Genomic DNA, 114,673 nt, shown 5'->3' on the forward strand with positions numbered 1-114,673 from the left:
TGCTGGTCGCGCCCGGAGCCGATGGGCTCGCCTCGCCGGTAACGCGCCAGCGCCGCCCGGTTGCCCGGCGCGAGTCCCAGCAGGTTGGCCTGCGCCTCGGTGCTGATCTGCCAGTGGTCTAGCAGCGTCATCACCATGACCGCCAGGCGGCTGCGGTCGTGCGCTTCGTCCTCGGGGGGGGCGGCAGACGCAAAGTCTGTGGCGTCGGAAACGGGCTGGTTTGGGGTCTGGCTCATGGGGTGTCCTGTCTGCGCAGGAGTTTAGCGCAGATGGACGATAGAAACAATATTTGGTTTAGTTGCTACATAATGCCTGCTTTCTGATCCTGATTACACCCCCGCCACACTCTGCCGCTGCACCAGCGGGCACTCGATTTTCAGCAGCGGGCGGGCGCCCTCGCCCTGGCTGGCGCGGGCCTGGACTTCTTCCAGCAGGGTTTCGACGGCGCAGTGGCCCATCTCGAAGTTGGGCAGCACCACGGTGGTCAGCGGCGGGTGGGTGTGGCGGGAGATTTCCTGATCGTCGTAGCCCATGACGGACACGTCCTGCGGCACGGCCAGGCCCAGCGAGCGCACGGCCTCCAGGGCGCCGATGGCCATCAGGTCGTTGGCGCAGAAAATGGCGCTGGGCGGTCGCGGCAGCGCCATCAGCGAGAGCGTGGCTTCGTAGCCGGTGCCGGACATCCAGTCGCCATCGCGGACCAGTTCAGGGTCGAAGGGCAGATCGGCAGTGGCCAGCGCGCGGCGGTAACCTTTGAGGCGGTCTTTGGCCGCTTCCATCCACGGTTCGCCGTTGATGAAGGCGATGCGCTGGTGGCCCTGGCGGATCAGGTGCTCGGTGGCGGTGTGGCCACCGGCCAGCTCGCCGGGCACCACGGTGGGCAGGCGGTGGCGGTCGTCGTGGCAGTTGAGCAGCACGGTGGGCCAGGCCAGCAGCGCCTCGGGCACCTGCACCGCGCGCGTGAAAATCGCCGAATAGACAAAGCCCAGCAGCTGCGGGTGCGCCAAGTGGGCGGCGATCAGCTCTTTTTCCAGCGCGGCATCGCCGTGCGTGACGCTGACCTGGACGATGAGATCGCGGTCCCGCGCCGCCGCCACCGCCCCGTCGATGTTGACCACAGGGTGCGGGCTGGTGGAAATCTCGTCCACCAGATAGGCAATGACGTTGCGCCGCGCGGCCGTTTCGGGCTCGGCGCGGGCCCCCTGGCGCTGCGGCAGGGCGTAGCCCAGCTTGCGCGCCTCGCGCAGCACGCGCTGGCGCGTCGTCGCCGACAGCCGCGCGCTGGTGTTGTTGTTCAGCACCATGGACACCGTGGACTGCGACACGCCGGCCGCCTTGGCCACGTCGGTCATCGTCGGCCGCACGGCAGGGGCTGGCGGGCTGGCGGGAACAGGGCTGGCAGGAACGGGGGGCGCCATGGGGGATCCAGTCGAACGTCGGTGACGGAAATGAAAATATTTATCGAATATCGAATTAATCTGAAAATTAAATGCAGCAACTGGACAATAATTATCGTCTGTATGGGCTGATATTTTCAGGGCCCGATTGTGGCCAGAATTCTCCTCTGCTTTGAACCCAGGGAATTCACTGATTTTATTAGCACAAATGACGCTAATAATTATCTCATCCCATGCAGACCTGTTTGGCCCCATCGCAAAGACCATGACCGCTAGCCCCGCACCCACCGCCCCGCCTGTTCTCGGGGTGTGCTACTACCCCGAGCAGTGGCCCACCGCCTGGTGGGAATCCGACGCCCAGCGCATGGCGCAGATGGGGCTGAAGCGGGTGCGGCTGGCCGAGTTCGCCTGGGCGCAGATCGAGCCCCGCCCCGGCCAGTTTGACTGGGCCTGGCTGGATCAGGCCATCGCCACCCTGCACGCAGAAGGCCTGGGCATCATCCTGTGCACGCCCACGGCTACGCCGCCGCTGTGGCTGGTTCAGGCCCACCCCGACATCCTGGCGCTGGACGAGCGCGGCGCTCCGCGCCAGTTTGGTTCGCGCCGCCACTACTGCTTTTCCAGCCAGCGCTACCGCCAGGAATCGCAGCGCATCACCCGCGCCATCGCCCAGCGCTATGGCGAGCATCCGGCCGTCGTCGCCTGGCAGACCGACAACGAGTACGGCTGCCACAGCACGGTGCTGAGCGCGTCGCAGGACGCCAAAGCCGCTTTCCGCGAGTGGCTGCGCCAGCGCTACACCCGCATTGAAGCGCTGAACCAGGCCTGGGGCACCGCCTTCTGGAGCATGGCGGTGGCGTCCTTCGACGACATCCAGCCGCCGCTGCAGACCGTGACCGAGGCCAACCCGTCCGCCGTGCTGGACTGGCGGCGCTTCAGTTCCGACCAGGTCGCGGCCTTCAACCGCGAGCAGGTGGACATCCTGCGCGAGTGCTCGCCCGGCCGCCCGGTGACGCACAACTTCATGGGATTCTTCACCGAGTTCGATCACCACCGCGTCGCCCGCGACCTGGACTGGGCCACGCTGGACAGCTATCCGCTGGGCTTCACCCAGATGTTCTTCCTGGACGAGGCTGAGAAGCGCCGCTGGGCGCGCACCGGACACCCCGATATTCCCGGCTTTCACTACGACCTGTACCGCGGCCTGTGCGCCAGCCGCCGCTGGGGCATCATGGAACAGCAGCCCGGCCCGGTGAACTGGGCGCACTGGAACCCCGCGCCCCACCCCGGCATGGTTCGGCTGTGGAGCTGGCAGGCGCTGGCGCACGGCGCCGAGCTGGTCAGCTACTTCCGCTGGCGCCAGGCGCCTTTCGCGCAGGAACAGATGCACGCGGGCCTGCTGCGCCCGGACAGCAGCGACGACCAGGGCGCGATCGAAGCCCGCCAGACCGCGCAGGAACTCGCCCGGGTGCTCGCCGCCGGTGTGCCGCTTGGCGCGCAGGATGACGCCACGCACGCCCAGGCCACGGCGCAGCGCGTGGCGCTGGTGGTCGATTACGACGCGCTGTGGATGGCACAGATCCAGCCTCAGGGGCGCGATTTTGATCTGCTGGAGCTGGTCTTTCGCGTGTACAGCGCGCTGCGCTCGCTGGCGCTGGATGTGGACATCGTCGGGCCGGACGCGGCGCTGGACGGCTATCCGCTCATCATCGCCGGGGCGCTGTGGTCGCTGGACGAAGCCCGCACGGTGCGCCTGACGCAGGCCGCCCAGCGCGGCGCCCGCCTGCTGCTGCTGCCGCGCACGGGCAGCAAGACGGCAGATTTTCAGATTCCGTACGGCCTGCCGCCCGGGCCGCTGGCTGATCTGGCCGGTGTGCGCGTGCAGCGTGTGGCCTCGACGCCCGCCGCCTGGCCGCTGGCGCTGCGCACGGCGCCCGACTCGGTCCGCGCCGGGATTCCGCAAGACTTGAGCGGCCAGCGCTGGCAGGAAAGCCTGCTGCTGGCCGAAAACACCACGGCGCTCGTCCGCTTTGACGACGGCAGTGCGGCGCTCACGGCCCACAGCATCGGCAGCGGCCGCGTTTACTACCTGGCCACCTGGCTGGCGGGCGCCGACTGGCCGCGCCTGCTGGGCGCGCTGGCCTCGCTGGAGGGTCTGACGGGCCTGGCCGTGCAGCCGCTGGGCGACGGCGTGCGCATCAGCCGCTGGGGCGATCTGCACCTGGCGGTCAACCTGGACGACAGCCCGGCCAATATCGACATCGCCCCCGGCAGCGATGTGCTGCTGGGCGGCGTCACCCTGCCCCCGCGCGGTCTGGCGCTGTGGCGCAGCCGCTGACCCCGACATCCTGAGTTTTTTCCGTTCCCCAAACCACAACCCCCGGAGACCGACATGACATCCAACTGCTTCAAGTTCCTGCGCCAGCCCCTGGCGCTGGCCGCGCTGGCCTGTGCCAGCTGGGCAGCCCAGGCCGGCACCCTGGTGATCAACACCGACGCCTCCGACCCGGCGCCCAAAGCGGCCTGGGAAGCCATGGCCAACGGCTTCATGAAGGCCAACCCCGATGTCACTGTCAAGATCAACACGCTGGATCACGAGGGCTTCAAAACCTCGATCCGCAACTTCCTGACGGCCAACCCGCCCGACATCGTCACCTGGTACGCGGGCAACCGCATGGCGCCCTTCGTCAAGGCCAAGCTGTTCGAGGACGTGTCCGACGTCTGGACCCAGAACGATCTCAAGACCCAGCTCAAGCCCGCGCTGAACGCCATGACGATCGACGGCAAGCAGTGGGGCATCCCCTACACCTATTACCAGTGGGGCATCTACTACAACAAGGACGTGTTCAAGAAGTACAGCATCGCCGTGCCCAAGACCTGGGAAGAGCTGCTGGCCGCCTGCGCCAAGCTCAAGGCCGGGGGCGTGACGCCGTTTGCCATCGGCAGCAAGGCGCTGTGGCCCACGGGCGGCTGGTTTGATTACCTCGACCTGCGCACCAACGGCCACCAGTTCCACATGGACCTCACGGCGGGCAAGATCCCTTACACCGACAAGCGCGTCCAGGCGGTTTTCGACCACTGGGACCAGCTGACCAAGCCCGGCTACTTCCTGGCCAACCACAGCAGCTTTGACTGGCAGGACGCCCTGCCCTCGCTGGTCAAGGGCGAAACCGCCATGTTCCTGCTGGGCAACTTCATCGTTGATCCGCTGAAAAAAGCGGGCATGACCGACGCCAGTCTGGGCTTCTTCCAGTTCCCGAAAATCGGCAATGTGCCACTGGCCGAAGACGCGCCGACCGACACGGCCCACATCCCGGCCAAGGCCAAAAACAAGGTCGATGCCAAGCGCTTCCTGGCCTATATGGCCAAGCCCGAGGTGCAGACCGAGGTCAACAACATCCTGCTGCAGCTGCCCATCAACGTGAAGAGCAAGGTCGGCAACGATGTCTTCCTGCAGGACGGCTTCAAGATGCTGGGCGCATCGGCGGGCCTGGCGCAGTTTTACGACCGCGACGCACCGGCTGAGATGGCCAAGGGCGGCATGGAGGGCTTCCAGCGCTACATGATCGACCCATCCAGCCGCGACGAGGTGCTCAAGCGTCTGGAGCAGCTGCGCCAGCGCGTCTACAAGTAAAGCAACCCCTGGCGGCCCGGTCTGCGCCCCTGCGGGAGCGCGGACCGGCCTGGAAAGCCGATCATGACTGTTTCAAGCACCCGCTGGTGGTTGCGCCACCAGCGCCGACTGGCGCCCTGGCTGTTTCTCATCCCGGCGCTGGTCGTTTTCACCCTGTACGTGCTGTGGCCCATCTGCGAATCGCTGTGGCTCAGCCTCTACGACTGGGACGGACTGGGCGACAAGACCTTCATTGGCCTGGCCAACTACCGCGAGCTGTGGCAGGACCCGGATTTCTGGACCTCGCTGCGCAACAACCTGATCTGGCTGGTCGGTTTTGGCCTGGCGGTGCCGCTGGGCCTGGCGCTGGCGCTCTTTCTGAACCAGACGGTGTTCGCGATCCGGCTGGTCAAATCGCTGTTTTTCTTTCCCTTTGTCATCTCGCAGGTGGTCATCGGGATGATTTTCATCTGGTTTTACAACCCCAGTTTTGGCCTGCTGGCCGAGCTGTTCAAGGCGGTCGGCCTGCAGCCGGTGGCGCTGCTGTCCAGCCCCGATCTGGTCACTTACAGCCTGGTCGCGGCGGCGCTGTACCCGCAGATCGCCTACTGCATGATTCTCTACCTGACCGGCCTGAACAACGTGCGCTCCGACCTGATCGAAGCGGCGCGGCTGGAAGGCGCCAAGGGCTGGACCATGCTGTGGCACGTCATCCTGCCGCAGCTGCGCTCGGCGACCTTCATCGCCATCGTGGTGACGGTGGTGGGCTCGCTGCGCAGCTTTGACATGGTCTCGATCATGACGGCGGGTGGCCCTTACGGTCAGTCGCGCGTGCTGGCCTATTACATGTACGAGGTGGCGCTGAGCGAATACGGCTACCGCATGGGTTACGGCTCGGCCGTGGCGACCGTGCTGTTCGCCATCATGCTGGTGTACATCCTGTTTGTGCTGTGGCGCATTTACCGCCAGGAAAAAGATCTGGACTGACCATGTTTCCCACCCCGATCGCGCAGACGCGCCCCGCCACCCGCTGGCTGTACCGCATCGTCCTGCCCCTGAGCCTGCTGGTCTGGCTGCTGCCGCTGCTGGCGGTGGCGCTGACCGCCGGGCGCAGCGAGGCCGATCTGGCCGCTGGCAATTTCTGGGGCTGGCCAACCTGGCACTACGGCGACAACTTCGCCAGCGTGTTCAACAACACGCCCACGCTGCAGTACATCTGGAACAGCTTTCGCATCACCGTGCCGGTGGTCATCGGCGCGCTGGCCCTGAGCAGCCTGTCGGGCTTCGCCCTGGGCGTGTACCGCTTCAAGGCCAACCTGCTGGTGTTCTTCCTGTTTGTGGGCGGCAACTTCGTGCCCTTCCAGATCCTGATGGTGCCGGTGCGCGATTTCAGCCTGCATCTCGGGCTGTACGACACGGTGACGGGGCTGGTGCTGTTCCACATCGCCTTCCAGACGGGGTTTTGCACCTTTTTCATGCGCAACTTCATCCGCGAGCTGCCCTTCGAGCTGATCGAAGCCGCACGCATCGAGGGCGCCACCGAGTTCCAGATCTACCGCAAAGTCGTTCTGCCGCTGGTCATGCCCGCGCTGGCTGCGCTGTCGGTACTGATTTTCACCTTCATCTGGAACGATTACTTCTGGGCGACGGTGCTGGTCAATGGCGATCAGTCCATGCCGATCACGGGCGGTCTGCGCTCGCTCAACGGCCAGTGGGTGGCGCGCTGGAATCTGGTCTCCGCCGGGGCCATCCTGGCCGCGCTGCCCCCGGTGCTGATTTTCTTCCTGATGCAAAAGCAGTTCATCGCGGGCCTGACCATGGGGGCGACGAAGGGGTGAGAGCCCCGGTCAGTCCCTTCGCGCCGTACCGCGCTGCACAAGCGCCTGGCTGTACTGAAGGAATTCATCCAGATGCGCAGTGATGATGCGCACGGTGATGGGCAGCTGCAGGATCTGATAGTCGTGCACCGCGATGTTGCGAAAGCCCACCATGCGCTTGAGACCTTCGGCCAGCGGCGCGGTGATCACGCCCGCCTGCTCCAGCAGCGCAAACACGTCACGGGCGCTTTGCGGCACACCCAGCTTGTCGCGGCGAATCAGGTGCTGGCCCATGTCCAAGGCGGCCACGCAGCGCTCGATGCTGGCCGTCTTGTTGATCAGGACGTCATCCGCCATACACCCGCCCCGTTCGCCGGATATCGTCCAGCAGGCCCGCACGGGCGGTGTCGAGTGCAGTTTTCTCGCTGAGCATCGCCGCCTCGAAAAGGCCTGCGCGCACGTCCAGCGCCCACCAGCGCTCGCCCTGGGTCAGGATCTGGTGCTGCATCACCGTGGATGCGGCGCGGATATCCAGCAGATCGACCGGGCATCCCGCCACATCGGCCAGCGATCCGGCCAGATCAAACAGCAGCAGCGGGTCGGCGTAACCGGCGACCAGTACGGCCAGATCCAGATCGCTGTCCGGGCGGGCCGTGCCCTGGATGCGGCTGCCAAAGGCGTAAACCGCCATCAGGTCAGGCACACCGGCCTGGATGGCCTGCAGGAGGGCCGACTGGTTCACAGCGGCACTTCCCCCTCGCGCAGCCAATGCCCGCTCTTCCCGCCCCGCTTTTCCAGCAGCGCAATGCCGTCCATCACCATGCCTTTGTCGACGGCTTTGCACATGTCGTAGACGGTGAGCAGCGCCACGCTGACGGCGGTGAGGGCTTCCATTTCGACACCGGTCTTGCCTTCGGTCTGCGCGACGGCTTCGCACAGCACGGCGGGCGGATCGTCCTGCAGCGTGAAGCCCACGCGCACGTGGGTCAGCGGCAGCGGGTGGCACAGCGGGATCAGGTCGCCGCACTTTTTGGCGGCCATGATGCCCGCCAGGCGCGCCACGCCCAGCACGTCGCCCTTGGCGCTGCTGCCTTCGCGCACGCGCTCCAGGGTCGCGGCCTGCATCAGGATGCGGCCGCGCGCGCGCGCCAGACGCTCGGTCGGCGTCTTGGCGCCGACATCGACCATGTGCGCTTGGCCGCTGGCATCGAAGTGGGTCAGCGTGTCTGCGGGGTCTGGCGTCGTCATGCGGGGGCTCCGTTCACGGCCTGGCGAATCTGCTCCAGCACATCTTTGGCGCTGGCCGGGATGGGCGTGCCCGGGCCGTAAATGCCCTTGACGCCCGCGTCATACAGAAAACCGTAATCCTGCGCGGGCACCACGCCGCCCACGAAAACGATGATGTCGTCGGCGCCCTGCTCGCGCAAGGCGGCAATGATGGCCGGGACCAGCGTCTTGTGCCCGGCCGCCAGCGTGGAAATGCCCACGGCGTGCACGTCGTTTTCGATGGCCTGCCGGGCGCATTCCTCGGGCGTCTGGAAGAGCGGCCCGATGTCCACGTCAAAGCCCAGGTCGGCGAAGGCGGTGGCGACCACCTTGGCGCCCCGGTCGTGGCCGTCCTGGCCCAGCTTGGCGATCATCACGCGCGGACGGCGGCCCTGCTGCTGCGCGAAGGCGTCGATTTCGCCCTGCAGTTGCGCCCAGCCTTCGGCGCTGTCGTAGGCGGCGGCGTAAACGCCGGTGACTTTCTGGATGTCGGCGCGGTGGCGGCCCCAGACTTTTTCCAGCGCGTCCGACACCTCGCCCACCGTGGCGCGCACGCGCATGGCCTGGATGGCCAGCCCGAGCAGATTCCCCTGCCCGCTGTGTGCGGCGTCCGTCAGCGCCTGCAGCGCGGCGCTCACGGCGCCCGCGTCGCGCGCGGCACGAACCTGCGCCAGACGCGCCAGTTGGGCCTCGCGCACCTGGACATTGTCCACCTCCAGGATGTCGATCGGGTCTTCTTTGGCCAGGCGGTATTTGTTGACGCCAACGATCACGTCCGTGCCCGAATCGATGCGCGCCTGCTTTTCGGCCGCGCTGGCCTCGATGCGCAGCTTGGCCCAGCCCGAATCGACGGCTTTGGTCATGCCGCCCATGGCTTCGACCTCGTCCAGGATGGACTGCGCCTTGTCGATCATGTCCTGCGTCAGCGACTCCATCATGTAGCTGCCCGCCCAGGGGTCGATCACGCGGGTGATGCTGGTTTCTTCCTGGATGATGAGCTGCGTGTTGCGCGCGATGCGGGCGCTGGTTTCTGTGGGCAGCGCAATGGCCTCGTCAAACGAATTGGTGTGCAGCGACTGCGTGCCGCCAAACACCGCCGCCATGGCCTCGATGGTGGTGCGCACGACGTTGTTGTAAGGGTCCTGCTCGGTCAGGCTCCAGCCGCTGGTCTGGCAGTGGGTGCGCAGCATCAGGCTCTTGGGCTTTTGGGCGTTGAAGCCTTTCATGATGCGGCACCACAGCACGCGCGCGGCGCGCATCTTGGCGATTTCCAGATAGAAATTCATGCCGATCGCCCAGAAAAAGGACAGGCGCCCGGCGAAATCGTCCACGTCCAGGCCTTTGGCCAGCGCGGTTTTCACGTACTCCTTGCCGTCGGCCAGGGTGAAAGCCAGCTCCAGCGCCTGGTTGGCGCCCGCCTCCTGCATGTGGTAGCCGCTGATGCTGATCGAGTTGAAGCGGGGCATTTTCTGCGCCGTGTACTCGATGATGTCGCCAATGATGCGCATCGACGGCTCGGGGCCGTAGATGTAGGTGTTGCGCACCATGAACTCTTTCAGGATGTCGTTCTGGATGGTGCCCGACAGCTGGTCCTGCGCCACGCCCTGCTCTTCGGCCGCGACGACATAGCCCGCCAGCACGGGCAGCACGGCGCCATTCATGGTCATGGACACCGAGACCTTGTCCAGCGGAATCTGGTCGAAGAGGATTTTCATGTCCTCGACCGAATCGATGGCCACGCCCGCCTTGCCCACGTCGCCCGTCACGCGCGGGTGGTCGCTGTCGTAGCCCCGGTGCGTGGCCAGATCAAACGCGACGCTGACGCCCTGCCCGCCCGCCGCCAGCGCCTTGCGGTAGAAGGCGTTGGAGGCTTCAGCCGTCGAAAAGCCCGCGTACTGGCGGATGGTCCAGGGGCGCACCGCGTACATGGTGGCTTGCGGACCGCGCAGAAAGGGCTCGAAACCCGGCAGCGTGTCGGCGTGCGGCAGACCGGCCGTGTCGGCAGCGGTGTACAGCGGCTTGACTGTCAGGCCCTCGGGCGTGATCCAGTTCAGGGCCGACACATCGCCGCCCGGCGCGGATTTGGCCGCCGCCTGCTGCCACTGCGCCAGGCTGGCGCTGGCAAAGGTCACGTCGGCTGGGTTGGGGGTGCGCTCGGACATGGGTCTCCCTCGGGGCTGTTGTGGGTCTTGTCGGGACTGCTCTGGACAGGGCTTGATTATCCGTCACCGCAGCCGACAAACGGCTGACAGCCCGGTCGTCAGCCCAGCCACTTGTGGCGCGCAGCGATCAGCTTGTCGAGCCAGAGTCGGCGCTGCTTGGCCAGGCCATAGTGCCACTGACGGCCCTGGCTGGAACGCTGGCCCGATACGCGCGCTCTGCTGGCCGCCTGCGCCGCTGCGCCATCGATCTGGCTCTCTGAACCCGTGGTCGTCAGCAGTGGGGGCCAGAAGCAGTAGCCTGTGTTGCGCCGCGTCTGCCAGTGGCGCAGAAAATTGTCGACCGGGCAGAAAATACGCCCGCTGGTCTCGATAAAGGCCTGCGCACCAGCACGCGACCAGACCAGTCCCGTGGTGGTCATCGGAAAATAATGCGCGCGAGCCAGGCGAACACCGGGATATTCCGGCCCAAACCCGGTCAGTGGAGTGAAGATTTTGAGCTTCTGGTTGCCAATATTGAAAACGTCCCAGCCGCTGTGGCCGTGGCGCTCCAGCCAGTCCACCGCCATGGCAACCAGGGGCGCAAGCGGCTGCAGCATCTGCATATCGTCTTCCAGCACGATGGCGTAAGGCGCATCGGTGGCCAGAAAGCGCTCGGCGCAGCGCACATGGCTGAGGTAACAGCCCAGCTCGCCCCCCCGCAGCTCGCGGCCCATATAAGCGCGCGCCCGCGCCGCATCGTAGAGATCACCAAACTGATCCACACCGGCGCGACCATCCACTGCCGCAACGCGCTCGAACGCAATGCCCTGCGCCACGAGCTGCCCGGTGGCCGAGGCCAGACGCTCGTCACTGCCGTCCAGGTTGATCAGGTAGATATGGGTCGTCATTATGAAAAAATGATTTTTTTGATTTTTCTTCGCATTTTTTTAAAAAACCCGATCTTGTTCAAGCCCGGGTTAGCCACACTGACATCCTCTCCAAGATGGGTGCAGACCCCGGCCCCATCTTGCAGATAAGCCACATGCCGACCTTGCTGACGCATCCAGCGGGATACATGACGCTCTTTCTGGTATGCAGAAAATCCGCCACAGGCTCGCCACAGCTCTGTTTTCATCAGGTGCGGGTTGAACGTGTAGTGATGCCATTCATCAGACCGGCTATCGAGATGGGTGTAAGCCACCCCCTGAAAGCTGTTTTTTGAAATTCGCTGGGGAATTTCCTGGTGCGGCGAATAATCGGACAGACTGCGCCAGCACACCGAACTGACATGCGGACTGCCCAGAAGAATCCGGGCACGTTCAATATCAGGTGCACGGGCAAACAACCAGTCATCCTCACAATGAAAAATATAAGGCGTCTGAACCTGGCGGTACATCCGATCGACCGCCGGATGATGACCGACATGGTGGTCGAGCGCAACCAGGCGGCCCTGCGGGCAGGAGGCCCGAAACTGCGCACTGGTCGCTTCATCACAAAAGTCATTGACGGCCAGCACATGGCGGAATTCCATATGCGCAAAAAGACTGTCCAGGGTCTGGCGCAACAGATCAGGTCGGCGTCCTATGGTCAGGCACAGCGTGATGTCGTCAGTCATGGCCCGGATTTTCCCGCTGGTTTTTTCCGCGTTAAGGTCAATGCGCGCTGTCAGCTTCTGATCCAGCGACAGCATTATCCCACCCCGCCCTCCGCCCCGGCCTGGCTTCGCGCTCCTGGCGCAGCTGCTCGGTGAGCTGCTGGCGGATGGCTTTGCTGGCGGCGATCAGGCTGGCGCGGTCTTTGTGGTGGGGATGCAGTTTGTGCGCCAGTTCGATGTTGCGGCGCCGGAATTCCAGGGCGATCCGGCGCGCTTCGTGCGGGGTCTGGCCCAGCGCTTCCAGGGCGCTGCGGGCGCTTTGCAGGCTGGAGCCCAGCAGCTCGCGCTCGATGTGCGGCACGCCGCATTCGTGCAGGCGGTTCCAGTGCGTCAGATCGCGGGCGCGCGCCACCAGCGCCAGGTGCGGAAAATGCTGCTGCGCCAGCTCGACAATCTCCAGCGACTGATCGGGGTCGTCCACCGCCACCACCAGCACGCGCGCTTTCCCGGCGCCCGCGATGCGAAGCAGGTCCAGGCGCGTGGCGTCGCCGTAATGCACGGTGTAGCCAAACTGGCGCGCGGTTTCGATCAGCTCGGGGTCGTAATCCAGCACCGTGCAGTTCATGCCCTGCGAGTACAGCACCCGCGCCACGATCTGCCCGTAGCGGCCAAAGCCCGCGATGATGACGGCGTTGTCCTGTTCTTCGGCCAGCTCCTGGGGTTTTTCGCTGATGTCGCGGGCCGCGATGCGGGCGTCCAGCCAGGGCAGCAGCAGGCGGTCGATAGCCACCAGCAGCAGCGGACCCAGCAGCATGGACAGCGCCACCGTGCCGATCAGCAGGGAGGACACGCGCGCCTCGAAAATCTGTGCGCCGACCGCGCCCTGGAAGACCACGAAAGCGAACTCGCCGCCCTGCGCCAGCAGCAGGACCAGCACCGGACGCTCGCGCAGTGGCACGCCCATGGCCGCCGATACGCCCCAGATCATCACGGCCTTCACGGCCAGAAAGCCCAGCAGCACCAGCAGCATGGTGCCCGGCGAGGCCAGCAGCACGCCGAAATCGATGCTCATGCCCACGGCCATGAAGAACAGGCCCAGCAGCAGGCCCTTGAAGGGCTCGATGTCGGTTTCCAGCTCGCGGCGGTACTCGCTCTCGGCCAGCAGCACACCGGCCAGAAAGGCGCCCAGCGCCATCGACAGGCCCACGGCCTGCATCAGCGCGGCAATGCCAACCACCAGCAGCAGCGCGGCGGCGGTGAAGATTTCCGGCGTATCGCTGCGCGCGATCCAGCGCAGCACCGGGCGAAGCAGCAGACGGCCGCCCAGAATGATGCCCGCGACCACGCCGATGGCCTTGCCCGCTTCCAGCCAGGCGCTGCCGCCGCTGGCCGAGGCATCGCCCGCCACGCCCAGCACGGGCAGCAGCGCCAGGATGGGGATGGCCGCCACGTCCTGCATCAGCAGAATCGCAAACCCGGACTGGCCGCCCGCCCGCGCCATCTGCCCGCGCTCCTGCAGCACCTGCAGGGCGATGGCGGTGGAGGACAGCGCCAGGCCCAGTCCCGCCACCAGGGCGATGCGCCAGGGCACGCCCGCCAGCAGGCCCAGCCCCAGGATGCCCCCGGCGCACAGCAGAATCTGCGCGCTGCCCCAGCCGAAAATCGGGCGCCGCATCTGCCACAGGCGGCGCGGTTCCAGCTCCAGCCCGACCAGGAAGAGCATCAGCACCACGCCAAATTCGGCAAAGTGCAGGATGTCCTGCACCTCGCTGACCAGCCCCAGTCCCCACGGGCCGATCAGCATCCCGGCGGCCAGGTAGCCGATGATGGCCCCCAGGCCCAGCGCCCGCGAGATCGGCACCGCCAGCACGGCGGCGGCCAGGTAGATGAAGCTGCTGGCCAGCCAGCCGGATTCGTGTCCCATAAGTCGTGTGTCAGTCCTTGGCCGAAGCGGACGGAAGCTGGAGGGCGTCAAGGCAGCGCGCGATCCAGGGCTGCAGGGGCTCGCGGTGCGCGTCCAGCAGCAACAGCGGCGGCTGCCAGAGCATCCCGCACAGCCGCGCCGTGGCCTGCGCCGGAGCCAGAAAATCCTCAAAAGCCCGGCCGTGCGTGCCCTGCGCGCTGTAGGCCTGCGGCGTGCCGCCCGCCGTGACGATGAGCTGCAGGCGCTTGCCCGCCAGCGCCTGGCCGCCCGGGCCATAAGCCCAGCCATAGGTCAGCACCTCGTCCAGCCAGAGCTGCAGCAGCGGCGGCAGACCGTACCAGTGGATGGGGTACTGCCAGACCAGGGTGTGCGCGGCCTCCAGCGCGGCCTGCTCCTGCGCCACATCGATGTCGTAATCGGGGTACTGGGCGTACAGATCGCAGCGGTCGATGCCCGCCGCATCCAGCGCGGCCGTGGCCTGCCACAGTGCGGCGTTGGCCCGCGACTGGCGCAGGCCGGGGTGGGCCATCAGCAGGCGCACCCGGGCCGCTGTGGGGGAGGCGGTGTCGGTCATGTTGGCAAGATCAGCAAAATCAGAGGGGAGGCTGTGCGCCGCCGCGCTGGGTCAGCACCTGGGCGGCGAGCGTGACGTATTCGGCCACATCGACCTCCTGGGCGCGGCGCTGCAGATCAAACGGCGTATCCACCCCCTGCCCGGCCAGCCAGGTGCCCAGGCTGTGACGCAGCAGCTTGCGCCGCTGGGCAAAAGCGGCGGCCAGCACGGCCTGCAGCACGGGCTGAAGCTGCGCCTCGGTCACGCCGGGCGGAAGGCCCAGCTCGTTCACGGAACGCGGCTGCATCAGCACCACGGCCGAATCGACACGCGGCGGCGGATCAAAGGCCTCAGGCGGAACAAACAGGGCCTTGTCCATGCGGTATCGCCACTGCAGCATGGCCGACAGGCGGCCGAATTCGCTGCTGCCGGGCGGCGCGACCATGCGCTCGATGACCTCGTCCTGCAGCATGAAGACCTGGCGGCGCACGGCGCCGACATGCTCCAGAAGGTGAAACAGGATGGGCGTGGAGACGTTGTAGGGCAGATTGCCGATGACGTTCAGCCCGCCCGCCGGTGGCCTCGCACCGGCCCCCAGCTCGGTGGCCAGCGCGCTGAAATCCACCTGCAGCACATCGGATTCGATCACCCGCACGCGCGGCCAGCCGCGCAGGCGCTGGGCCAGATCGCGGTCCAGTTCGACCACGGTCAGCGCGTCCAGATGATCCAGCAGCGGCCCGGTCAGGGCGCCCAGGCCCGGCCCGATTTCGACCACCGGGTCGCTGCGCTGCGGCGCCAGCACACGCACGATGGCGTCGATGGTGTGCGTGTCGGTCAGGAAATGCTGGCCAAAGCGCTTGCGCGCACGGTGGCCGCCACTCATCTGGGCGCCTGGCGCAGGTCGATGTAGGCGCGGCTGCGCAGATCGTCCAGCCAGCGGCGCCAGACGATCTCGCGCTCGCGCTCGCGCAGGGTTTTGGCGGCCTCGGTGCGCAGCGTGGCGTCATCGACCACGGCCTGGCGGCGCTCCTCGACCTGGATCAGGTGCACGCCAAAGCGCGACACCACCGGCTCGGAGATCTCGCCGGGCTTGAGCGCGTTCTCGGCCTTTTCAAACTCGGGCACGAACTGGCCCGGACTGGTCCAGCCCAGCTCGCCGCCCTGGGCTTTCGAGCCGTCCTGCGACCAGCGCTGCGCGGCGGCCGCGAAGGTGATCTTGCCCGCCAGGATGTCCTTGCGGATCTGCTGCAGCTGGGCGATGGCCTTGGCCCGCGCGGCCTCGCTGGGCGCCGGGATCAGGATGTGGCGCGAGCGCGTCTGCGTGACCGTGAACGTCTGGCCATCGCGGCGGTCGATCAGGCGCAGCACGTGAAAGCCTTCGGGCGAGCGCAGCAGCTCGGGGGCGACGTCGCCGGGCTTGAGGCTGGCGACGGCGTCGGCGAAGAGTTTCGGGTACTGGCTGACGGGCAGCAGGCCGATCTCACCGCCCCTGTCGCGGTTGCTGTCCTGCGAGACGCGGCGCGCCACGGCGGCGAAATCCTCGCCGCCCTTGACCTGGGCCAGCGCGCGCGCGGCCTGGTCGCGGGCGTCGCGCACCTCCTGGTCGGACGCGGCGGCGGGCACGGGGAAGAACATCTGCGCGACATTGATCTCCTGCACGCCCCCGCCCGCCTGCGCCTGCTGACGCTTTTGCTGGACGATGAACTCGCTGATCTGCCGATCGGTGACCTGCACCTTGGGCGTGACCTCGCGGTCCATCAGGCGCTGACGCACCATCTGCAGCGTCAGACCCGCGCGGAAATCCTCTTCGCTCTGGCCGTCGCGGGCGAGCTGATCGCGCAGCTGCTTGAGGGTGATCCTGTTCTGCTCGGCGACCGATTTCTCGGCCTGGTCCAGGTCCTGCGCGTCGGGCATCAGGCCGGTTTCGGCGGCGCGCGACAGCATCAGGCGGTCATCGACCAGCTGGTTGAGCGCCAGGTTGATGCGCTGGCCGTCGTTCAGTCCAGCGCCTTCGGGCGTGCTGGCGAGCTGCGCCTGGCGGCGTGTCAGCTCGGCGGCGGTGATGATCTGGCTGTTGACGACAGCGACGATGTAATCGGCCGGGCGCGCGCCCGCTTCAAGTTTCGGCGCCGCGCTGGCGGCCGGCAGGGCCGGTGCAGGCGCGGTCACGGCCGGGGGCACAGGCACGTTGCGGCGTGACTTGACGGCCTGGGCGTCTTCGGCCCAGCCGGGTGCACTGGCCAGACTGATGGCGGACGCCAGCGCCGAAGCGCCTGCGGTACGGCGCCAGCGCCAGCCTGCAACGGCCATGGCGCGGCCCTGATGGGTTTGTGGTGTGTTTTTCATGGTGTTTTCGTTTGCTCTCCCGGATCAGGGGCATCACCCAGTCGGGTGAATCCGGGGATGGCCCCCTGCAGCAGATTCAGGGGACTGGATCCAAGTTTCGCCAGTCCCACGAGTTCGAGCTGCAGCATCAGCCTTGTGCTGGCCTGCTGCGCGCTCAGCGACCGTCGCTGAACCACCAGGCGGCCAACCCAGCACCCCGCATCGTACTCCAACCCGGCAATCAGGTCGGTCAGGCGCGATTCGCTGCGGCTCCACAGCATGCGCCCCACGCCGTACAGCGTGCCCTCGCACTGCGAGGATCTGACCAGCCGCCCGCGATACAGCGGCCACTGTCCGCCCACGTCGAGCACGTTGCCATCGACCGCGTCGGTCGTCCAGGCCGCGCTGAGCGTGCGGGCGTAGCCGGGCGTCCAGGTCAGCCGCGTGGACGAATGGGCGATCTGGCCCAGACGCGGGCTGTACTGGATCTGGGTGGAGAAGTTCCAGTCGCGGATGGCGCTGGTGCTGGCCGCCACGAACAGATCCGAGAAACCGCTGTCGCCCAGGCGGAAGGCCTGCGGCACCACGGTTGGGCTGCGGAAGTTGTAGCGCTGCGCCAGCTGCAGGCGCAGCGCCTCGGCGCCGGTTTCGGTGCTGAAGAGGCGCGTGCCCAGCCCCGCCGTGATCTGGTGGCCGTCCGAGACGCGGTCACCGCCCGCAAAGGCGTTGTCCTCGAAGAGCGTGTCCGCGGTGTAATCACGCGCGCCGGTGTCGAACAGCGGCAGCAGGCGCTGGCCAGGGCGCGGCGGCGTGTTGAGGTACACCAGACGCGGCTCCAGCGACTGCGTCCACGCCTGGCCCGCCCAGCTGACCTGGCGCTCCAGGCGCAGGCCGCCGTCGATGCGCACCGTGGGCACCGAAAAGCCGCCGCTGGTGCTGCCGCCCTGCAGACGGCTGCTGCTGCGGTACTGGCTGCCCTGCCAGCGCAGCGCCGGGATCAGCCAGTACCAGGGCGACCGCCAGGCGTAGCCGACATCGACCAGCGCGTGCGAGCGCCAGCCTTCGGGCAGCCTGTCGTCCTGCGTCAGGCCCGAGCCAGCCGCCTGCGAGCCCAGCAGCGTGCTGAAAAAGGGCGATCCGTACACGTTCTGCAGCGAAAAGCGCGTCACGTCGGCTTCAGCGTGGGCGTACCAGCCCTGCAGCGCGCGGGCGTTCAATGTCACGCCCAGCTGCGGGACGCGGGCGTAGGCGGGCAGGAAATCGGCGCTTCCAGAGCTGGCCGTTGCCGTGTTGCGCAGCGCCTGCCAGCGCTGGGCGCGCAGCAGCACCTCGCTGTCAATCAGCACATCGCGGGCGGTCGAGAGCGTGCGGTCGGCCTGCGCATCGCCCGCCAGCCAGGGCGAGGACTGGCGCAGCAGACGCACCTCGCCCGGCAGCTGGCGCGGGCTGATGCCTGGCAGTTCGGCGGAGAAATCGCGCCAGTAATCGTCGTCCGAGACGCGGGTGCCCGCCACGCTCCAGGACCACAGCGGGCCCAGCCAGCCGCGCCAGTCCACGTCCACGCGGCCGCGCGCCTGGCCATATTTGATGTCGTGCGGCCAGATTTTCAGGCGCGTCTCACCACGCTGGCGGGTGCCCAGCCAGCGCAGTTCGCCCTCCAGCGCGGCGCCGCGCCGGGTGGACAGCGTGGGCGTGAGCGTGGCGTCCAGATCGGGCGCGATGTTCCAGTACCACGGCACCGACACGCCAAAACCGCTGGCGCTGTCCAGCACCAGAGTGGGCGGCAGCCAGCCCGTCTTGCGCGCGTCGGTCACCGGGAAGCGGATGGCCGGCGCCGCCAGCAGCGTCACGCCCAGAAAGCGCAGGCGCGCGTCTTCGGCCAGGCCGTCGTTGCCGGGAATATCCACCGTCAGGCGGCGCGCAGACAGCGTCCAGTCCGAGGCATCGGCCCGGGCGCTGGCGGCGCGGTCGGCCCAGTCCTGCCACTGCGGCAGCTTCTGCCAGGCCTGCTGCGCGGCCTCGCCCTGCGGGACGAGATCGGGCGCCAGCAGGTTCAGCGGTGGCGTCATGCCCAGCGGCCGGGGCTGGCTGATGGCTTCGACGCAGCTGGTGTAGACCGCGTCCAGCGCCACAAAGCGCTGGCCGGGCAGGATGTCGATCTGGCGCGCCTGGCCCCCGGCACCGACCTCGCCCAGCCAGTAGCGCACAGCGGTCAGGCGGCCGGTCTGGGTGCGCGTGTCCAGGATCAGGCTGTCGGCCCACATCAGGGTGCGGCCGCGCAGCAGGCGCAACGCGCCATCCACATACAGGCTGTGGCCGGGCTGGTCGTAGCGCAGGTGGCCCGCGTCCAGGCGCAGATCGCCCTGCAGCGCGACCACGCCGCCGCTGGCCGACAGGCCCTGGTCCAGCTGGGCGTCGATCTGTCCGGCGTCCAGCGTCAGGGGCTGGCTGAACTCAGGCGTGGCGCGGGGCGACAGGGCGCTGCTCAGGGCGTCGGCCGCTCCGGGGCGCGAGCGCGAGGGCGTTTCGGGCACCACCGTGACCACGCCTGGTACAGCCGGCACGGCGGCGCCAGGCACCGTCTGGGCCAGCGCCGCCTGCGGCGCCCAGCCCAGCGCGGCCAGCGGCAGGCACAGCGCGCGGCGCAGCAGCCGGCGGCCGCTATCATCGCGGTCACGCCAGCACGCGCCGCCTGGCCGCGCCAGCGGGCTCACTGCCGCCACGCGCCCTGCTCCCGTCCCGCCTGATCCACCGCACCCGCTCCAGCCATCATGTCCGCATCACTTCCTGTAAACCCTGCCCTGCCGCTGTGGTCTGACCCGGCCCGCCAGCAGCAGTTCCAGCACTGGCTGGCGCCGCTCACCGATCGTTTTGGCCTGCAGCCCGCCACCCTGACCGCCGCCGCCGCCGATTCCGGGCAGCGGCGCTATCTGCGCCTTCAGGGGGCGCAACAGCCCTTCATTATCATGGACGCTCCTGCGGCCACGAACGTCAACGACGCCTTTTTGCGCATGGCGCGCCAGATGCAGGACGCCGCCCTGCCCGGCCCCGAGCCCCTGGCCCACGATCTGGAGCACGGCTTCATCCTGCTGACCGACCTCGGGTCGACCACGCTGCTGACGGCGCTGCAGGGCGACATCACGGTCGAAGACGGTTTTTTTGACGCCCATCCCGGCCCGCGCACCGACGCCTGGCTGCGTGAATCGCTCGATCTGCTGCTGAAATGGCAGCAGCGCATTCCCACCGAAGGGCTGGTGCGCTACGACCGCGCCTTTCTGCAGCGCGAACTGGACATCTTCACCGAGTGGTGCGTGGGCGCCGAGCACGGCGTGGTCTGGACAGCCCCCCAGCAGGCGCAGTGGCGCGGGGTGTGCGAGGCGCTGATTGGTCTTGCGCTGGAACAGCCTTTTGTCGCCATGCACCGCGACTGGATGGCGCGCAACCTGATGGTGCTGCCCGACGGGCAAAAGCTGCAAGGCCACAGCCTGGCGATTCTGGACTTCCAGGACACCATCGCCGGGCCTGTGGGCTACGACCTGATCTCGCTGCTGCGCGACGCTTACATCACCTGGGACGAGGCGCAGGAGCTGGACTGGGCCGTGCGCTACTGGCAGGCCGCGCGGGCTGCCGGGCTGCCGGTGCACGACGATTTCGGTGAGTTCTGGCGCGCCGCCGAGTGGCTGGGCCTGCAGCGGCATCTGAAGGTGATGGGCATTTTCTGCCGTCTGCAGCATCGCGACGGCAAGCCCATCCACATTGGCGAGGTGCCGCGCTTCATGGCCTGGGCCAACCGTGTGGCGCTGCGCTACGGGCCGCTGCGCCCGCTGATTCCGCTGCTGGAAACGCTGGGCGGCGCCAAACTTCAGCAGGGTTATACCTTCTGAAGCGTGCGGACAAAACAGGGGGATTGGGGAAGAGAAGGTGTCTGCTGCCCGCCGGAGGCCGCATTCCTGAACCCTAGGGGTACAGGTGGACCGGGGCAGCCGGGCTTTGGGTTCATCTGACGCGAGACGATCACGCCCACCCGGCTATGTTCCCAGCCCGGCGCTCGTTGAGCATCGGTTCAAGGAAATATATACCGCCGCACAGGCAGCAGACAAGCCGGATCTTAGCCCAAAGACAGAGCCCGTGCTGCGTTATGGAACAGCGCCATCCACGGGCTGTGCCCGCCTTGCGCGGCCCCATCGCCCGCCTGCCAGCTCATCTGGGCGCGGCGGAAGACGCGTTCCGGGTGCGGCATCATGGCCGTGGCGCGGCCGTCCAGCGAGGTCACCGCCGTCAGGCCGCCCGGGCTGCCGTTGGGGTTGAGCGGATAGCCCTGCGCGGGTGCGCCACTGCCATCAACAAAGCGCAGCGCCGCCAGATGCGCCGCCTGGAGCGCATCCTGACTGCCTTGGCGCTCGAAGTTGGCATAGCCCTCGCCGTGCGAGACGACGATGGGCAGGCGGCTGCCCGCCAGGCCCTTGAGCAGCAGGCTGGGGCTGTCCAGCACCTCGACCTGCGACAGGCGCGCCTCGTAGCGCCCGCTCAGGTTGTGCGTGAAGCGCGGCCAGGCCTGCGCGCCGGGGATGAGTTCGGCCAGCGCCGCCAGCATCTGGCAGCCGTTGCACACGCCCAGGGTGAGCGTCTCCGGGCGCTGGAAGAAGGCCGCAAAGGTGTCGCGCAGCACCGGGTTGAACAGGATGGATCTGGCCCAGCCCTCGCCCGCGCCCAGCGTGTCGCCGTACGAGAACCCGCCGCAGGCGACCAGCATCTGCACCTCAGCCAGGCGGACGCGGCCAGCCTGCAGATCGCTCATGTGGACGTCAAACGCGTCAAAGCCCGCCAGGTGGAAGGCGTAAGCCATTTCCACCTGCGAATTGACGCCCTGCTCGCGCAGCACGGCCACGCGCGGGCGGGCGGTGAGGACCGCCGGGGCGCAGGCCGCCTGCGCCGTGGCGCTCAGGTGTTCGTGCAGACCGCCCGCCGCCGGATCAGACAGATCAGCGACAGTGGCGTGCTCCTGGTCGGCCAGTTCGGCGTTGTCGCGCAGGCGGGCGATGCGCCAGCTGACCTCGTCCCAGGCCGACAGCGCCTCGGCCAGCGGCAGCGTCAGCACGCGGGTGGCGTCGCGCCAGATGTCCAGCGTCTGCGCGCTATGGGTCTGGCCCACGACGTGGCTGTGGCGCGACAGGCCATGCTCGCGCAGCAGGGCCATCGCCGTGTCGCGCTGCGCGCGCGGCACCTGCAGCACCAGGCCCAGCTCCTCGTTGAACAGCGCCTGCAGGCTGCGCTCGGTGCGGCGCTGGCCGATCTGCGCCGCCCAGTTCTTGCTGTCGCCGACATCGGCCAGCGAATCGCTGACGCCGTCGCCCTCGGTGACCAGCAGGTCGATGTTCAGGCTGACGCCGACGTGTCCGGCGAAAGCCATTTCGGCCACCGCCGCCCACAGGCCGCCGTCCGAGCGGTCGTGGTAGGCCAGGATGAGGCCGCGCTCGCGCAGCGCGTTGACGGCGGCGACGGCGCGCACGATGTCCTGCGGATCCTGCACATCGGGCACGCGCTGGCCGAACTGGCCCAGGCACTGCGCCGCAATCGAGCCGCCCAGGCGCTGCTGGCCATGGGCCAGATCGACCAGGATCAGGCAGGTGTCGCCCGGCTGCAGCTGCGGCGTGAGCGTGCCGCGCACGTCATCCACCGTCGCAAAAGCGGTGACGACGAGCGAAACCGGCGAGGTCACGCGGCGCTCTGTGCGGCTCTCGGCGTCCTGCCAGCGCGTGGTCATGGACAGGCTGTCCTTGCCAACCGGGATGCCGACGCCAAGGGCCGGGCACAGTTCCAGACCCACGGCGCGCACAGTGTCGAACAGCGCCGCGTCTTCGCCGGGCTGGCCGCAGGCGGCCATCCAGTTGGCGCTCAGTTTGACGCGATCCAGCGTGATGGGCGCGGCCAGCAGGTTGGTCAGGCTCTCGGCCACCGCCATGCGCCCGGACGCGGCGGCGTGGACGCTGGCCAGCGGCGTGCGCTCGCCCAGCGCCATGGCCTCACCGGCCAGGCTGGCGTGGTCGGCCAGCGTCACGGCCACGTCGGCCACCGGCACCTGCCAGGGGCCGACCATCTGGTCGCGGTGGCTCAGGCCGCCGACGGTGCGGTCGCCGATCGTGATCAGAAAGCGCTTGCTGGCCACCGTGGGGTGGCGCAGCACGTCCAGCACCAGCGCTTCCAGCCGCGCTTCGCCCAGGTCCAGGCCCAGCAGGCCATCGGCCACGCCGGGGCCGACCTGCGCCGGGCGACCTTCGGGCTGGATGCGCGTGGCGTCGCGGCTCATGCGCGGGGGCTTGCCCAGCAGCACCGACATCGGCATATCGATCGGCAAAGGCCCCGCAGATTCGGCAGCGGCCGCATCAACCCGGAAAGCGCCCTGGCCATCGGGCTCGATCAGGCCTGCGCCCAGGCGCAACACGGGCTCGTCGGTCACCACGCCGACCACGGCGTAGGGACAACGCTCGCGGCGGCAGAAGGCATCAAACTGCGCCAGGCGCTGCGGCGCAATCGCCAGCACATAGCGCTCCTGGCTTTCGTTGCACCAGATTTCCTTCGGCGCCAGGCCCGCCTCTTCAACCGGGATGCGGTCCAGATCAAAACTGGCGCCGCGCCCGACGACATCGACCAGCTCGGGCAGCGCGTTCGAGATCCCGCCCGCGCCCACGTCGTGAATGGACAGCACGGGGTTGTCCGTGCCCAGCTGCCAGCAGTGGTTGATGACCTCCTGCGCGCGGCGCTGCATTTCGGGGTTGCCGCGCTGGACAGAGTCAAAATCGAGCTCGACCGCGTTGTGCCCGGAATCGAGCGAGCTGGCCGCGCCGCCGCCCATGCCGATGCGCAGGCCGGGCCCGCCCAGCACGATGAGCTGCGTTCCGGCGGGGAAATCGCGCTTGTGCGACTGCTCCAGGTCGATGCTGCCCAGGCCCCCGGCCAGCATGATGGGCTTGTGGTAGCCGCGCCGCACGCCATCCACCGTCTGCTCGAAAACGCGGAAATACCCCGCCAGGCTGGGGCGGCCGAACTCGTTGTTGAAAGCGGCGGCGCCCAGCGGCCCGGCGGTCATGATGTCCAGCGGCGTGGCCATGTGGGCGGGCTGCGTGCCCAAGGACCCGTCGGCGCGGGCGGCGTCTTCCCAGGGCGCGGCCAGGTCAGGCAGGCGCAGGTGGCTGACCGAAAACCCGACCAGCCCGGCCTTGGGCTGCGAACCCCGGCCCGTGGCGCCTTCGTCACGAATCTCGCCGCCCGCGCCGGTGGCAGCGCCGGGGTCGGGCGAAATTGCCGTGGGGTGGTTGTGGGTTTCGACCTTCATCAGCACGCCGCTGCTCGCGCGGCGCGTGCGGTACTGGAAGGCGTCCAGGCCCGGCGCCTCCTGCGTGGCCCAGGCGTCGGCGGGCACGGCCCAGCGCTCGACCGTGTGACCGCGCAGGATGGCGGCGTTGTCGCTGTAGGCCACCACCGTGCCGCCGGGGTGGGTGGCTTCAGTGTGGCGGATCATGCCAAACAGGGTGTGGTCCTGGGCTTCGCCATCCACGGTGAAATGCGCGTTAAAGATCTTGTGGCGACAGTGCTCGGAGTTGGCCTGCGCGAACATCATCAGCTCGACATCGCTGGGATCGCGCTGCAGGCGCACGAAAGCCTCGTGCAGATAGCTGATCTCGTCCGGCGACAGGGCCAGGCCCAGGCGGGTATTGGCCTCACGCAGGGCGGACTCCCCTTCGGCCAGCACGGCGATGCGCTCCAGCGGCGGCGCGCTGCGTTCGTCAAACAGGACGCGGGCCTGATCGGGCTGAAAGACCACTTCCTGCGTCATGCGGTCGTGCAGGGCGCGCGCCAGCGCCTGGCGCAGCGCGGCATCGGGCTGCGCGGGGGCAGATTTTTTCAGGCCAATCTGCTCCAGCCAGCCGCCCGCCGGGGTCAGATCCAGATGGAACTCGGTGACACGCTCGACCCGCGCCACAGGCAGGCCACAGCCGCGCGCGATGTCGGTGGCCTTGCTGGCCCAAGGCGACACGGTGCCCCGGCGCGGCATCACGGTGAGCACCACGCGGCCAGGCGCGGCCGTTTCATCGCCCGTCCAGGCGTCGCCGTACTGCAGCAGGCTGTGCACCTGCGCGGTCTGCTGCGGCGTGGGCGCCTGCTGCCAGTGCACCCAGTGCACATGGCGCGCTGCGACCTGCTGCGGGGGCGTGCCCCCGGCGGCCAGGGCCACGCCCTGCAGGGTCTGCAGCAGGCGCTGGCTCTGGGCGGCAGACAGGGCGGAACCGCCGGCAACCGGCGTCAGGAGATCGGGTGTGGTCATGGCGCAGGCAGACGGCGTGTGGGCCGCCCTGGGGGTAGTCGTGCGAGAATATCAGCCCATCATTCTATCGTCCGGCCCCAGCGGGCCCGGTCAGAGCTTCCCCGATTCCGACATGAGCATCATTCTCAAAACCGCCGACGACATCGCCGCCATGCGCGTCGCCGGCCGCCTGGCCGCCGAAGTGCTGGACATGCTGACCCCGCACGTGCGCGCAGGCGTCACCACCGAGCACCTGGACCAGCTGGCGCACGACCACATGGTCCATGTGCAGGGCACGATTCCCGCGCCGCTGAACTACGCGCCTTCGGGGCACAAGCCCTATCCCAAATCGATCTGCACCTCGATCAACCACCAGGTCTGCCACGGCATTCCCAACGACCGGCCTTTGAAGGATGGCGATATCGTCAACATCGACGTGACCGTGATCAAGGACGGCTGGCACGGCGATACCAGCCGCATGTTCATCGTCGGCAAAGGCTCGATCGCGGCGACCCGCCTGTGCGCGGTCACTTACGAGGCCATGTGGAAGGGCATCGCGATGGTCAAGCCGGGCGTGCGTCTGGGCGACGTCGGCCACACCATCCAGACCTATGTCGAGCGCCACGGCTATTCGGTGGTGCGCGAGTTCTGCGGCCACGGCCTGGGACGCGGTTTCCACGAAGCGCCGCAGGTGATGCACTACGGCCGCCCCGGCACCATGGAAACGCTGGAGCCCGGCATGGTCTTCACCATCGAGCCCATGGTCAACGCTGGCCGCCGCGAGATCCGCGAACTGGGCGACGGCTGGAGCATAGGCACCAAAGACCGCTCGCTGTCCGCGCAGTGGGAGCACAGCCTGGCCGTGACCGAGACCGGCTACGAGGTGCTGACCCTGTCCGCCGGATCGCCACCGCTGCCCGATTTCGTCACAGCCACGGCCTGCTGACGCGCGGCCCGGCACGGACATGGACTTCGTGCTGCTGGCCGCCCTGGCCAAAGCCAACGCCAGCTTCCGGCAGCCCAGCGCGTTCGGCGCGCTGTTTGGCGTCCTGAGCCTGGCCGGAGACTGGTTCTTCATGAACTTGGGCGGCCACCCCCTGACCGCCCTGCTGATTCTGCTCGTCGCCAAATCCCTGCTGGCCATGGCCACGCTGGAACTGCTCGACCGCTTCGACGACAGCATCCTGATCTGGATGGCTGTGCTGATTGCGGGCAGCGCGGTGGTGATGGTGGCGCCGAGGTGGGCGCTGGGGGTTTTGGGGGGATGAGCACGTTGACAGTCTGTGCTGCATGGAATACCTTCAAACATGCACAGCACACGCTTCAACCGCCCGGTCATCCTGACACGTCACGCCGCCCTGCGCATGCAAGAGCGTCAGATTACTGAAGCGCATCTTCTGGCGGTGATTGATACTGGCGAGACCCGCTTCAAGGACGCTGCCCATCTGTGGGCCTTCAAGCATCTGGATGGGCGCAGCGACAACCTGATCTGTGCCGTCCTGGTTCTGGAAAATGCAGTCATCGTCAAAACTGTCATGCACACATTCACCCCGGAGGCCTGAGTTATGCAGACCACTTACTACGGCGATGACGACATCCTGGTCATGCGCCTTTCGGACAAACCCATCGCCCGCGAGGTGTCGCAGGACTGGAACACACACATCAGCTTCGCCGACGACGGCAGCACCGTAGAAATTGTGGTTCTGGATGCCGCAGCCATAGGCGCCTACCCGCTGCGTGTGCTGAACGGCCAGGCCGCCTGACCCCACCGAACTGCACGACAATAGCCCCCACACCGCTCAACCCCGGGGGACTTCGATGCCTGTGCTCTACATCGCCAACAAGAACTATTCGTCGTGGTCGCTGCGCCCCTGGGCGCTGATGCGGGCGCTGGATATCCCGTTTGAAGAGCGCCTGGTGCCCTTTGTGCAGCCCGGCGAGCCCAGCCCCTTCGCGGCCTTTTCGCCCACCGGGAAAGTGCCCTGCCTGGTCGATGACACGCCGGACGGCCCCATCACCGTCTGGGATTCGCTGGCGATTGCCGAATACCTGGCCGAGAGCCACCCCGGCGTCTGGCCCACCCACCCGGCCGCCCGCGCCTTTGCGCGCTGCGCCAGTGCCGAGATGCACTCCGGGTTTGCCACGCTGCGCAACGTCTGCGGGATGAACTGCGGCGTGCGCGTCGAGCTGGCGCCGCCCAGCGTGGCGCTGCAGGCCGATCTGGCCCGGCTGGACGCGCTGTGGCAGCAGGGGCTGGACCACTTTGGCGGCCCCTGGCTGGCGGGATCGGCATTTGGCGCCGTCGATGCGTTTTTCGCGCCCGTCGCCTTCCGGGTGCAGACGTATGGCCTCGTGCTGAAACCAGCGGCACAGGCCTACGCGCAGCGCCTGCTGGATCACCCTGTGCTGCGCGACTGGTACGACCAGGCGCTGGCCGAGCCCTGGCGCGATGCTGCCCACGACGCTGAGCTGCCCCGCGCCGGGCGCGTGGTGGCCGACCTGCGCCGCCAAGCCGGAGCCTGACCATGACGACTGCCGATCCCCGCGCTACCGAAGCCGAAGCCCTGAACGCCACGCTGGCCGAGCTGGGCGAGCGCTACCGCGAGCAGCGCCGCGAGCGTCTGGAGCGCTTTGCCAGCCAGCCGCCGCGCGGGCCCTCGGTCAGCCGTCTGCTGCGCGATCTGTGCACGCTGACCGACCAGGCGCTGCACCGGCTGTGGCAGGCGCTGGACATGCCCCACGACATGGCGCTGCTGGCCGTGGGCGGCTACGGCCAGGGCGAACTCTTCCCGCAGTCGGATGTGGACGTGCTGCTGCTGACCGGCGCGCACGACCACCCGCTGTTCGACAGCCAGGTGCAGCGCCTGGAGCGCTTCATTGCCGCCTGCTGGGACGGCGGCTTTCCGATTGGTTCCTCGGTGCGCAGCGTGGACACCTGCCTGAGCGAGGCCGCCAACGACATCACCGTGCAGACTGCGCTGCTGACCGCCCGTCCGCTGGCGGGCAATGCTGCGCTGTCCGCCCTGCTGGCGCAACGGCTGCGCGGCAGCATTGACCCGCTGGCCTTCTTCCAGGCCAAGCAGGTGGAAATGCGCCAGCGCCACGCCCGCTTTGACGACAGCCCCTACACGCTGGAGCCCAACTGCAAGGAAAGCCCGGGTGGCCTGCGCGATGTCCACGTGCTGCGCTGGGTGGCGCAGGCGGCCGGGCTGGGCGATGCGCCGCAGAACTGGGTGGATGCAGGCATCGTCACCGCCTTCGAGGCCGAGCGTCTGGTGCGCGAGGACAACCAGATCAAGCTGATCCGCGCCCACCTGCACCTGCTGGCCCGCCGCCGCGAGGACCGCCTGCTGTTTGACGTGCAGACGCCGCTGGCCGAACGCCTGGGCCTGCACGACGAAACCAGTGTCGATGGCCGCATCACCCTGCGCGCCAGCGAAAAGCTGATGCACCGTTACTACTGGTCGGCCAAGGCCATCGTGCAGCTCAACCGCATCATCTGGCTGAACCTGGCCGAGCGCCTGGGCGGCAGCCAGCCTGAAGGCGAAACCGAACGCCTGGACGCCGAGTTCTGCCGTCGGGGCGGGCTGCTGGACGTGCAGGACGAGGCCGTTTTCGAGCGCCAGCCGCAGGCCGTGCTGCGCACCTTCCTGTGGCTGCAGCGCAGGCCCGATCTGAAGGGGCTTTCGCCCCGCACGCTGCGCGCGCTCTACAACGCCCGCGAGCACATGGACACGGCCTTCCGCCACGATCCGGTCAACAAGCGCCAGTTTCTGGAGATTCTGCAGGCGCCCCAGGGGCAGACCCGCGTTTTCCGGCTGATGAACAACACCTCGGTGCTGGGCCGTTACCTGTGGGTCTTCCGGCGCATTGTCGGGCGCATGCAGCACGACCTCTTCCACGTCTATACGGTGGACCAGCACATCCTGATGGTGCTGCGCAATGTGCGGCGCTTTTTCATCGCCGAGCACGCGCACGAATACCCCTTCTGCAGCCAGCTGGCAGCCGATTTCGACGCGCCCTGGCTGCTCTACGTGGCCGCGCTGTTCCACGACATCGCCAAGGGGCGCGGCGGCGATCACTCGAAGCTGGGCGCGGTCGAGGTGCGCCGCTTCGCACGCAACCACGGCCTGGCCGACGCCGACCGCGATCTGGTCGAATTCCTGGTGCGCGAGCACCTGACCATGTCGCAGACCGCGCAGAAGCAGGACATTTCCGACCCGGACGTGGTCCACGCCTTCGCCCGCGTGGTCCAGACGCCGCGCCGCCTGGTGGCGCTTTACCTGCTCACCGTCGCCGACATCCGGGGCACGGGGCCGAAAGTCTGGAACGGCTGGAAAGGCACGCTGCTGGAGAACCTCTTCAAATCGACGCAGCAGGTGCTGGGCAGCGGCGAGGCGCCCAGCCGCGGCAGCGCCGTGCAGCAGCGCAAGGCGGCGGCGCGCCAGGAGCTGGCGCTGCATTCGGTGCTGCCCGGATCGGAAAATGATCTTTGGGCGCTGCTGGACGTGAGCTATTTTGTCCGCCACGACGCCAGCGAGATCGCCTGGCACGCCCGCATGTTGTGGCGCTACCTGCACCAGACCCAGCCCACCGTACGCGCCCGGCCCAACCGCGCAGGCGACGGCCTGCAGGTGGTCGTTTATTCCGGCCTGGAAGTGCCGCACCAGTTTGCGCGCATCTGCGCCTTTTTTGATCGCGTCGGGCTGTCGGTGCTGGACGCCAAAATCCACACCACGCGCCACGGCTTTCTGCTGGACACTTTCCAGGTCACGCTGGAAGAATCGGACGACACCGCGTGGCGCGACCGCATCGCCCTGATCGAGCACGAACTCAGCCAGGCCCTGCTGCGCACCGAGCCGCTGCCCGCACCGCGCAAGGGACGCGTGTCGCGCCGGGTGAAATCCTTCCCGCTGCCGCCGGAAGTCGATCTGACCGCCGACGACAAGGGCTCCAGCTGGGTGCTGACCGTCAGCGCCGTGGACCGCCCGGGCCTGCTTTACGCCGTGGCGTACACACTCAGCCACCACGCCGTCAACATCCAGCACGCCCGCATCAGCACCATGGGCGAGCGCATCCAGGACACCTTCCTGGTCGATGGCGCCTGCCTGCAGCAGGTCCGCGCCCAGGGCCAGCTGGAACAGGCGCTGCTGGCGGCGCTGACGCCGGGGTGAGTGGCGGGGTCAATGCCGCAGGCAGACCCGGAGCGTGCAGCCAATCTGAGAAAATCACGTCAAACGCGCCACCGGTCGCCGCCAAACAGGCGCCACGGCCTTCTTTTTCACTTTCTGATGCAGGACTCTCCCATGCCCGCCTACCGCTCCAAAACATCCACCGCTGGCCGAAACATGGCGGGTGCCCGCTCGCTGTGGCGGGCCACCGGCATGAAAGATGGCGATTTCGACAAGCCCATCGTTGCCATCGCCAACAGCTTCACGCAGTTTGTGCCCGGCCACGTCCACCTGAAGGATCTGGGCCAGCTGGTCGCCCGCGAGATCGAGGCCGTGGGCGGCGTCGCCAAGGAATTCAACACCATCGCAGTGGATGACGGCATCGCCATGGGCCACGACGGCATGCTGTACTCGCTGCCCAGCCGCGACATCATTGCCGACTCGGTCGAGTACATGGTCAACGCGCACTGCGCCGACGCGCTGGTGTGCATCAGCAACTGCGACAAGATCACCCCCGGGATGCTGATGGCCGCGATGCGCCTGAACATCCCCGTGGTGTTCGTGTCGGGCGGCCCGATGGAAGCCGGCAAGGCGCGCCTGGCGGTGCCGGGCACGCAGACTTTCGAGATCAAGAAGCTGGATCTGATCGACGCCATGGTCATGGCCGCCGACAGCAAGGTCAGCGACGCCGACCTGGCCGAGGTCGAGCGCAGCGCCTGCCCCACCTGCGGCAGCTGCTCGGGCATGTTCACCGCCAACTCGATGAACTGTCTGGCCGAAGCGCTGGGCCTGGCGCTGCCCGGCAACGGCACCGTGGTGGCCACGCACGCCGACCGCGAACAGCTTTTCAAGCGCGCCGGGCGCATGGCGGTCGATCTGTGCAAGCGCTACTACGAGCAGGACGACGCGCGCGTGCTGCCGCGCTCGGTCGGCTTCAAGGCCTTCGAAAACGCCATCGCGCTGGACATCGCCATGGGCGGCTCGACCAACACCATCCTGCACATCCTGGCGATTGCGCAGGAGGCCGGGATCGACTTCACCCTGGCCGACATCGACCGCCTGTCCAAGGTCGTGCCGCAGCTGTGCAAGGTCGCGCCCAACACCAGCAAGTACCACATTGAAGATGTTCACCGCGCAGGCGGCATCATGGCCATCCTGGGCGAACTGGACCGCGCCGGTCGCCTGCACACCGATGTGCCGACCATCCACGCCCCGACCATGAAGGACGCGCTGGACGAATGGGACATCGCCCGCAATCCCTCCGAAGCCGTCAGGACCTTCTACAGCGCAGGCCCGGCCGGCATCCCGACGCAGCAGGCTTTCAGCCAGGCGACGCGCTGGCCCAGCCTGGACACCGACCGCGCCGAAGGCTGCATCCGCTCGGTGGAGCACGCCTACTCGCTCGAAGGGGGCCTCGCCGTGCTGCGCGGCAATATCGCGCTGGACGGCTGCGTGGTCAAGACCGCCGGGGTGGACGACAGCCTGCTGGTTTTTGAAGGCCCGGCGCACGTCGTCGAAAGCCAGGACGAAGCCGTCGAGCACATCCTGGCCGACCAGGTCAAGGCGGGCGACGTGGTCGTCGTGCGCTACGAGGGCCCCAAGGGCGGCCCGGGCATGCAGGAAATGCTCTACCCCACCAGCTACATCAAATCCAGGGGTCTGGGCAAGGCCTGCGCGCTGCTGACCGACGGGCGCTTCTCGGGCGGCACGTCCGGGCTGTCGATTGGTCACTGCTCGCCCGAAGCGGCGGCGGGCGGCGCGATCGGCCTGATCCGCACGGGAGACCGTATTCGCATCGACATCCCGAACCGCAGCATCAATGTGCTGCTCAGCGACGACGAACTCGCCCGCCGCCGCACCGAACAGGACGCCAAAGGCTGGAAGCCGGTGCAGCCCCGCCCGCGCAAAGTCAGCGCCGCCCTGCGCGCCTACGCCCTGCTGGCCACCAGCGCCGACAAGGGCGCGGTGCGGGATCTGTCGAAGCTGGAGGGGTGATCATCCTGCGCCCTTCCCCGCCAACTGGCGCCAGTTTGGGCGTTTCATCGGGGGTTTGCGCCGGGGGCAGGCAGTCTAGAGTGTCTGGAATTGCCGCTCCGCCCACCCCTGCCCCATGTCCGCACCCAACGATGTCTGGCCCACGCCGCCCTACAGCTCCTTTGTCGTCACCCCGCTGACCGAAGGCGAGCCCTGTGTGCTGGAAGGCATGAATGGCCAGGTCACCAGCGCGCGGCTGATCGATTTCCTGCCTGCTGAGGGGCGCATCCGCGTGCAGGTGCCGCCGTCGCGCAATGCGATGGGGCTGCGCTTTGAGCAGTTCCGCCGCCTGACGCTGAGCAACCCGCTGCGGCCGGTGCGCGAATCCAGCGCCGATCCGCACAGCCGCTTTCTGGACCACCGCCCCGAACTGCCTGTCCATATTGACCTGGGCAACGGCAAATCGTGGGAAGGCCTGAGCGTCGGGCAGAACCGCATCGCGCAGGGCATATTCCTGTACGAACCCGTCAAGGGCAGCCAGAGCGTCACCCGCCATTTCTGGCCCAACAGCGCCTTTGCCGGCATCGAGGTCGGACCGCGCCTGGGCGAGGTGCTGGTGTCGTCGCAGACCGCCACGCCCAACCAGATCGAGCGCGCCCTGAGCGAGCAGCAGGCCATCCGCCAGCGCAAGATCGGCGACATCCTGATGGCCAAGGCCGTGGTCACGCAGGACGATCTGATGTCGGCGCTGGACCAGCAGTCGGCCATGCCCATCGTGCGCATCGGCGAGGCGCTGGTCGCGCTGGGCTCGATCACCGCCAGCCAGCTCGATGAGGCGCTGCGCCAGCAGCAGGAAGAGCGCAACGTGCCGCTGGGCGAGCTGCTGGTGCGCTCCAGCGTCATTTCGCGGCACGACCTGCAAGTGGCGCTGGCGCGCAAGATGGGCTATCCGGTGGTCGATCTGGCGGCCTTCCCCATCGAGATCGAGGCTGTGCGCACCGTGCCCTACGCCGTCGCCAAGCGCGTGCAGGCGCTGCCGCTGGTGGTGCGCACCGGGCGCGTCGTCGTGGCCATGGAGGACCCGTCCAAGCGCGACGCCATCAACGATCTGGAATTCATCGGCCAGATCAAGGTCGCGCCGGTGATCGCCCAGACGGGCACGCTGGACAGCGCCATCGACGCCACCTACGAGCGCTTCAAGCTCAAATCGGCCGTCATCATGGGCGGCATGCCGGGCAACGAGCCGGAAATGCCCGATTCCGGCGCGCTGCTGGCGCGGCTGGAGCAGGAAAAAGACGACGGCCCCGGCAACGACACCGACGACCGCACCATCGAGCAGAGCGACAACTCGCTGGTCAAGCTGATCAACTCCATGATCCTGGAAGCGCACGGCCAGGGCGTGTCCGACATCCACATCGAATGCCGCCCGGGCCGCGAAAAGGTGCAGATCCGCTTTCGCAAGGACGGCCGCCTGAAGAACTACCTGGAGCTGCCGCACACCTACCGCAATGCGCTGATCGCCCGCCTGAAAATCATGTGCGATCTGGACATTTCCGAGCGCCGCAAGCCGCAGGACGGCAAGATCAACTTCGCCAAGTTCATCCCCGGCCAGGCGATCGAGCTGCGTCTGGCCTCGATCCCGACCAGCAACGGCCTGGAAGACATCGTGATGCGGATTCTGGCCTCGGCCAAGCCCGTGCCGCTGGAAAAGCTGGGCCTGTCGCCGCGCAACCTGCGCGAGCTGCAGGCCGCCACCGAGCGCCCCTACGGCATGGTGCTGTGCGTGGGCCCCACCGGCTCGGGCAAGACGACAACGCTGCACTCGGCGCTGTCTTACATCAACACCCCCGACCGCAAGATCTGGACGGCCGAAGACCCGGTGGAAATCACCCAGGCCGGACTGCGCCAGGTGCAGGTCAACCCCAAGATCGACTGGACTTTCGCCCGCGCCCTCAAAGCCTTCCTGCGCGCCGACCCCGACGTGATCATGGTGGGCGAGATCCGCGACAGCGAAACGGCCTCGATCGCCGTCGAAGCCTCGCTGACGGGCCACCTGGTGATGTCCACCCTGCACACCAACAGCGCCCCCGAAACCGTGACACGCCTGCTGGACATGGGCATGGACCCGTTCAACTTCGCCGACTCGCTGCTGGCCGTGCTGGCCCAGCGCCTGATCCGGCGCCTGTGCCCGCGCTGCGTGGTCAAGTCGCCCGCCCCCGAGGAGTACATCAAGGAGCTGCTGGACGACTACCTGCACGTCATCCCGCCCGGACAGGGCCGCCCCAGCAAGGACGTGGTGCGTGCGCAGTGGGAGCAGAACTACGCCGCCGGCGGTCCGCTGGTGCGTTACCACAGCCCCGGCTGCCCGCACTGCGAGAACACCGGCTTCAAGGGCCGCGCCGGGCTGCACGAGCTGATGATCGTCGACCGCGACCTGCGCAAACTCATCCAGGGCGGCTCGCGCGCCGAGGAGCTTCAGGCCTGCGCCATCAACGGCGGCATGCGCACCCTGCGCCAGGACGGCATCGAAAAAGTCCTGCAGGGCGTCACCACGATTGAAGAGGTGCGCGCCATCAGCAACAACGCCTGAGGCACCGTGCCATCCCCAGAAACTGGGGATAAGCCTGGTGAAAAGCGCCCGGATTGGCACGCAAACGCTTGATCCTGCGGGCAGAAAGGCCTGTTTTGCCCCAAAAAATGGCAGATTTGTGACTGTGCAGATTTCACAGCCCCGCCCCCTGGCAAGACCTTCGCAAACCCCGCCTCGCGCTTGCCTTCCCCAGCGGAAGCGCGCCTGAAAAGCCGATAAAGCCGCGCGTACTGAACCCGAAAAAATCGGGCCAGCGCACTTGACAAACCGCGCCAGAGACGTTCCGCCAGAACGGCTCCTGGCCATCCCCAGATTCTGGGGATAACTCTGGTGACAAGCACTGGATTTGAGCCGCAAAGGCTTGATCTTGCGGGGGAAACGGCCTGGTTTGCTGTAAATTAGGGCACTTTCTGCCTCCGCAAGTCGCTCCCCAATTTCTTGTGGCGCCAGAAGGGATATTACAAAGCTTAACTCGATAGCCTCCAACTATCAGGCTACCCTGAGCGTACTGATTGTCGCACCGAGGTGGCATTCACCCTCAAAACCCGGCTTCGGGATCGTTCAACACTTTTTATTGGATACGCATATGAATCGCCGCAATTTTCTGGATCTTGGCCTGGCCGGTCTGGCCGCAGGGGCCGCTGGAGCCCTTTTGCCCAGCGTCGCACTGGCACAATCCGCCCTGCCCGTCAAAGGCGTTGCCCCCGAAATCACCGAAGGCGGCCCGTGGTTCAACAGCGCCGCCCCGCAGACCCTGGAGAAGCTGCGCGGCAAAGTCGTGCTGGTGAACTTCTGGACTTTTGCCTGCATCAACTGCCAGCACACCCTGCCGCACGTCAGGGCGCTTTACCAGAAGTACCACAACCAGGGCTTCGAAATTCTGGGTGTGCACACCCCGGAACTGGTTTTCGAGCGCGATCTGGGCAATGTTCAGGCCGCGATCAAAAAAGAATCCATCACCTGGCCGGTGGTGTTTGACGGCCAGTACAAAGTCTGGAACTCGTACGACAACCAGTTTTGGCCCGCCTTTTACTACATCGACAAAAAAGGCCGCATCCGCTACACGCATTTTGGCGAAGGCGAATACGCCACGCAGGACGACGTGGTCAAGCAGCTGCTCGCCGAGGCCTGATCAATATGCTGTCTCTGGCCATTCTGTCGTTTCTCGCCGGAGTACTGACGATACTCAGCCCCTGCATCCTGCCCGTACTGCCGTTTGTGTTTGCACGGTCGGATCGGGGATTCATGCGCAGCACACTGCCCCTGCTGGTGGGTATGGGGCTGACCTTTGTGGCGTTTGCCTCGGTGGCCACGGTGGGCGGCGGCTGGATTGTGTCGCTGGGCACGTACGGCCGCTGGCTGGCCCTGCTGGCGATTGCGCTGATGGCCATCGCGCTGATCGCGCCGGGCCTGTCGGCCTTTCTGACCCGGCCCCTGGTCCGCTGGGGCAACCACCTGAACAACCAGGGCAGCAGCGCCACGGTCACAGGCTCTGTGCTGATCGGCGTGGCCACCGGGCTGCTCTGGGCGCCCTGCGCTGGACCGATTCTCGGGCTGATTCTGACTGGCGCAGCCATCAAAGGGCCCAATGTCGAAAGCGGCCTGCTGCTGACGCTGTATGCGCTGGGCGCCATCGCCTCGCTGTCCACCGTGATGCTGCTGGCCAAATCCGTGGGCCGCAAGATATTCAGCCGCCTGGGCGCCTCGCTGGGGCTGATCGAAGGCCTGCGCAAAACCCTGGGTATTCTGATGCTGGCCAGCGTGCTGCTGATTGCCACCGGACTGGACAGCCGCCTGTTTAATATCGTGTCATCGGAATCGGTGAATCACGCCGAGCAGAAGCTGGTGGATTATTTCCACCCGGGCCCTCCCGGCGGGAATTAAACGGCGACCGGCACCCCAAACACCATATACACCCAGGTGCCGCCCGCATCGCCGCGATAGGCCCCGGCAGCGCCATCCAGCTGCGCGGCTGCGGCGGTGTAGGCCCAGGCTTCGTCCTCGCTGCAGGCGATGCTGCGCATGGTCAGCGGCTCCATGCCATGCGCCAGCCCGTAGTCGCAGACCTTCTGCGCCGCACGGCGTAGCGGCTGCGGCACCGAGGGGTGATCCCAGCCCCACAAAAAACTGCCGCTGGCCGTGCTGTAAGTTCCCACCACCTGCACGGGCGCCTGCAGCACGCGGCCATCCGCAAAGGTGAAACGCAGCGAGCCCTCGTTCATCTCCAGATTCCACCGCGCTTCGGTGCCCAGGCCCCAATCCCGGCTGTTTTGAGCCGTCTGGGCCTGCAGCGCTTCCAGCGCCTGCTGCAAAAAGGGATCCGGGTTGACGGCGGCAGGCCGTTTCACCAACCCGCCCAGCAGATCGGCCACAGGGCTGTCGCTGCCCCCGTCGCCCGCTTCGTTGCTGTCGTCGTAATCATCCGGCTTGGTGTAGTCGTATTCGATGTCGTATTTGCCGTCAGGGTAGAGCGTGAAAGTCAGGCCCCAGATACGGCGGCCTGTGGTGCGGAGAATTTCGTCGCGGAGGAAAAGGACGGCATCAAGCCCATCCCACATAGCCTCCGGATTTTTTGTGAACCCTCCTTTTTTCTCTTCCAAATCAGCATATAGAAGCCATTGATTAGCGCGCACCATTTTAGAAAAAATACTAAAATGTGCTTTAGCCACATCCCAATCCCTATTCTCAACAAACTCTACCAAATACGTCGCAAGCCTTTGATGGACTTCTTTGTTATCAAATAATTGCATATATAATTACTGCTCAAATCGAAAAGGAATAATTTCACCGCCAATCTCTGCCAACACGCGAAACTCACTCGGCCTTACGCCACCCGAAGCCGGATACCTCACATCAATCTTCACACTGACCGTTTTTCCTTCTTTCAGCTGCTTCCTCAAATAGGTATCCATCGCCTTCCAGTCATCACGGTTGAGTGTGGATGACTGGGGAACGATATTGATGCCGTCCCCCGCACCGCCCAGACTGGCTGCGATCAAATGCCCGCCATCGTCACCTGCACAGCCTTTGGCTGCGGCACAGCCTTGCTGGTAGCGATTGCGCGCCATGGTCGTATCTGAAAGATCAGCGCTGACTTCTTTTCCAGATTTCCTCCGGTCAGAGCACTGTTCATCGTGGCCGAGGCCACGTTGTTGATGATGTTCTTGCCCAGATTGGCCGTAAACCCGGACATCTGCGGCGTGACCGCATCCAGCTTCAGCGCAGTGACCAGACCGTTCAGTGCGCCAGCCGTCACCATCCCGAGGGCCACGTTTTTCAGCGACTGCTCGCTGCCGAGCACCTGCAGGGTCTTGCTTTTGGTCGCTGCTCTGACTGCGCATGCCCAAGATAAAGCCCAGGCCGCTGCTGCGCTTGCTGAACTCATTGCTTGACGTGTTTTTATCCACAGTAGCGGTGACGCTGACGTTACCCTTGTCCACGATAACGGCGCTTTTCCGCAGTGGCTGCGGCTGATTTGTCAAACAACCCGTTATGTTGAAGTGCCCAACAGGTGAGTTAACCCGCAGTCCCTGCTAGGTCGGAGCGGGCTCGATGCCCGGCCTGGCCTGTCTTCTCAGCTTTGCGCGCAGCGCCTAGAACAATGACTAAACCTTGACTATTACCTCGAATTCTGGCCCGAGCTCCTCCCTAAGTTGCTCCGCCAATCGAGTCGCCTGTTGCTTGAACTCAACCTCATCCGCTTCGCTCTTGAAGCCCGAGTCCGGTGGGTAGTCGTGATTAAGTGTTTGATCAAATGCACGCGCCCAATCAGCAAGAAGTTGCCTTACCTCTTGAGACAGCGGCAAATCATTCGGATCGATGTCTCCAACTTCTTCTCCTGATGCATGCCAAAGCGGGAAGCATCCATAGTCAGTCATAAGTTTGATTATTTTCATTTAATACTTCCCCTCGGATTTGCGTCAACAATAAAACCGTTGTCAGAAATTGTGATGGCAAATCGCCTTGGTTGTCCATTAATCACAGTTTCAAAAATCGGACGGCCAACACCAACACCCTGATAGCCCACGATTTTTCCTTGACTCACGGCCTGCATCACAACATTGGGAATTTCTGCCGGGCTAACACCAATGTTAGCAAAATCATTGGCGTGTTCCCCAACGATGTGCTGCAATCCTGCGCGAGAATTTTCGGTCTCAAGAAAGACGACTTGGCCATTCGGACCACGTGCAGTGGCGATCACATTTTCAGGTGTGAACTTCACCCCATTTGCAGTTAGTTCGTTCAGGAGAATTGTACTGACTCCCCCATTTGCCCCTCTAACCGCATTATTACCCACCCCCAACTCGACCTTGGTCGCCGTCGCCGATTCTTGCAAGCCTGCGGCTTTCTGAGCTTCATTCGTTTGATCCACGGCCTTCAACAACTGGCGGGCTTCGGCTAATTTCTCCGCAACCTTGACCGAGTTCCCCGCTTCGTAAAGCGCCTTCGCTTCCCGGATCGCTACCTTGGCTCCATCACCTATCGGGCCAAGTACCCCCAGCCCCGCCAGAACATAATCCAGCTTTGTCTGTGCCTCGGCAAATGCCTTGACATCGCCCACCCCGGGCGTCATGTCCAGCGTCAGGTTACCCATAAACCGGATCAGATCGGCCGCTTTGGCAATGCCTTGCGCATCATAGTGCGGCACGTTCAGCAGCGGCCTGAAACTCGCTTTCTCCGATGCCGCACTGTACTCATCCAGCCCAGGTCGTGATGACTCGGCCCCTTGGCCCGTGTAGCTCTTCAATGCCTCCTGCATGTGCGCATACCGAGCAGAGCATTCGGCACTGGCCCCATCAGCGTAGCAGGCCGCCTTGAGCTTTGCATCAAGCTCACGGTCGAGCTCATTCCACCGGTCACGGGCAGCGCACGCCTGCTTGTCACCCTGCTGGCAGGCCTGCGCAGCCTTCAGCCTGGCCTCGTTCCCGATGTGGCTGAGGTAGTTGTTCTGCGCCGCATTCGCTGCCGTCACCGCCGCCATGTTCACGCTGGCAGCGTCCCCGCTACCCGTCAGCGCCACTCCCGCTCCCGCCATCAGCGAGGCAAACGCCACCGTGTCCTGCGCGCCTGCGCTGCCTGTCGGGTTGTACCACCGTGCCGCCAGCTCGCCGATCACGGCGCCCCTGGCCCCGGCACCGCAACCTTCGCTGTCCCCCTGCCCGGCAGCCCCCGCCGCGCAGCCCAGCAGCGCGTGCGCCAGCGCCTGTCCGGCCGGGTTCAGCTGCGCGGGCTGGCCGGGCCCGCCGGGAACTGTCATGTCCCCAATGAACTGCGCGCCAAAGGCCGCTCCGGTACTGGTCACCGCACCCACCAGCGCGGTTTTCAGACCCGCCTCCAGATCCCCTCCGGTCAGGGCACTGTTCATCGTGGCCGAGGCCACGTTGTTGATGATGTTCTTGCCCAGGTTGGCCGAAAACCCGGACGTCTGCGGCGTGACTTCCTGAGAATATTGCGGCCCAATTATTTTTACGAATTATTCATTCAAACAAATTACAGGCTGTCAAATCGAATCCGGCCTCTTTGGCGACAGATGTGCATAAGGCTCGCAAAATGGCTGCCAAATATCAAAATCGCGCATGAACGGCCAAGGCTCGTCGTAATTCGGCAAAGGGTTGACAGGCAGCCATTCTTTAGGGATCCACGGCGTATCAAGTTCCAGCTCGTAACCAGCACGCCATGCTAATTTAGCAAAAATGGTCGCATACGAATCAATTAAGTCCCAAGTAATTCCTGATTGCTGCAAATAGCGTTTTCTGCGCACTGCTGGGGTCACCATCTCCAGAAGCACTGCCTTCATGGCAGAGCTGTCACCTGCCGCCAACGCCAGATAAAATCGGTGATCAATCAAACCAGACCGATCTTTCGTGATCTGGTTTTCCATGGATAGGATTCGCTCACTGCGCTCCCCCAGCTCATCCCAGCGAGCATTCAGTGCCAGCCACGATTGATATTGATTAAACATCCAACTTTTTTCATCATTTTTATCAAATTTAGTGACTTTTTCAGGTAACTCATAAAGCAAATCAAATTGTCGACACCATTCAATTGCCTCATGATTATCGCTAATCAAAGGCCACAATAGGTCCTCAAACAAGTAGAATTCTCGTGTCTCATGAATCAAAGCTATTCGCGCTTTTGCCGACAAGAAGGCCCATTGCTTCAGTGATCTTTGATTTTTCTCTTTAAAATAAGCCAACATCGATCGAACCTTACAATCACTGGAGAGTGTTCGCAGACACCCTTCGCGCGACCCTTGACCAGTTGCAAGCAGTACATTTCTTTCTTCAAAAACATCCAGCTGCTCTGGCGTCATTCTTTTCAGCAAGCTCGTCAACCCGCGCGCTTTACTTTCAGTGTAATTTTTTAGATTCATAATTAGTTAAATTTTCACACGGGACTTCTGGGGTCGACCCGAACAATCTTTAACTCACCTGTAAATTTGTCAAGAAAAGTCACTGCCTTGATCAAGGTTCCATTATTCATGGCTTTTGATATCGCGATAGCCGAGGGGGAGCCATCTAATCGATCCACAACCGCCTCTAGCGATGGATTTGACAATTGCATTACCGCGCTTTTATAGTAAGCAGTGCCAGCGGCATTTGCATCCAAAGCAACCGAACCAGTCTTCGCCAACTGTTTACTGTCAAGAACCATTGTCATAGTCTTTCCGGTTTGCGAATCCACGAACTGGATCACATGATCAAGTCCATTATTGCCGCTATACTTTGTTCCACTCAGCACCTTGATATTCGGGTCAGAAGCAAGCAGACTCGACACCAGCGATTCTGTCTTTGTTCCCAGCCGGTCACCATTGGCGATGATGTCCTGCATCATCAGTGTCTGATCCCAGGTCCTGGGAGGAACAATTACCGCTTCACCCAGCTTGGCTTTGTTCAGATAGCCCGAGGCTGTTGGAACTTTAACCGCTTTGGCCGCCGACTCTTCGATCCTGCTCAGAATCGAGACTTCCCGGACCAGATCGTCGGCCAGCGCAGCTTTCTTCCCCGGCTCAGGAATAAAAACAGACGCCATGGCGCCCATCGCCGCGCCGATCTGCTTCTCATCCCCGGACTCAAGGGCAGACGCAAGGCTGTTTCGCAGCTTCTGACTGGATAGGTCGACCAGCTGCTCGTATTTTTCGGCATTCTGCGCGATCCAGGCGGCAGCACGCTTGACATCATCCGCTCTGGCCGTCACGCCATCCCATGCAGCATTCGGATCGCTCACAAGCTGACTGATGAACGTGGCAGCATCGGCATAGGGCTGCACAAGCGAGACCAGAGTACCCTTGCCCGTCTCGAAAAGCAGGCTGCCCGAGCTGAGGCCTCCAGCGGCCTGGCTGATCGTATGCAGCCCATCCGCGCTCACGATGATCGACAGGCGGGCATCGCGCACAATCTCCGCCGCTGCGCTGCGCACTTTCTGCTGCTCGGTCTGGCAGGCCGCTGCATTATTCCCGTTGCAGGCCTGGCGCAGGATGCCATCACGCGCCTTGTCCAGCGCATCAACTGCTTTCAGCTGCGCATCCTTGTCCTGACGGCAGGCTTCGTCCCTGCAGCTGGAACGCTCGGATTCGAGCTGCTTCTTGCGCAGGATATCGGCATGCGCCAGCCAGTTGTTCTGCGCCGCATTCGCCGCCGTCACCGCCGCCGTGTTCACGCTGGCAGCGTCCCCGCGACCCGTCAGCGCCACTCCCGCTCCCGCCATCAGCGAGGCAAACGCCACCGTGTCCTGCGCGCTTGCGCTGCCCGTCGGGTTGTACCACCGCGCAGCCAGCTCGCCGATCACGGCGCCCCTGGCCCCGGCACCGCAGCCTTCGCTGTCCCCCTGGCCAGCAGCCCCCGCCGCAATGTTTTCAGGACTGACAGCAGGCTCGGGACCCGGTCAATCGATCATGTCAGCCGCTGTGGTCTTTTCGGTGACAGATGTGCATAAGGCTCGGAGAAAGGCTGCCAAATATTAAAATCGCGCATGAAAGGCCAAGGCTCTTCGTAATGCGGCAAAGGCTTGACGGGCAGCCAATCCCGTGGAATCCAAGGTGTGTCCAAATCCAATTCGTAACCAGCGCGCCAAGCCAATTTTGCAAAAATTACAGCATAGGAATCAATCAAATTCCAAGTGACGCCTGATTGTTGCTCCTGCCGAATTTTTCTTTCCCTCGGAGATACCTTCTCCAACAGGACAGAGGTCATTCCCGCCTTGTCGCCTTTGGCCAGTGCCAGATAGAAACGGTGGTCAATCAGATACGAGCGGTCTTTCTTGATCTGCTCTTGCATTCCCAAGATGCGTTCGCAACGCTCACCCAGCTCATCCCAACGGGCGTTGAGTGCCAACCACGACTGGTAGCGGTAAAACATCCAGTTCTTAGGATCGTCTTTGTCGCCACCAATAACACTTTTCGACAACTCATACGGTAGTTTGAACTGACGGTACCAATCAATCACCTCCTCGTTATCGCCGATCAATGGAGAAAGCAGGTCTTCAGTCAAATAGTCGTTTAGCGTATCATGCTCACACATGATACGAGCTTTGGCCGCCAAGTACGCCCACTGCTTCATATTCGCCGTGTCGTCATCGCGGAAGTAGGCAAGCATAGATCGAACAAGGCAATCACTTGAAAGATTACCCAAACACCCAGAGCGCGACCCTTGTCCTGTTTCGAGCATGTGATTTCGTGTCTCGAACCATTCCAAGCCTTCACTTGTCATAAAGTTCAATAATCCGAAAACTCCACGCGATTTTATTTTCTCATAGTTTTTCAAGTTCATGGCAAGTTCACTCAGCGCTTTGGGGTGTTAGGTACTGCAACTCGAACAATTTTCAACTCGCCAGTGGATTAATCCACAAAAGCAGCTGCTTTCACAAGCGTCTGATTTGCAATCGCTCGTTGCAAGATGAGGCCGATGGGTGAGCCTTGCCCAGTTAACCGCTGCCCAATCACCCCCAAAGAACCGTCTGACAACTGCATCACACCACCAGCAGCCTTCGGCTCCAGGCTGGTCGAACCACTTCGATCCAATTGCTTGCTATCAATCACCATGGTTTTGGTCACGCCATCTGCCGGATCAACAAACTGGATCACAAGATCAAGTCCATTATTGCCGCTATACTTTGTTCCACTCAGCACCTTGATATTCGGGGCAGAAGCAAGCAAACTCGACACCAGCGATTCTTTCTTTGTTCCCAGCCGGTCACCATTGGCGATGATGTCCTGCATCATCAGTGTCTGATCCCAGGTCCTGGGAGGAACAATCACCGCTTCGCCCAACTTGGCTTTGTTCAGATAGCCCGAGGCTGTTGGAACTTTAACCGCTTTGGCCGCCGACTCTTCAATCCTGCTCAGGATAGAGACTTCCCGCACCAGATCGTCGGCCAGCGCAGCTTTCTTCCCCGGCTCAGGTATAAAAACAGACGCCATGGCGCCCATCGCCGCGCCGATCTGCTTCTCATCCCCGGACTCAAGGGCAGACGCAAGGCTATTTCGCAGCTTCTGACTGGATAGGTCGACCAGCTGCTCGTATTTTTCGGCATTCTGCGCGATCCAGGCGGCAGCACGCTTGACATCATCCGCTCTGGCCGTCACGCCATCCCATGCAGCATTCGGATCGCTCACAAGCTGAACGATGAACGTGGCAGCATCCGCATAGGGCTGCACAATAGAGACCCGAGTACCCTTGCCCGTCTCGAAAAGCAGACTGCCCACGCTCATGCCGCCAGCGGCCTGGCTGATCGTGTGCAGCCCGTCCGCGCTCACGATGATCGACAGGCGGGCATCGCGCACAATCTCCGCTGCTGCGCTGCGCACTTTCTGCTGCTCGGCCTGGCAGGCCGTTGGATTATTCCCGGTGCAGGCCTGGCGCAGGATGGCATCACGCGTCTTGTCCAGCGCATCAACTGCTTTCAGCTGCGCGTCCTTGTCCTGACGGCAGGCTTCGTCCCTGCAGCTGGCCCGCTCGGATTCAAGCTGCTTCCTGCGCAGGATATCGGCATGCGCCAGCCAGTTGTTCTGCGCCGCATTCGCCGCCGTCACCGCCGCCGTGTTCACGTTGGCAGCGTCAGCGCCAGATCACCCGGCCTCCAGCAGCGGATAGGGCGGAAAGGCGTGCGCCAGACGAATCAGCACGGCCCGCTACAGGGCAGGCATGGTCTGGGCAGGGTGGTGGGCCAGAGCGGGCACGTTGCAAAGAACATCCCCTGCAGGCCATGCGGTGAACGACCATCCCCAGTTTCTGGGGATAACTCTGGTGAAAAGCACTGGATTTGGCGCGCAACGTCTTGATGCTGCGGGCGAAAAAGCCTGTTTTGCCTAAAATCCGGGCAGTCCGGCGCTAAACCCTTGACCCACCGCCAGGGGGCTGCGGGCGGCTGCTGGAGCGACCACGCTACGAGGGAAACCGGGAGGCGACACAGCGATTTTTCCGTCAGAAATCCCGACAGACCCGCTTGACAAACGCCCGATCATCAAGGTCAGACCAGAAGTAAAACCAGCCACACGCAGCCGTCCCCAGAAGCTGGGGATAAACCCGGTGACAAGTGGTGGGAAGAGTGGTGCAAGCGCTTGATTGGATGGGGAGAAGGGCCTGTTTTGCCCCAAAAAAAGGCAAACCGGCCGCACTGCACAGCAGCCGGCCGGTTCACAAGGGAATGACTGCGCTCAGGACTGCGGCATCAGCGCAAAGCGCCAGGTGCCGGTGGGCGTGCTCACGTCCAGCTTGCTGTTTGCAGCCCCTTTACCCGCCGTCACCGTCAGGCGGTTGCCCGATTTGGCCAGCGTCCAGCCCGCAGGTGTTTCAGCGTGGAAGGCGGTCACGTCGCCCGCGCCCTGGATGAAGCACAAGTCGCGGCTCTGGCCCGGTTTGGCATAAACCGCCTGAACGCCCATGTTCACGCCTGCAGGCAGGGTCAGATAGCAGCTGTCGTCGCTCTGGGCCCAGGCCGTGCTGCTGCCGAAAAAGGCCAAGGTGCTCAGGGGAATCAGTAGATACTTGTTCATGGTCGTGTCCTTGATAAGGCGCGCAGTCATTGCGCAGCAGCTGTCGTGCTCAGCGGGGCGTAGAGAGCGTCCAGATCCTTGCGGACCTGGGTTCGCACCTTGGTGTCCAGATACAGCATGTGACCGCTGCCATAAGCATGGAAGGTAATATTTTTCTGCAAAGCAGGATCAATCGGCAATGATTGCAGATCAAGCTGCGTCTGATAGAAAGGGGTCACCTGATCGTAATATCCCCCCAGACCCACCACTTTCAGGTAAGGGTTGAGCGACATGGAAGCCGCCAGATCAGGACGGCTGTCCATTTCAATCTGGCTGCTGGTGGTCGATCCATCCGGAAGCGTGTGATCATAGCTCCACCCATTAAAGACATTGTTGTTCAGACTCACAAATGATGATGTGGTGCTGTATTTAAGATCGCCTGCAATGTAGTCCTGCCACAAGCCAGTATAAGCCCCGTTCACCGCCACAATTGTTGGATCGTTGGCTCCAGCATCATTGGGAATGGTTCTTATGATACCGGCAGCCGAAACAGCCGTACGCGCATCATACGCCCCGGTGATTTTGTTCTGGCTGGCCAAAACACTCTGACTAAAAATACCCGAACCAAAGGGCAGAAGATAAGTGATCGCATACTTCTTTTTCAACGCCGCCAGATCCGCACCCGCCTTGACATCCGCATCCGTCTGAGCAACAAAGGCCGGGTTGGTCGGCGAATACAGGTAGCTCCAGACGCCGTCAATGCCGAACCCGGGACCGGTCAGGGGCTGCGCTTGCGACACAACGTCCAGATAGCGTGACTCGAAGGTGGGATCATCCTTCAGGTTGCTGCGCAAGGCATCCGAAATGTGATAAGTCTCCCCCAGCAAGGGATACTTGGCATTCAGAGCAAAGGGCGTGTAAACATCTTTTGTGAAGGCGCGCGCCGCATCCGCCATCTGGTCTTCTGTAAGACTCTGGTATTTGGCATCATTGACCTTGTGATACCAGGCCGCCATCGCCATGGTCGGCAGGGCTCCCAGAAGGTTGCCGCGCTCGGTAAACGTCAGAATGGGCGAAATCAGCGTTACACCGTTCAGCGGGATGCCCGCCGTCTGCAGACGCCAGGACGTGATCGCCGTGCGCGGCCCGCCATACGATTCGCCCATCAGGTACTTGGGGGAGTTCCAGCGGCGGTTGATAGACAGGTAGCGCTGGACAAAATCACGGATGCTGTCGGCATCAGAGTCGGTGGTCCAGAAATCCTTGTTGGCCAGCGGAGCAATGGCGGCCGAATAGCCGGTCCCCACCGGGTTGATGTAAACCAGGTCGGTTTTGTCAATCAAGGTATCCGGGTTATCTTCCAGGGTATACGGCGCTGGAGGAAGCGTATCGGGGAAATTATCCGAGTTCACGCGCCTGGGTGAAAATGAACCCAGCATCAGCCAGCTGGCCGCCGAGCCGGGACCCCCGTTGTAGATGAACGTGACAGGTCGCGTGCCCGGCGCTTCGCCGTCCTTGGTGAAAGCCACGTAAAACATGGAGGCGCGGGGCGTCGACAGTTTGTTATCGACCGTGGTCAGATGCCCCGCTGTCGCGGTGTAGCGGATTTTCTGGCCATTGAGCGTCATCTCATGGTGGGTGACTGCCACCCCTTCTTTGGCCAGATCCGATGTGATCTGCCCCGCGGGCTGGCCACTGTAAACAGCCGTATCCACCAAAGGCTGATCACTGGCCAGGGGGGTTTCAGTGGGCTGGGTGCTGGGGTCGGTCGAGACCACACTGGTACCGCTGCCGCCGCCGCACGCAGCCAGGAGTGCAGCGAGTGCGATGGGGAGCAGGGATTTCAGTTTCGGACGACTCGCGGGCAGGTTATTCTGGGTAGTGCGCATCAAATGTCTCCACGACGGGTTTTGTGGCGTTGAATATCCGGCAGCAGACTTGTGGCCCGCTGCCAGATCAGGTACCAGATCAGGACTGCGGCATCAGCGCAAAACGCCAGGTGCCAGTGGGCGTACTCACGTCCAGCTTGCTGTTTGCAGCGCCCTTGCCGGCCGTCACCGTCAGGCGGTTACCGGATTTGGCCAGTGTCCAGCCCGCAGGAGTTTCAGCGTGGAAGGCGGTCACGTTGCCCGCGCCCTGGATGAAGCACAAGTCGCGGCTCTGGCCCGGTTTGGCATAAACCGCCTGCACGCCCATGTTCACGCCTGCAGGCAGGGTCAGATAGCAGCTGTCGTCGCTCTGGGCCCAGGCCGTGCTGCTGCCGAAAAAGGCCAGCGTGCTCAGGGGAATCAGAAGATACTTTTTCATGGTCTTGTCCTTGTGGGGTCAGCAGTTACTGGGCGGCTGCCGGGGTGTACAGGGCATTCAGATCCTTGCGCGCTGCCGTGCGGGCCTTGCTGTCCACATACAGCATGTGGCCGCTTTCGTAGCTGTGCGTCGTGATGTTCTTCAGCAGGGCCGGATCAACAGGCAGTGACGCCAGATCCAGTTCGGTCTGGTGGAAAGGCGTCACCTGGTCGAAATACCCCATCAAAGCCATCACTTTCATGTACGGGTTGAGCGACATCGTGGCAGCCAGATCAGGACGGGCGTCAAACTTGTTGTCGTCACTGGTCACCGTGCCATCGGGCTCCGTGTGCGTGTATTTCCAGGCTTTGAAGACATCCGTATTAATTCCAACAAAGGAAGAATTGGTCGTGTACTTCAGATCACCGCCAATGTAGTCGCGCCACAGAGCGGTATAAGCCCCATTGACGGCGACAATGCTTGAGTCATTCGAGCCCGAATCGCCGGGAATGGTGGCGGCAATCCCTTTGGTCGACAGGCTGGTTCGGGCATCATACAGACCGGCGGATCTTTCCTGGTCCGCCAGCAGGGTCAGATTGAAATAACTCGGACCATAGGCCCAGGCATAGCGGGCGCCATAAAGCTTGGTCGCATCCGCAATGGTCGTCTGTCCCGATTTAACGGCACTGTCGATGGAATCCTTGAAGGCTTTATTAAGCGGGCTGGTGTACAGCGCGCTCCACGTCGCATCAACACCAAACCCGGGTCCGGTGTAGGCCTGGGTCTGCTTCAGAATATCCAGGTACTTCGTCTCGTAAGCCGGGTCTGCGAGATTGAACTGGGTCAATAGCGGCAGAATCGTATTATCACCATCCAGTGGGTAGGCGCCAGTGGCCGCAAAAGGCGTCAGCACGTTGGTCGAGAAATCACGCGCGGCCTGTGCCATATCGGTGGCGCTCAGATCATGGAACCGGGCATCGTTGCGTTTGTAATACCACGCCGCCATGGCCATGGTCGGCATGGCACCGAGCAGATTGCCCCGCTCGGTAAAGTTCAGAATGGGCGAGACCAGAGTCACGCCGTTGAGCGGAATCCCTGCGGTCTGCAGGCGCCAGGACGTGACGGCCGTGCGTGGCCCCCCGTAGGATTCGCCCATCAGGTATTTGGGGGAGTTCCAGCGGCGGTTGATCGACAGGTAGCGCTGGATGAAATCGCGGATGCTGTCGGCATCGGCGTCCGTGTTCCAGAATTCCTTGTTGGTCAGCGGTGCAATGGCGGCCGAATAGCCGGTGCCCACCGGATTGATGTAGACCAGATCGCTCTTGTCAAGCAGGGTATCCGGATTATCTTCCAGCGTGAACGGCGCAGGCGGCAGCGCATTGGGGTATGTGTCGGTATTGATGCGTTTGGGCGAGAAGGCGCCCAGCATCAGCCAGCTGGCGGCCGAGCCCGGGCCGCCGTTATACAGAAAGGTCACAGGACGTGTTCCAGGCGCTTCACCGTCTTTGGTAAAGGCCACATAGAACATGGACGCGCGCGAAGTCGACAGCTTGTTATCGACGGTGGTCAGATGCCCGGCCGTGACGGTATACCGCAGCTTCTGGCCATTGAGCGTCATTTCGTGGTGGGTGACCGCGACCTCTTCTTTGGCCTGATCCGGCGTCACCTGACCCGTCGCCTGGCCGCTGTACACCGCAGTATCGACGAGGGGCTGGTCAGCCGCCAGCGGGGTATTGTCTGTCGCGGGGCTGGTGCTGGCGTCGGTCACCGTGCTGGCGCCAGTTTCAGTGCTGGACACCACACTGGTGCCACTGCCGCCTCCGCAGGCCGTCAGGAATGCAGCCATAGCAACAGGCAAAAGGGTTTTCAGGAGCGGGCGCGGGGCCAGCCGATCAGCAGAAATGGGGCGCATGGGAGTCTCCAGGGTGGAAAGAACCGTCGAAATTTTGTTCAACGATTCATTTTTCCCTGGACCTTCCAGCCTGTCTCTGACTCTTCCTCTAAATCAGGGGAAATCCCTGGTCAAGAAATGTAAACGGGGGATTGCCAGTTATCTGGTCTGACCAGACTATACCGTATTAACCCTGGGTTCATATTATTTTCATATGAACAGAAATCCGTTCAACAATAGATTCCCGTCAGACCACCGCGCGAGTGCGACGTCACACCTGCATGTTCATGATTTCGCTGTAGGACTGCACCAGACGGTTGCGCACGGCCAGCACGGCCTGGAAGCCGATCTGCGATTTCTGCATCGCCACCATGGTGTCCTCCAGGCTGACCGCCGGATTGCCCAGCTGCAGCTCCTGCTGCATGCGGCGCGATTCGCCCTGCGCGGCGCTGACCTCGCCCAGCGCGTCGGTCAGGGCGGCGCGGAACCCGCCTGGCTGAGCGGCGCTGGCTCCCGGCCCGGATGGGGGCGGCAGGGCCTGCGCCATCCCGGCGCGGCTGAGGGCTTCCTGAAGGCTGAACGGTTTGAGCGACATGTCCATGGGCGTGCGGGCCACTGGGGCCGATCCGGTTGATGGCCGAATTGTGCGGTGCCACCGCCCGCGCGAAGCAGCAAACAGGCGCCGCTTCTGCCGACTGTTCGGTTTTTGCCGCCCTGCCCTGCGCAACGACAATGGCGGCATCTTCAAAACTGTGACTGCCCACCGACCGACCCCATGAGCAACGCTGTTGTCCCCGCCTCTTCCACTTCCTCCGGGGCCCTGAGCCCGTCGGCACTGCCGACGGCCCCGGCCCGTCCGGCGATGGAATGGGTGCAGCGTGTGCGCGAGCTGCCCCCCAGGCGCAAGTGGAGCCTGGCCGCCGCAATGGCCGGCATCGTCGCCATCGTCGTGGCGCTGCTGGTCTGGCAGGCGCGCGGCGATTACAGCGTGCTGTTCAGCGGTCTGGACGACAAGAGCGCGGGCGATGTCGTCGCCCAGCTCGGCACCCTGAACGTGCCCTACCGCATCGGTGCGGGCGGCGCGGTGCTGGTTCCGGCCACGCAGGTGCACGAGCTGCGCATGAAGCTGGCCAGCGCCGGGCTGCCCAAAAGCGCCACGGTCGGTTTCGAGCTGATGGACGCCGTCAAGTTCGGCCAGACGCAGACGCAGGAGCGCATCAACATCCAGCGCGCGCTGGAAGGCGAACTGACCCGCACCATCGGCTCGCTCGATGCGGTCGAGTCCGCCCGCGTGCACATCGCCCTGCCCAACCAGAACGGTTTTTTCCGCGAACAGCAAAAGCCCAGCGCCTCGGTGATGCTGAACCTGCGGCCCGGCCGCACGCTGGACCCGACGCAGCTGGCCGGCATCGTCCACCTTGTGGCGTCCAGCGTGCCTGAGCTCAGCACCAAGGCCGTCAGCGTCATCGACCAGACCGGCACACTGCTGACCGCCGACCCGGACGCCGACGGACAGGGCGCGCTCAGCGACCGCCAGCTCAAGTACAGCCACCAGGTCGAGGACGTTTTCCTCAAGCGCATCCAGGCCATCATCGAACCGCTGGTCGGCAAGGACAATTACCGCGCCACCGTCACGGCGGACATCGATTTCAGCCAGTCCGAGCAGACCTCGGAAGAATTCCGCCCCAACCAGACGCCCGATTCGGCGGCAGTGCGCAGCAGCTCCAGCGTGGTTGACAGCACCGGCGCCGGCAGCGGCACGGCCGCGGGGGTGCCCGGCGCCACAAGCAACCAGCCGCCCGTGCCCGCCACGGCGCCTGTCACCGGCGCCGCGCAGCCGCTGCAGGCCGCCCCCGGCAACGGCGCCGCCAGTGGCGCGGCCAGCGGACCTGGCCGCCGCGAAAACACCACCAACTACGAGCTGGACAAGACCGTGCGCGTCACCCGCAACGCCACCGGCCTGGTGCGCAAGGTGAACGCCGCCGTGGTGCTCAACCAGCCCAGCAAGACCGACGCCAAAGGCAATGTCACCAGCGAGCCCGTTCCTCAGGCCGAAATCGACCGCATCACCAGTCTGGTCCAGGAGGCCATCGGCTTTGACAGCAAGCGCGGCGATTCGGTCAAGGTGATGAGCGCGCCTTTCCGCACCGACCCGGGCCTGGCGCCCGACGACACGCCACTGTGGCAGCAGCCCTGGCTGCTGGACACCCTGCGCAGCGCCGTGGTGCCACTGGTGCTGGGCGGGATCGCGCTGGCGCTGTTTCTGGGCGTGGTGCGCCCCATCGTCAAGGCCACGGTGCGCGAGCGCGCCGCCAGCGCGCCGGCGCAGGCCAGCGGCACGCCGGGCGGCCTGCTCAGCGCGGTGGTCGACGATGACGCCCCGCCCGGCCGCCCCGACGAGCCCCTGCGCCTGGGCATCGAAGGCCCGCTGGACGGCCCCACCCAGAACGCCGCCGAACGCCTGCTGGCCATCCGCCAGCTCGCCAAGGACAACCCCGCCGCCGTCGCGAACATCGTGCGCGAGTGGGTCAACCAGCCGGCATGACGACCATGGACAACGGAACCGAAGACGCCGCCATCCTGCTGATGTCGCTGGGCGAGGAATCGGCCGCCGAGGTGTTCAAGCTGCTCAACCCCAAGGAGGTGCAGCGCCTGGGCGAGACCATCACCCAGCTGCGCGCCGTGCCGCACGAGCGCGTCGAGACGGTGCTGAAAAACTTCACCGACCTGGCCCGCGCGCGCCAGACCCTGGTGCCCGACGCCAGCAAATACATCCGCTCGGTGCTGCGCCGTGCGCTGGGCGATGAAAAAGCCAGCGTGCTGCTGGACCGCATCCTGCAGAACAACGACATTTCGGGCATCGAGAGCCTGAAGTGGATGGATTCCGAGGCCATCGCCGAGCTGCTGCGCAACGAGCACCCGCAGATCGTCGCGGCCATCCTGGTCCATCTGGAGAGCGATCACTGCTCGCAGGTGCTCAAACAGTTCACCGACCGCCACCGCAACGAGGTGCTGATCCGCATCGCCACGCTGGACGGCATCCAGCCCAGCGCGCTGCGCGATCTCAACGAGGTCATGGGCAATGTGCTGTCCATGGGCGAGAGCAAGCGCCGCAACGCCAGCGGCGGGCCGGAGTCGGTCGCCGAAATCATCAACATGATGGGCAGCGGGGTCGAGGCCTCGTCGCTGGATTACATCCGCGAAATGGACCCGGACCTGGCGCAGAAAATCCAGGACAGCATGCTGTCCTTCGAGGATCTGCTCAAAGTGGACGACCGCGGCATCCAGACCGTGCTGCGCGAGGTGCAGAGCGAATCGCTGGTCATGGCGCTCAAGGGCGCGACGCAGGAGATGCGCGACAAAATCTTCCGCAACATGTCCAGCCGCGCCGCCGAAACCCTGCGCGAGGATCTGGAAGGCAAGGGCCCGGTGCGCGTCTCCGAGGTCGAGGCCGAGCAGAAGGACATCCTCAAGATCGTGCGCCGTCTCTCGGACGAAGGCCAGATCATGCTGCCGACGTCGGGCGGCGACGACGGCTTTGTGTAATCGGGCGGCCCGGCCATGAGCTTCACGCCCGCCGACCTCCCTTCCGCTGCGGCGGCGCCCACGTCGGCCGCGCCGGACCGTCGGGTGCAGACGCGCTTCATTCCGCGCGAAGAGCTGTCGGGCTTCGCCGCCTGGAGGCCGGGCGAGATCTCCGACCCGTCCGGATCGGCCAGCGGCGGCCTGCACACCGGCTACCCGGCCAGCGGGCCCGAACCCGCGCCGCCGCCGCCCACCGACGCCGAGCTGGAAGCCAGCCAGGCCAAGGCGCGCCAGGTGGCGTCCATGCTGCAGCAGGCGCGCGAATCAGGCTACCAGGACGGCCACCGTGACGGCCTGGTGGCGCTGGACGCCTTCAAGCAGACTTTTGCCCGCCAGACCAGCACCCAGGTGGCGCGCTGGCTGGAAGCGTTCGATGCGCGCATGCAGGACATCGAGCGCGAGATGTCGGCGACGCTGGCCGAACTGGCCGTGCAGCTCGCCCGCCAGGTGGTGCGCTGCGAGCTGCGCACCCAGCCCGAACTGATCGCCGAAGTGGCCAGTGACGCGGTCAACGCGCTGGTGCTGACCTCGCGCCATATCAGCGTGCGCCTGCACCCCGACGACATGGCCTGGGTCGAGGCCGGGGCCAGCGAAATCCTGTCCGCCCGCGACGTGCGCCTGATCGCTGATTCGCGCGTTTCGCCCGGCGGCTGCCTGATCGAATCCGACACCAATGCCATGGACATGAGCATCGAACAGCGCTGGCACCGCGCCGCCGCCAGCCTGGGGATGGACACGCCCTGGCACACCGAGCGCGAACCCGAAGACACGCCGTCGCGCCACGGCCACTGAGCCCCGCCATGAGCGACATCAGCGACACGACCACCCAGACCGCAGCGCCGGACGCCACCGCCTCCCCCGCTTCCCCCGCTTCCGCTTTGGCCGGTCTGGACATCACCGCCAGCATGGAGCGCCGGGAGCGCGGCTGGCAGACCTATTTCCGCAAGCTGCGCCTTTTGGCCCAGGGCAGCCCGGAGCCCGAGGTGCACGGCCTGCTGGTGCGCGTCACGGGCCTCGTGCTGGAGGCCACCGGCCTGCGCGTGCCCATGGGCGCGGTCTGCGAGGTGCGCATGCCCGGCCAGCCGCCGGTGCAGGCCGAGGTCGTCGGCTTCAACGGCGACCGCACTTTCCTGATGCCAACGGGCGAGGTTTACGGCCTGGGCAGCGGCGCGCGCGTGGCGCCGCTGGTCGCGCCCGTCACCGCGCCGCGTCTGGGCCTGCCCAACCACCCGCGCCGCCGCCTGGAAGACCGCGGCCAGCATCTGCCCATGGGCGATGGCCTGCTGGGCCGCGTCATCGACCCGCACGGCCTGCCGCTGGACCGGCGCGGCCCCATCGCGGGCACCTTCAACGCGCCGCTGGTGCGCCGTCCCATCAACGCCATGGACCGCGACCCCATACGCACACCGCTGGACACCGGCGTGCGCGCCATCAACGCCCTGCTGACGGTCGGGCGCGGGCAGCGCATCGGCCTTTTCGCCGGAACGGGCGTGGGCAAATCGGTGCTGCTGGGCATGATGGCGCGTTACACCGCCGCTGACGTGATCGTCGTCGGCCTGATCGGCGAGCGCGGGCGCGAGGTGAAGGAATTCATCGAGGACATCTTGGGTGAAGACGGCCTGGCGCGCAGCGTGGTGGTGGCCGCTCCGGCCGATTCGCCACCGCTGCTGCGCATGCAGGGCGCGACCTACGCCACGACCATCGCCGAACATTTTCGCGACCAGGGCCGCCACGTGCTGCTGCTGATGGATTCGCTCACCCGCTACGCCATGGCGCAGCGCGAGATCGCCCTGGCGATCGGCGAGCCGCCCGCCACCAAAGGCTATCCGCCCAGCTGCTTTGCCAAGCTGCCGCAGCTGGTCGAGCGCAGCGGCAACGGCCTGCAGGGCGCAGGCTCGATCACCGCGTTTTACACCGTGCTGTCCGAGGGCGACGACCAGCAGGACCCCATCGCCGACGCCGCGCGCGGCATCCTGGACGGCCACATCGTGCTCAGCCGCGATCTGGCCGAATCGGGCCACTACCCGGCCATCGATGTCGAGCGATCCATCTCGCGGGTGATGAACGCCGTGGCGCCGCGCGAGCACATCCAGGCCGCGCGCCGGCTGCGCCGCCTGCTGGCGCGCTACAACAAGGCGCGCGACCTGATCCAGCTGGGGGCCTACACGCCGGGCAGCGATGCCGATCTGGACGAAGCCATCCGCGCCAACCCCGGCATCCTGCACCTGCTGCAGCAGGACATGCACGAACCCGCCGGCCTGGCGCAGAGCGTGGTGCAGATGGAAGGCCTGCTGCAGGATCTGGAACAGCCGGGCTGAGCGCCCCGCACCGCCGCCTCAGACCAGGACGATCTCGTACTCTTCCAGGCTGGCCACGCCGTGCGCCTGCACAGCCACCGGCTTGCCGATGAAGCCCGACAGCCCGGCCAGATGCTGGCTCTCCTCGCCCAGCAGCAGCTCGGTCACGTCGGCGTGGGCCAGCACCTCGAAGCGCTCCGGGTCGAACTGGCGCGCCTCGCGCAGCACCTCGCGCAGGATCTCGTAGGCCACCGTGCGCGCCGATTTGAGCTGGCCGCGCCCCTGGCAGACCGCGCAGGGCTCGCACAGCGTGTGCGCCAGCGTGTCTCGGGTGCGCTTGCGCGTCATCTCCACCAGGCCCAGCGGGCTGAAGCCGCTGATGAAGGTCTTGACGCGATCGCGCGCCAGGTGGCGACGCAGCTCGCGCAGCACGGCTTCGCGGTGTTCCTCGCGCTGCATGTCGATGAAATCCAGCACGATGATGCCACCCGAGTTGCGCAGGCGCAGCTGCCGCGCGATGGCTCCGGCCGCTTCCAGGTTGGTCTTGAACAGCGTGTCTTCCAGGCGGCGCGCGCCGACAAAAGCGCCGGTGTTGACATCGACCGTGGTCATGGCTTCGGTCTGGTCAACGACCAGATAACCGCCGGATTTGAGCTCCACCCGCCGCCCCAGCGCCCGGCCCACATCCTCGTCGATCTGGTAGAGATCAAAAATCGGGCGATCGCCGCTGTAGTGCTGCAGGCGCCCGACCGCACCGGGGGTGTAGGTCTGGCCGAAGGCCTGCAGGGCTTCGAACTGCAGGTGCGAATCGACGCGGATGCTGGCCGTGTCCGGCCCGCAGAAATCGCGCAACACGCGCTGCATCAGGTTGAGATCGGTGTACAGGCAGGCCGGTGCAGGCAGGCTGTGCGCGCGCTGGCGCACGTCCGACCAGGTGCGCTGCAGGTAGGCCACGTCGTCGGCCAGGGCCTCGTCGCTGGCGTCTTCGGCATTGGTGCGCAGAATGTAGCCGCCCGGCCGCGACGGCGGCGTCAGACCGTCGCGCGAGCTGCGGCGCAGCGCTTCCTCGAAAGCGGCCTGAGACAGCCCGGCGACGCGCTCGCGCAGCCGCTCGCGCTGGGCCGGGTCAGCGATTTTCTGCGACACGCCAATGTGCTCGTCGTGCGGCAGGAAAACCAGCAGCCGCCCCGCCACCGACACCTTGGCCGTCAGGCGCGCGCCCTTGCTGCCCATGGGATCTTTCAGGACCTGAACGACCAAGGTCTGGCCTTCGAAAATCTGGTGCTCGATGGGTTTCGCGGCGGTGGCGCCCGGGGAGTTGCCCGGCTGCGGCGCTGGCGCATCCAGCAGGTCGGCCACATGCAGAAAGCCCGCACGCTCCAGGCCCACGTCCACAAACGCCGACTGCATGCCCGGCAACACCCGCGTCACGCGGCCCAGGTAGATGTTGCCCACCCAGCTGCGGTTAACAACGCGCTCGACGTGAAGCTCCTGCACCAGGCCCTTCTCGACCACGGCCACGCGGGTTTCGTGCGGGGCCCAGTGGATGAGGATGTCCTGGTCTTCGGTGTGCATGGGGCCTGGGGGTGTGAATCGGGGTGCGCGAAGAATACACCATTCGTGCCGCCCCCCCGCTCTTCAGACCGCCCGACTTTTCACCGCGCAATCTCGGAAATGGGTCGCCATATATTCATCATATTAATGCCTGGCAAAATAAAACCCGCCCGGGCGAACCCGGGCGGGCGAATTCCGGATACCGGAGATTACTTGCCGGTCGAAGCCGGGTTAGCGCGCTGGCTCAGCACCTCCTGAGCGGCTTTGAGCGCATCCGGGTTCATCGCTGCATCCGCGCTGGCGGACATATCCGCGCCCGCTTTCATTTCCATGCCAGCGGCTTTGGCGTCCACCCCGGCTTTGACACCCGCTTTGGCATGGGTTTTCCCATGGGCTTTGGCGTGGGTTTTAGCATGGGTTTTGGTCTTGGTCTGGGCCGACGTGTGGGTTTTGGCCTTGGCGTGGGATTTGGACTTGGGCGCCATCATGGCCTCGTCCTTGTCCTGCGCCATGGCCGGGTCGGCCGCCATTTTGGGATTCATGGCGGGCATGGCCTGCGCGGGCATCGCCGCTGCCGCATCCGCTGCCCCCTGCACCTTGCCCATGGCGCCGCCCGCAGCGTTTTTCACGGCGTTGGCGCCCTGACCAGCCATATCGGTAGCGGCTTTGGCTCCGCCTGCCAGCGCGCCCGTGGCCTGACCCATCAGATCAGGGGTGGTGGCGGTGGCAGCGGCCTGGGCCGCCGCATTGGTTTGTGCCTCCTGAGCGTTAGCGGCCCCGGAAGCCAGCAGTCCACACAGCAGGGCTGCGGTTAATCCAGTGCGTTGGAATTTCAACATGGGTTTTCCCTTTTCCAGTCAAACAAAATACATCAGTAGCTGGGCTACGGCGTTTTGGAGAATGAAATTGCGGAAAAGTTCCTGCGAAATTAAGATTTTGCAAATCGAGCCAATACTCGCTGATTCAGGCGCGCAGGCCCCAGATCAGTTGCTGGCCCAGCGCTTTTTTCAACGGCGCAAAAGCCTGCGTCAAACCCAGCAGACCGTCGCGCACAGCAGGCAGCAAGGTCCCACCGGGCAGAAACCCTGTGGCCAGCGTGTGGGTCAGGCCAACCGTCAGGGCACGGTCACGGCGGCGCTGCTGCACCCATGCGCGGATGGCGTGATCCAGCCCCGCCTGATGTCCACCGGTGGCCTGCGGGCTATCCGGGCCGGGCCACTGGCGCTGCGCCTCGTCCAGCAGGGTGACCAGCGCAGCGGCGTCACGCAGGCCCAGGTTCAGGCCCTGGCCAGCCACCGGGTGCAGGGTCTGCGCGGCGTTGCCCGCCACCAGCTGGCGCGGGGCCAGCAGGTGCGCCTGCAGGTGCAGGGCCAGATCAAAGCGGCGCAGCGGCCCGATGGCGACCACCTGCGGGGCATCCTGCGGCAGCAGGGCCTGAACGGCGGCGCAGCGGGCGGCCTCGTCCATGGCGTCGATGGCGCTGGCGCCCGAACCTGTGCCCGTCAGGCCCCGCTGGCACCAGACCAGCGACACGGCGTGCTGCCCGGCAGCCAGCTTCAGGCCCGGCGCGGGGCGCAAGGGCAGCAGCGCCAGCGGTCCGTTCGGGGTGAAGCGCTCAAAAGCCGCATCGGGCTGGGCCAAGGGGCCGATGGCGTGACCGGCATCGGGCGCCTGCAGCACCGCCTCGCCCACCCAGGCGGATTGCCCGTATGCCCAGCCCAGGCGCTGGCCGGGCGATTCAGGGCGCAGGGCGTCGGCCTGCGGCTGGCCTTCGGCGTGGATCAACAGGTCAAATTCGTCGTCGGCCACGCGGCAGCCCAGGGTGCGCGAACCGTGACGCAGCGGCAGAGCGCTGCCGGGCTGCACCTTCACGCCCTGGCGGTGCTGCAGGCGCTGAGGCTCGGCCGCCACGCGCTGCGCCCACAGGGCCTCAAGCTGCCCCACGAGATCGCCATACCGCACCACGCTGCCCAGGCGCGGCAGGCCGACGCGGTCGGCGTGGATCTGCGTGCTGGCCCAGTCGGACAGGCGGTTTGAAGGCGCCTGCGACACATGCACATGCGCAATCGGCGCGCCGATGGCCTCCAGCACCGACGGCGTCAGGCCCAGCGACACAAGCGTCTGCGCGCTGCCCCAGGACAGCGCCAGCGCCCGGCCATCTGCCGCTGGGGCGACCCCAGCCGGGCGGGCGTCCAGCAGCGTGATGCGCGCGCGCGCCCAGCGCTGCGCCGCCAGCAGCGCCAGCGACAGGCCCACCGGACCCGCCCCGGCCACGCCAAGTCTCAGGCCTGATCCGGCAGCAGTCTCGCTCATTTCAGCCATCCTTTGCGGTGAAACACATAGAACGGAATGATGACCGAAACCACCATCAGCATCAGCGCAAACGGGTATCCGAAGCGCCAGTGCAGCTCGGGCATGGCGTCAAAGTTCATGCCGTAGATGCTGGCGATCAGCGTGGGCGGCAGCAGCGATACCGAGGCCACCGAGAACAGCTTGACCACCTTGTTCTGGTTGATGTTGATGAAACCGACGATGGTGTTCATCAGGAAGTTGATCTTGTCGAACAGGAAGGCGGTGTGGCTGTCCAGCGAATCGATGTCGCGCATGATCTGGCGCGCTTCCTCGAACTGCTCGGGGTTGAGCAGCCGGGTGCGCATGATGAAGCCCAAAGCGCGCCGCGTGTCCATCATGTTGCGGCGGATGCGGCCGTTGAGGTCTTCCTCGCGGGCGATCGAGGCCAGCGCTTCGGCGGCGGCGCTGTCGTCCAGGTTCTCGCGCAGGACGTGGGCACTGACGGCTTCCAGGTTCTGGTAGACGCTTTCCAGCGCGTCGGCGGAATATTCGGCGTCGGCGTCATACAGTTTGAGCAGCACGTCGCGCGGCCCGTTCAGCCAGCCCGGAATGCGTCGCGCGCGCAGGCGCAGCAGACGGAACACCGGCAGCGCCTCGGCGTGGACGGTGAACAGGATCTCGTTGGCGACGATAAAACCCACGCGCACGCTGCGCGGCGATTCGTCGTCGTCGATCAGGAAGTCGGAGCGGATGTGCAGCTCGCCGTTGTCTTCCTCGTAGTAGCGCGCCGATTCTTCCAGATCATCGTCGATGATGTCCTGCGGGATGAGCACGCCAAAGTGGCTGGCGACCCAGTTTTTTTCGTCGTCGGTGGGCTCTTCCAGGTCGATCCAGATGGGCTGCACGTCGGGGACGGCGTCCAGCACCTCGACCTCGTGCTGCACCAGGCGCCCTGCCGCAAGGGAAAAAAGATTCAGCATGGGCGTGTCTCCTGGCCGGGTTTCCTGGGTGCCGCCGCGATTGCTGCAGTGCAGCGGCGCCGGGTATTCTATGCCACGCACCGGGCCCGGCGCCATCCCCGCGCGCATCAGGGCTGAAGGCCTCAGGCTACACTGCGGCGCACCCCTTTTCATGACGACGACCCCGGATTCCGACATGCTCCGCACCTTTCAGGACGACATCCGCTGCATTCTCGAACGCGACCCGGCCGCGCGCTCGGCCTGGGAGGTCGTGCTGTGCTACCCCGGTTTTCACGCGCTGGTGCTGCACCGCGTGGCGCACGGCGCCTGGCAGCGCGGCTGGCGGCTGCTGGGGCGCTGGCTGTCGCACCTCAACCGCTGGCTGACGGGCATCGAGATCCACCCCGGCGCGCGCATCGGGCGGCGGGTGTTCATCGACCACGGCATGGGCGTGGTGATCGGCGAAATGACCGAGATCCACGACAACGTCACCATCTACCAGGGCGTGACACTGGGCGGCACCTCGCTGGTCAAGGGCGCCAAACGCCACCCGACGCTGGAGAGCGGCGTCATCGTCGGCGCCAACGCCTGCGTGCTGGGCGGTTTCACCGTGGGCGCAGACGCGCGCGTGGGCTCGGGCGCAGTCGTCACCAAGCCCGTCCCGCCCGGCGCCACTGTGGTGGGCAACCCGGGCCGCATCATCGAGCGTGACGCCGCGCAGGCTGACACCGCTCGGGCTGACACTGCGCCGTCGGCTCCGGCGCCAGCGCCCTCCGCTGCCCCGGCCGCTCAGGCTGGCGTGCAGGCGCCCAGCGAAGGCTTCAGCGCTTACGGGGTCTCGAATGGCGACGACCCGCTCACCGTCGCCGTCCACCGCCTGGCCGACCAGACCCAGCTGCAGGAGCACCAGATCGCCCTGCTGTGGCAGGCCATGCAGTCGCTGCGCCAGCCTGCCGCCAGCGACTCCGCGCCGTGCAGCCCCCTGCCCGACGAGGCCCTGACGCACGAGTGCTTCAGGAGCCAGGATATCCGCAAGCTGCTGGATTGAGCGCGGATCAAACTGTTCCGCGCCAGAAACCGACTCACACCGCCACCGGCGCCTTGATGCCGGGGTGGGGGTCGTAGCCGACCAGCTCGAAATCGTCCAGCGTGTAGCTGAACAGGTCGGCCGGGCGGCGTTTGATGACAAGCTGAGGCGCCGGCCGCACGTCGCGGGACAGTTGCATCTCCGCCTGCTGCATGTGGTTGGCGTAGAGGTGGCAGTCGCCGCCCGTCCAGATGAAGTCGCCCACAACGAGGTCGCACTGCTGCGCCACCATGTGCGTCAGCAGCGCGTAGCTGGCGATGTTGAAGGGCACGCCCAGAAACACGTCAGCGCTGCGCTGGTAGAGCTGGCACGACAGCCTGCCGTCCGCGACGTAGAACTGGAACAGGCAGTGGCAGGGCATGAGCGCCATCTGGTCCAGCTCGGCGACGTTCCAGGCGCTGACGATCATGCGGCGGCTGTCAGGCGTGCTCCGGATCTGGTCCAGCACCTGACTGATCTGGTCGATGGCGCCGCCCGAAGGCGTGGGCCAGCTCCGCCACTGCTTGCCGTAGACTGGCCCCAGATCGCCGTCCGCATCCGCCCACTCGTCCCAGATGCTGCAGCCGCGCTCCTGCAGCCAGCGCACGTTGGTGTCGCCGTTCAGGAACCACAGCAGCTCCAGGATGATGCTTTTCAGGTGGACTTTTTTGGTTGTGACCAGCGGAAAGCCTCTGGACAGATCAAAGCGCATCTGGTGGCCAAAGACGCTGCGCGTGCCGGTGCCGGTGCGGTCGGTTTTGGGGGTGCCGCTGCGGAAAATGTGGGCCAGCAGGGCTTCGTAGGCATCGAAGCGGCAGGAATCAGAAGGGTTCACGGCGTCAGGGCTCATTTCGGGGGGGTCGAAGGCCACTCAGACGGGCGGCGATGCCGCACAATAAAGTCTGTCATTGCAGCGCCACGGCCTGAGGGTTCACGCAAAAATGGCAAAACACTGAAGTTCGCCATGGAAATGGCGACATTCTGCCTGAGGATGCTTTTTACGGCCCACTGCCGACCCGTCACCGCCACCCGACCTGCCCATGACCACCCAGCCCCTGTCCAGCCACCAGACCTCCACCCGGCCGGTTTCGTCCAGTGGTTTTGTGCGCCGCTCGCGGCTGATCGCCTGGCTGACGGGCAGCAGCCGCCGCGAGCGCCGCCTGCCCCTGCTGGGCCTGGCGGCAGCGGCGCTGCTGGTGCTGGGCGCGCTGCCGCTGGTGCGCCACGAGCTGACACTGAACACCGCAGGAGACCCCACCGCCTGGATCCTGCTGTGGAGCGTGCTGACGCTGGCGGGCGTGGGCCTGGGCATTCTGGGCTGGACCTTGGCATCCGGTCTGGCCGCCGAGCTGCGCCAGGCGCGGCTGGATCTGGACATGGCTTCGGTGCAGGATCTGGCGACGCGGGCTTACAACAAGCACCATTTTCTGACCTTGGCCGAGGCCGAATGGACGCGCTGCCGCCGCTACGGCGTGGACACCGCGCTGCTGCTGCTGCACGGCGACCAGCTCGATCAGGTGCTGCAGCGCAACGGTCAGGCCTGTCGCGACACGCTGATGCGCGAAATGGTCCAGGTCGCGCGCGGCTCGCTGCGCAAAGCCGACATCCTGGGCCGCTTCGCCGCCGACCAGTTCGCGATTTTCGTGCCGCACACCGACCACCTGGGCGCGCTGGACGTGGCCGAGCGCATCCGCTCGCAGGTCGAGCAGCTGGCGCTGGCCTGGGACGGCCAGACGGTGCGCAGCACGCTGAGCATCGGTGTGGCCTCGCTGGGCCCCGGCCACAGCCACCTGGACAGCATGATCACCGACGCCATGAAGGCGCTGGTCATCGCCCAGAACGGCGGCTGCAACTGCGTGCGCGCCGCGCCGCTGCAGGCCCGCCGCCCCCCGGGCCGCATGGTTCCGCCCGACACGGCCGGGCGCCTGAACGTGCAAAGACGCCGCCACTGAAACGTTCACTGCGCCTTTTTCAGCGCTTCACCCCCGTCAGTCCGGCTTATGATTGAGACCTGTTCTCAATTCAAGGAAGACCGTGGCTGCGAACCGGACGGGCCCTTCAGCGCGCGAACGCCGCTTTGTCACTGCCGTGGTCGTCATCGTGGCTGCCGCGGCGATGCTCGGTGCGTGGTGGAGTTCCCGCCCCGCCGCTGCGCCTGAAGCCCGCCGCGAGACCGCCTCATCCGCAGCCCCAACGCCGACAGGCCAGCCCGCCGTGCCCAAAGGCACCGAGCTGGATCTGCTGGCGCTGACCCAGACCCAGCGCGACGCCCAGAACACGGCGCTCAAGGCTGCGGGCCAGGGCCTGGCGCCCCCACCGCTGCCCGACAGCCGCCCCGAGACCCTGCTGCTGCGCCAGTGGGTCGGCCAGGCGCCGCCACGCCCCGAAAAACCGGCCGCGATGTCCGAGGCCGCCCGACTGGGCGCGCTGATTTTTGTGGATCGCAGCCTGTCGGCCTCGGGCCGGCAGTCGTGCGCCAGCTGCCACGAGGCCTCGCTGGGTTTTTCCAGCCCTTTTGACGACGCGACAGCGCCGGGCGGCAGCGACATGATGGCCAGCGGCACGCGCGTGCCGCAGCCGCTGCGTTACGCGGCGCTCAACCCCGAGCCGCAGTTCACGGTCGAAGAGACCCCCGAAGCCGACGGCGGTGGCCTGGAAGCGGCGGGGGGATTCTTCTGGGACGGCCGCGCCAGCAGCCTGCAGGATCAGGCGCAGCAGCCTTTTCTGGCGGCCAACGAAATGGCCAACCGCAACGCCTCTGAAGTGCTGGCGCGGCTGGTCAAAACCCCCTACTACGCCCGCCTGCAGGCGCTGTATGGCGCGAGCAGCATGGCCGATCCCGACCAGGCGCTGGCCAGCGTGGGTCAGGCGCTGATGCAGTTCCAGCTCGAAAGCCCGTCTTTCGCGCCTTTCAGCAGCCGCTTCGACGACTACCTGCGTGGCAGCGCCCAGCTGACGCCTGCGCAGCAGCGCGGCCTGATGCTGTTCAACAATCCGGCCAAAGGCAACTGCATCGCCTGCCACACCAGCGTGCCCAGCGCGAACCGGCCGCTGCCGCTGTTCACCGATTTCACCTACGACGCGCTGGGCGTGCCGCGCAACCCGCAGATCGCGGCCAACCGCAACCCGGCGCACTTCGATCTGGGCCTGTGCGATGCCCACCCGCCCTCGGCAGGCTCGGTCATGAACGGGCTGTGCGGCGCCTTCAAGGTGCCTTCGCTGCGCAATGTGGCGGTGCGGCGCCATTTCTTTCACAACGGCCGCTTCGACAACCTGCGCACCGTGCTGGAGTTTTACGTGCAGCGCGACACCCACCCGGAGCGCTGGTATCCGAGAGACGCCGCCGGGAAAATCCAGCTCTTTGACGATCTGCCCGCGCCTTACAAGGCCAACGTCAACCGCACCGAAGTGCCGTACAACCGCAAGCCCGGTCAGGCCCCGGCGCTGGACGCGCACGAGATCGACGATCTGCTCAGCTTCCTGAGCACACTGACCGACGCCGATCTGACCGCGCAGGCGCAGCAGAACCTGGCGCGCCAGGGCATCAGACCGCAGTGATCAGGCCGCTGTCATGCGGGGGCGGATGGGCGGATGGGCTGACGCGCACCGCGCCTGACGCCGAATCCCAGTGCAGGCGCAGCACGGCATCGGTGGCCGCGCCGCCCTGCACTTCGCCGCCGACCAGCAGCAGGCTGTCCCCGAGCGCGAAGCTGACGCCATAGCCCATGCCCTGCGGCAGCTGGCCGACGCGCTGCCAGCGCGTCCCCTGCAGCGCAAAAATGCCGTCGTGCCAGGTTTTGGTCAGGCCCTGGTGGGCGTAGCGGTGGCCGGCGGCGTACCGCGCCCGCGCCCCGGGGAAGCTGGCCCCGCCCGCCAGCAGCAGCGTGCCCTGGACATCGCCCGCGTAGGCGCCCGCAACGCCTTCTTCACCCAGACCGCCCTCGGGGCCGGAGCTGGGGGCTTCGTGCCAGTCCAGGTTGTCGCCATCGTCGTGGATGTGCCAGATGGCCGTGCCGCGCAGGCCAGGTTTGACCTCGCCGTGGATCAGGGTCAGCCCCTTGCCCTGGGCGACCAGCGCGGACCCGGCACAGCCCGCCACCGGGCCTTCGCCCAGATCCAGCCAGTGGCCGTGCTGCACGTCGTAGCCCAGCACGCTGGCCGGAAAGCGGTAGGCCTCGCAGGGCTGGGACAGGTACTGGCGGGTCAGCGCGGCGGCGGCGTCCTCCTGCCCCGTCACGCGCTGCAGCAGGCTGGTGTAGGCGCGGAACACGTCGGGGTTGACGCCGCCGAAAAAGGCCAGCGGCCCGCTGGGCAGCACGCAGGCGGCCGCACCCAGCAGCCCGCGCGGCGCCGAAGGCAGCTGCTGCCAGACGCCCGTGGCCGGATCAAAGCTGTACATATCGTCCAGCGCCACCGTGGGCTGACCGGGCCGTGGCTGGCCCGCGCCGCCCAGCACCCAGATGCGGCCGTGGGCAGCCAGCGCCAGCGGCTGCTCGCGCACCACGCCGGGGAAATCGGCCAGACGCTGCCACGCGGGCGCGTCGGCGGCCAGGTCCAGGGCATACCAGGCGTGGCCTGCGCTGCCCAGACCCACATACAGGGTGTCGCCCAGACGGGCACCACAGCCCTGGCGCAGCGGCTGGGGCAGGCGGGGAAGGACAGGACGATGAGAATCGGCGGTCATGCGGGTTTACTTTCCGGAAGTCAGGAGCTGATCCAGCTCGAACAGGGGCAGGCCGACAATCCCGGAGTGGCTGCCCTCGATGCGGCTGATCCAGCGGGCGGCGCGGCCCTGGATGGCGTAGGCGCCCGCCTTGCCCGCCGGTTCGCCGCTGGCGACGTAGGCGCGCAGCGCGTCCTGCGGGACGGCCGACCAGGTGACGCGGCTGGTGGACAGGCGCTGCTGGCCATCCAGCCAGACGGCGGTGTAGACCTCATGGCTGCGCCCGGCCAGCGCCGTCAGCATGGCCAGGGCCTCACTGTCGTCCTGCGGCTTGCCCAGGATGCGGCCGTCCAGCGCCACCGTGGTGTCAGCGGCCAGCACGGGCGCAGCGGGCCAGGCCGCCACGCCGTGCTGCGCCTGCAGGCGCGACAGGCGCTGGCGCGCGGCCTCGCCCTTCAGGCGCGCGACGCGCTGCACGTAAACGGCGGGCGTATCGCCGGGCCGCACGGCTTCAAGCGCCTCGGCGTCCTCGTCCGGGCCGGCCAGCAGCAGGCGGTAGCGCACGGCGATGCTGTCCAGCAGGTCGCGACGGCGCGGGCTCTGCGAGGCCAGGTAAAGGTCAAACCCGGGATCAAGCCGGGAACCGTCTGCGGATGATGCGGGCGTGTTCAGGATTTTTCACTCCCGATGATACGGGTGGTGGCTCAGGATGCTCCAGGCGCGGTAGACCTGTTCGATCAGGACGACACGGGCCAGGGCGTGTGGCAGGGTCAGGCTGGACAGGCGCAGCAGCACGTCGGCCTGCGCCTTGAGCGGCGGGTGGATGCCGTCGGCGCCGCCGATGACAAAAACGGTGTCGCGACCGTCCTGCTGCCACTGGCCCAGATGCTCGGCCAGCGCCACGCTGCCCCAGTCGCGGCCGCGTTCGTCGAGCACGACACGGCGCACATCACGGCCATAGTGTTTGGCCAGCGTGGCCTCGATACGGGCGGCTTCCAGCTGCATCACCGTGGCGGGCGGGCGGCTGTCGCGCGATTCGGCCTTGAGCGCGTGCACGGCAAACTGCCAGTGCGGTGGCAGGCGCTTGGCGAAATCGTCGCAGGCGGCCTGCGCCCAGTCGGGCAGGCGCTGGGCCAGGGCGATCAGGCCCAGCTTCACGGTTTGGCGGACGCTCCCCGCAGCGGCAGGCGGGCCGGACGGCTGGGCTTTTCGCCCCACAGCTCTTCCAGGCGGTAGTAGTCGCGGATGGCCGGCTGCATGATGTGGGCGACAGCCGCCCCGCAGTCCACGATGATCCATTCGCCGTTTTCTTCGCCTTCCGTGCGCAGCACCGGAAAACCGGCCTGGCGCACCGCGTCCTTGACGCTGCTGGCCAGCGCCTTGGTCTGGCGGTTGGAGGTGCCCGAGGCGATGATCACGCGCTCGAACATGCTGGTCAGGTGTTCGGTGTCGAAGACGGCGATGTTGTGCGCCTTGACGTCTTCCAGACCGGTGACGATGGCCTCTTGCAGCTGGGTAATGTTCATGAAGAAATGGTTCTTGAGTGCGCTGTGACAGGGCTGGCAGTGTACGCGCTGCAGGCCCTGCGTGGGGAATCGGTGACCCTCAGTGGCGGACGGTGTCGTCGATGCGCAGCGCCGCCTGGGCCTCGCGCTCGCGGCGGCGCGTGGCACGCGCCACCCAGATGCTGTAGGCGATGATGACCAGGGTCACCGTCACGATCAGCAGCGTGGCGGCGGCGTAGATGGTCGGATTGATGCCGCGCCGGGCGTAACCGAAGATCACCTGCGGCAGCGTGGAGACGCCCGGGCCGGAGAGGAACTCGGAGATCACCACATCGTCGAACGACAGCGTGAACGACAGCAGGAACGCCGCCAGGATGGCCTGGAAAATGTTGGGCAGCGTCACCATGAAGAAGACCTGGTGCGGGCGCGCGCCCAGATCCATGGCGGCCTCCTCGATGCGGGCGTCCATCTCCAGCAGGCGGCTTTGCACCACCACCATGGCGTAAGACATGCCCAGCAGCGTGTGGCCCAGAATGATGGTGAGCAGGCCGCGCTGCGGCCAGCCCAGCAGATCCTGCGCGCCCACCATGAGCAGCAGCAGCGACAGACCGATCACCACTTCAGGCATCACCAGCGGCGCGTTGACCATGCCGGAAAACAGCGTGCGCCCCAGAAAACGCCGGTAGCGCACCAGCACGAAGGCCGCCAGCGTGCCCAGAATGGCCGACAGCACGCCCGTCACTGCCGCCACCTTCACCGACAGCCAGAAGCCTTCGACGATTTTGCTGTCGCGCGTCAGGGCCTCGTACCAGCGCAGCGAAAAGCCGGTGAAGCGGGCGTCCTGGCGCGTGCTGTTGAAGCTGAACACCACCATGAAGCCCAGCGGCAGGTACAGAAAGAAGAAAACCAGCGCCATCCAGATCCGGCCGATGTGCCGGGTGAGAAACGAGCCTTTCATGCGCCCTTCTCCTGGCTGGCGCTGCTGCGGTAGTACAGCGAGAGCGGTACGACAATCAGCGCGATCATGACCACCGCCAGCGCCGAGGCGCGCGGCCAGTTGTTGCTGGTGAACATCTCGTCCCAGACCACGCGGCCGATCATCAGGTTCTCTGGCCCGCCCAGCAGCGAGGGAATCACGAACTCGCCCAGGCAGGGGATGAAAACCAGCATGAAACCCGCCACGATGCCCGCTCGCGACAGCGGCACCGTCACCAGCCAGAAGGCCTTGAGCGGCGTCGCGCCCAGATCCCAGGCCGCTTCGAGCAGGCGCACATCCATCTTGACCAGGTTGGCGTAAAGCGGCAGCACCATGAAGGGCAGGTAGACATAGGTCATGCCCACCAGCATCGAGATACTGGTGTACAGCATGATGATGGGCTCGTGAATGACGCCGATGGCCATCAGGAAGCGGTTGATCACGCCCTGGTCGGCCAGCAGGCCTTTCCAGGCGTAAACGCGCAGCAGAAAGGACGTCCAGAACGGCAGCATCACCATCATCAGCAGCGCCGGGCGCAGCGCCGGGGACGAGCGCGCGATGAAATAGGCAAAGGGGTAGCCCAGCAGCAGGCACAGCAGCGCGGTGACGAAGGCGTAGAAAATCGAGCGCAGATAGGCTTCGATGTATATCGTCTGGAACAGCGCCCCGCCGCCGGATTCGCGAAAGATCGTCCAGTAGTTTTCGTACTTGAGGTGCAGGATGCCCGTGACCGGATCCCACAGCGGCTTGAAGGGGCTGATGCTCTCACCCATGTCCACAAAACTGATGTAGAGCAGGATCAGGAAAGGCAGCAGGAAGAACACCCCCAGCCAGACGTAGGGCACGCCGATGACGAAACGCCGTCCCGGCAGGCGCGTGGGCAGTTTCATGGCGGTCTCCCGGTCAGTCGCGCAGCAGGACAGCGTCGGTGGTGTCCCACCAGTAAAAGACCTCGTCCTCCCAGGTCAGATCCAGCAGCTCGTGGCGCGAGCCGTTGGGCTCGGTCACCTTGATGCGCTGGCCCTGGGGCGTGGCCACGATGTAGGTGTTGTAGGAACCGAAGTAGGCGATTTCCTTCACCTTGCCGGCGAAGACGTTGGGCGTATCGCCTGCGGGCCGGGTGCGCGAGATGCTGATTTTCTCGGGCCGCACGGCCACCGCCACGGGCATGCCCAGAGCGCCGCTGACGGCGTGGCCAACGTGGATCTCGCCGATCGGCGTCGAGGCGGCGCAGCGGTCGACCTCGTCCACGCTCAGCTTGCCCTCAAACAGGTTGACGTTGCCGATGAAGTCCGCCACAAAGCGGTTGGCCGGGTACTCGTAGACCTGCTGCGGCGAACCGACCTGCTGCACACGGCCTTTGCTCATCACGGCGATGCGTCCGGCCATGGTCATGGCCTCTTCCTGGTCGTGGGTGACCATGACGCAGGTCACGCCGACCTGTTCGATGATGTTGACCAGCTCGAACTGCGTCTGCTCGCGCAGCTTTTTGTCCAGCGCGCCCAGCGGTTCGTCCAGCAAAAGCAGCTTGGGGCGCTTGGCCAGGCTGCGCGCCAGCGCCACGCGCTGCTGCTGCCCGCCCGACAGCTGGTGCGGCTTGCGTTTGGCGTAAGGCGTGAGCTGGACCAGCGCCAGCATCTCGTCGGTGCGCTTTTTGACCTCGGTGCGCGGCAGGCCTTCGCGGCGCAGGCCAAAAGCCACGTTGTCCCACAGGCTCAGGTGCGGGAAGAGCGCGTAGCTCTGGAACATCATGTTCACCGGACGCTCGTAGGGCGGCATATTGGCCACGTCCTGCCCGCCCAGGCGGATGGTGCCCGAGGTGGGCGTCTCGAAGCCCGCCAGCATGCGCAAAAGCGTCGATTTGCCGCAGCCCGAGCTGCCCAGCAGGGCGAAAATTTCGCCCTTGCGGATGGACAGCGAAACCTCGTCCACCGCCAGCGCGTCGTCAAAGCGCTTGACCAGCTTGTCGGTGACCAGGTAGCCGTCGCTGGCGTCCGGCACCGTGGAGGAGGCAGTTGCCGCAGGAGCGGTGGCGGGAGACATCGGCTTTCCTTCACTGAAACGGCGGCCGCTCCTCAGGGAGCCGGCCGCCTGTCATCGCGGGTCATCGGGCGTCGGGCGTCGGTCAGACGGCCTTCAGCTGCCCTTTTTGAAGTCGGTGTAGACGCTGGACATGGCCGCACGCGCCTCGTTGGTGAAGCTGCTGGGCGGAATCAGCTTGGCCATGTAAGCCGGATCCACAAAAATCGTCTTGTTGTTGGCGATCTCGGGGTTGATCTTGTCCATCGCAGCCTTGTTGCCCGTGGGGTAGCCCATGGTGTTGGCCATGGCGGCGGCGTTTTCCGGGCGCAGGTAGTAGTTGATGAAGGCCATGGCGTTGGCCGGATGCTTGGCGCCCTTGGCAATGGCCATGGTGTCAAAGAAGCTCAGGGCGCCCTTGCTGGGCAGCAGCGCTTCGATGGTGTCCTTGCCGCCGTTGTCCTTGACGCGGGCCGCCGCCTGGTTGATGTCGCCCGACCAGCCGATCACGGCGCAGGCTTTGCCGCTGGCGATGTCGTCGATCATGGTGGCGCTGAAAATGCGGATGTCCTTGCGCACCTTGGACAGCATTTCGCCCGCCGCCTTGTAGTCGGCCGGGTCGTTGGAGTAAGCGTCCTTGCCGATGTAGTTCAGCGCCGCGGGAATGATCTCGGTGGGCGAATCCAGATAGGCGATGCCGCAGGATTTCAGCTTGCTGGTGTACTCGGGCTTGAAGACCAGATCCCAAGCGTTCTCGGGCATGGGCATGCCAGCCAGCGCCTTTTCAACTTTTTCCTTGTTGATGCCTACCGTGGTGAAGCCCCAGGCCCAAGGCACCAGGTATTTGTTGCCTGGATCGGCTTTGGTCAGCAGGGACATGATGCCCGGATCCAGGTTGGCCAGATTGGGAATCTGCGCCTTGTCCAGCGGCTCCAGCAGGCCGCCTTCGATCTGGGGTTTGGCGAACACGCTGCCCGGCACCACGATGTCATAACCGGTATTGCCCGCAACCAGTTTGGCGTGCAGGGCCTCGTTGGTTTCAAAGGTGTCGTAATTGACCTTGATGCCGGTTTCTTTCTCGAAGCCTTCGATCAGGCCATCGGGCACGTAATCGGGCCAGTTGTAAATGTTGAGCACCTTCTCTTCGGTATTGGCCGCCATGGCTGGTGCAGCCGCCGGTGTACTGGAGGCCTGCGCTGCGGCCGGGGCCGGGCTGGCGGTGGCCGGAGTGGCTTCGGCCACGGGCGCGGCGGGGGCTTCGGCTTTGCCGCAGGCGCTCAGGACCAGGGCGGAAACGGCCAGGGCAAGAAGGGTTTTTGTCATGACGGCAAGGCTCCTGAGGGTCGAAGTCTGAAAAAGAAAGGAAAAAACCAGGCACAGGGCATGAAAAAAACACCCCTGTGGCCTATTTTAAGCAGAAGCGCCCTGATATTTCGGGGCACCGCGGCTTCGGCGAACCACCGGGGCCGCTCAGCCCGGCGGCACGGTCACATGGACCACGGTGGCCTGCATCAGCGCCACCACCTTCATGGGCGACTGCGCCGTCGCCTCATCCAGCGCAACGGCGCAGGCCAGCACCTCGCCCGAGCACACGGTCAGGCGCTGGCCCGCGTGCTGCACGCGGCCGATGGCGACAAAGTGCGCGCCGATGGCCGGGCGGACCAGGTTGATCTTGAACTCGGCGGTGACGACCTCGCAGCCGGCCGGCGCCCGCGTCAGCGCGGCGTAGCCGCAGGCGCTGTCCAGCACGCTGCTGATGGCGCCCGCGTGGACAAAACCCTGCTGCTGCGACAGGTGCGCCGCCCAGGGCAGAACGATGCGCACCTCGCCCTCGCGCACCGACTGCAGGCGCGCGCCCAGCGTCGTCATCAGACTCTGGGCGGAAAAGCTGTCGGCGATGCGCTGGTGCAGGACCGGGTCCGGGCTCACAGCCAGCCCCGGGCGCGCACGTCGGCCAGGGTCAGATCGAGCGCGTGGCGGATCAGGCGCAGCAGCTCGTCGATGTCGCTGCGCGTCATGACCAGCGGCGGCGCGATGATCATGCGGTCGCCCACCGCGCGCATGATCACGCCATTGTTGAAGCAGTGGCCCCGGCACAGCATGCCCACGCCCAAAGCTGAATCAAACAGGGTGTTGCTGGCGCGGTCGCGCACCAGCTGCAGCCCGGCGACCATGCCGCAGCTTTCGGCCAGACCCACCAGCGGGTGGTCGGCCAGCGCGGCAAAGCCCTGGGCCAGCCAGGGGCCGGTGTCACTGCGCACGCGCTCGACCAGGCCTTCGGCCTGCATGATGTCCAGCGTGGTCAGCGCCGCCTGGCAGGCCACCGGGTGGCCGCTGTAGGTGTAGCCGTGGTTGAACTCGCCGCCCTGCTCCACCAGCACCTTGGCCACGCGCGAACCCACCATCACGCCGCCCAGCGGCACGTAGCCGCTGGTCACGCCCTTGGCAAAGGTCACCAGATCGGGGCGGTAGCCAAACTTTTCGTAGGCGAACCAGTGGCCCAGTCGCCCAAAAGCGCAGATCACCTCGTCAGAAATCAGCAAAATGCCGTATTTGTCGACAATGCGCTGGATCTCCGGCCAGTAGCTGTCGGGCGGAATGATGACCCCGCCCGCGCCCTGCACCGGCTCGGCGATGAAGGCGGCGACGGTGTCCGGACCCAGCTCCAGAATTTTCTCTTCCAGCGCCCGGGCGGCACGCAGGCCGAAATCGTCGCGACTCTCGCCGGGGTGGGCGTGCTCGAAAGCGAAGGGCTGCATGATGTGCGCCACACCCGGAATCGGCAGATCGCCCTGGCTGTGCATGCCCGACATGCCGGACAGCGAGGCCCCGCCGATGGTCGAGCCGTGGTAGCCGTTCCAGCGCGAGATCAGCGTCTTGCGCTGCGGCTGGCCCATCAGGTCCCAGTAGCGGCGCACCAGGCGGATGTTGGTGTCGTTGCTCTCGCTGCCGCTGCTGCTGAAAAAGACGTGGTCAAAGCGCGTCTCGCCCGCCGCCGGGGCGAGGGTGGCCAGACGGGTGGCCAGTTCGACCGCGCGCGGGTGCGTGGTCTGGAAGAAGCTGTTGTAGTAAGGCAGCTCCAGCATCTGGCGGTGGACGGCGTCGGCGATCTCGCGGCGGCCGTAGCCCAGGTTGACACACCACAGGCCGCTCATGCCGTCCAGAATCTTGCGGCCTTCGCCGTCAAACACATAGATGCCTTCAGCGTGCGTGATCACGCGCGCCCCGATGGCTGCCAGCTCCCGGCTGTCGGTGAAGGGGTGCAGGTAGTGCGCGGCGTCCTGCCCGCGCAGGCGTTCCAGGGTGGCGGTATCCAGACTCATGGCGTCTCCTTAGTGATCGGGTTCAGACGTGCAGCAGCAGGTGTTCACGCTCCCAGGGGGAGATGACTTTCATGAACTCTTCAAACTCCACTTCCTTGATCTCGGCGTAAACGGTGATGAACTCGTGGCCCAGCACCTCGCTGAGGTCTTCGTCGCGGCGCAGCCAGTCCAGCGCTTCGCCCAGCGAACGCGGCAGCGCGTAGGGCGACAGGTAGGCGTCGCCCTTCATTTCCGGCTTGGGCGCGATGCGCTTTTTCATGCCGATGTAGCCGCAGGCCAGCGTCATGGCCAACGCCACATAGGGGTTGGCGTCGGCGCCGATGACGCGGTTTTCAACCCGCCGCGCCTGCGGCTGGGCAATGGGCGAGCGGATGCCCACGGTGCGGTTGTCGTGGCCCCACTCGATGTTGATGGGCGCGGCCGTAGAGCGCGCCAGGCGCCGGTAGCTGTTGACGTATGGCGCCACCAGCGCCATCGCCGCCGGCACGTAGCGCTGCAGGCCGCCGATGTAGTGGTAGAAGGCGTCCGAAGCGCTGCCGTCGGCCTTCGAGAACAGGTTGTCGCCGCTGGCCTCGTCCACGATGCTCTGGTGGATGTGCATGGCGCTGCCGGGTTCGCCCGCAATGGGCTTGGCCATGAAGGTGGCGTACATGTCGTGGCGCAGCGCGGCCTCGCGCACCGTGCGCTTGAACAGGAAGACCTCGTCCGCCAGGCCCAGCGGCGAGGCGTGGAAGAAGTTGATCTCCATCTGCCCGGCGCCGATCTCGTGGATCAGGGTGTCGACGTTCAGCTCCATGCGGTCGCAGTAATCGTAGATGTCTTCGAAGAGCGGATCGAATTCGTTGACCGCGTCGATGCTGTAGGCCTGGCGCGAGGTTTCGGCGCGGCCGCTGCGGCCAATCGGTGGGCGCAGCGGGGTGTTGGGGTCGGTGTTGCGGGCGACGAGGTAGAACTCGAGTTCCGGCGCCACGACCGGCTTCCAGCCCTCGGCGGCGTACAGGTCGCAGACCCGGCGCAGCACCGAGCGCGGGGCAAAAGGCACCAGCAGGCCGTTCTTGTCGTAGCAGTCGTGGATGACCTGCGCCGTCGGGTCCGCCGCCCAGGGCACCAGACGCACCGTGGCCGGATCGGGGCGCAGGTGCATGTCGCGGTCGACCGCGCTGATGATGTCGTAATAGGCACCGTGCTCGGGCAGCTCGCCCGTGACGCTCATGCCGACCACCACTTCGGGCAGGCGCATGCCACGGTCTTCAGTGAACTTGATGCGCGGCAGGATCTTGCCCCGGGCCACGCCGGTCAGGTCAGGCACCAGACATTCGATTTCGGTGATGCGGTGGCGGTCCAGCCACTGTTCCAGCTCGTTGAAATGGGTGGGATGGGGGCTGCTATCCATGGGGTCTCCGCGCTGGCCCCCGCGTCTGAGGGGGCCTCTAGGTTCAAAGGATGATACACGAGGGCCCTGCGGGGCCCGGCCGCCGTGGGGTACCATAGCGCCGCCTCGACCGGAGACACAGCACGATGCGCCCCGACCTGCCCAAACCCCTGACTGCCGCCCTGCCCGCCCGCCTGCTGATTGCGCTGGCCGGGGCCTGCGCCCCGCTGGCCAGTGCGGTTGCGGCCGACGCTGCGGCGGTGCCTGCCCCGGCATCGAGCCCCTCGGATGCGGGGACAACAACGGCACCACCGGCTGCAGCTGCTGCGCCTGCAGCGGCTGTGCCTTACACCGTGCCCAGCGTCGCCACGCCGCCTGCGGGGATTGTTGGCGAGCCTTTGCCTGCCGCCCCTGCGTCAGCCCCTGGCGCGTCGCCCTCGCCAGCCCCGGTCACCCCGGCGCCAGCCGCCCCGGTGTGGACGCCGCCCACCGCCAGCATCGGCCCGGTGCGCGTCACCTACTGGGGCATTCACGCCTACGACATCACGCTGTGGAAACGCGCCAGCTTCGATCTGGCCCATTACGAGCAGCACGACCTGATCCTGCAGCTGGCCTTTGCGCGGGATTTTCTGTCCGCTGATCTGGCGCGGCGCGCTTCGGCCAAAATGGCCGACCTGGCCCGCTGGGGCAGCGCCACGCGCGAACAGTGGCGCCAGACCCTGGCCAGCCTGATCCCGGACATCAAACGCGGCGACATTCTCAGCATCGAGCATCGCGCTGACCAGGGCGTGCAGCTGCGCCTGAACAACCGCCCGCTGGGCAGCATCAATGATCCGGCCTTCGCCCGCGCCTATCTGGGGCTGTGGCTGTCGTCCGACCCCGCCGACGGGGCGCTGCGCCGCGCCGTGATGCGCCCGCCCGCCTCCTGAGACACGGCACCTCGCCGATGGCCGCCCTCCCACTGGCCGACACCGCACTGGCCTGCCCGCACTGCCACCACCGCGTCGCGGCCCCGCCGCAGGGCTCGCAGGCCCGCACGCGCTGGCTGTGCCCGCGCTGCGGCGGCGCGCTGGGCCAGGCGCTGGACGCCAGCCAGCGCCTGGCGCTGGGCGTCTGGGCGGGCTGCACGCTGGTGCTGCTGGCACTGGCGCAAGGCCTGCCTTTTCTGAGCCTGACGGTGCTGGGCGAGACCAACACCGTCAGCGTCGCCGGGATGGCCGTCCACCTGCTGGAGGGCGATTACCCGGTGCTCGGGCTGATTTACGTGCTTTTTGTCGAGGCCCTGCCCCTGCTGCTGTCGGCGCTGGCGCTGGCCTGGCTGGCGCTGCTGCCGCGCACGAACACGACCAGCGCACCGTCCTGGCGCCAGACGGCGCTGGTGCTGGTGACGCACTGGCTGGTGCGCCTGCGGCCGTGGTGCATGAACGACATCTTCATCGTCAGCGTGCTGGTGGCGCTGGTGAAAGTCGTCAGCTACGGCCAGGTGGGCTTTGGCGGCGGCTTTGTGCTGGTGGCGCTGGCCGCCATGGCCACGCTGCCGCTGCAGCTGCGCATTGCGCCCGCCCGGCTGTGGCCGCTGGTGGCGCAGGTGCCCGAGCCCCCCAGCAGCGGACCCGGCAGCCCCGGCCCGGCCTTCGCCTGTCGCGACTGCCACGCCTGGCTGCCCGCAGGCAGCCGCCGCTGCCCGCGCTGTCACAGCCGCCCGCAGCGGCCGCGCGCGCCGCACGCCGCGCTGGCCCTGCTGCTGACCAGCGCCCTGCTTTATGTGCCCGCCAACGCGCTGACCATGATGTCGGCCACGCTGGCGGGCAACAGCAAGGACACCAACATCATGGAAGGCGTGGCCGTGCTGTGGGGCACGGGATCGGCGCCCATCGCCCTCATCGTGTTCGTGGCCAGCATCGTCATTCCCATCGCCAAAATGCTGGCGCTGCTGTGGCTGTGCGTGCAGCTGTGGCCCGAGCGCGTGCCGCGCGATGCGCAGCGCGCCCACCGCGTCCACCAGCTGCACCGCTGGGTGGAGTGGATCGGGCGCTGGTCCATGATGGATGTGTTTGTCGTCATCACCCTGTCCGCGCTGGTGGACCGGGGCGCGCTGATGGCCGTCTCGCCCGGATGGGGCAGCCTGTGGTTCGCCGCCGTGGTCTGGCTGACCATGTGGAGCGCCCTGCTGCTGCAGCCGCACAGCCTGTGGCAGCGCCTGCCCAAAACACCTGATCCTGCGGCCGCCCCGTCCGTCCGCCCCCCTTCTTCTGCTGCGAGTGCCCCGTCATGAGCGATTCCCGCCCGCCCGAGGCCCAGACCTCCGATCTGTCCAGCGCGCCCGACACGCCGGTCGCAGCGCCGCGCCGTCTGTCGTCGATCTGGCTGATTCCGCTGCTGACCCTGCTGGTCGGCGGCTGGTTCCTGTTCCAGCAGTACCGCCAGACCGGCCCGCTGCTGACCCTGACCGCCGAGAGCGCCGAAGGCCTGCAGGCCGGCAAAACCGTCATCCGCAACCGCGACGTGACGGTGGGCACGGTGGAATCGGTGCAGCTGAGTCCCGATCTGGATCAGGTCATCATCCAGGCGCGGCTGCAGCCCGGCATGGACAAGCTGCTGGGCGCCGACAGCGTGTTCTGGGTGGTCAAGCCGCAGATCGGGCGCGAGGGCATTTCGGGCCTGGGCACGCTGCTGTCGGGCGCCTACATTGGCGTGCAGCAGGGCCGATCCAGCAAGACCCAGACGCGCTTTGCGCTGCAGAGCACCCCACCGCGCGCCAGCGTGGACGCCCCCGGCCTGCGCCTGGATCTGACCAGCGCCACCGCCACCGGTCTGAACGCGGGCGATCCCGTGCTGTTCCGGGGCTTTCGCGTGGGCACCGTGGAAGCGCGCGAGTTCGACGCCCGCGCCAAACTGCTGCACTACCAGATCTTCGTGCAATCGCCCTACGAGCCGCTGGTGACGGCCAACACGCGCTTCTGGCTGGACAGCGGCGTGGCTTTTGACATGTCCTCGCAGGGCATGCGCCTGGAAATGGGATCGCTGCAGACGCTGGCCACCGGCGGTGTCAGCTTTGACGTGCCCACGGGCTGGGGCCCGGGCGCACCTGCCGCCTCGGGCGCGGCCTACGCGCTCTACCCCAACCGGGGCGCGACCGACAACGGCATGTACACCGACCAGCACGATTTCGTGCTCTTCTTCAACCAGACCATCCGCGGCCTGCAGGCCGGGGCGCCGGTCGAGTTCCGGGGCATACGCCTGGGCACCGTGGCGCAGGCACCGTTGTTTGTGCCGCCGCTGCAGGTCGGCCGCAGCACGGCCGCCAATTACCGCATCCCGGTACTGGTCCGCATCGAGCCCCAGCGCCTGCGCCAGACGCTGGAAGGCCAGCCCGCGCTCGACGTGCTGGACGCCCTGCGCAACGCCAGCCGCCTGGGCGTGCGCGCCTCGCTCAAGCCGGGCAACCTGCTCACGGGCAACGTTTACGTCGACATCGATTTCATGAACCGGCCCCAGCCCTGGACCGGGCCGACCACCTTCAACGGCCTGCCCGTGCTGCCCACGCAGTCCGGCGGACTGGTCGAGCTTCAGCAGAAGGCGACCGACCTGCTGGACAAGCTCAACGCCCTGCCCGTCGAGCCCGTGCTGCGCGAGCTGCAGTCCACGCTGGCCGACAGCCGCAAGACGCTGGATCAGGCCAGCGGCAGCCTGCGCTCGGCCACCGCGCTGATGGCCTCGGTCAACGAGATCAGCCGCAGCCCCGCCGTGCGCGAACTGCCCCAGGACGTGCGCAACACGCTGGGCGAACTCAACCGCACCCTGGCCACGCTGCAGCCCGGCGGCCAGACGCAAGTCCAGCTCACCGCCAGCCTGCAGCAGCTGGAACGCAGCCTGCGCCAGCTCCAGCCCCTGCTGTCCACGCTGGGCCAAAAGAGCAACGCCCTGATCCTGCCCCCACGCGCCACGCCCGACCCCGTACCGCTGGCTCCACCGGTCAGCTCTACCCCGCCCAGCAAGGACACGCCATGACCCCAGGCACGACTCGATTTCTCCCGACGCGCGGGCTGACTCTGGCCAGCCTGGCGGCCGCCACCGCGCTGCTGACCGCCTGCGCCAGCACGCCCAGCGCCGACAGCGGCCCGGTCAGCTACCGGCTGGATCTGTGCGCGGCACCCACCCCGGCCACCGCCGCAGGGACAGTCGCTGCGCAGGCGATGCAGACGGTGCAGATCCTGCCCGTGGCGCTGGACGGCGCGCTGGACCAGACCGGCGTGGCCGTGCAGACCAGCCCGGTCAGCCTGAGCATCGCCCAGCGCCACCTGTGGGCCAGCCCCTTGCCCGAGCAGCTCAGCCAGCGCCTGGCGCAAGGGCTGCAGCAGCGCCTGGACGCGCAAGGCCGCGCCGTGCGCGTCGTCGCCAGCAGCGCGCTGCTGCCCGCCAGCGGTCCCGCGCCCTGGCGCCTGGCGGTCGAGGTCAGCCACTTCGAAGGGCTCAACGCGGGTGATCAGGCCGGGTCGGCCCGTGTCTCTGGCCGCTGGACCCTGATGGACGCCAGCGGCGTGCGCGCCAGCCGCGCCTTCGACACCACCCAGCCGCTCGCCCAGGCCGGTTACCCGGCGCTGGTCCAGGCCCTGTCCTGCGCCTGGCAGCAGCAGGCCGCCGCTGTGGCGCAAACGGTGGCGCAGGCGGTAACGTCCCGGCCCTGATCCACCCTCAACAACGGGGAGCACCCTGATGCGCCTGCGCGAAAAACTCTGGTTCCGCCCCCTGGTCAGCGCGCTGCTGTCGGTGCTGGCCGCCTTTGCGGCGATGCTGGCCGATGGCTTTGCGGCTGAGCTGAATCTGCCGGAGATCAAGCCCGATTCGCTCGAATCGCTGCTGTCGGTGATCTCGGCCAGCATGCTGGGCATCGCGGTGTTTGCCGTCGGCGCCATGATTTCGGCCTACGCCTCGGCCACCACAGCGGCCACACCGCGATCCTTCCCGCTGGTTCTGCGCGACGATGTCTCGCAAAACGCGCTATCCGCCTTCATCGGGGCGTTTATTTTCAGCATCGTCGCCCAGGTTGCGCTGCAGAACGGCGTTTACGGCCGCCCCGGGCGATTCGTGCTGTTCGTAATCACCCTGGGCGTGTTCGCGCTGGTCATCCTGCGCTTTGTCGGCTGGGTGGACCGCATCGCGCGGCTGGGCCGCATGGGCAACACCGTGGATCGGGTGGAAACCGCTACCGCCCGCGCCTTGCAACGCCACGCCTTTGAACCCCTGCTGGGCGGCGTCCCCCTGGCGGCCCCTTTGAGCGGCCCCGCCGTGCCACCCCAGCGCGTCGGCTATGTGCAGGACGTGGACCTGGCCTGCCTGCAGAAAATCGCCCAGCGCCTGAACACCCGCATCCACGTCGCCGCGCGCCCCGGCCGCTTCGTGGCACCGGGCAGCGCGCTGGCGCAGGTGGATTGCGCCACGCTGACCGAGGACGACGCCCGCGCCATCCAGGCCGCATTTGCCATCGGCGGCGATCGCACCTTTGACGCCGACCCGCGCTTTGGCCTGATCGTGCTGTCCGAAATCTCCAGCCGCGCGCTCTCGCCCGCCGTCAACGACCCGGGCACCGCCATCGACATCCTCGGTACGCTGGTCCGCCTGTTCGCCGGCTGGGCTGAAGCCAGCGCCGCAACCCCGCCCGCCCCGCCGCGCTTTGACCGCATCGCCGTGCCCGACCTCGCGCTGGACGATCTGCTCACCGACGCCTTCGGCGGCACGCTGCGCGACGGCGCCGGCTGCGTGGAAGTCGCCATCCACCTGCAAAAGGCTCTGGCCGCCCTGACCCAGATGGGTCACCCGGCCTTGGCCCGCGCCGCCCGCGATCAGGCCGACTATGCGCTGAGTTATGCCGAAGCCAGCTTGAAAATGCCGCAGGAAATTGAGGCTGTGCGGGCGGCGGCGATGGCGGTGGGGAGGGTTTAGCCTGGTGGGGTGTAGGTGCGGATGGCGGGCGGGTGTGGAATAAGATGGATGGTGAGTGATGTCGAAGCTTGGCCAGAGGGTTGGGCCGATATCGCCGCCTACCTAAGAAAAATGAATGACTTACAAGCAGCTTTATTTTTTATCCACCAAGGTGAAATAGTTATGCCCCTAGGAGGGGGTATAAAGACAAGTTGAACGTTATTGGCACCATGCGCTACCTTCTCTACCTCTTATTCCTTTTATCCATGTCTGCTCATGCTGGTAATTTCTTCCCGCCCGAATACAAGTCCTTCCCGTTCAAGGAAGGCGACCTGCTCGTAAGCAAACGACAGGACGGGACCTTCTCTGTTAACAAGATCCTCAAGGTCGATCGCTTTGATATCAGAAAAGGCTCGGCGATCAACATTCAGGGCCAGAAGTTTGTAGCGACCGAGGATGACTTTCTGCTGGTCGTCAGCGCGGCATATGGGGAAAGCGAGTTCAAGTCCTACGAAGACGCCAGCGCCGCAGCAAAAGCAGGCCAGTGGAAGGTGAAGCTCGGGCACGCTCCGAATCGCACCCCGGGAGCGGCTGCGGGACAAACGCTTGTCGGGCACAGCCCAGTTCAGGAATCCGAGCTTGGCGGCTACCGTCAATGGAGACAAGCCTTTGAGCGTGGCGAAGCCGGCGTTTTCTGAAGTGATGCCGTTCAACCCTTCGCTATAGCGGACGGCTTCGCCGCCCGCTGAGCTTGCATGTTAGCCATCATGTCCGTGATTCTCGCCCGCGACTTCTGCCTTGCTGTATCCATGAGTGATTTTGTCACTTGGCTCAGTGACGATGACCATAATTTTGTCGAAAACGCCAGGTTTAAAGCCGCATTGAATGCTCTTGGCCTTACTGTAGATTTGCGGGCGTTGCAAGTGACCTATTTCGAACGAACGCCCGTTGGTACCGGTGATGTCGACGTGTATCAACCAAGCAAAAACAGTAAGAACGTTTTTGCGCTGAATTTGTACCGCGACCTAACAGACCAAATGGACATCGTTTCATTTGGCATTGGCTGCGATGAACACTGCCTTTCCGTCGTCAGAGAAAATCTGCGCGCTTTTTTCGATACTGCTTCATGCCAGATTCACTATGAACAGGCCAGCTACTCATATGATTTTCGCAGCATGATTGATACACAACGGTATCCTGTTCTCATTGAGGATTCCGGCTATCAACAGCTCGTTCATTACACTTATGGCTAGCCATTGCTTCGAGGGACCGCCTGCAAGCTGCACCTGCAGGTATCCTACGGGCTTCGCCCTCCGGGGGTCCCTCAAGCTTCCCCTTTTGAACAGAGACACGGATGGAAAACACGGAATTCCCATCATGGCGCTTTGACGCCGGTTGCCACACCCCGGTGCGGCCAGTTCGGGACGGGGAAGTCCCTTGTATTCGTTAGATGCCATCAGGAGAATATATGAATAAATTGCACTCCCTTAGATTGATCAAAGTAGATGACATGTTCAAACAATTATTTGCTCCATTTATAATTTTTATGGGTGGAATTTGCATTATTTTTTATTTTGGAAAGATATTCGAACTTCCAAATATATTAATCATGCTTTTTGCACTCATGCTCCACTTTTTAATAAATGCATTTTTTAAACCATATCAACCGTTATACATTCGAATTTACAAAGGAACTAGAGAGGGAGATGTTGAAGCCGTAATATCCTACAAGGAAATTAAAATAAAAGGCGTTGTTGTGGAGTCGTCATTTGAAAATAATTCTTTGCAAATTCGAACAGACGGGCATAAGAAATCGGGAAATATTTTAGTTCCAAGCTCTGAACTTGGCGCTGAATTGTCGAAATATATTTCAGAAGTGCCGAGAAATCTCGAAAATTTCGAACCTAATTCAATTTCTGAATATCTAAATGGAACTGACTTTAAATTGGAAAAAGTAAGTAATAATGAGGGCTATAGCATTATACAAATTTATAATGTTAGGCACTTTATGAGTCTAAAGTTTCTTCTTATCCTCACATCAACTATCTACTTTATTTGGCTTTTGAGTCGAATCTAACAAGTCGTTCCAGCCTCGCCACTTCGTGGCTGGATAGTTTGTAAGCCGCAGTTTTTTGGTTTTGCTTCGCAAAAATATTCCATAAACCACAACTTAAAAACTGCCTCTGAACTCAGCGTTACCTGCAGTCAATGGAGATCGAATGACCACCGTCCCAAGCTGGCTAATCTTCAACCTCGCTCTGGTCGCTATCGCTGTCATAGCTGCTACTTGGCTCGTATCCCGTAAGGAGAATGGGTTAGTTCGTACATCCACAATGCTCGCCACAATTGCGCTTGCCATCTTTTATGTGCCGATTTCTTGGCTGCCCTCTGGGTACGTTTCTGGCCTGTTTTTTGCACTATTACCAAAAGAAATCGCAACGCCCGCTGGCTTTTTCGGATTTGCAATAGCCTCTGCAATTCTGAGCGGAACATCCGCATGGCTTATATCGCATGTAATCAAGCGCGCTATCAAATGGCTATGTTGTCAGCGAACTGAGTGTGCAGCCTGACAATTCGTTCAAGCTGACGCCGCTTCGCTGCTCACCTTAATTCAGAAGTTAAGCCGCACAGTTCCAACCGCAGGAGAGAGTTCGTGAGCATAGTGCGAACAGCCAAAATCACTATCGACGCAGCGTACTTGGAAGAATTCAAGGCAGCGCTGAAAGAAGGGGTTGAAACCTCAGTCAGGCTTGAGCCTGGAGTAAAGACCTTGTACGCCACCTTGTCAAAGGCAGAGCCAACACAGTTCACGATTCTCGAAATCTATTCAGATCAAGAGGCCTACGAGGCCCACATCGCAACGCCCCACTTCCTCAAGTACAAGGCAACCACGCAACACATGGTCAAGTCGCTGGAACTTACGGACTGTGTCGCACTGGTTCCAGAAATGAAAATCAAGTGAACTTCATTTCTGGCCTTCAGTACCGAGGCTCAAAAGTTCTACCTCTCTAGCAAAACACGCCAACTGACTGATTTTTCACAGTTTTTCAAGCAACGCTTTCCGAGGGCACGAGCTGCATATCAATCGCTTTGGCCTTCTGGGCGAGGTTGTACAGTACGCCCTGACGGCACCACCCCTCAAATTACAATAATCGAATTCCCGTAAACTAGCCAACTCCAAAGACTAGGTTCACGGTAGCACCCAGAATTTATACCAAAAATATCAACCGACACCAATCATGAGCACCATCCCCAAATGCCCCAAATGCAGTTCAGAATACGGCTACAAAGACGGCAGTCTTTTTATTTGTCCTGAATGTTCTCACGAGTGGACAAGTGAAGCGACTGAAGGAAACTATGAAAAAGAAAATATTGTCCGCGATGCAAACGGCAACATACTGACTGATGGCGACACCGTCACTTTGATCAAAGACCTGAAAGTGAAAGGCTCGTCACTCGTCATAAAAGTTGGCACAAAAGCCAAAAATATTCGGATCATCGAGGGCGATCACGATATTGACTGCAAAATTGACGGCATTGGCGCCATGCAGCTCAAATCGGGCTTTGTTAAAAAAGCATAATGTCAGCAGCCCGATTTCAGTCATTGGGCTGATCGACCGGTATTCCCTGCTGCGTGGCGGCAGCGGGAATGCCTGAGGGCGATTGCCCTGCCCCGAAACCTCCCCCTTAAACCACCAGCCACTCCCGCCGCTGCTCCAGCGACTGGGCCAGATGATCGATCAGGGCGCGGACGCGCTGGGGGATGTGGCGCTGGCTGGGCAGGACGGCGTAGACGCCCAGCGGCGGCGCGCGGTGGCTGTCCAGCACGGCCTCCAGGCGGCCGCTGGCCAGATGCTCGTGCACCAGGAACTGTGGCTGCACCGTCACCCCCAGGCCCGCCAGCGCGGCCTGGACCAGCGCCGATCCGCTGCTGGCCTGCAGCACGGGCTGGACGTCGACCAGCAGCTCGTGCCCGCCTTCCGAGAAGCGCCAGGCGTTGCGCTGGCCCGAGGTGTAGAGCAGCCCGCGGTGCGTGCGCAGCGCCTGGGGATGATCCGGGCGCCCGGTCTGGTCCCAGTAGGCGGGGCTGGCGACCACGCGCAGGTCGATGCTGCCCAGACGGCGGACGATGTCCAGATCGTGCAGATCGCGCGTGATGCGCAGGGCCAGATCGGACTGCTCTTCGATCAGGTTGACGCGGCGGTCGTTGAAATCGAGGTCCAGCGTGATGCCGGGGTGCGCGCACTGGAAGGCGACCAGATCGGGCATCAGCACGTCCAGACCGAAGCTGTGCGGCAGGCTCAGGCGCAGCGGGCCGCGCAGCTCGTGCTGGGTGCAGGCCAGCTGGCTTTCGGCCTCGTCGATGCGCTGCAGGATGTCGCGGCAGGCCGCCAGATAGGATTCGCCCTCGCTGGTCAGCGCCAGGCGGCGCGTGCTGCGCGTCAGCAGCTGCACCTTCAGGTGCGCCTCCAGCTGCGACATCTGGCGGCTGACCCAGGACCTGGGCGCGTCGGCCTGCGCGGCCACCGCCGCAAAAGACTGCATCTCGGCGACCTTGACGAAGGTGCGCATGGCGACGATCAGGTCCACTCGCCCTCCCCCGCCCCGGCGGTCAAAGCCGCCAGCAGACCGCGCAGCGCATGGCGGCAGGCCTGCTGGCGGATGGCGTCGCGGTCGCCGTCAAATCGCAGCGTCTGGCTGCGCACTGCCCCGCCTGGCGCAGCCCATGCGAAGCAGACCTGACCAACCGGCTTGGCCGCCGTGCCACCGCCCGGCCCGGCCACGCCGCTGATGGCCAGCGCCCACAGGTCGTGCGGCGCGGCGCCCTCGGCCAGCGTGGCGCAGGCGCCCTGGGCCATGGCGTACACCACGGGCTCGCTGACGGCGCCGTGCTGCTCAATGAGCGCGGGCGGCACGCCCAGCAGGCGCGATTTGGCCGCGTTGCTGTAAGTGGCCAGACCGGCTTCCAGCCAGCGGCTCGAACCCGGCAGCGCCGTGCACCAGGCGCTGACCAGGCCGCCGGTGCAGCTCTCGGCCGTCACCAGGCGCTGGCCCCGCGTCAGCAGGGCGGCGGCCACAGCCTGCAGCAGGGCCACATCGTCCGCCTGCGGGCTCATGACGGCTGCCTGGCCGGCGCCACGCGCTGCTGCAGGTGGGCCAGCGCCTCCTGCACCTGATCGATCAGGATCAGCGCCAGATCGCCCGGCTGCAGGCGCGACAGCGCCGTGTCGATGGCGGCCATTTCGCCCACGTGTGTGCTGATCTGGCGGGTGCGCAGCGCGCCCGCCAGGCCTTCGCGCAGCAGGCCCACGACCTCGCCCTCGGCGCGGCCACGCTGGCAGGCGTCCTCGTAGATCATCACCTCGTCAAAAGCGGCGCCCAGCAGGCGGGTCTGCTCGCGCAGATCGTCGTCGCGGCGGTCGCCCGCCCCGCTGATCAGCACCAGGCGGCGCTGCGCGGGCAGGTTCTCCACCGCCTGGACCAGCGCGGCGATGGCGTCCGGGTTGTGGCCGTAATCGGCGATGACGGTGGCGCCCCGGTGGTCGAAGAAGTTGAAGCGGCCCGGCACGGCGGCGGCGTCGCTGGTGAAGGTGGCCAGGCCGCGCCCGATCTGCTCCCAGGGCAGATCCAGCGCCCAGGCCGACGCCAGTGCAGCCAGTGCGTTCTCCACCTGAAAACCGATGCGCCCGCCCCGCGTCAGCGGCACCTGCGCCAGCGGCCAGCGCCAGCGCTCGGTGCCTTCGCGGGCGACCAGATCGCCGTCTTCGACATAAACGCCGCGCCGCCCCTGCGCCAGGTGGGCGGCCAGCACGGGCTCGCGCGCGCTGGGCGCGAAGAAAATCACCGGCGACGGGCAATAGCCCGCCATCGCCGCCACGCCCGGATCGGCAGCGTTGAGCACCGCCCAGCCCGTGGGCTCGATGTTGAGCACGATGACGCGCTTGAGCACCGCCAGCTCGTCCACCGTGGTGATGTAGTTCAGGCCCAGGTGATCGCCCGCGCCCAGGTTGGTGACCACGCCGACACGGCAGCGGTCGAAGGCCAGGCCCTCGCGCAGCAGGCCACCGCGCGCGGTTTCGAACACCGCCACATCGACATCCGGGTGCGCCAGCACGTTGCGCGCGCTGCGCGGGCCGCTGCAGTCGCCCGAATCGGTCTGGCGGCCGTTGACGTAAACGCCGTCGGTGTTGGTCAGGCCCACGCGGTGGCCGCCCAGAGCGAACAGGTGGGCGATCAGGCGCGAGGTGGTCGTCTTGCCGTTGGTGCCGGTGACTGCGACGACAGGGATGCGGCCGTCCTGGCCGGTGCCAGCAGGGCCAAACATGTGGTCGATGACCGCATCACCCACCGGGCGCGGTGAGCCGTAAGAGGGGCTCAGGTGCATGCGCAGGCCAGGCGCGGCGTTGACTTCGACGATGCCGCCCGACTGCTCCTGCAGCGGGCGCTGGATGTCCTGGCAGACCACGTCCACGCCGCAGATGTCCACGCCCACCATGCGCGCCGCCGCCACCGCGCTGGCCGCCACCGCCGGGTGAACTTCGGCCGTGACATCGGTGGCCGTACCGCCGGTGGACAGGTTGGCGTTGCTGCGCAGCACCACACGCTGGCCGCGCAAGGGCACGCTGTCGGGCGTCAGGCCCAGGCCGTCCAGGTGGCGCAGGGCGATCTCGTCCAGCGGGATGCGCGTCAGCGAGGTGCCGTGGCCCTGGCCCCGGCGCGGATCCAGGTTGACCAGCTCGACCAGCTCGCGCACCGTGCGCTGGCCGTCGCCCGTGACCATGGGCGGCTCGCGCCGCGCCGCTGCGACCAGCCGGTCGCCCACCACCAGCAGGCGGAAATCGTGGCCCGGCAGATAGCGCTCCAGCAGGACCTCGCCGTAGCGGCTGGCGCTGGCCCAGGCGGCGTCAAACCCGGCCTGATCGCTGATATTGACGGTGACGCCCTTGCCCTGGTTGCCGTCGCGCGGCTTGAGCACCACCGGCAGCCCCAGGCGCTGCGCCGCCACCCAGCCCGACGCCGCATCGGCCACGGGCTCGCCCAGCGGCACGGGCACGCCAGCGGCCAGCAGCAGGGATTTGGTCAGCTCCTTGTCCTGCGCGATGGCTTCGGCGATGGCGCTGGTGGTGTCGGTTTCGGCGGCCTGGATGCGGCGCGCGCGGGCGCCCCAGCCCAGCTGGACCAGCGAGCCCTCGTTCATGCGCCGCACCGGAATGCCGCGCGCCAGCGCCGCCTGGACGATGGCGCCGGTGGAAGGCCCCAGGCGAACGTCCTCGTCCAGCTCGGCCAGTTCGGCCACGGCGGCGGCCACGTCAAAGGGCTGGTCGGCCAGCGCGCTGGCCAGCAGGCGGTGCGCCAGCTCCAGGGCGCGGCGGCCCACCGCCTCTTCGGTGTACTGCACGATCACCTGCGAGACGCCCACCTCGGCGGTCGGCGCTGTCCTGCTGAACGACACCGCGCAGCCGGCCTGCGCCTGCAGGCCCAGGGTGATTTTTTCCAGGACGCGCGCCAGGCTGGTGCGCTGCGGCCAGGCGTGAACCATCACCGGCACGTCGGGGAAGCTGGCGCGCACGCGCTGCAGGAATTCCTCCGTGGCGGCGCGGGCGTCATCCTCGGGGCTGACGGTGACGATGACCTGGATCGCGGTGTGGCGGCTCCAGAGATTGGGACCGCGCAGCGCGCGGATGCGGGAGAGTTCCATGACAGCTCAGGCAGAAAGAGGATGAGCGCTGTGCAGGCCGGTGCGCAGCAGCGGAGCGGGCAGGCCCAGGATCCAGGCCGCCCCGATGGCGGCCAGCAGGTCGGCCGGCGAAGCCGTGGCGGCCAGCTCCGGGCAGGGATCGTCCAGCACCTGCGAGTCGGCCCCCTGCACCAGGTGAACCGAAGGCGGCTGGCCCGCGTGGCCCGGGCGCCACCACAGGGCGCGTCCGCCCCCGCGCACATGGGCGTCCAGCGGCGAGCCCGGCACCGGCACGCGGGCCGAGAACAGCACCACCTCGCCGTCGCAGTGGCGGGCCAGATCCAGCACGCGCGCGTCGTCGGCATTGAGCAGCGCCGCGCCGTGCGGCAGCACCACGTCCACCCAGGTGCGCACAAGGCCGGGCAGCTGGTCGTCCTCGGTGATGTAGAGATCGTCCAGCCCCTGCAGCGCGGGCCAGGCCGCCACCACCGCCACCTGGCAGCGGTCGTAGGGCAGCCCCTGGGTGAGCAGACGGCGCAGCGGCGTGCTGAACAGCGCGGCCTCTGCGCCCGGGTGAATCAGCGCGCGCTGGGCCACGGCCCAGTCGGTGGCATCGACCGCCTCCTGCATCTGGCCGCCGACGCGCAAACCCTGCGCCGAGGCGTAGGCCGTGTGCCAGCCGCGCAGCTGCAGCAGCCAGGCCAGCAGGCGCCCGGCCAGATCGCTCAGGCCCGTGTCCAGCCAGCCGACCACGGGGATGCGTCCGGCGGGCGATTCGCTGCGCCCGGGCGGCCCAAAAAGCTGGCTGACGATGGCCGCGCCCACCGGACGCGGCTCGCCCTGCGCGGGGCGGATGTGCATCAGCAGGCCCGGGCCCGCATTGACTTCGACCAGCGCGCCGCCCACCTCCTGCAGCGGCCGGGTGATGTCGGGCGTGACCAGATCGACCCCGGCGATGTCCAGCCCGACCGCGCGCGCGGCCAGCGTGGCCATGGCGGCGACTTCGGGGTGGACGCGGTCGGTGACGTCGGTGTTCATGGTGCCGGTGCGCTGCAGCAGCACGGTGCGCCCGGCCTGCGGCACGCTGCCGGGCGTCAGGCCCTGGCGGCGCAGCTCCTGCGCGGCCACCGAATCGGGCCCCAGGCGCACGATGTCCAGCACAAAGCCTTCGGCCTCGCCCCGGCGCGGATCGCTGTTGATGTCGCGCTCGACCAGCGCCTCGACGCTCAAAACGCCGTCGCCGGTGACGGTAACGACCTCGCCCGCCGTCGCGGCCACGACCTGGCTGCCGACAACCAGCAGCCGGTGCTCGTGGCCGGGGATGCAGCGCTCGACCAGCACCTCGCTGTCCTCGCGGGCGGCGAACTCGAAGGCGGCCCGCACCTCGTCCTGCGTCGTCAGATCGAGCGACACGCCGCGCGCGTGGTTGCCCGACAGCGGCTTGATGGCCACCGGCAGGCCGATGTCCTGCGCGGCGGACCAGGCGGCTTCAGCGTCGGTCACCACCTCGCCTTCGGGCACGGGCACGCCGCAGCCGGACAGCAGCGCTTTGGTCAGATCCTTGTTGCGCGAAATGCCTTCGGCGATGGCGCTGGTGCCGTCGGTTTCGGCCGTCCAGATGCGGCGCTGGCGCGCGCCGTGGCCCAGCTGGACGAGGTTGCCGTCGTTGAGCCGGATGTGCGGAATGCCACGCCCGGTCGCCGCCTCGACGATGTGGGCGGTGCTGGGCCCCAGGCACCGGCGGTCGATCAGCTCGGCCAGCCCGGCCACCGTGGCGGCCACGTCATAGGGCTGATCCAGCATGGCCGCGGTGACCAGATCGCGAGCGGCGGTCAGGGCGGCGCTGCCCACCTGCTCGTCGCGCGTGCGGATGACCACCTTGTAGACGCCGCGTGGCCCGGCGCTGCGCGCCTTGCCAAAGCCCGTGGGCATGCCCGCGCGGGTCTGCAGCTCCAGCGCAACGTGCTCGATGATGTGCGCGGGCCAGGTGCCCTGGCGCAGGCGCTGCACGAAGCCGCCGCGCTCGCCCACGCTGCAGCGGTGCTCCATCAGGCCGGGCAGCCAGGCCAGCAGGCGGTCGACGTAGCCGGGCAGGCTGTCGGAGGGGCAGTCTTCCCAGTCGCCGATGTCAAGCACGGCCTCGATCACCGGACGGTAAGTCCAGATGTTCGGGCCCCGAAGCGGGGTCATGCGCAGAAAAACAGGGGGCGTTCGGTTCATGATGCAAAACGGCAGGGCGGCCGGGCCGCCGGGGTTCAAACGAGGCCAAGGGGCGAGTTGTACCACTGTTTCCCCCCAATAGGCATGTGCGGACGCGCGGCACCCCCTGCGCTGCGCGACAATGCAGGCCCTGCCCCGTTCACCCCCTTCAGGTATTGCTTTCATGGCCCCTGTTTCCTCCCCTGCAGAACCGGCTTTCGACCTGCCCGACGCGGTCCGGGCGGGCGAGGCCATCCTGTGCAGCCAGGCGCTGGATCTGGACGGCAGCCTGCGCTTCGTGCCCGGCCGGCTGGTGCTGACACCGACGCGGCTGCTGCATCAGGACGGGTCCAGCGGCGCCTGGCAGGCCTGGCCGCTGGGCGCCAGCCACCGCCTGATGCTGGCCGACCATGCCGGCGTGGGCCAGCTGGACCTGGTGGACGGCGAAACCCTGGTCGCCCGCTGGCGCTGCACCCTGGGCCACCAGAGCGGCCTGCAGCGCCTGGCCGACGCCCTGCACGCGCGTGGCAGCGCGGCGCTGACCGGGACTGAATCAGAAGCCAGCACCGATGCTGCAGAACCCGCCGACAGCGCCCCGGTGTCGGGCTGGGTGCTGCTGCGCCTGTGGCGCTTCGCCCGGCCTTATCAGGGCCAGCTGCTGCTGGGTTTTCTGCTGACGCTGGCCGCCACCGCCGCCACGCTGGTCCCGCCCTATCTGACCATCCCGCTGATGGACAAGGTGCTGATCCCCTACCAGAACGGCCACCGCATCGACAGCGGCTATGTCGCCCTGCTGCTGTCCGGCCTGCTGGCCTCGGCGCTGCTGGCCTGGGGCCTGGGCTGGGCCAAGACCTGGGTGCTGGCGCGGGTGTCCGAGCGCATCGGGGCCGATCTGCGCACCACCACCTACGACCACCTGCTGCGCCTGTCGCTGGAGTATTTTGGCGGGCGGCGCACCGGCGATCTCATGGCACGCATCGGCAGCGAGACCGACCGCATCAACGTCTTCCTGTCGCTGCACCTGCTGGATTTCGCCACCGACGTGCTGATGATCGCCATGACGGCGGTCATCCTGTTCAGCATTCACCCCTCGCTGGCGCTGGCCACGCTGGTGCCCCTGCCCTTCATCGGCTGGATGATCCACCTGGTGCGCGACCGCCTGCGCACGGGCTTCGAGAAAATCGACCGCGTCTGGTCCGAAGTGACCAATGTACTGGCCGACACCATCCCGGGCATCCGCGTGGTCAAGGCCTTCGCGCAGGAGGGCCGCGAATCGGGCCGCTTCCACACCGCCAACCACCACAACCTGCAGGTCAACGACCGCCTGAACCGGCTGTGGTCGCTGTTCTCGCCCACCGTCACGCTGCTGACCGAAATCGGCCTGCTGGTGGTCTGGGGCTTTGGCATCTGGCTGGTCAGCGCCAGCCACATCACGGTGGGCGTGCTGACCGCCTTCCTGGCCTACATCGGGCGCTTTTACACGCGCCTGGATTCCATGAGCCGCATCGTCTCGGTGACGCAGAAGGCCGCCTCGGGCGCACGGCGCATCTTCGACATCCTGGACCACGTCTCCAGCGTGCCCGAACCCGCGCAGCCGCGCGAACTCGGCACCGTGCACGGCCACATCCGCGTCGCGGGCGTGGGCTTTCGCTACGGCAACCGCCGCGTGATCCACGACCTGGATCTGGACATCCGCCCGGGCGAAATGATCGGCCTGGTCGGCCACAGCGGATCGGGCAAGAGCACGCTGGTCAACCTGATCTGCCGCTTTTACGACGTCAGCGAGGGCCGCATCGAGCTGGACGGCCAGGACATCCGCCAGCTGCGCGTCGCCGACTACCGCCGCCAGATTGGCCTGGTGCTGCAGGAACCCTTCCTGTTTTTTGGCACCATCGCCGAGAACATCGCCTACGGCCGCCCGGACGCCACACGCTCTGAAATCGTGGCCGCCGCGCGCGCCGCGCACGCGCACGAGTTCATCCTGCGCCTGCCCCAGGGCTACGACAGCCTGGTCGGCGAGCGCGGCCAGGGCCTGTCGGGCGGCGAGCGCCAGCGCATCAGCATCGCGCGCGCGCTGCTGATCGATCCGAAGATCCTCATCCTGGACGAAGCCACCTCCAGCGTGGACACCGAGACCGAAAAAGAGATCCAGAACGCGCTGGACAACCTGGTGCGCGGCCGCACCACCATCGCCATCGCCCACCGCCTGTCCACCCTGCGCAAGGCCGACCGCCTGGTGGTGATGGACAAGGGCGAGCTGGTCGAAGAAGGGTCGCACGACGGGCTGCTCGCCCTCCAGGGCGCGTACTGGCGCCTGTACGAGGCGCAGGCCCGCCAGGCCAAAGACGATTACCGCATGGCCACCGGCGACATCACCCCCGGAGAGACCGCATGACCGCCACCGCCCTGCCCGCCGCGTTCAGCCTGGTCCAGGACGCCCAGGGGCGCTGGGTCTACACCGGACCCGACGGCATCGCGCACGCGGGCGTCAGCGCCGTGCGCGCTTTTCCGGTCTCCGGCCGCGACCAGGGCTTTGCGCTGGTCAGCGCCCAAGGCCGCGAGCTGCTCTGGATCGACCGCCTGGACGACCTGCCCGCCGCCGCCCGCGACGCCGTGCAGCAGGCGCTGCAGTCGCGCGAGTTCATGCCCGTCATCCTGCGCCTGACCGGCATCAGCCGTGCCAGCGCTCCCTGCGTCTGGCAGATCGAGACCGACCGCGGCCCGGCGCAGCTGGATCTCAAGGGCGAAGAAGACATCCGCCGCATCAGCGCCGACGTGCTGCTGGTCAGCGACCGCCACGGCGTCCAGTTCCTGATCCGCCACCCCGCCCGCATGGACCGCTACAGCCGAAGGCTGCTGGACCGGTTTTTGTGATGCCTGGCTTCGCCACTGGATATATGCACAGCAGCGAACGGGTCAGCATATGAACAAGAAACCACTGGCCGCAAGAGTTTTTTCAAAATTAAACACTTATCCAACCAGTATTGTCGGCTTACTTTGGCCACCCATCGTTGCTCTGATGGCAGGAGCATCTTATTGCGGCATGATGGGCTTATGCACATTATTAGCAGGTTCAGAGCTTAAAGACGGCACTGCTTCATGGAGCGCTCTACTATTCGGATTTTTGGGAATCCTTCTGGTGCCTGAACATCTTCAGCAAAGTCTTGGAACAACCCCGTTTCTTTTGCTGATCTTTTTTTGTCATGGGGCAGCTCTTGGGCTCATCGTTGGCATACTTTTCTATTTTTATATTCTATCCAAGGTGCCAGACCACGATTGGCAGTGCCGGTCATGCCAGAAAATAAATCTCGCGAGGCGTGGCTGGTGCCGATTCTGCTATTGCTCTGCATACCCAACAGACAAGCAGATTGAATTCTGTCGGAAACAGTCATGCAGCAAGCAGACTGAAAACCCTGCGCCGTTACATCGATCTGAGAGTGAAGCGCCACCGGGCACCAACACCGGATGACCCGTCATCTTCCAGCCTAAGTCTCAAGCGCTGGACAGAACTACCACGGTTGTACCCGGTCCATCACAAAGACGTCGGCGACAACGGCGAGAAATAATCCGCAACGGTTTTTGAAAAAACAAGCAGTCCCGCCATTGTCAAATAAACAACTGACACAACAGCGAGAACAATCATTTTCTCAGATCCAACTTGACCCGCAATCATCATCGAAGCAGAAAACATCACAGCAAGCACAAGGAAAACCACAGTGCACCATCGCGCCCAGCTTCTCCCTTTGAACAGAAACCAGCATAGAACACCGTTAATACAAAGCCTGCCAAGATCCTTAGGCTGAGGCGACGGGAACCAGCTCAGCACCGAGAGGACGAGAAAAACAACAATAATTGAAAAAATAATTTTTCGTGCTGCGGTGTGGTTCATAACTTGACTTGGTATTAAAAATAAACTGAAATTTTCGAGGCTCAGGCACAAAGATCACCGGCGGAACGTTCACGAACGGAAAAACCAAGTGAAAATCGAAACATTTCCGCCTTTTCGCGCAGGCCCTGCAGAATGATGGATTAGGTGATTTCTTTTCATCGACAACCTGAAAAATATGCATCTCTGAGAGCACTGTCGTAGGATTGTCCTACCAGTGCTTTTGGCCAGATTATTTCTTCGGAGCTTTTTTATTTTCCTGAAATACAACGACTATTTATACTTCAATGCTGACAGCCATTCCCTTTTGAAAGGAACTGGCGCGCGTCAGCGCGTCCGACAGAGGCCCGAAGGGCCGGAGTGTAGTTGACCGCATTGTTAGCGGTTTTCTGTAAGTGTGATTGATTTCCCATCACCAAATCCATCGTGAATCCAAACTTCAACTTTTATGGGATACGACCAACCGCTCGCTTTCCACCAACATTCAGCAAACCAAGATTTAACAGTATTTGCAACAATTGCGAGACCTCCAAACGATTCGTCTGTGAAGTATCTCTCATCGAAATCGTTTGCCCCCTCTATTTGGAGTGCAAGATCCAACGCCCGCCCAGGAAAGATTGATTGGTCTTTATGATCTATTTTTTTGTTTTTACCATCGAAATAAATCCAGGCATTCGGCGTGCTTAGCCCGTCATCTTCGAAAAATATTTGTACCTCTGCGGATGTAACGCTGGCAGGCACAGGGGTCTTTAGTACTTCCCTGAGTTGGCTAATGAATTTAATAGACGCAAGTTCAAGAAACTTGCGGTAGCGAGAAATGAATTGTTCTTGTGTAAGGCCAAAAGAAATCATGCTGCTTTAACTGCTAACGTTTGAGCTAACCGGACCGTTGCGGCGTGTGGCTAAAGGCCCAGAATGAAATGGCGGGCCTTTAGCCGCATGCCGCATGCCGCAATGGGTCCGATTGAGCGAATGGTTAGGCCGCACTGTGCGCTAGCGAGTCAGGTTGTGATTGACAGCGAAGAGCTTGCCCTTATCCGTCAAATACAAGTCGCCCGCCCCGTCCAAAGTCACCAAGCCTTGCGCCTTTGCTTGCTTGATCGCCATGTCTAGCAAAATCCTTGACATGTCGACACCCTTAACGACATCTTTGTACAAGACGAATTCGTAGGCGTGGGATTCAAAGTCTGAAACTACAAATCGCATTAAGTCCAGAACCGCATCCGCGGAGCGCTCTACTGGCGTTTCCGAAACTGGCTTAAACGGTGTGTTGCCGATCGGTGGCTTTTGAAAAAGTGGCGCATTGACAAGGCAGCGAACTAGCTCGTCAAATGAGAATTCCGCCTGATCCTCGCGAGAAAAATCAATGTAGAGTTTGGTTTTCAGGAATGTAGGAACATTTCGGGTCCCGGGCTGACGGATGATTGGTATGACCTTGTTTGAATCGATCGATTGCATCATGTTGGATGTGACGATCATCTTCTCGTAACCGACACCGCCAGTGCCCGAATTGGCCTTTGCAACATACTCATCTGTACAAATCATCAGCACCTTGTCCGCCGACGCAAGATTTCGCTCCACGAAATGTGGAATATCGTCGCCGGGCCTGAGATCCCATTGATCGAGAATTGCATCGATTCCACAGTTGCGGAGTCGGATCGCAAACTCTAGCACCCACTTCTTATGGGTTTGCGAATCATGGGAGTAGGAAACAAATGCTCGTGGTGTGGTCATGTTCTCGATGGCGCTTGAAAGTGGTTGTGCGGCCTAACGTAAAGCTCACCTGTAAACCAATTTAGACGCGCCGCAGGCGCGGCCAAATTGGTTTGTCAGGTGCAACGGCCTGTTAGCCTCGGAGCCAACTCTTTAATTAGCAAGTGACTTATAAAAATTCCTATAGTTCGGGGGAATGTTATCTATGGTGTGTCCCCATTTGTTGAGGTGCTAGCGAGATTTATGTATTCTGCAATAGCATCAGTTACTACTTTAATAGAAACAAATTTAATAATTTTTGCATTACCGGTTGAGAAAACTCCGACAGGAATCGATTCAATACCGGTACGATTTATGTTTGGTATAAACTCAATTATAGGTGACCCACTAAATCCATCCATGCCGCCATTAGAACTTTTCCAATTTATATTGTCTATTGTATAATTTAGTTTATCGTCACTCGCTGAGCTCAAGCAACCAACAATCCCCCGAGGCTGAATGGTGCTTTGCCTGGTATCGTAGTTTATTTGCTTTTCTTCTGTTCCAGGGCATCCAACTGCCCTTAATTTTCCTTTGATACTCAATACATAATCTAAAATATTATCAACATCTTCTTGGTGCAGCAACCGTAAACATCTATCTTTTAATAAATCAAATTGGTTCTCAAAAGAAATATCAACGACATATATTATTATGTCATCGAAGTCGGCATCATTATTTGTTTTGGCTAATAAATAATGAGAAAAAATTATCTTTTTATTGCATTCGCTGTTTTGTTGAAGTGGTACTCCTACAATTCCTTTGGGACTATTGTCATGATTTAGAGTGCAATGCTTTGCTGTAATAAAATAAATAGAATTGTAAGGATTGAATTTAACAAAAAATCCTGTTCCAGAAAAAAATGGAAACTCAGGAAATTCTTCATTTTTGATTAAAATTGGGGCGATACTTTGGAATGGCATAAGATGAGCGAAGTTCATATAATAAATATTATAGAGGTTGACTGTGGGGGATGAGTAATTTTAGGGTGATTTGCAGTAAATATGTTTCGATCTAATGGGCTAATTCTGTGCGCTGATAATATTTTATATTGGCTAACTTGTTTTTATACACCCTCCCGGGTGTATAACTCAAAAAAATTTGGTGGACAACATCGCATCACAGTCGTAACTCATTGTTTTCACTGATCAAGCGAAAAATAGCACACCACCTGACCTATCCAAACGCCCCAAGCCTTCCAGCGCGCCTATTTGCTACACATTCTATCCATCACAAACCACGCCACTCACCCGCTTTTCCTGCTAAATCGGGCCAGCAAAACAAAAACGCCCTCCATCACTGGAAGGCGCTTCGCAAGCTGTCCGCAAAACTGAGCAGCCACGTAGTCTGAGCATCGATTCAAACTGTCTTTAACGGCAAACCCGCCACAGCACTTACTCCTCCAACCCCATCCCCCACCTTTGCCATTGCGACACGTCGCGGCGCTCTCGTTTGGTGGGGCGGCCCTGGCCGGGGTCGCGGTGAGGGTCGGGGGCGAGGCGGCGCTGGTCCAGCCAGAGGCTGCGGCGCTCCAGGCTGGAGGGCAGTTCGCGGTAGAGCCGCTGGGCCACGGGGGCTGGGCCGCGCTGGGCGCTGAGGGCCAGGACCTCGACTTCGCGCAGGGGCTGGCCGGGCAGGTGCAGGCCCAGCACGTCGCCGACTTTGACGCTGTAGGACGCCTTGATGCGCTGGCCGTTGGCCTCGATGCGCTGCAGGTCCAGCTCGTCGCTGGCCAGCGCCCGGGTCTTGAAAAAGCGCGCGGCCCACAGCCATTTGTCGATGCGCACGCGCACCTCTGCGGCCGGGGCGGACGGCGCGGCGGAAGAGGTTTTGACCTTGCTCATGGCCGCCTCCTGCCTCAGCGTCCGGCGGTGTTGCTCGCGGCCAGGGCGGCGGCGACGGCCGCGTGGCGCTCGCGCTGCACGGCGGATTCGCCCGCCACCGGGCCAGCACCGGGCGTGCCCGAACCGGGCCAGCCCGCGATCTGCTGCTGGGCCAGCGCGGTGAGGGCATCCAGCCATTCGGGGCTGTCGTTCAGGCAGGGGATGTAGGCGAAATGCGTGCCGCCCGCTGCCAGAAAGGCCTCGCGCGCTTCCATATTGATTTCTTCCAGCGTTTCGATGCAGTCGGCGACAAAGCCGGGGCAGATGACATCGACCGAGCGCACGCCCTGCCCGGCCAGTTTCACCAGCGTGGGCTCGGTGTAGGGCTGCAGCCATTTGGCGCGGCCGAAGCGGCTCTGGAAGGTGACCACCGCTGTGCCGGGCGCCAGTTCCAGCGCCTGCTCCAGCAGGCGGGCGGTCTTGTAGCACTGGCAGTGGTAGGGATCGCCCTTGTCCAGGCTGAAGGCCGGCATGCCGTGAAAGCTCATCACCAGGCGCTCGCCGCGCGCGCCCTGCGTGGCCCAGTGCGCCCGCACGCGGGCGGCCAGGGCGGCGATATAGCCCGCATCACCGGCGTAATCGCGCAGCCAGCGCAGGTGGGGCTGATGGCGCTGGCGCGACAGCCAGGCCGCAGCCACGTCCACCGCCGTGGCCGTTGTGGCGGCGCAGTACTGCGGGTAGAGCGGCAGCAGCGCGATGTGGCTGTGCCCGCTGGCCTTGAGGCCGTCCAGCACCGTCGCCAGGTTGGGTTTGCCGTAGCGCATCGCCCAGGTCACCGTCACGTCCTGCCCTTGCGCGGTCAGGCGCTCGCCCAGAGCGTCGGCCTGGCGCTTCGTCCAGACGGCCAGCGGCGAGCCCTCTTCCATCCAGATGCTGGCGTATTTGGCCGCCGATTTGCGCGGACGCACACGCAGGATGATGCCGTGCAGCACGGGCCACCAGATCAGGCGGGGAATTTCGATGACGCGCGGGTCAGACAGGAACTCGGCCAGGTAGCGCCGCACGGAAGGCGTGTCGGGCGCATCGGGCGTACCCAGGTTGATCAGGACCAAGGCAGTGCGCGGGGGCTGGCCGTGGCGGTAGGCGGGTTCGGGAGCAAAACGCATGAGCATTGACGCAGGGCGGAGGGTTTAACTGGCGCCATCGTACAGCGGAGCGAATTGGGTCTCGGCCAAAGAGACGACTTCAAACAGCACGCAGGCCGCCGGATCGTGGGCGGGATGCGAGCCCAGGCCCAGCACGCCGCTGCCATACAGGCGACAGGTGCCCCGGCGCAGGTAGACGACCTCGCCCGCGTCGCCCAGTCGCACCCAGGTGCCGTTGAAGCTGCAGTCAAAGAGCTGGAAATCGCCGCCGTGCCAGTCCACGCGGGCGTGCACGCGGGACGCGCGCGCGTAATCCAGCCGCGCCTGCGCCTGCGGGCTGCGCCCCAAGATGATGGGCAGATCGTCGCTGGCAAAAACGCGCTCTTGCCCGGCCACCACCAGGCGCAACACCTCGGAGTGCTGGCCCACGGTGCCCAGGCTCGTGCCGTACTGCGTCAGCAGCGCATCGGCGCTGCGCCGCCCCAGCACGTAGACCTGAACCGGGTCGGCGCGACCGCGCAGGTGCAGCCACTCCAGCGGGCGAAAACGCCGCTGCAGCGCCTGCGGCAGCGCCACCAGCGTGTCGTGGTTGATCAGGGTTTCGTCGTCGCCCGCGTGGTCCAGCAGGCGTGCACCCACATTTACGGCGTCGCCGTAACAGTCGCCACCGACCTCGACCACCTCGCCGGTCACCAGGGTGATCTGCAGGTTGAGTCGCACCGCCTGCAGCGCGTCGCCCAGCGCGTGGATCTGGCGGTACAGGTCGCCCAGCGCCTGGTGCATGCGCAGCGCGGCGTCGGCGCCCTGCACGGCGGTGGCAAACACCGCCAGCAGGCCATCGCCCAGAGTCTTGATGACGGTGCCGCCTTCGGCCTCGACGCGCGGCACCAGCACCGACATGGCGCGCATCACCACCTCGGTGGCTGCTGAATTGCCCAGCGTGCGAAACAGCGACGTGCTGCCGCGCAGGTCGGCAAACAGCACGGTGCGGCGGGCGATCACTGGCGCTGCTGTCATGGCGGTCCCGCTGCGCCCGGCCGCGATCTCAGCTGCCGCCGGCCACGAAGGTGCGCAGCTTGTCGCTGCGCGACGGGTGCTTGATCTTGCGCAGGGCCTTGGCCTCGATCTGGCGGATGCGTTCGCGCGTCACGTCGAACTGCTTGCCGACCTCTTCCAGCGTGTGGTCGGACTGCATCTCGATGCCGAAGCGCATGCGCAGCACCTTGGCTTCGCGCGCGGTCAGCGTGTCCAGGATTTCCTTGACCACCTCGCGCAGGCTGGCCTGCATGGCCGCGTCGATGGGCGCGGTGTTGTTGCTGTCCTCGATGAAGTCGCCCAGGTGCGAATCGTCGTCGTCGCCCACCGGGGTTTCCATGGAGATGGGCTCCTTGGCGATCTTCATGATCTTGCGGATCTTGTCCTCGGGGATCTCCATTTTCTCGGCCAGCGTCGGGGCGTCGGGCTCGAAGCCGAACTCCTGCAGGTGCTGGCGGGAGATGCGGTTCATCTTGTTGATCGTCTCGATCATGTGCACCGGGATGCGGATGGTGCGCGCCTGATCGGCGATGGAGCGCGTGATCGCCTGGCGAATCCACCACGTGGCGTAGGTCGAGAATTTGTAGCCGCGGCGGTATTCGAACTTGTCCACCGCCTTCATCAGGCCGATGTTGCCTTCCTGGATCAGGTCCAGGAACTGCAGGCCGCGATTGGTGTACTTTTTGGCGATGGAGATGACCAGGCGCAGGTTGGCCTCGATCATTTCCTTCTTGGCGTCGCGGCTGGACTTCTCGCCCTTGTTCATGCGCTTGTTGATGTCCTTGAGCTCTTCCAGCGGCACCACGGCGGCGGTCTGGATGTCCAGCAGACGCTGCTGGCATTCCTGGACGGCCGGCAAGTTGCGGCTGAGCACGGCGCTGTAGGCTTTTTTCTCGGCCACCAGGCGCTCGGCCCAGGTCAGGTCCATGCTGTGCGGCGGGAAGGTCTTGATGAATTCGGCCTGGCTCATGCCGCAGCGGTCCACCACGATGCGGCGAATCTCGCGCTCCATGCGGCGCACTTCCTCGACCTGGTTGCGCAACAGCTCGCACAGGCGCTCGATGGTTTTCACCGTGAAGCGGATGGTCATCAGGTCGCCGGAAATGGCGGCCTGCGCCTGGCGGTAAGCGGGGGCGTTGTAGCCGCCCTTTTTATAGGCAGCCATCATGGCGGTGTAGTGCTGGCGCAGTTCCTCGAACTTGCCCAGCGCCTGCTGGCGCAGCTCTTCGAGCTTGCGGCTCAGCGCCTTGCTGCCGCCGTTGCCATCGTCGTCGTCCTCTTCGTCGTACTCGTCGAAATCTTCCTCGGCGACGTAGTCGTCGGCCTCGTCGGCCTGGACAAAGCCGTCGACCACGTCAGAAATCTGCACCTGGCCAGCAGCGATCTGCTCGGCAATGTGCAGGATCTCGGCGATGGTCGCGGGCGACGCCGAAATGGCGTACATCATGTCTTGCAGGCCACCTTCGATGCGCTTGGCGATCTCAATTTCGCCCTCGCGGGTCAGCAGTTCGACGGTGCCCATTTCACGCATGTACATGCGCACCGGGTCGGTCGTGCGACCGAACTCGGATTCCACGGTGGACAGCGCGGCCTCGGCGGCTTCTTCGGCCTCTTCCTCGGTCGCGGTGTTGTCGGCGCCGCCGGAGATCAGCAGCGTGGCGTCGTCGGGGGCCTGCTCGTAGACTGACACGCCCATGTCGCCCAGCATGGAGACAATCGCCTCCAGAATTTCGGTATCGACCAGCTTTTCGGGCAGGTGATCGTTGATCTGCTGGTGGGTCAGGAAGCCGCGCGTCTTGCCCATCTTGATGAGCGTTTTGAGCTCATTGCGGCGCTTGGAGACTTCTTCTTCGGTCAACGTGGCCTCATCCAGGCCGAACTCGCGCATCAGCGCGCGCTCTTTGGCGCGGCTGACCTTCATGCGCAGCGGCTTAGCCTTGGGCTTGTCGGCGGCCACTTCAGCGGCTTCGGGCACGTCGGCGACCACTTCAGTGTCGGAGTCGGCGCTGGCGTCATCGTCCAGATCACTGACGTCGTCCGCGCTGATGTCGTCCAGATCGCCGGTGAGATCGTCGTCCAGATCGTCGTCAGCCGCCGCGACACGCGCTGGGCCGGTTTTGGCGGCGGGGGCCTTGGTGGCTGATTTGCTGCTGGTTTTGGCCGCGGCTTTGCCTGCAGTTTTGGCCGGTGCTTTGGCGGCTTTGGCTTTGGCCGGGGTTTTCCCGACGGCCTCAGTCACATCGGCCGTCTGGGCAGTGGCTTTGGCTGTCGCGGTTTTGGCGGCGGCTTTTTTCGGGGCCACGGCGACTTCGGGCGACGGCGCGACGGCGCTCACCACGGCCTTGGCCTTGCTCACTTTGGCGCCCTTCACGGATGGTGCCAGGGCTTTTTCGGCCTCGGCGTTCACCGGCTTGGCCACTTTGGCGGTTTTAGCGGACGTCGTGTCCTTCACAGCAGTCTCGACCGCCTCGGGTGCGGCCGCAGCGGCGGCGGTTTTGGTGGGCTTTTTGGCTGCAGGGCGCGGAGCAGTGGTCATATCAGCGTGTCTTTCAAACAGGCGGCAGAGGCAGACCCGGTGGCGGCGAAGTGCCAGAAACCGGGCCGGAGCGGCTGGCCAGACAGAGGCAGGCCGACGATACGGCCCACAACAGAAAAGGCACCCCGGTGGAAAGGTGCCCTGTACCGCAATGATGCTGACTGCAAGTGGTGTAAACCGTGGCCGTGCGAGAGAGTGTGACGTGCCGAACTGAGCGCATAAATTGCGAAATGGATTATACCAGATGCGGCTGCGTGAATTGGACTCTGAAGAATGATCAGATGAGGTTTCAGTCGGCGCTGACCTGGGGCCTCAGACCGGCCTGATGCACAACCGCATTCCACTTTTCAGCCTCGGCAATCAGAAGATCATGCAGGACTCCCGGCGTCGAGGTCTGCACGCGCGCACCGTCGGCCTGCATGCGCGCTGCGGTTTCAGGATCGCCCAAAACGCGGTTCAACGCCTCGTTAAGCTGGCGCACTACGGCGGGTGGCGTCTTGGACGGGGCGAACAGCGCATACCACTGCGTCATTTCAACGCCCTGCACGCCCGCCTCGCTCAAAGTGGGCAGGTCCGGCCAGGCCGTCAGACGTTCGGGACCCGCCACGGCCAGAGCTTTCAGCTTGCCGCTGCGCAAATAGGGCTGGGCGGTGAACAGGCTGGGAAACATCAGCTGGACGTTCCCGCTGGCCACTTCGGCGATGGCGGGTCCAGCCCCCGAAAATTCCGCTTTCTGCAGCCGGGTAGCAGTCTGAAGCTGAAAAAGCTCGGCTGCAAAATGGGGCACCGTCCCCTCGCCCGCCGAGGCGTAGCTCAGGCGGGTGCGGGAATCACGCAGCATCTGGACCAGCTCCACCACGCTATTAACTGCAAGATCGGCCGGAACAACCAGCAGCGTCGGCGAATGACCGATCAGGCCTATGGGCGCGAAATCCGCCACCGGGTCGTAGCGCAGGCGCTGCAGGGCAGGATGGATGGCGTGGGTTGCAATGTAGCCAAAGAGCAGCGTGTGACCATCAGCCGGGGCTGACGCGACGTATTCGCTGGCAATGCTGCCATTGGCCCCTGCCCGGTTGTCCACCAGTACAGACTGCCCAAGTACCGGCCCTAAGCTACGGGTGAGGTGACGCGCGATGGTGTCATTGCCGCCCCCAGCACTGGTGGGAACGATGATGTGTACTTCCCGCTGCGGAAATGAGCGCAGGCCTTGTCCACCGGTCTTCTCGGGCTGACTGGGCGCTGTCGGCGGGAAAACATAACCCGGCAGATGCAACACGCCTTGCATGATCTTGCGCACCGTACGCACCAGGGCTGCGCTGGTCACGGTTGCCGCATCGCCCTGCCCGTCCACGGTGACTTCGACATCGATCTGGCCGGCCGGATGCAGGACCACCAGACCATGAGCCCCCGGAGCCAATTCAGGCCCGCTGGCTACTGTACCAGGAAGGGCAAATGCCGTGGCAACGCCGATGGCACCCGTCACGGCATGTGAGGCATGGCAGCGATGCGGCGTGAAATAGCGCGACGTGATGCTGTTGGGGGTATTGCCCGGGCTGACCAGCACCGGCTTGGGGATAACACTGTCGCTGACATCGCCCAGACCCATGCGATGGCCCGCTTCCAGACGCAAGGCTTCCAGCCGCTTCAGGAGAGATGTGTTGGCATCCAGCTCGGCAGGACGCTCGCGCCCGCTCAGACCCAGATCGCTGGCACGCAGCATCATCAGCGGCATGGCTGAATCGATGCAGGTGACATCTATACCATCGATCCGGTCAATGCGTTGTCCGGTCGGAAACAGTGACCCTGTCACCGCACCAGCGGCATCCAGAAAATTCAGCAGCACGGGCGCCGCAGTCCCGGCTACGCCGTCGATGCGCGCGTCACCCTCGTAGGTGACCTGTCCGCCCGGGGTAGACACCTTGACTTCCACCAGCGAGCTGGTGTTGACGTTGAACACGCGGACTGTCGTGGTATCGCCCTGCGCTTCGATCAGCCCTTGGTCAATGGCAAAGGGTGCCACCCCAGACAGCATGTTGCCGCAGTTGGGCCGGGTATCGACCGACTGGTGCCCCACGCCAACCTGAGCGAAAAGATAATCCACGTCCGCATCGGAACGGGTCGATCGCGACACGATCGCCACCTTGCTGTTGAGCGTGCTACCACCGCCCAAACCGTCGAGCTGCAGCGGGTCGCTGGCACCGATGGCACCGATCAGGGCCTGATCGCGGGCTTCATCGCCCGCAGGCAGCCAGTCGCGCAGGAAAAAAGGGCCACGGGACGTGCCCGCGCGCATCAGCACGCAGGGAATGGACAGGGACATGGGTGTCTCCGGTTCGGGAAAGGGGAAGACTTAATGCGTGCCATGCGTCATGCGGCGTGCGGCCAGCACGCGATCCACCATCACACCGGCCTGCCCCAGGTGATTGATGGGGTCAAACAGGGCCTCGATCTGGGCGCGGCTGACATGGCGGCTGATTTCCGGATGCGCTTCCAGGATATCGATCAGCGGGCGGTTTTCCTCTAGCGCCTGGCGGCACAGGTCGTAAACCAGATCGTGCGCGTACTCTCTCCCAAGGAAAGGCCCCAAACCCATCATTACGGCTTCAGACATGACCAGTCCGTGGGTGACATCCATGTTGGCCCGCATGCGCCTGGCATCCACCTCCAGCCCTTGCAGCACAAACTTGGTCTGCTTCAGGGCCCCTGACATCAGGCAGAAAATCTCTGGCAGCACCACCCACTCGATTTCCCACGGACCGGTCGAGCGCTCGTGATCGGCCACCATGGCATCCATCAGCGCTGCGGCGTGCTGGCGGACGACAGACACGTTGGCGTGGATGTAAAGACAGGAGATCGGATTGCGCTTTTGCGGCATGGTGCTCGACGAGCCACGTCCCGGCGCAAAGGGCTCAAACACTTCGGCCACTTCGGTCTGCATCATGAGCTTGATGTCCATGGCGATCTTGCCCAGTGAGCCTCCCACCAGTCCCAGAAAAGCACCCACCTCGGCAATCGTGTCGCGCACGGTGTGCCAGGAGATCAGCGGCTGGGCCAGCCCGAGCTCTTTCATCAGGGCCGCCTGAGTTTCCATGGCCCCATTTTTCAGCGATGACAATGTGCCCGAAGCCCCGCCGAACTCACCCGTCAGAACGCGGGGAAGCATCTGAGTCAGCCGCTCGCGGTGGCGCTCGATGCCCGCCAGAATGCTGGCCATCTTATAGCCAAAGGTGATCGGCGTGGCCTGCTGCAAGTTAGAGCGGCCGATGATGGGCGTGTCACGGTGGCGCTGCGCCAGATCAGCCAGCGCGGCCGAAATATCGGCCAGATCCTGCCCGACCAGTGCCAGACCTTCGCGCATCTGCAGCACAGTGGCCGTGTCGGTAATGTCCTGGGTGGTAGCGCCCCAGTGGCAGTACTCGCCCAGACGGTCGCGGCAGTTGGCGTTGATCTGGTTGACCACGGCAATGATGGGGTAGCCGATCTGCTCGGTCTTGGCCTTGAGCCTGTCCCAGTCGATCATGGACAGCTCGCAGTTTTTGACAATTTCGTCAGCAGCCTCCTTCGGGATTAGACCCAGGCCCCCCTGGACTTTGGCCAACGCCCGTTCAATGTCCAGGTATTTGGCGGTCCGGTTTTCATCGGACCAGACTCGACGCATGCGTTCGTCGCTGAACATGTCGCCAAAAATTTTCGAATCGATCAGTGTGGCTGCCATGGAGTACCTCTTTTGAAAATATTCATTGGGTCTGGCCGCTGGAGGCCAGAATACGTTGTGCCCTGAGAAGAACCGGCCTGTCGACCATATGACCATCCACCTGAAGAGCGCCTGCATCGGCCTGCCCCTGCCAGGCGCTGACCACGCGCCGGGCCCAGGCCAGCTGGTCCGCGTCAGGCACAAGTGCCTTGTGAACGGCCGCGACCTGCATGGGGTGGATGCACAGCTTGGCCCCAAACCCCAAACTGCGGGCGTGAGCCCAGTCGGACTGAACCTGCTCGTCATGGAGCGCTGCGGTCACCCCGGCCACCGGGGACGCAAGCCCCCCTGCGCGCGAGACCAGCACCAGCGAAAACGCCGCCATGTCCACGGCGCTGCCCGGACCGGGCAGGTCCAGATCCAGCATGAAATCCAGAGAACCGAAAACCAGCCGGGACACCGCGCCAGACGCGGCCAGCTCTGGTGCAGCAAGTACGCCCTTGGCCGTTTCGACCAGAGCCAGCACTTCCGCCCCGGGGGCGAGACACGCTTTCACCGCCTGCACCTGCCCGACGGACTCGCATTTGGACAGCATCACCGCGCACAGCCCTCGGCCTTTGAGCCAGTCCAAATCCTGCGAGTGGCATTCGCTGTGGGCGTCATTGATGCGCACGACCAGCCGCGAAACCTCGGCCGGATCAAGCGTAATCAGCCAGTCGGCCACCTGCTGGCGGGCACCGGCTTTGTCTGTGGCAGCGACCGCATCCTCCAGATCAAGCACCACACGATCGGCCCCGGCCGACAGGGCCTTGGCAAATCGCCCGGGCCGGTTACCGGGAACAAACAGATAGGTGCGCGGGATCAAATGGCCTCCTCGGCCCGCAAGCCTGCAATCTGTGCTGCGCTATAACCTAGGCTGTGCAGGATGGCTTCGGTGTGCTGGCCGAGAGCAGGCACAGCGTCCATGCGCGGCGGACCTTTCGTCCAGGAACCCGGCGGCAGCAGGGCCGGAACCGTGCCGACGGATGTTTCGACGCTGGACCAGCGCTGGCGCGCCTGCAGCTGGGGATGCTCCCAGACGGCCTGCATGTCGTTGACCTGCGCGTTAGCGATCTGCGCCTGCTCCAGCCGCTCCAGCACCTGCGCGGCGGTCAGCTCTGAAAACGCGTCAACTATCAGCCCGTAAAGCGCCTGGCGCTGGGCCACACGCCGGGGATTGCTGGAAAACCGCTCGTCGGCGGCCAGCTCGGGGCGCTGAAGCACCTGCTCGCAGAAGGATTTCCACTCTCTCTCGTTTTGCAGGCCCAGCATCACAGTCCGGCCATCCCCAGCCGGAAACGGGCCGTAGGGATAAATCGTCGCGTGGCTGGCTCCAGTGCGGGGCGGCGGTGCTGCACCGTCGATGGCGTAGTAAAGCGGGTAGCCCATCCACTCGACCAGGGATTCGAGCATGGACACGTCGATGCGCTGGCCTTCGCCGGTCTGCTGCCGGTGCATCAGCGCCACCAGGATGTTGGTGTAGGCGTACATGCCCGCTGAAATGTCAGCAATCGAGGGCCCCGCCTTGGAGGGGGTTTCCTCAGTTCCGGTGACAGAAACAAACCCGGCCTCACTCTGGATCAGCAGGTCGTAGGCCTTCTTGTCGCGGTAAGGGCCATCGCTGCCGTAGCCCGAGATATCACAGACGATGATGCCTGGCTTGATCGCGCTCAGGGCCTCGTACGACAGACCCAGCCGCGACGCCGCCCCAGGCGCCAGGTTCTGCACAACCACATCGGCCTCCTCCAGGATGATGCGTTTGAGAATGGCCTGGGCTTCCGGGTGTTTGACATCCAGGGTCAGGCTTTCCTTGCTGCGGTTGGTCCACACAAAATGCGAAGCGATGCCGCGTACCCGTGTGTCGTAGCCCCGGGCAAAGTCGCCCACACCCGGGCGTTCGATTTTGATGACGCGCGCGCCCAGATCCGCCAGCTGGCGGGTGGCAAAGGGCGCCGCAATGGCGTGCTCCAGCGTGACGACTGTGATGCCTTTCAAAGGTTGCATGCTGTTCTCCTTAGCGGATGACCGCTGTGGCCTCCATGGTCAGCCAGCCCTCGTGATCCTGGGCCCAGAGCCGGAAGGTCCGACCATCCGGCTGCGGCTCACAGCACACATTAAAAGGGTGGATATCGAACAGTGGACGCACGGCCCGGAACTCGTAACTGGCCACCACGGCATCTGGTCGATGATCACGCAGCAAATCCAGCAGCAGCGTGGCCACCATAGGGCCATGGACAACCAGGCCCGGATACCCCTCCACACTGGTCACATATTTGCGGTCGAAATGAATGCGATGCCCGTTGAAGGTGAGCGCCGAATAGCGGAACAGCAGCACATCGTCGGGCACCCAGTGCTTTTGCCATATGGCAGTGCCCGGAGCAGCCTTCGGTGGAGATGCCACGTCGTCAGGGCGGGCGGCCTCACGGTACACGATGTCGTGGAACTCGGTCAGCGCTATGTCCGTCTCGCCATTCCGGCAGATTTCATGGCGTACCTTCACGAACACCAGCGTGCCAGTCCGGCCCTGCTTTTCAGTGACCGAATCAATGGTCGAGGTGCGGGTCATAGCATCGCCAATACGCAGCGGCTGGTGGAAATGGAATTGGCTGCCCGCCCACATGCGTCGGGGCAGCGGCACCGGCGGCAGGAAACCCCCTCGTTTGGCATGCCCGTCGGGTCCGATTTCAGACTGTCGGTGCAAGGGGAGGAAATACAGCCAGTGCCACAACGCAGGCAAGGGAGTGCCTTCAGCAGGGCGTTCAGTGGACCGGTCAAAAGTGGCCGAGAGTGCGGCGTAGGGGGTGGCAGTGGCCATGTCGGAAACAGTTTCCGAACGGCCGACCCAATCCTGAAGGTAATTTGCTGTCATACGGTATGACGCCCTGTTTCCAGTGCGTTGCCTTCCTGAATAATTTCATTGTCAAAATCTGTGCGGTCCAACTCGGCCATAAGTATCTCCCGGTCACAGGCACCTTCCCAGATGGAGACCACGACGCTCACAACCACATTACTCATCGTACTGGTCAGGGCGCGAGCCTCTGACATAAAGCGGTCGATGCCCACAATAATTGCCACACCCGCCACTGGCAGATCCGGCATGACGGTCAGTGTGGCCACTAAGGCCACAAAACCGCTGCCTGTCACCCCAGCTGCTCCTTTTGAAGTCAGCAGCATCACGCCCAGCATGGAGATAATCTGCCACGTGCTTAAATGAATATCACAGGCCTGAGCAATAAACAGCGATGCCAAAGTCAGATAAATTGCCGTACCATCCAGATTGAACGAGTAACCCATGGGCAGAACGAGTCCGACCACTCCTTTTTTACAGCCCAATTTCTGCAGCTTTTCCAGAAGACGCGGCAGCACAGGCTCAGATGAAGAAGTCCCGAGAACCACCAGCAGTTCCTCGCGGACATAGCGCAGCAGCTTCCACAGGCTGAAACCGTGCATCCTGGCCAGAGTACCCAATACCACCATTACAAAAAATCCGCATGCCACATAAAACGTAACGATCAGCATACCCAGAGAACCGATGGAGCCCACACCATACTTGCCCACAGTGAAAGCCATGGCACCAAATGCCCCCAGCGGAGCCAACCGCATGATGAAACCAAATACCGAGAAAAGCACACTGGAAAATGACTCGATCGAGTTTTTTGCCATTTCACCAGCCTGACCCGCTCGCGTAATACCAAAGCCCACCAGAATGGCCAGCAGGAGGACCGGAAGAACCTCGCCTTCGGCAAATGCACCAAAGAAGGCACTTGGAATAATATGCAACAGAAAAGGTACAAATCCGAGCGAACCTTCAGTCTTGGTGTATTTGGTCACCACGGAAGGATCCAGGTGCGCCGGATCAATATGAAGACCCACGCCAGGACCAATCAAATCTACTGCACCCCATCCAACCAGCAAGGCTATCAAAGTCAGCACATAAAAAATACCCATCGATTTGAGCATGGTTTTCCCAACCTGTCGGGAATCTGACAGGCTGGAAATCCCACTGACTATCGTACAGAAAACAACCGGTGCGATCATCATTTTGACGAGCTTGACAAACGCATCCCCCAAAGGTTTTAGGGAGGCCCCGAACTCCGGCCAGAAATGGCCAACCGCGATACCGATCGCGACGGCCACCAGCACCTGAAAATACAGTGCCTTATAAATTGCCTGCTTTTTCATTTTCTCCCCCCGGCGTGGGTGGAAGAGCGCAGTATCGCAAGGCGTAGTGGTGGCATGGGTGTCTCCGGAATAATGGCAGTGTCGTCATGCGCCGTGGGCCTGCGCAGAACCTGCGGTTGATGAATGGGTCCATCATCGCGGCCCACGATACGGTTGTGAATTGCATTGTTCCGATGAATTGATCGACAATGCGCATCAATCCACTGACGAGAAGGAGCTGCAACCCCATGGCCAGAAACTTTGATCTTGACGATCTGCTCGCTTTCAGGGCAGTTGCAGAGCTGGGCAGCTTTCGCAAAGCCGCAGAATCGGTCCACATCTCCCAGCCAGCTTTCAGCCGCCGCATCGAAAAGCTTGAGCAAGCACTGGGCACACGGCTGCTGGATCGCACCACTCGCCAAGTCAGCCTGACGGCCATCGGGCGGGACTTCGACCGCCAGCTGCGCCAGATTCTGGATGCGCTGGACACCACGCTACTGGGCATTCGGGGCGTGGCTGCCACACGGATGGGCGAAGTCACGGTGGCCTGCGTGCCTTCAGCCGTCAATTACTTCCTGACCCGGGTGATCGCCATTTACCGCGAACGCTACCCGAAGGTTCGAGTGCGCATTCTCGACGACAGCGCGAACGAAGTCCTGCAGTCGGTCGCCGGAGGCGATGCCGATTTCGGACTGAATTTCATTGGTTCGCAGGACCGCGAAGTGGAGTTTGAAACACTGCTGGAAGAGCGTTTTGTTGCGGCATGCTGCCGCGACCATCCGATCGCAAAACTGGCTGAAGTCAGCTGGAAGGATTTGGCCCAGTACGACTACATCGCAGTAGGAAAAAGCTCAGGCAACCGGCTGCTGCTGGATCAGGCACTGGCAGGAGTAGCCGAGCAGCCAGCTAGCCTGTATGAAACCCAGCACGGCACAACCATGGTGGGCCTTGTGGAAGCCGGTCTGGGAATTGCCGCACTCCCGGCCATGGCCATGCCTGGAACTGACCATCCGCTGCTGGTCAGCGTTCCCCTCGTGGATCCGGTGGTCACCCGGAAAATGGGACTGATCAAGCGGCGGTCCATGCCGCTTTCGCCTGCAGCCCGGCAACTTTACGACCTTTGCGCGGAACTCAGCGGAAGCCGCCACACAGGGGTCTAGCTCCTCATCAAACCGCCCCACTGCTCTTGCGCGGCATCAGTGCCAGAAACTCGCGGCGCAGGTTGGCGTCGCGCAGGAAGGCGCCGCGCATCACGCTGTTGGTCATGGCGCTGTCGCTATCCTTGACGCCGCGCCAGTGCATGCAGAAGTGGTCGGCCTCCATCACCACGGCCAGGCCGTCGGGGCGCACGCGGCGCTCCAGGATGTCGGCCAGAAGCACGACCGCTTCTTCCTGGATCTGCGGTCGTGACATCACCCATTCGCACAGGCGGGCGTATTTGGACAGGCCGATCAGGTCGGACGTTTCGTTGGGCAGGATGCCGATCCACACCCGGCCGATGATGGGGCAGAAGTGGTGCGAGCAGGCGCTGCGCACCTGGATGGGGCCGACGATCATCAGCTCGTTCAGGCGAGACACGTTGGGGAAGGCCGTCACGGCAGGCGCCTGGCGATAGCGTCCGGCAAAGACCTCGTCCAGGTACATTTTGGCCACGCGGCGCGCGGTGTCCTGGGTGTTGTGATCGTTGTCGGTGTCGATCACCAGCGACTGCAGCACGGCGTGCATGCGCCCGGCGACCTCGTCGCGCAGGGCGTCGATCTCGCCGGGTTCAATGTAGTCGGCGATATTGTCGTTGGCGAAAAAGCGCTGACCGGCCTGCTGCAGGCGGTAGCGGATGCGGCCGGACACAGGGCCCGTCGAGGTGTTGGCGCTGGAGGCGCCCGGGGCGCTGGTCGTGTCGTTCATTGTGAGGACGTGCGGGGGCACGGAGAGTTGGTCTGACTGGATGTGGGCCAATATAACCAGGCTGCAATACACTTGCACGGTCATGACGCCACCCCCTACAGCCGCTGCGCCCCTGCACGAACTCCTGACCCACACCAGCCTGGCCCTGGCCGGGGTTGAGCGCGGACGATCGCTGTCGCGCGAACTGGCCCGCACCGGCGCCGAAAGCCCTGCCGCGCGCGCAGGCAGCCTGGCGCTGGCCAGCCACGCCCTGCGCCACTGGCCGCTGCTGCTGTCCCTGCGCCAGCACCTGCTGCGCCGCCCGCCCAGCCCCGATCTGGGCGCGCTGATCGCGGCTGCGCTGGCGCTGCTGCTGCCCGCAGGTGCGGTGGCCACCGGCAGCCAGCGCCCCAGCTACGACGCACACACCGTGGTCAACGAGGCCGTGCAGGCCGCGAAGGCGCTGGCGCGCAAGCCCGCGCTGGTGCAGCCCGGCGCCAGCCTGGTCAACGCCGTGCTGCGCCGCTTCCTGCGCGAACAGGACGCGCTGCTGGCTCAGGCGCTCGCCAAACCCGAAAGCCGTCACGGCCATCCCGCATGGTGGCTGAAACAGCTGCAGCGGGACTGGCCGCAGCAGTGGGAAGACATGGCGCGCGAAGGGCTGGCCCACCCGCCCTTCACCCTGCGCGCCCATGCCGCGCGGCTGACCCCGCCGCAGGCGCTGCAAAAGCTTGAGCAGGCCGACCTGCCCGCCCGCCTGAACCGGGATTTGGCCCTGACGCTGGCCAGCGCCGTGCCCGTGCAGCGGCTGCCGAGCTTCGATCAAGGCGATCTGTCGGTGCAGGATCTGGCCGCGCAGTGGGGCGCCTGGCTGACGGTGTGCGCCAGCCCCCCGCTGAATGGCGTGGGTGCTGTCAGCGATCTGCCACCCGGCGCCCGCATCCTGGACGCCTGCGCCGCGCCGGGGGGCAAGACCCTGCACCTGATGGAGCTGGGCGAACACCTCACCCCCGCCGGATCGCCGCCCTGGCAGATCACCGCACTGGACCGCGATCCGCAGCGCCTGGCGCGCATCGAGGACAACCTGGCGCGAAGCACGGCCGGTGCGGCGCCCGCTGCAGCCCGCCCCGAACTGATCCTGCGCTGCGCCGATGCCGCCGACACCGCCGCCTGGTGGGACGGCCAGCCCTTCGACGCCATCCTGCTGGACGCCCCCTGCAGCGGCTCGGGCGTGGTGCGCCGCCACCCCGACATCCTGGCCCTGCGGCACAGCAGCGACATCGCCACGCTGCACGATCAGCAGCAGCGTCTTTTGCACGCGCTGTGGCCACTTCTGAAGCCAGGCGGGCGTTTGATTTACGCCACGTGTTCGGTTTTCCGGGATGAAGGTGAGCACAGCATCCGGCATTTTGCGCAAGAATGGGTCCGCCACCAGCCGTCCAGCGCGCCCATCACCGATCTGGACGGTCACCCCTGGCTGGGCCACCACGTG

100 protein-coding genes, 1 other RNA gene and 1 pseudogene (1 of these 102 cut by a window edge) are annotated in these 114,673 nt (G+C 64.8%); 38 read left to right on the top strand and 64 right to left on the bottom strand.

Annotated features, from left to right (window positions below; all coding sequences use genetic code 11):
- A protein-coding gene (locus tag RV045_RS02720; protein WP_423234226.1) for an antitoxin Xre/MbcA/ParS toxin-binding domain-containing protein crosses the window boundary here: on the bottom strand, nucleotides 1-236 show its 5' portion. It extends 199 nt beyond the left edge of the window; only the first 236 of its 435 coding nucleotides appear in the window; it begins with the start codon at nucleotides 234-236; its stop codon lies off the left edge, out of view.
- A 93-nt stretch (nucleotides 237-329) separates the two neighbouring features.
- A complete protein-coding gene (locus tag RV045_RS02725; protein WP_423234327.1) occupies nucleotides 330-1,352 on the bottom strand; it encodes a LacI family DNA-binding transcriptional regulator in 1,023 nt (340 codons plus the stop codon).
- A 310-nt stretch (nucleotides 1,353-1,662) separates the two neighbouring features.
- Between RV045_RS02725 and RV045_RS02730 the strand changes: the two genes are divergently transcribed.
- The 4 genes from RV045_RS02730 to RV045_RS02745 all read left to right on the top strand — a co-directional run bounded on the left by RV045_RS02730 (nucleotide 1,663) and on the right by RV045_RS02745 (nucleotide 6,848).
- The gene (locus tag RV045_RS02730) at nucleotides 1,663-3,735 is read left to right on the top strand and encodes a beta-galactosidase (RefSeq protein WP_423234227.1); all 2,073 of its coding nucleotides are present in this window, start codon (nucleotides 1,663-1,665) and stop codon (nucleotides 3,733-3,735) included.
- A 54-nt stretch (nucleotides 3,736-3,789) separates the two neighbouring features.
- Nucleotides 3,790-5,031 (top strand): ABC transporter substrate-binding protein, encoded by a 1,242-nt coding sequence (locus RV045_RS02735; protein ID WP_423234228.1) that lies wholly within the window; start codon nucleotides 3,790-3,792, stop codon nucleotides 5,029-5,031.
- Nucleotides 5,032-5,094: 63 nt separating this feature from the next.
- A complete protein-coding gene (locus RV045_RS02740; RefSeq protein ID WP_423234229.1) occupies nucleotides 5,095-5,997 on the top strand; it encodes a carbohydrate ABC transporter permease in 903 nt (300 codons plus the stop codon).
- Nucleotides 5,998-5,999: 2 nt separating this feature from the next.
- Nucleotides 6,000-6,848, top strand: a complete 849-nt coding sequence (locus RV045_RS02745) for a carbohydrate ABC transporter permease (RefSeq protein WP_423234230.1) — start codon at nucleotides 6,000-6,002, stop codon at nucleotides 6,846-6,848.
- Nucleotides 6,849-6,857: 9 nt separating this feature from the next.
- Here the strand turns inward: RV045_RS02745 and hepT are convergent, their stop codons facing one another.
- The 11 genes from hepT to RV045_RS02800 all read right to left on the bottom strand — a co-directional run bounded on the left by hepT (nucleotide 6,858) and on the right by RV045_RS02800 (nucleotide 19,353).
- Entirely contained in the window at nucleotides 6,858-7,184 is a 327-nt protein-coding gene (gene hepT / locus RV045_RS02750; protein WP_423234231.1) for a type VII toxin-antitoxin system HepT family RNase toxin, read from the bottom strand.
- Nucleotides 7,174-7,569, bottom strand: coding sequence for a type VII toxin-antitoxin system MntA family adenylyltransferase antitoxin (gene mntA / locus RV045_RS02755; protein ID WP_423234232.1), 396 nt, complete (start codon nucleotides 7,567-7,569; stop codon nucleotides 7,174-7,176). Before mntA ends, hepT begins: the two co-directional genes overlap by 11 nt.
- Nucleotides 7,566-8,075 (bottom strand): cyclic pyranopterin monophosphate synthase MoaC, encoded by a 510-nt coding sequence (gene moaC, locus RV045_RS02760; RefSeq protein ID WP_423234233.1) that lies wholly within the window; start codon nucleotides 8,073-8,075, stop codon nucleotides 7,566-7,568. The genes mntA and moaC overlap by 4 nt, the downstream gene beginning before the upstream one ends.
- The gene (gene scpA, locus RV045_RS02765) at nucleotides 8,072-10,255 is read right to left on the bottom strand and encodes a methylmalonyl-CoA mutase (protein ID WP_423234234.1); all 2,184 of its coding nucleotides are present in this window, start codon (nucleotides 10,253-10,255) and stop codon (nucleotides 8,072-8,074) included. The genes moaC and scpA overlap by 4 nt, the downstream gene beginning before the upstream one ends.
- A gap of 98 nt (nucleotides 10,256-10,353) precedes the next feature.
- Entirely contained in the window at nucleotides 10,354-11,142 is a 789-nt protein-coding gene (locus tag RV045_RS02770) for a glycosyltransferase family 25 protein (protein ID WP_423234235.1), read from the bottom strand.
- Nucleotides 11,142-11,924, bottom strand: a complete 783-nt coding sequence (locus RV045_RS02775; protein ID WP_423234236.1) for a glycosyltransferase family 2 protein — start codon at nucleotides 11,922-11,924, stop codon at nucleotides 11,142-11,144. The genes RV045_RS02770 and RV045_RS02775 overlap by 1 nt, the downstream gene beginning before the upstream one ends.
- Nucleotides 11,887-13,752, bottom strand: a complete 1,866-nt coding sequence (kefC, locus tag RV045_RS02780) for a glutathione-regulated potassium-efflux system protein KefC (RefSeq protein ID WP_423234237.1) — start codon at nucleotides 13,750-13,752, stop codon at nucleotides 11,887-11,889. The genes RV045_RS02775 and kefC overlap by 38 nt, the downstream gene beginning before the upstream one ends.
- A gap of 10 nt (nucleotides 13,753-13,762) precedes the next feature.
- Entirely contained in the window at nucleotides 13,763-14,326 is a 564-nt protein-coding gene (locus tag RV045_RS02785) for an NAD(P)H-dependent oxidoreductase (protein ID WP_423234238.1), read from the bottom strand.
- A gap of 19 nt (nucleotides 14,327-14,345) precedes the next feature.
- Nucleotides 14,346-15,188, bottom strand: a complete 843-nt coding sequence (gene rsmA / locus RV045_RS02790; protein WP_423234239.1) for a 16S rRNA (adenine(1518)-N(6)/adenine(1519)-N(6))-dimethyltransferase RsmA — start codon at nucleotides 15,186-15,188, stop codon at nucleotides 14,346-14,348.
- Nucleotides 15,185-16,651 (bottom strand): peptidylprolyl isomerase, encoded by a 1,467-nt coding sequence (locus tag RV045_RS02795; protein ID WP_423234240.1) that lies wholly within the window; start codon nucleotides 16,649-16,651, stop codon nucleotides 15,185-15,187. Before RV045_RS02795 ends, rsmA begins: the two co-directional genes overlap by 4 nt.
- Complete coding sequence (locus tag RV045_RS02800) at nucleotides 16,648-19,353, bottom strand: LPS-assembly protein LptD (protein WP_423234241.1); 2,706 nt, start codon at nucleotides 19,351-19,353, stop codon at nucleotides 16,648-16,650. Before RV045_RS02800 ends, RV045_RS02795 begins: the two co-directional genes overlap by 4 nt.
- 48 nt (nucleotides 19,354-19,401) lie before the next feature.
- Between RV045_RS02800 and RV045_RS02805 the strand changes: the two genes are divergently transcribed.
- Nucleotides 19,402-20,514 carry an aminoglycoside phosphotransferase family protein gene (locus RV045_RS02805; protein WP_423234242.1) on the top strand — a complete coding sequence of 371 codons (1,113 nt, stop codon included), beginning with the start codon at nucleotides 19,402-19,404 and terminating at the stop codon, nucleotides 20,512-20,514.
- Between the two features lie 36 nt (nucleotides 20,515-20,550).
- Here the strand turns inward: RV045_RS02805 and ssrS are convergent.
- Both ssrS and purL read right to left on the bottom strand, forming a co-directional pair.
- Nucleotides 20,551-20,730: non-coding RNA, 6S RNA (ssrS, locus tag RV045_RS02810), on the bottom strand.
- An 8-nt stretch (nucleotides 20,731-20,738) separates the two neighbouring features.
- The gene (gene purL / locus RV045_RS02815) at nucleotides 20,739-24,953 is read right to left on the bottom strand and encodes a phosphoribosylformylglycinamidine synthase (protein WP_423234243.1); all 4,215 of its coding nucleotides are present in this window, start codon (nucleotides 24,951-24,953) and stop codon (nucleotides 20,739-20,741) included.
- Between the two features lie 112 nt (nucleotides 24,954-25,065).
- Here purL and map point away from each other — a divergent pair, with 112 nt between their 5' ends.
- The 10 genes from map to RV045_RS02865 all read left to right on the top strand — a co-directional run bounded on the left by map (nucleotide 25,066) and on the right by RV045_RS02865 (nucleotide 36,551).
- Entirely contained in the window at nucleotides 25,066-25,878 is an 813-nt protein-coding gene (gene map / locus RV045_RS02820) for a type I methionyl aminopeptidase (RefSeq protein WP_423234244.1), read from the top strand.
- Between the two features lie 19 nt (nucleotides 25,879-25,897).
- A complete protein-coding gene (locus tag RV045_RS02825; protein WP_423234245.1) occupies nucleotides 25,898-26,200 on the top strand; it encodes a hypothetical protein in 303 nt (100 codons plus the stop codon).
- Between the two features lie 39 nt (nucleotides 26,201-26,239).
- Nucleotides 26,240-26,494 (top strand): DUF4258 domain-containing protein, encoded by a 255-nt coding sequence (locus RV045_RS02830; protein ID WP_423234246.1) that lies wholly within the window; start codon nucleotides 26,240-26,242, stop codon nucleotides 26,492-26,494.
- Between the two features lie 3 nt (nucleotides 26,495-26,497).
- On the top strand, nucleotides 26,498-26,695 hold the full coding sequence (locus RV045_RS02835) for a DUF2283 domain-containing protein (RefSeq protein WP_423234247.1): 198 nt from the start codon (nucleotides 26,498-26,500) through the stop codon (nucleotides 26,693-26,695).
- A gap of 55 nt (nucleotides 26,696-26,750) precedes the next feature.
- Nucleotides 26,751-27,455, top strand: a complete 705-nt coding sequence (locus RV045_RS02840; protein ID WP_423234248.1) for a glutathione S-transferase family protein — start codon at nucleotides 26,751-26,753, stop codon at nucleotides 27,453-27,455.
- Between the two features lie 2 nt (nucleotides 27,456-27,457).
- Entirely contained in the window at nucleotides 27,458-30,106 is a 2,649-nt protein-coding gene (locus RV045_RS02845) for a [protein-PII] uridylyltransferase (protein WP_423234249.1), read from the top strand.
- Between the two features lie 132 nt (nucleotides 30,107-30,238).
- Nucleotides 30,239-32,098, top strand: coding sequence for a dihydroxy-acid dehydratase (gene ilvD, locus RV045_RS02850; protein ID WP_423234250.1), 1,860 nt, complete (start codon nucleotides 30,239-30,241; stop codon nucleotides 32,096-32,098).
- A 115-nt stretch (nucleotides 32,099-32,213) separates the two neighbouring features.
- Nucleotides 32,214-34,667, top strand: a complete 2,454-nt coding sequence (locus RV045_RS02855; protein WP_423234251.1) for a GspE/PulE family protein — start codon at nucleotides 32,214-32,216, stop codon at nucleotides 34,665-34,667.
- A gap of 586 nt (nucleotides 34,668-35,253) precedes the next feature.
- Complete coding sequence (locus RV045_RS02860) at nucleotides 35,254-35,799, top strand: redoxin family protein (RefSeq protein WP_423234252.1); 546 nt, start codon at nucleotides 35,254-35,256, stop codon at nucleotides 35,797-35,799.
- Nucleotides 35,800-35,804: 5 nt separating this feature from the next.
- The gene (locus tag RV045_RS02865) at nucleotides 35,805-36,551 is read left to right on the top strand and encodes a cytochrome c biogenesis CcdA family protein (protein ID WP_423234253.1); all 747 of its coding nucleotides are present in this window, start codon (nucleotides 35,805-35,807) and stop codon (nucleotides 36,549-36,551) included.
- On the opposite strand, the gene RV045_RS02870 is transcribed toward RV045_RS02865, so the two are convergent.
- The 14 genes from RV045_RS02870 to fliE all read right to left on the bottom strand — a co-directional run bounded on the left by RV045_RS02870 (nucleotide 36,548) and on the right by fliE (nucleotide 50,417).
- Entirely contained in the window at nucleotides 36,548-37,417 is an 870-nt protein-coding gene (locus RV045_RS02870; RefSeq protein WP_423234254.1) for a DUF6882 domain-containing protein, read from the bottom strand. The two genes, RV045_RS02865 and RV045_RS02870, sit on opposite strands and share 4 nt — an antisense overlap.
- Nucleotides 37,418-37,423: 6 nt before the next feature.
- Nucleotides 37,424-37,735, bottom strand: coding sequence for a DNA/RNA non-specific endonuclease (locus RV045_RS02875; RefSeq protein WP_423234255.1), 312 nt, complete (start codon nucleotides 37,733-37,735; stop codon nucleotides 37,424-37,426).
- The gene (locus RV045_RS02880; RefSeq protein ID WP_423234256.1) at nucleotides 37,663-38,052 is read right to left on the bottom strand and encodes a DUF637 domain-containing protein; all 390 of its coding nucleotides are present in this window, start codon (nucleotides 38,050-38,052) and stop codon (nucleotides 37,663-37,665) included. Before RV045_RS02880 ends, RV045_RS02875 begins: the two co-directional genes overlap by 73 nt.
- Before the next feature lie 220 nt (nucleotides 38,053-38,272).
- A complete protein-coding gene (locus RV045_RS02885; RefSeq protein WP_423234257.1) occupies nucleotides 38,273-38,563 on the bottom strand; it encodes a hypothetical protein in 291 nt (96 codons plus the stop codon).
- Nucleotides 38,560-40,131, bottom strand: a complete 1,572-nt coding sequence (locus tag RV045_RS02890; protein WP_423234328.1) for a DUF637 domain-containing protein — start codon at nucleotides 40,129-40,131, stop codon at nucleotides 38,560-38,562. The genes RV045_RS02885 and RV045_RS02890 overlap by 4 nt, the downstream gene beginning before the upstream one ends.
- A gap of 36 nt (nucleotides 40,132-40,167) precedes the next feature.
- A complete protein-coding gene (locus RV045_RS02895) occupies nucleotides 40,168-41,040 on the bottom strand; it encodes an Imm49 family immunity protein (protein ID WP_423234258.1) in 873 nt (290 codons plus the stop codon).
- 14 nt (nucleotides 41,041-41,054) lie between these two features.
- On the bottom strand, nucleotides 41,055-42,455 hold the full coding sequence (locus RV045_RS02900; protein WP_423234259.1) for a DUF6862 domain-containing protein: 1,401 nt from the start codon (nucleotides 42,453-42,455) through the stop codon (nucleotides 41,055-41,057).
- A 104-nt stretch (nucleotides 42,456-42,559) separates the two neighbouring features.
- Nucleotides 42,560-43,435, bottom strand: a complete 876-nt coding sequence (locus RV045_RS02905; protein ID WP_423234260.1) for an Imm49 family immunity protein — start codon at nucleotides 43,433-43,435, stop codon at nucleotides 42,560-42,562.
- A 68-nt stretch (nucleotides 43,436-43,503) separates the two neighbouring features.
- Nucleotides 43,504-44,712 carry a DUF6862 domain-containing protein gene (locus tag RV045_RS02910; RefSeq protein ID WP_423234261.1) on the bottom strand — a complete coding sequence of 403 codons (1,209 nt, stop codon included), beginning with the start codon at nucleotides 44,710-44,712 and terminating at the stop codon, nucleotides 43,504-43,506.
- Nucleotides 44,713-45,321: 609 nt separating this feature from the next.
- Nucleotides 45,322-45,660 (bottom strand): hypothetical protein, encoded by a 339-nt coding sequence (locus RV045_RS02915; RefSeq protein ID WP_423234262.1) that lies wholly within the window; start codon nucleotides 45,658-45,660, stop codon nucleotides 45,322-45,324.
- A 26-nt stretch (nucleotides 45,661-45,686) separates the two neighbouring features.
- Nucleotides 45,687-47,528 carry a S10 family peptidase gene (locus tag RV045_RS02920; protein ID WP_423234263.1) on the bottom strand — a complete coding sequence of 614 codons (1,842 nt, stop codon included), beginning with the start codon at nucleotides 47,526-47,528 and terminating at the stop codon, nucleotides 45,687-45,689.
- A gap of 79 nt (nucleotides 47,529-47,607) precedes the next feature.
- A complete protein-coding gene (locus tag RV045_RS02925) occupies nucleotides 47,608-47,946 on the bottom strand; it encodes a hypothetical protein (RefSeq protein WP_423234264.1) in 339 nt (112 codons plus the stop codon).
- A gap of 25 nt (nucleotides 47,947-47,971) precedes the next feature.
- Entirely contained in the window at nucleotides 47,972-49,837 is a 1,866-nt protein-coding gene (locus RV045_RS02930; RefSeq protein WP_423234265.1) for a S10 family peptidase, read from the bottom strand.
- A gap of 250 nt (nucleotides 49,838-50,087) precedes the next feature.
- On the bottom strand, nucleotides 50,088-50,417 hold the full coding sequence (fliE, locus tag RV045_RS02935; protein WP_423234329.1) for a flagellar hook-basal body complex protein FliE: 330 nt from the start codon (nucleotides 50,415-50,417) through the stop codon (nucleotides 50,088-50,090).
- Nucleotides 50,418-50,591: 174 nt separating this feature from the next.
- On the opposite strand from fliE, the gene fliF reads away from it, so the two are divergent.
- From fliF to fliI, 4 genes are read left to right on the top strand one after another with little or no spacing between them, the layout of a single operon-like run.
- Nucleotides 50,592-52,361, top strand: coding sequence for a flagellar basal-body MS-ring/collar protein FliF (fliF, locus tag RV045_RS02940; protein WP_423234266.1), 1,770 nt, complete (start codon nucleotides 50,592-50,594; stop codon nucleotides 52,359-52,361).
- Nucleotides 52,358-53,362 (top strand): flagellar motor switch protein FliG, encoded by a 1,005-nt coding sequence (fliG, locus tag RV045_RS02945; protein WP_423234267.1) that lies wholly within the window; start codon nucleotides 52,358-52,360, stop codon nucleotides 53,360-53,362. The genes fliF and fliG overlap by 4 nt, the downstream gene beginning before the upstream one ends.
- Before the next feature lie 15 nt (nucleotides 53,363-53,377).
- On the top strand, nucleotides 53,378-54,193 hold the full coding sequence (locus tag RV045_RS02950) for a FliH/SctL family protein (protein WP_423234268.1): 816 nt from the start codon (nucleotides 53,378-53,380) through the stop codon (nucleotides 54,191-54,193).
- Between the two features lie 8 nt (nucleotides 54,194-54,201).
- The gene (gene fliI / locus RV045_RS02955) at nucleotides 54,202-55,719 is read left to right on the top strand and encodes a flagellar protein export ATPase FliI (protein ID WP_423234269.1); all 1,518 of its coding nucleotides are present in this window, start codon (nucleotides 54,202-54,204) and stop codon (nucleotides 55,717-55,719) included.
- Nucleotides 55,720-55,737: 18 nt separating this feature from the next.
- On the opposite strand, the gene rng is transcribed toward fliI, so the two are convergent.
- The 4 genes from rng to corA form a co-directional block, all read right to left on the bottom strand.
- Nucleotides 55,738-57,273 (bottom strand): ribonuclease G, encoded by a 1,536-nt coding sequence (gene rng, locus RV045_RS02960; protein ID WP_423234270.1) that lies wholly within the window; start codon nucleotides 57,271-57,273, stop codon nucleotides 55,738-55,740.
- A 188-nt stretch (nucleotides 57,274-57,461) separates the two neighbouring features.
- Entirely contained in the window at nucleotides 57,462-58,091 is a 630-nt protein-coding gene (locus RV045_RS02965) for a hypothetical protein (RefSeq protein ID WP_423234271.1), read from the bottom strand.
- 124 nt (nucleotides 58,092-58,215) lie between these two features.
- Nucleotides 58,216-59,565: an FAD-dependent monooxygenase gene (locus RV045_RS02970; protein ID WP_423234272.1), complete on the bottom strand. Its 1,350-nt coding sequence runs from the start codon at nucleotides 59,563-59,565 to the stop codon at nucleotides 58,216-58,218.
- A complete protein-coding gene (gene corA / locus RV045_RS02975) occupies nucleotides 59,562-60,524 on the bottom strand; it encodes a magnesium/cobalt transporter CorA (protein ID WP_423234273.1) in 963 nt (320 codons plus the stop codon). The genes RV045_RS02970 and corA overlap by 4 nt, the downstream gene beginning before the upstream one ends.
- A gap of 175 nt (nucleotides 60,525-60,699) precedes the next feature.
- On the opposite strand from corA, the gene cysE reads away from it, so the two are divergent.
- Complete coding sequence (gene cysE, locus RV045_RS02980; RefSeq protein WP_423234274.1) at nucleotides 60,700-61,551, top strand: serine O-acetyltransferase; 852 nt, start codon at nucleotides 60,700-60,702, stop codon at nucleotides 61,549-61,551.
- A gap of 34 nt (nucleotides 61,552-61,585) precedes the next feature.
- On the opposite strand, the gene RV045_RS02985 is transcribed toward cysE, so the two are convergent.
- Complete coding sequence (locus tag RV045_RS02985; RefSeq protein WP_423234275.1) at nucleotides 61,586-62,419, bottom strand: thymidylate synthase; 834 nt, start codon at nucleotides 62,417-62,419, stop codon at nucleotides 61,586-61,588.
- Between the two features lie 190 nt (nucleotides 62,420-62,609).
- Here RV045_RS02985 and RV045_RS02990 point away from each other — a divergent pair, with 190 nt between their 5' ends.
- Together RV045_RS02990 and RV045_RS02995 are read left to right on the top strand one after the other, a co-directional pair.
- On the top strand, nucleotides 62,610-63,521 hold the full coding sequence (locus RV045_RS02990; protein ID WP_423234276.1) for a GGDEF domain-containing protein: 912 nt from the start codon (nucleotides 62,610-62,612) through the stop codon (nucleotides 63,519-63,521).
- An 82-nt stretch (nucleotides 63,522-63,603) separates the two neighbouring features.
- A complete protein-coding gene (locus RV045_RS02995) occupies nucleotides 63,604-65,127 on the top strand; it encodes a cytochrome-c peroxidase (protein ID WP_423234277.1) in 1,524 nt (507 codons plus the stop codon).
- On the opposite strand, the gene RV045_RS03000 is transcribed toward RV045_RS02995, so the two are convergent.
- From RV045_RS03000 to RV045_RS03050, 11 genes and pseudogenes are all read right to left on the bottom strand, one after another.
- Nucleotides 65,114-66,253, bottom strand: a complete 1,140-nt coding sequence (locus tag RV045_RS03000; RefSeq protein WP_423234278.1) for a YjhT family mutarotase — start codon at nucleotides 66,251-66,253, stop codon at nucleotides 65,114-65,116. The genes RV045_RS02995 and RV045_RS03000 overlap by 14 nt on opposite strands.
- A gap of 6 nt (nucleotides 66,254-66,259) precedes the next feature.
- Nucleotides 66,260-66,904: a Maf family protein gene (locus RV045_RS03005; RefSeq protein ID WP_423234330.1), complete on the bottom strand. Its 645-nt coding sequence runs from the start codon at nucleotides 66,902-66,904 to the stop codon at nucleotides 66,260-66,262.
- Between the two features lie 6 nt (nucleotides 66,905-66,910).
- Nucleotides 66,911-67,390 carry a 23S rRNA (pseudouridine(1915)-N(3))-methyltransferase RlmH gene (gene rlmH, locus RV045_RS03010; RefSeq protein WP_423234279.1) on the bottom strand — a complete coding sequence of 160 codons (480 nt, stop codon included), beginning with the start codon at nucleotides 67,388-67,390 and terminating at the stop codon, nucleotides 66,911-66,913.
- Nucleotides 67,390-67,758 (bottom strand): annotated as a pseudogene (rsfS, locus tag RV045_RS03015) (ribosome silencing factor); the annotation flags it as partial. The gene rlmH and the pseudogene rsfS, both read right to left, overlap by 1 nt.
- 79 nt (nucleotides 67,759-67,837) lie before the next feature.
- Entirely contained in the window at nucleotides 67,838-68,695 is an 858-nt protein-coding gene (locus tag RV045_RS03020; RefSeq protein WP_423234281.1) for an ABC transporter permease, read from the bottom strand.
- Entirely contained in the window at nucleotides 68,692-69,603 is a 912-nt protein-coding gene (locus RV045_RS03025) for an ABC transporter permease (protein WP_423234282.1), read from the bottom strand. Before RV045_RS03025 ends, RV045_RS03020 begins: the two co-directional genes overlap by 4 nt.
- A gap of 13 nt (nucleotides 69,604-69,616) precedes the next feature.
- On the bottom strand, nucleotides 69,617-70,756 hold the full coding sequence (locus RV045_RS03030; RefSeq protein WP_423234283.1) for an ABC transporter ATP-binding protein: 1,140 nt from the start codon (nucleotides 70,754-70,756) through the stop codon (nucleotides 69,617-69,619).
- A 93-nt stretch (nucleotides 70,757-70,849) separates the two neighbouring features.
- Nucleotides 70,850-72,055 (bottom strand): extracellular solute-binding protein, encoded by a 1,206-nt coding sequence (locus RV045_RS03035; RefSeq protein ID WP_423234284.1) that lies wholly within the window; start codon nucleotides 72,053-72,055, stop codon nucleotides 70,850-70,852.
- A gap of 147 nt (nucleotides 72,056-72,202) precedes the next feature.
- Nucleotides 72,203-72,601: a PaaI family thioesterase gene (locus RV045_RS03040; protein WP_423234331.1), complete on the bottom strand. Its 399-nt coding sequence runs from the start codon at nucleotides 72,599-72,601 to the stop codon at nucleotides 72,203-72,205.
- Between the two features lie 56 nt (nucleotides 72,602-72,657).
- Nucleotides 72,658-74,055 carry an aspartate aminotransferase family protein gene (locus RV045_RS03045; RefSeq protein WP_423234285.1) on the bottom strand — a complete coding sequence of 466 codons (1,398 nt, stop codon included), beginning with the start codon at nucleotides 74,053-74,055 and terminating at the stop codon, nucleotides 72,658-72,660.
- 22 nt (nucleotides 74,056-74,077) lie between these two features.
- On the bottom strand, nucleotides 74,078-75,448 hold the full coding sequence (locus tag RV045_RS03050) for a glutamine synthetase family protein (protein WP_423234286.1): 1,371 nt from the start codon (nucleotides 75,446-75,448) through the stop codon (nucleotides 74,078-74,080).
- A gap of 125 nt (nucleotides 75,449-75,573) precedes the next feature.
- Between RV045_RS03050 and RV045_RS03055 the strand changes: the two genes are divergently transcribed.
- The 11 genes from RV045_RS03055 to RV045_RS03105 all read left to right on the top strand — a co-directional run bounded on the left by RV045_RS03055 (nucleotide 75,574) and on the right by RV045_RS03105 (nucleotide 84,930).
- Nucleotides 75,574-76,356: a chalcone isomerase family protein gene (locus tag RV045_RS03055; protein WP_423234287.1), complete on the top strand. Its 783-nt coding sequence runs from the start codon at nucleotides 75,574-75,576 to the stop codon at nucleotides 76,354-76,356.
- A gap of 17 nt (nucleotides 76,357-76,373) precedes the next feature.
- The gene (locus RV045_RS03060) at nucleotides 76,374-77,702 is read left to right on the top strand and encodes a paraquat-inducible protein A (RefSeq protein WP_423234288.1); all 1,329 of its coding nucleotides are present in this window, start codon (nucleotides 76,374-76,376) and stop codon (nucleotides 77,700-77,702) included.
- Nucleotides 77,699-79,438 (top strand): intermembrane transport protein PqiB, encoded by a 1,740-nt coding sequence (gene pqiB, locus RV045_RS03065; RefSeq protein ID WP_423234289.1) that lies wholly within the window; start codon nucleotides 77,699-77,701, stop codon nucleotides 79,436-79,438. The genes RV045_RS03060 and pqiB overlap by 4 nt, the downstream gene beginning before the upstream one ends.
- Entirely contained in the window at nucleotides 79,435-80,115 is a 681-nt protein-coding gene (locus RV045_RS03070; protein WP_423234290.1) for a PqiC family protein, read from the top strand. Before pqiB ends, RV045_RS03070 begins: the two co-directional genes overlap by 4 nt.
- A gap of 28 nt (nucleotides 80,116-80,143) precedes the next feature.
- Nucleotides 80,144-81,370: a DUF2254 domain-containing protein gene (locus tag RV045_RS03075; RefSeq protein WP_423234291.1), complete on the top strand. Its 1,227-nt coding sequence runs from the start codon at nucleotides 80,144-80,146 to the stop codon at nucleotides 81,368-81,370.
- 209 nt (nucleotides 81,371-81,579) lie between these two features.
- Nucleotides 81,580-82,047, top strand: a complete 468-nt coding sequence (locus RV045_RS03080) for a hypothetical protein (protein WP_423234292.1) — start codon at nucleotides 81,580-81,582, stop codon at nucleotides 82,045-82,047.
- 57 nt (nucleotides 82,048-82,104) lie between these two features.
- Entirely contained in the window at nucleotides 82,105-82,602 is a 498-nt protein-coding gene (locus RV045_RS03085; protein ID WP_423234293.1) for a hypothetical protein, read from the top strand.
- Nucleotides 82,603-82,817: 215 nt separating this feature from the next.
- Entirely contained in the window at nucleotides 82,818-83,426 is a 609-nt protein-coding gene (locus RV045_RS03090; RefSeq protein ID WP_423234294.1) for a hypothetical protein, read from the top strand.
- 142 nt (nucleotides 83,427-83,568) lie between these two features.
- Entirely contained in the window at nucleotides 83,569-83,919 is a 351-nt protein-coding gene (locus tag RV045_RS03095) for a hypothetical protein (RefSeq protein WP_423234295.1), read from the top strand.
- An 83-nt stretch (nucleotides 83,920-84,002) separates the two neighbouring features.
- Entirely contained in the window at nucleotides 84,003-84,311 is a 309-nt protein-coding gene (locus RV045_RS03100) for a putative quinol monooxygenase (RefSeq protein ID WP_423234296.1), read from the top strand.
- 277 nt (nucleotides 84,312-84,588) lie between these two features.
- On the top strand, nucleotides 84,589-84,930 hold the full coding sequence (locus RV045_RS03105; protein WP_423234297.1) for a zinc ribbon domain-containing protein YjdM: 342 nt from the start codon (nucleotides 84,589-84,591) through the stop codon (nucleotides 84,928-84,930).
- A 106-nt stretch (nucleotides 84,931-85,036) separates the two neighbouring features.
- Here the strand turns inward: RV045_RS03105 and RV045_RS03110 are convergent, their stop codons facing one another.
- Genes RV045_RS03110 through RV045_RS03125 form a run of 4 tightly spaced genes read right to left on the bottom strand, consistent with a single transcriptional unit; the run spans nucleotide 85,037 to nucleotide 91,217 of the window.
- Nucleotides 85,037-85,939, bottom strand: coding sequence for a LysR family transcriptional regulator (locus tag RV045_RS03110; protein WP_423234298.1), 903 nt, complete (start codon nucleotides 85,937-85,939; stop codon nucleotides 85,037-85,039).
- A complete protein-coding gene (locus tag RV045_RS03115; RefSeq protein WP_423234299.1) occupies nucleotides 85,930-86,466 on the bottom strand; it encodes a CinA family protein in 537 nt (178 codons plus the stop codon). The genes RV045_RS03110 and RV045_RS03115 overlap by 10 nt, the downstream gene beginning before the upstream one ends.
- On the bottom strand, nucleotides 86,463-89,048 hold the full coding sequence (gene cphA, locus RV045_RS03120; protein WP_423234300.1) for a cyanophycin synthetase: 2,586 nt from the start codon (nucleotides 89,046-89,048) through the stop codon (nucleotides 86,463-86,465). Before cphA ends, RV045_RS03115 begins: the two co-directional genes overlap by 4 nt.
- 6 nt (nucleotides 89,049-89,054) lie before the next feature.
- Nucleotides 89,055-91,217 carry a cyanophycin synthetase family protein gene (locus RV045_RS03125; protein WP_423234301.1) on the bottom strand — a complete coding sequence of 721 codons (2,163 nt, stop codon included), beginning with the start codon at nucleotides 91,215-91,217 and terminating at the stop codon, nucleotides 89,055-89,057.
- 193 nt (nucleotides 91,218-91,410) lie between these two features.
- Between RV045_RS03125 and RV045_RS03130 the strand changes: the two genes are divergently transcribed.
- From RV045_RS03130 to RV045_RS03140, 3 genes are read left to right on the top strand one after another with little or no spacing between them, the layout of a single operon-like run.
- Nucleotides 91,411-93,621, top strand: a complete 2,211-nt coding sequence (locus tag RV045_RS03130; protein WP_423234302.1) for a cyanophycin metabolism-associated ABC transporter — start codon at nucleotides 91,411-91,413, stop codon at nucleotides 93,619-93,621.
- Nucleotides 93,618-94,100, top strand: a complete 483-nt coding sequence (locus tag RV045_RS03135) for a cyanophycin metabolism-associated DUF1854 family protein (protein WP_423234303.1) — start codon at nucleotides 93,618-93,620, stop codon at nucleotides 94,098-94,100. Before RV045_RS03130 ends, RV045_RS03135 begins: the two co-directional genes overlap by 4 nt.
- Before the next feature lie 49 nt (nucleotides 94,101-94,149).
- Nucleotides 94,150-94,695 (top strand): hypothetical protein, encoded by a 546-nt coding sequence (locus RV045_RS03140; RefSeq protein ID WP_423234304.1) that lies wholly within the window; start codon nucleotides 94,150-94,152, stop codon nucleotides 94,693-94,695.
- 63 nt (nucleotides 94,696-94,758) lie between these two features.
- Here RV045_RS03140 and RV045_RS03145 read toward each other — a convergent pair whose 3' ends face one another.
- The 14 genes from RV045_RS03145 to dctA all read right to left on the bottom strand — a co-directional run bounded on the left by RV045_RS03145 (nucleotide 94,759) and on the right by dctA (nucleotide 111,318).
- Nucleotides 94,759-95,115, bottom strand: a complete 357-nt coding sequence (locus RV045_RS03145; RefSeq protein WP_423234305.1) for a hypothetical protein — start codon at nucleotides 95,113-95,115, stop codon at nucleotides 94,759-94,761.
- A gap of 375 nt (nucleotides 95,116-95,490) precedes the next feature.
- Nucleotides 95,491-95,964: a hypothetical protein gene (locus tag RV045_RS03150; RefSeq protein WP_423234306.1), complete on the bottom strand. Its 474-nt coding sequence runs from the start codon at nucleotides 95,962-95,964 to the stop codon at nucleotides 95,491-95,493.
- A gap of 141 nt (nucleotides 95,965-96,105) precedes the next feature.
- Entirely contained in the window at nucleotides 96,106-96,846 is a 741-nt protein-coding gene (locus RV045_RS03155) for a toll/interleukin-1 receptor domain-containing protein (RefSeq protein WP_423234307.1), read from the bottom strand.
- Nucleotides 96,847-97,028: 182 nt separating this feature from the next.
- Complete coding sequence (locus RV045_RS03160; protein ID WP_423234308.1) at nucleotides 97,029-97,805, bottom strand: hypothetical protein; 777 nt, start codon at nucleotides 97,803-97,805, stop codon at nucleotides 97,029-97,031.
- Nucleotides 97,806-98,258: 453 nt separating this feature from the next.
- Nucleotides 98,259-98,708: an RNA-binding S4 domain-containing protein gene (locus tag RV045_RS03165; protein ID WP_423234309.1), complete on the bottom strand. Its 450-nt coding sequence runs from the start codon at nucleotides 98,706-98,708 to the stop codon at nucleotides 98,259-98,261.
- A gap of 14 nt (nucleotides 98,709-98,722) precedes the next feature.
- On the bottom strand, nucleotides 98,723-99,853 hold the full coding sequence (gene hemH / locus RV045_RS03170) for a ferrochelatase (RefSeq protein WP_423234310.1): 1,131 nt from the start codon (nucleotides 99,851-99,853) through the stop codon (nucleotides 98,723-98,725).
- 24 nt (nucleotides 99,854-99,877) lie between these two features.
- On the bottom strand, nucleotides 99,878-100,849 hold the full coding sequence (locus tag RV045_RS03175; RefSeq protein ID WP_423234311.1) for an FHA domain-containing protein: 972 nt from the start codon (nucleotides 100,847-100,849) through the stop codon (nucleotides 99,878-99,880).
- Nucleotides 100,850-100,877: 28 nt separating this feature from the next.
- Entirely contained in the window at nucleotides 100,878-103,403 is a 2,526-nt protein-coding gene (gene rpoD, locus RV045_RS03180; protein WP_423234312.1) for an RNA polymerase sigma factor RpoD, read from the bottom strand.
- Between the two features lie 289 nt (nucleotides 103,404-103,692).
- Nucleotides 103,693-105,723 (bottom strand): 4-oxalomesaconate tautomerase, encoded by a 2,031-nt coding sequence (locus RV045_RS03185; RefSeq protein WP_423234313.1) that lies wholly within the window; start codon nucleotides 105,721-105,723, stop codon nucleotides 103,693-103,695.
- Between the two features lie 30 nt (nucleotides 105,724-105,753).
- Nucleotides 105,754-107,118, bottom strand: a complete 1,365-nt coding sequence (locus tag RV045_RS03190) for a class-II fumarase/aspartase family protein (protein ID WP_423234314.1) — start codon at nucleotides 107,116-107,118, stop codon at nucleotides 105,754-105,756.
- Nucleotides 107,119-107,140: 22 nt separating this feature from the next.
- Nucleotides 107,141-107,962 (bottom strand): HpcH/HpaI aldolase/citrate lyase family protein, encoded by an 822-nt coding sequence (locus tag RV045_RS03195; protein WP_423234315.1) that lies wholly within the window; start codon nucleotides 107,960-107,962, stop codon nucleotides 107,141-107,143.
- A complete protein-coding gene (locus tag RV045_RS03200; RefSeq protein WP_423234316.1) occupies nucleotides 107,959-109,140 on the bottom strand; it encodes a CaiB/BaiF CoA transferase family protein in 1,182 nt (393 codons plus the stop codon). Before RV045_RS03200 ends, RV045_RS03195 begins: the two co-directional genes overlap by 4 nt.
- A 10-nt stretch (nucleotides 109,141-109,150) precedes the next feature.
- On the bottom strand, nucleotides 109,151-109,951 hold the full coding sequence (locus RV045_RS03205) for an HTD2 family dehydratase (protein ID WP_423234317.1): 801 nt from the start codon (nucleotides 109,949-109,951) through the stop codon (nucleotides 109,151-109,153).
- 50 nt (nucleotides 109,952-110,001) lie between these two features.
- Entirely contained in the window at nucleotides 110,002-111,318 is a 1,317-nt protein-coding gene (gene dctA, locus RV045_RS03210; RefSeq protein WP_423234318.1) for a C4-dicarboxylate transporter DctA, read from the bottom strand.
- A 227-nt stretch (nucleotides 111,319-111,545) separates the two neighbouring features.
- Here dctA and RV045_RS03215 point away from each other — a divergent pair, with 227 nt between their 5' ends.
- On the top strand, nucleotides 111,546-112,457 hold the full coding sequence (locus RV045_RS03215; RefSeq protein ID WP_423234319.1) for a LysR family transcriptional regulator: 912 nt from the start codon (nucleotides 111,546-111,548) through the stop codon (nucleotides 112,455-112,457).
- A gap of 7 nt (nucleotides 112,458-112,464) precedes the next feature.
- Here RV045_RS03215 and folE read toward each other — a convergent pair whose 3' ends face one another.
- A complete protein-coding gene (folE, locus tag RV045_RS03220; protein ID WP_423234320.1) occupies nucleotides 112,465-113,202 on the bottom strand; it encodes a GTP cyclohydrolase I in 738 nt (245 codons plus the stop codon).
- 82 nt (nucleotides 113,203-113,284) lie between these two features.
- Between folE and rsmB the strand changes: the two genes are divergently transcribed.
- Nucleotides 113,285-114,673, top strand: a 1,389-nt coding sequence (gene rsmB, locus RV045_RS03225; protein WP_423234321.1) for a 16S rRNA (cytosine(967)-C(5))-methyltransferase RsmB, incomplete at its 3' end; no start/stop codon positions are given.

The organism is Amphibiibacter pelophylacis (assembly GCF_037688875.1).
In the GTDB taxonomy this organism is placed as follows: domain Bacteria; phylum Pseudomonadota; class Gammaproteobacteria; order Burkholderiales; family Burkholderiaceae_C; genus Amphibiibacter; species Amphibiibacter pelophylacis.

Excerpts from the sequence above, each read along its gene's own strand:
- RV045_RS03215 (WP_423234319.1), top strand. The coding sequence starts at position 111,546 with ATGGCCAGAAACTTTGATCTTGACGATCTGCTCGCTTTCAGGGCAGTT.
- RV045_RS03135 (WP_423234303.1), top strand. The coding sequence starts at position 93,618 with ATGACCGCCACCGCCCTGCCCGCCGCGTTCAGCCTGGTCCAGGACGCC.
- RV045_RS02805 (WP_423234242.1), top strand. The coding sequence starts at position 19,402 with ATGTCCGCATCACTTCCTGTAAACCCTGCCCTGCCGCTGTGGTCTGAC.
- RV045_RS03205 (WP_423234317.1), bottom strand. The coding sequence starts at position 109,951 with ATGGCCACTGCCACCCCCTACGCCGCACTCTCGGCCACTTTTGACCGG.
- RV045_RS03200 (WP_423234316.1), bottom strand. The coding sequence starts at position 109,140 with ATGCAACCTTTGAAAGGCATCACAGTCGTCACGCTGGAGCACGCCATT.
- RV045_RS02865 (WP_423234253.1), top strand. The coding sequence starts at position 35,805 with ATGCTGTCTCTGGCCATTCTGTCGTTTCTCGCCGGAGTACTGACGATA.
- RV045_RS03130 (WP_423234302.1), top strand. The coding sequence starts at position 91,411 with ATGGCCCCTGTTTCCTCCCCTGCAGAACCGGCTTTCGACCTGCCCGAC.
- RV045_RS03080 (WP_423234292.1), top strand. The coding sequence starts at position 81,580 with ATGCGCTACCTTCTCTACCTCTTATTCCTTTTATCCATGTCTGCTCAT.
- fliG (WP_423234267.1), top strand. The coding sequence starts at position 52,358 with ATGACGACCATGGACAACGGAACCGAAGACGCCGCCATCCTGCTGATG.
- RV045_RS03060 (WP_423234288.1), top strand. The coding sequence starts at position 76,374 with ATGGCCGCCCTCCCACTGGCCGACACCGCACTGGCCTGCCCGCACTGC.
- cysE (WP_423234274.1), top strand. The coding sequence starts at position 60,700 with ATGCTCCGCACCTTTCAGGACGACATCCGCTGCATTCTCGAACGCGAC.
- pqiB (WP_423234289.1), top strand. The coding sequence starts at position 77,699 with ATGAGCGATTCCCGCCCGCCCGAGGCCCAGACCTCCGATCTGTCCAGC.
- RV045_RS03035 (WP_423234284.1), bottom strand. The coding sequence starts at position 72,055 with ATGACAAAAACCCTTCTTGCCCTGGCCGTTTCCGCCCTGGTCCTGAGC.
- RV045_RS02835 (WP_423234247.1), top strand. The coding sequence starts at position 26,498 with ATGCAGACCACTTACTACGGCGATGACGACATCCTGGTCATGCGCCTT.
- RV045_RS02895 (WP_423234258.1), bottom strand. The coding sequence starts at position 41,040 with ATGAATCTAAAAAATTACACTGAAAGTAAAGCGCGCGGGTTGACGAGC.
- rsmA (WP_423234239.1), bottom strand. The coding sequence starts at position 15,188 with ATGAGTGGCGGCCACCGTGCGCGCAAGCGCTTTGGCCAGCATTTCCTG.
- hepT (WP_423234231.1), bottom strand. The coding sequence starts at position 7,184 with ATGGCGGATGACGTCCTGATCAACAAGACGGCCAGCATCGAGCGCTGC.
- RV045_RS03185 (WP_423234313.1), bottom strand. The coding sequence starts at position 105,723 with ATGTCCCTGTCCATTCCCTGCGTGCTGATGCGCGCGGGCACGTCCCGT.
- RV045_RS03075 (WP_423234291.1), top strand. The coding sequence starts at position 80,144 with ATGCGCCTGCGCGAAAAACTCTGGTTCCGCCCCCTGGTCAGCGCGCTG.
- RV045_RS03000 (WP_423234278.1), bottom strand. The coding sequence starts at position 66,253 with ATGACCGCCGATTCTCATCGTCCTGTCCTTCCCCGCCTGCCCCAGCCG.
- RV045_RS03085 (WP_423234293.1), top strand. The coding sequence starts at position 82,105 with ATGTTAGCCATCATGTCCGTGATTCTCGCCCGCGACTTCTGCCTTGCT.
- RV045_RS03145 (WP_423234305.1), bottom strand. The coding sequence starts at position 95,115 with ATGAACCACACCGCAGCACGAAAAATTATTTTTTCAATTATTGTTGTT.
- RV045_RS02745 (WP_423234230.1), top strand. The coding sequence starts at position 6,000 with ATGTTTCCCACCCCGATCGCGCAGACGCGCCCCGCCACCCGCTGGCTG.
- RV045_RS03190 (WP_423234314.1), bottom strand. The coding sequence starts at position 107,118 with ATGGCAGCCACACTGATCGATTCGAAAATTTTTGGCGACATGTTCAGC.
- RV045_RS03030 (WP_423234283.1), bottom strand. The coding sequence starts at position 70,756 with ATGTCTCCCGCCACCGCTCCTGCGGCAACTGCCTCCTCCACGGTGCCG.
- moaC (WP_423234233.1), bottom strand. The coding sequence starts at position 8,075 with ATGACGACGCCAGACCCCGCAGACACGCTGACCCACTTCGATGCCAGC.
- dctA (WP_423234318.1), bottom strand. The coding sequence starts at position 111,318 with ATGAAAAAGCAGGCAATTTATAAGGCACTGTATTTTCAGGTGCTGGTG.
- RV045_RS02930 (WP_423234265.1), bottom strand. The coding sequence starts at position 49,837 with ATGCGCCCCATTTCTGCTGATCGGCTGGCCCCGCGCCCGCTCCTGAAA.
- RV045_RS03090 (WP_423234294.1), top strand. The coding sequence starts at position 82,818 with ATGAATAAATTGCACTCCCTTAGATTGATCAAAGTAGATGACATGTTC.
- RV045_RS02840 (WP_423234248.1), top strand. The coding sequence starts at position 26,751 with ATGCCTGTGCTCTACATCGCCAACAAGAACTATTCGTCGTGGTCGCTG.
- RV045_RS03175 (WP_423234311.1), bottom strand. The coding sequence starts at position 100,849 with ATGACAGCAGCGCCAGTGATCGCCCGCCGCACCGTGCTGTTTGCCGAC.
- RV045_RS02965 (WP_423234271.1), bottom strand. The coding sequence starts at position 58,091 with ATGTTGAAATTCCAACGCACTGGATTAACCGCAGCCCTGCTGTGTGGA.
- RV045_RS03095 (WP_423234295.1), top strand. The coding sequence starts at position 83,569 with ATGACCACCGTCCCAAGCTGGCTAATCTTCAACCTCGCTCTGGTCGCT.
- RV045_RS03155 (WP_423234307.1), bottom strand. The coding sequence starts at position 96,846 with ATGACCACACCACGAGCATTTGTTTCCTACTCCCATGATTCGCAAACC.
- kefC (WP_423234237.1), bottom strand. The coding sequence starts at position 13,752 with ATGGGACACGAATCCGGCTGGCTGGCCAGCAGCTTCATCTACCTGGCC.
- folE (WP_423234320.1), bottom strand. The coding sequence starts at position 113,202 with ATGAACGACACGACCAGCGCCCCGGGCGCCTCCAGCGCCAACACCTCG.
- RV045_RS02825 (WP_423234245.1), top strand. The coding sequence starts at position 25,898 with ATGGACTTCGTGCTGCTGGCCGCCCTGGCCAAAGCCAACGCCAGCTTC.
- RV045_RS02740 (WP_423234229.1), top strand. The coding sequence starts at position 5,095 with ATGACTGTTTCAAGCACCCGCTGGTGGTTGCGCCACCAGCGCCGACTG.
- RV045_RS02770 (WP_423234235.1), bottom strand. The coding sequence starts at position 11,142 with ATGACGACCCATATCTACCTGATCAACCTGGACGGCAGTGACGAGCGT.
- RV045_RS02860 (WP_423234252.1), top strand. The coding sequence starts at position 35,254 with ATGAATCGCCGCAATTTTCTGGATCTTGGCCTGGCCGGTCTGGCCGCA.
- RV045_RS02880 (WP_423234256.1), bottom strand. The coding sequence starts at position 38,052 with ATGAGTTCAGCAAGCGCAGCAGCGGCCTGGGCTTTATCTTGGGCATGC.
- RV045_RS02905 (WP_423234260.1), bottom strand. The coding sequence starts at position 43,435 with ATGAACTTGAAAAACTATGAGAAAATAAAATCGCGTGGAGTTTTCGGA.
- RV045_RS02830 (WP_423234246.1), top strand. The coding sequence starts at position 26,240 with ATGCACAGCACACGCTTCAACCGCCCGGTCATCCTGACACGTCACGCC.
- rpoD (WP_423234312.1), bottom strand. The coding sequence starts at position 103,403 with ATGACCACTGCTCCGCGCCCTGCAGCCAAAAAGCCCACCAAAACCGCC.
- RV045_RS03140 (WP_423234304.1), top strand. The coding sequence starts at position 94,150 with ATGAACAAGAAACCACTGGCCGCAAGAGTTTTTTCAAAATTAAACACT.
- map (WP_423234244.1), top strand. The coding sequence starts at position 25,066 with ATGAGCATCATTCTCAAAACCGCCGACGACATCGCCGCCATGCGCGTC.
- RV045_RS02970 (WP_423234272.1), bottom strand. The coding sequence starts at position 59,565 with ATGAGCGAGACTGCTGCCGGATCAGGCCTGAGACTTGGCGTGGCCGGG.
- RV045_RS02725 (WP_423234327.1), bottom strand. The coding sequence starts at position 1,352 with ATGACCGACGTGGCCAAGGCGGCCGGCGTGTCGCAGTCCACGGTGTCC.
- corA (WP_423234273.1), bottom strand. The coding sequence starts at position 60,524 with ATGCTGAATCTTTTTTCCCTTGCGGCAGGGCGCCTGGTGCAGCACGAG.
- RV045_RS02920 (WP_423234263.1), bottom strand. The coding sequence starts at position 47,528 with ATGCGCACTACCCAGAATAACCTGCCCGCGAGTCGTCCGAAACTGAAA.
- RV045_RS02795 (WP_423234240.1), bottom strand. The coding sequence starts at position 16,651 with ATGAAAAACACACCACAAACCCATCAGGGCCGCGCCATGGCCGTTGCA.
- RV045_RS02915 (WP_423234262.1), bottom strand. The coding sequence starts at position 45,660 with ATGAACAAGTATCTACTGATTCCCCTGAGCACCTTGGCCTTTTTCGGC.
- ilvD (WP_423234250.1), top strand. The coding sequence starts at position 30,239 with ATGCCCGCCTACCGCTCCAAAACATCCACCGCTGGCCGAAACATGGCG.
- RV045_RS03025 (WP_423234282.1), bottom strand. The coding sequence starts at position 69,603 with ATGAAACTGCCCACGCGCCTGCCGGGACGGCGTTTCGTCATCGGCGTG.
- RV045_RS03160 (WP_423234308.1), bottom strand. The coding sequence starts at position 97,805 with ATGAACTTCGCTCATCTTATGCCATTCCAAAGTATCGCCCCAATTTTA.
- RV045_RS02845 (WP_423234249.1), top strand. The coding sequence starts at position 27,458 with ATGACGACTGCCGATCCCCGCGCTACCGAAGCCGAAGCCCTGAACGCC.
- RV045_RS03070 (WP_423234290.1), top strand. The coding sequence starts at position 79,435 with ATGACCCCAGGCACGACTCGATTTCTCCCGACGCGCGGGCTGACTCTG.
- RV045_RS02990 (WP_423234276.1), top strand. The coding sequence starts at position 62,610 with ATGACCACCCAGCCCCTGTCCAGCCACCAGACCTCCACCCGGCCGGTT.
- RV045_RS03150 (WP_423234306.1), bottom strand. The coding sequence starts at position 95,964 with ATGATTTCTTTTGGCCTTACACAAGAACAATTCATTTCTCGCTACCGC.
- fliF (WP_423234266.1), top strand. The coding sequence starts at position 50,592 with ATGAGCAACGCTGTTGTCCCCGCCTCTTCCACTTCCTCCGGGGCCCTG.
- RV045_RS02785 (WP_423234238.1), bottom strand. The coding sequence starts at position 14,326 with ATGACCGACACCGCCTCCCCCACAGCGGCCCGGGTGCGCCTGCTGATG.
- RV045_RS02775 (WP_423234236.1), bottom strand. The coding sequence starts at position 11,924 with ATGCTGTCGCTGGATCAGAAGCTGACAGCGCGCATTGACCTTAACGCG.
- RV045_RS03020 (WP_423234281.1), bottom strand. The coding sequence starts at position 68,695 with ATGAAAGGCTCGTTTCTCACCCGGCACATCGGCCGGATCTGGATGGCG.
- RV045_RS02885 (WP_423234257.1), bottom strand. The coding sequence starts at position 38,563 with ATGAAAATAATCAAACTTATGACTGACTATGGATGCTTCCCGCTTTGG.
- cphA (WP_423234300.1), bottom strand. The coding sequence starts at position 89,048 with ATGGAACTCTCCCGCATCCGCGCGCTGCGCGGTCCCAATCTCTGGAGC.
- fliI (WP_423234269.1), top strand. The coding sequence starts at position 54,202 with ATGAGCGACATCAGCGACACGACCACCCAGACCGCAGCGCCGGACGCC.
- RV045_RS03050 (WP_423234286.1), bottom strand. The coding sequence starts at position 75,448 with ATGGATAGCAGCCCCCATCCCACCCATTTCAACGAGCTGGAACAGTGG.
- RV045_RS03115 (WP_423234299.1), bottom strand. The coding sequence starts at position 86,466 with ATGAGCCCGCAGGCGGACGATGTGGCCCTGCTGCAGGCTGTGGCCGCC.
- RV045_RS03105 (WP_423234297.1), top strand. The coding sequence starts at position 84,589 with ATGAGCACCATCCCCAAATGCCCCAAATGCAGTTCAGAATACGGCTAC.
- RV045_RS02870 (WP_423234254.1), bottom strand. The coding sequence starts at position 37,417 with ATGCAATTATTTGATAACAAAGAAGTCCATCAAAGGCTTGCGACGTAT.
- RV045_RS02950 (WP_423234268.1), top strand. The coding sequence starts at position 53,378 with ATGAGCTTCACGCCCGCCGACCTCCCTTCCGCTGCGGCGGCGCCCACG.
- RV045_RS02875 (WP_423234255.1), bottom strand. The coding sequence starts at position 37,735 with ATGGCGCGCAATCGCTACCAGCAAGGCTGTGCCGCAGCCAAAGGCTGT.
- RV045_RS03125 (WP_423234301.1), bottom strand. The coding sequence starts at position 91,217 with ATGACCCCGCTTCGGGGCCCGAACATCTGGACTTACCGTCCGGTGATC.
- fliE (WP_423234329.1), bottom strand. The coding sequence starts at position 50,417 with ATGGACATGTCGCTCAAACCGTTCAGCCTTCAGGAAGCCCTCAGCCGC.
- RV045_RS02985 (WP_423234275.1), bottom strand. The coding sequence starts at position 62,419 with ATGAGCCCTGACGCCGTGAACCCTTCTGATTCCTGCCGCTTCGATGCC.
- purL (WP_423234243.1), bottom strand. The coding sequence starts at position 24,953 with ATGACCACACCCGATCTCCTGACGCCGGTTGCCGGCGGTTCCGCCCTG.
- scpA (WP_423234234.1), bottom strand. The coding sequence starts at position 10,255 with ATGTCCGAGCGCACCCCCAACCCAGCCGACGTGACCTTTGCCAGCGCC.
- RV045_RS03165 (WP_423234309.1), bottom strand. The coding sequence starts at position 98,708 with ATGAGCAAGGTCAAAACCTCTTCCGCCGCGCCGTCCGCCCCGGCCGCA.
- RV045_RS03045 (WP_423234285.1), bottom strand. The coding sequence starts at position 74,055 with ATGAGTCTGGATACCGCCACCCTGGAACGCCTGCGCGGGCAGGACGCC.
- RV045_RS02735 (WP_423234228.1), top strand. The coding sequence starts at position 3,790 with ATGACATCCAACTGCTTCAAGTTCCTGCGCCAGCCCCTGGCGCTGGCC.
- RV045_RS02925 (WP_423234264.1), bottom strand. The coding sequence starts at position 47,946 with ATGAAAAAGTATCTTCTGATTCCCCTGAGCACGCTGGCCTTTTTCGGC.
- rng (WP_423234270.1), bottom strand. The coding sequence starts at position 57,273 with ATGCACACCGAAGACCAGGACATCCTCATCCACTGGGCCCCGCACGAA.
- hemH (WP_423234310.1), bottom strand. The coding sequence starts at position 99,853 with ATGCGTTTTGCTCCCGAACCCGCCTACCGCCACGGCCAGCCCCCGCGC.
- RV045_RS03055 (WP_423234287.1), top strand. The coding sequence starts at position 75,574 with ATGCGCCCCGACCTGCCCAAACCCCTGACTGCCGCCCTGCCCGCCCGC.
- RV045_RS03040 (WP_423234331.1), bottom strand. The coding sequence starts at position 72,601 with ATGACGACGCTGGGCGCGCGCCTGCAGTCGGTGCGCGAGGGCGAGGTG.
- RV045_RS02855 (WP_423234251.1), top strand. The coding sequence starts at position 32,214 with ATGTCCGCACCCAACGATGTCTGGCCCACGCCGCCCTACAGCTCCTTT.
- RV045_RS02730 (WP_423234227.1), top strand. The coding sequence starts at position 1,663 with ATGACCGCTAGCCCCGCACCCACCGCCCCGCCTGTTCTCGGGGTGTGC.